Here is a 115,343-nt window from a genome sequence, read left to right on the forward strand (position 1 = left end):
TGCAGGATTTGAACCTGCGACCCCTTGGACCCAAACCAAGTGCGCTACCAAGCTGCGCTAATCGCCGATACTTGCCGCTGCCTAAGGAATCAAACCTGACCCCTCGTTGACAACGGGGTGCATAATAGTGATTTGACCTGACGAGGTCAAACATTTTTTTCGCCCCAACAGTGCGTTTGCTTATTTTTAACCCGCTTTGTTTAAGTTTTGACGATTTTGTTCGATATTTTATCAATTTAGCCCACAAAACAGTGCTTTCCTTATGGTCACAGCTTGGCTATGCAGCGCTTTTCTGCGAAAATATTGGCCTAGTCCGGTGCGGTAACCCCTTTTTATACCGCATGGGACAAATAAAAGTATTTCGTTCTAATTATGTGTGACTATTTTAGCGCCCCCTAAAGAGCACACTCACCCCAATTGAAGGTTACTCATGACGGCAAACATCATTGATGGTAAGGCAATTGCAAAGCAAGTTCGCGCCCAAGTGGCAGCGCGTGTTGCCGAACGTAAAGAGCAAGGTCTGCGCGCACCAGGCCTGGCGGTTGTACTGGTAGGTCAAGATCCGGCAAGCCAGGTTTATGTAGGCTCTAAGCGTAAGGCATGTGAAGAAGTAGGCTTTGTTTCTAAGTCTTACGATCTGCCAGGCGATACCAGCGAACAACAACTTCTTGATTTAGTTGATCAGCTAAATACCGATCCTGAGGTTGATGGCATCCTAGTCCAATTGCCGCTTCCAGAGGGCCTGAACGCCGAGAAAGTACTAGAGCGTATTACTCCACATAAAGATGTAGATGGCTTCCACCCTTATAATATCGGTCGCCTTGCCCAGCGTATGCCGGCACTACGTCCTTGTACACCAAAAGGTATTATTACCCTGCTGGACTCAACCGGCGTTCGTTACAAGGGTATGCACGCAGTAGTTGTAGGCGCGTCAAACATTGTTGGTCGTCCTATGTCACTTGAGTTGCTACTGGCGGGCTGTACTACAACCGTATGTCATAAGTTCACCCAAGACTTAGAAGCCCATGTTCGCCGCGCCGATGTAGTAGTGGTGGCTGTAGGTAAGCCGGAGTTTATTCCTGGCGAGTGGATCAAAGAAGGTGCCTTGGTGATCGATGTGGGTATTAACCGCTTAGACGACGGCACCCTGGTCGGCGATGTAGCCTATGATGTTGCCAGCCAACGCGCCAGCTATATCACTCCGGTTCCAGGCGGTGTGGGCCCGATGACGGTTGCCAGCTTGATTGAAAACACCCTAGAAGCCTGTGAAAACTACCACAGCTAAGGTGATGCGCTAAATTCAAAAAAGGCCAGCTTTAAATGCTGGCCTTTTTGTTTTCCCATCGCGAGCGCAGTAATTGCACCCCTTGCGGCGTTACCGAAAATACTATCATCGCCATCATCAAGGCATATTGCCAACCTTGATACGTCTCGGCCAATAACAGCGCCGCGGTAATAATTCCGGCGATGGGATTGGCTATGGTGCCAAAGGTAAACTCCACCACAGACATGCGCCCCAACAGCCATACATATAAGCTGTACGCAACTGCGGTGTTGGGCAGCACCAGCCACAAGACTGCCAACCATTGTTGGCGCTCGATGGGATTTTGCAGCGCCTGATACGCCTCGGGCTCAAGATAAAATGCCTGGATAAGCGCAGCAATTGCAAGCAAGGTGCCGCCAAGGATCAGTTGCCAGGTCAGTACCGTCCACCAATGAATATGCATGGAGAACTTTTGCACCAGGGCACTGCCAACCACTATGCAGAGCAAGGAGGCAAATAACGCCAGCATGCCAATCAGGGTTAAACTCACTTCTTTTGGATCGAACAAGAGCCAGGCTAAAAAGACCAGAGCCAGTGCGCAAATGGATTGCACCAAGGCGGGTCTCTGCCCTTTCACCAGCCAAGCATAAAGCAGTGCCACCACAGGTACGGAAACCATGCCAACCCCGGCAATGGCCGCTGGCAAATTAACCGCCATCACAAAGATACAGGCAAAAAACAGGGCGATATTCACCGCAGCCAAAAGCAGCAAGGGGCGCCACTGCCCACCTCTGGGCAAAGAGGGTTTAAGAAGCCACAGCACAACCCCTGCCGGTAAGGCTCGCAAGGCACCAAGTAAAATGGGTGGCCAGTCGGGCATGGCGTACTTGGTGATCGCATAGGTGGTTCCCCATAAGAAGGCGGGGATCATGGCAAGAAAAATATTCATTCGGATTCCTGATTGATAATAACGGCAGCCAGGCTAAAACCTTAAGCTAGCTTGAGGTCAAGACAGAAACGACAAACAAAAACGCCGCGAACAAATGCGCGGCGTTTTTAACAAGGCGTTATACCTTTGCGTTTACGCTTTACGCCAGGTGGTTTTACCGGCACTGTCTTCAAGCACCACACCCAAGGCCGTAAGCGCATCACGGGCTTCATCTGCCGCAGCCCAGTCTTTGTTCTCACGGGCCAGACGACGCTGTTCAATCAGCGCTTCGATGTGTGCCGCCTCATCGTCGTCCTGCTCACCCTGAAGGAAAGCCGCTGGGTCTTGCTGAGCAATACCTAATACTTCCGCCAGCTTAACCAGCAGATAGGCATGTTGACCCGCCGCTGGAGCATCTTCACCCTTAAGGCGGTTCACTTCTTTTGCCAGCTCGAATAACACAGGCAGCGCTTCCGGCGTATTGAAGTCGTCATTCATGGCCGCTTCAAAACGCGCCGCATACTTGTTGCCTTTAAGCTCAATCTCAACCGGCTCAACATCACGTAAGGCGGTGTAGATGCGCTCTAAAGATGCGCGGGCTTGCTCCAGGTTTTCCTGCGAGTAGTTCAACTGGCTGCGATAATGGCCATTGATCAGGAAGTAGCGCACGGTTTCACGATCGTAGGCTTTTAATACCTCACGCACGGTAAAGAAGTTGCCTAATGACTTAGACATCTTTTCTTTATTTACCTGCACCATGCCGGTGTGGATCCAGGTTTTCACATAGCGGCCATTGTTAGCACAGCACGACTGGGCAATTTCGTTCTCATGGTGTGGGAACTGCAGATCCGAACCACCACCGTGAATATCAAAGTATTCGCCTAGGTGCTTAGAGCTCATGGCCGAACATTCGATATGCCAGCCCGGGCGACCTTCACCCCAAGGTGACGACCAGCTTGGCTCACCAGCCTTGGCTTTTTTCCATAGCACGAAGTCCAAAGGATCGTCTTTGCCTGCGGCAACTTCAACACGCGCACCGGCCTGGAGCATCTCTAAGTCTTGCTGTGATAGCTTGCCGTAATCATTAAAGCTGGAAACATCGAATAGCACGTCGCCACTTTGCGCTACATAGGCGTGATCTTTGGCAATAAGACGCTCGATCATGGCGATAATGTCATCCATATGACCGGTTACCGTAGGCTCGATATCCGGCGCCAGAATATTTAGGGCAGCAAAGTCTTCATGCATAGAAGCCGTCATACGCTTGGTTAAAGCATCGATAGGCTCTTTGTTTTCATTGGCGCGAGCAATGATCTTATCGTCGACATCGGTAATGTTGCGCACATAGGTGACATCATAGCCAAGGTAGCGAAGGTAACGGTTCATCACGTCGAACGACACATAAGTACGGGCGTGGCCAACGTGGCAATAATCGTAAATGGTGATCCCACACACATACATGTCCACTTTATTGGCATTCAAGGGCTCAAAGTGTTCTTTTTGACGTGAAAGTGTGTTGTATATCTGCAACATTACAAGGGGATCCTATCGGTTATATTAATGGCGCTATCTTACCACCGCACTGGGCAAGCCGCCACCGAACAAAAGACCAAAAGCAACAAATTAAAGGACTTAATGGCCCTATCCTCCCTTAGTCAATTGAGTGTTTCACTGCTGTGAGATAAAATAATCTTTTCACCTCAATACATAGAGAATCATCATGGTTGTATTAGAAACCAATATGGGCACCATCAAGCTGGCGCTATTTGAAGCAGAAGCACCTAAAACAGTTGCCAACTTTTTAAACTACGCCAAATCAGGCTTTTACGATGGCACTATTTTCCACCGTGTTATCGATGGTTTTATGATCCAAGGTGGTGGTTTTACACCTGGCATGGACCAAAAGTCTGTGCAAGACCCAATTGATAACGAAGCCAACAACGGCCTAAGCAACAAAGTGGGCACGGTAGCCATGGCGCGTACGCCGGATCCACATTCGGCCACCGCTCAGTTCTTTATTAATGTGAACAACAACGACTTCCTAAACTTCAGCAGCGAAACGTCGCAAGGCTGGGGTTACTGTGTATTTGCCGAAGTTGTTGAAGGCATGGACGTAGTAGAGAAGATCAAAGGCGTAGCCACAGGCTCTGCTGGCTTCCACCAGGATGTACCACTTGAAGATGTGGTGATCACTAAGGTTACTGTAGAGTAATACTTTAATAAGCGCGGCTCTGTCGCGCTTTTTGCTATTAAGGGCCCCATGAAACGTACGCTGTTTATTTCCGACCTGCATTTGAGCGCCGCTCAGCCAGATATCACCGCCGCCTTCTTTGAGTTTTTAGACACCCATATAGATGCAGATGTGGATGCGCTTTATATTCTCGGTGATTTTTTTGAGGTCTGGGTTGGTGATGATGCCAATGAAGCACTGAGCGATGATATTGCCACAAGATTAAAAGCGATAAGTGATAGTGGCGTGAAGGTCTACTTTATTCATGGCAACCGTGACTTTCTGATCGGCAAGAAATACGCAGCCCAGGCGGGCATGACTTTACTGCCCGAGCAAAGCGTAATCAACCTCTATGGCACACAAGTGGTGCTGCTTCATGGCGATGAAATGTGCACTCAGGATATCGAATATCAAAAGTTTCGCCGCAAGTCGCGCGGTTGGTGGTGGCCGAGATTAATGCTGGCCATGCCACTTTGGTATCGCCGCCGCGTTGCTCGCAATGCGCGCATTAAGAGTAAAATGAGCCAGAAAAACAAACGCGCCGAGATTTTAGATGTCGAGCCTGGTGCGGTGCTGGAAACCTTTGCTGCCCATAAGGTGGAACTGATGATCCACGGTCATACCCACCGCCCCGCCATTCATGATCATGGTGGTAAAACCCGGGTGGTACTGGGTGATTGGTATGAGCACAGCTCCTACATAGTGGCCGATGCTAGCGGCCTGACCCTGTGCCATGGCCATGAGCGCGAGCGCCTTTACTTTAAATAGCTCACCGGAAAAAAGATAAGCCCAGGCACAATTAGCGCGTGGGCTTTTTTGTTTTAGTTAGGCGTTTTAAGTTGGCCACTTTTTAGTTAACCGCTAAGCGGCAACGGGGGCGCCACTGTGAAACTTAAAATCCTTATCCGGCGAAGCAATTAACTCCGCTTCCACCTCACCAAAAACCGCGATGCGCTCGGAAATATCCTCACCGGCGAGAGCCGAAGCCAGGGTCAAATAATCCTGATAATGACGCGCTTCCGAGCGCAGCAGGGAGACATAAAACTCACCCAGACGCGCATCCACATGGGGCGCCAACATGGCAAAACGCTCACATGAGCGCGCTTCAATATAGGCACCACAGATCAGCTTGTCGATCAAAGCCTGGGGCTCATAGGTGCGTACATGGCGCAACAACCCCTTGGCATAACGGCTGGAGGTGATTTTATCGTAGTCGATACCGCATTCCTGCATGGTCTCCAGCACCTGATAAAAGTGGTGCAACTCTTCTTTTATCAACAGCACCATTTTATCTATGAGTTCCTGGCCATAAGGTACGCTGGATTTAGGGATCATGGATTTGTTGAGCTTATTGTGATCGGCAAGAGCACGCCAATCGCCGACCTGGCGATAGGTAAAGTCTTCATAAGGCTTAAGCCACTGCAACAAGGCCTCACCACTTTGCTCGTCCACCGCATAACGGCGAATAAGATACATGGCGCTCTGCGCGGCTTTGAGTTCACAGATCAGGTGATCGGTCAGAATAATGCGCAGGTTTTCCGGCTTTTTCGCTTCCTCAACCCAGGATTGCGGTGTTTCACAGCGCAAAAAAGAATGAATAGGTGCTAATAATTCTTGGTACTTGGCCAGCATAACTTCAATCAATATCTTGGTAATTGGCGCTATTTTACCATATTCATCGCGCGGGGGGACTTTCTTGACAAACCTCTAGCTCTGGACGATACATAAATGAGTGCTGGTGAAAAATAATACAGCCAAAAACCAGTTTATTTAAGGGGTAACTATATGATTCTAAATCATCTTTGGGGCTTGTACGCCCATCCGGTTGAAGAGTGGCAAACCATCGACAACCGCCACGAAAGTCTACTTTACAGCTTATCGCATATTCTACTTATCGCCCTGATCCCCAGTATCATGGGTTATTATTCGGCGGTTCATTTAGGTTGGAGCGTCGGCACCGGCGATCCCGTCTATCTGACTCACGACAGCGCACTGCTTATTGGTGGCGCCATGTATGTGGCCTTGATTGTCGGCGTATTTGCGCTGGCCTATTTGGCTCATTGGATGGCAAAAACCTTCGGCGCCGAGCCGACCTTTACGCAAACACTTGAGCTTGCGGCCTATACCTCAACGCCGGTATTTATGGCGGCCTTTGCGGCCTTCTATCCGACCTTGTGGTTTATTGTCTGCGTTGGTTTGGTGGCGCTAAGCTATTCGGTCTATCTACTCTACACCGGCGTGCCAATTTTGATGCATATTCCTCACGAACGCGGTTTTATCTATGCCAGCTCTGTGGTGACCTGTGGCCTGGTGCTCTTGGTGATTATCCTCGCGGCGACCGCTATTTTATGGACCAACGGCATAGTCTCACCTGTCTTTAGCTAGCCGCCTACAGCCGCTAGCAATAATTTTAAGCAATAAAAAAGGAGCCAAAGGCTCCTTTTTTATTGTCTATTCGCTTAATCGTCTTGGTTATGAATTTCCAAGTTTGCCGACATCGCCTTTTCACGACCAGACTTAGCCGAGTCATTACGTAGCTCGTCGATACGATTTAGGTAATCCTGGTCGATATCACCGGTCACATAGTAACCATCGAAAACCGAGGTTTCAAAACGGGTAATTTCCGGGTTTTCCTGGGATACTGCGGCAACCAGATCTTCCAGAGATTGATAGATAAGACCATCTGCACCAATGCTGGCGTTGATGTCTTCTACTTCACGACCATGAGCGATCAGTTCGGCAGCCGATGGCATATCGATACCATAGACGTTCGGGAAGCGTACTTCAGGTGCCGCTGAGGCAAAGTATACATTCTTAGCGCCGGCTTCACGGGCCATTTCAACGATCTGGGCTGAAGTGGTGCCGCGCACGATTGAATCATCAACCAACAATACGTTTTTGCCTTTAAATTCACGGGCAATGGCATTGAGCTTACGACGTACCGACTTTTTACGCAGTTCCTGACCCGGCATGATGAAGGTACGGCCGATATAACGGTTCTTCACAAAGCCCTGACGGTAAGGCAGTTCAAGTACTGAAGCGATTTCCAAAGCGATATCACATGAAGTCTCTGGAATTGGGATCACCACGTCAATATCCTTATCAGACCATTCGCGTTTGATCTTCTCGCCCAGCTTGGTACCCATGTTTACGCGTGTGGCGTATACCGACATATTATCGATAGTTGAGTCAGGACGGGCAAAGTAAACGAATTCAAAAAGACATGGGTTGTAAACCGACTTATCAGCGCACAGTTGTGAGTACAACTGACCGTCTTCGGTTACATAAATGGCTTCACCCGGAGCTACGTCACGGATAACTTCAAAACCATCTGTGTCCAGTGCCACGCTCTCTGATGAGAACATGTACTCTGTGCCCTTTTCAGTTTCGCGCTTACCAAAGATAAGCGGACGAATACCGTGCGGGTCACGAAACGCAACCATGCCGTGGCCGATGATCATGGCGATAGTGGCATAACCACCGATAACCTTAGAGTTCACCTCTGAAATAGCGGCAAAGATATCTTCTGCGGCTAATTTCAGCTTGTCGCACTTGCTCAGCTCATGGGCAAGCACATTTAGCAGGATTTCAGAGTCCGAGGTGGTATTTACATGACGACGCGCCTCGTTGAACAGCTGCTCTTTTAGCTGCTCGGCGTTAGTCAGGTTACCGTTATGGGCCATGGCAATACCGAATGGCGAGTTCACGTAGAAAGGCTGCGCTTCCGCCGAGCTTGAGGTACCCGCGGTTGGGTAACGCACATGACCCAGGCCGATATTGCCCTGCAGGCGCTTCATGTGTCTTGTATGGAACACATCTTTTACTAAGCCATTGGCCTTACGCAGACTGAAGGTATTATCTTCAATCGTAATAATACCCGCCGCATCCTGACCGCGGTGTTGCAAAACAGTTAAGCCATCATACAAAGCCTGATTAACAGGCGATGTTCCGACTATACCAACGATACCACACATTAAAATTTCCTCGCCGATTAACGGTTAGCTGAATTTAAAAAGCTTGAGTTGTTCTCGAGGTAGTCAAAAAACCACTCGATCACAAAGCCAAATTCAGGGATAAGTCGAGATGCGCTCCACCAGTTTGTATTTGGGGCTCCGGTAAAGGCATCGAGAAAGAATAGAATAGCGCTGACGACCAACACGCCACGCAAGGCACCAAACACGATTCCAAACACGCGATCGGTACCCGACAAACCGGTGCGCTGCACCAACTCGCCTAAGATGTAATTTAACAATCCACCCAACAACAGCGTAGAGAAAAACAGTATGGCTATCGCTGCGGCATTTCTTAAAAGGGGTTCTGAAATATTGGTTAGGTAGGAAGCTAAATAGGGGTAAAAGATACTGGATACAAAAAACGCAGCGGCCCAAACGGCCAGCGACATAGACTCTTTAATGAAGCCTCGCACTAAGCCAATAATGGTAGACAGTGCAATAATGCCGGCAATGGCGTAATCAACCCAGATCATAATAACCACTAGTCGTTAGTTTGGGGCGCATTCTAGCGGAGCGGGACGTTAAATACCAGATCATTTTGTTACTTGGAACTGGGTAATACGACCTTGTAAATTGGTCAGCTTTTGTAACTTGGGCAGTTGTTGCTCAAGCTTTTCCTTGCTTAATTCCGGCCCTACTAACACCTTGGTCAGGGTGCCGTTGGCGGTTTTAACCTCGCGGGTAAAGACCTTGAAACCATTGCTCTTAAGCTTGGCCATCAGCGCATCGACACTGCCTTTGCGGGAAAAGGCACCCAGTTGCACTACATAGGCCATTTGCGTTAGGCCACTTTGTTTGGGGCGTTCCAGAGGCTCATCCTTGGTCAGTGTGGAAACCGCCACTGTGGTGTTTTCTGCGCTGGGTTGCTGCGCCTTTGGCTGCAGCGCCGGTGTGCCGGCTGTTTTATCGACGGAATCACTGGATAAACCATCAACTAAATCCTCAGCTGAGCCAGAAGCGAGCTTTTCATCGTCGGAGGCTAATTCTTCGATTTTTTCATCTTGAGGTAAAGGAGCCATATCGGCCTTGTCAGACAAGGCCTGCTGTAAGTCGATAGACTTGAACTCAGGGCGCTCGGGTATGGCTTTAAAACCTTCCTTGTACCGCACCTTATCGCCATCCAAAATATTAGGAATAAAAACAATAGCGGCAACAACTACAATAGTGGTTCCGATCAAACGGTTAACAAACCCTGAGTTCACTCTTACAGCCCCTAACTCTCAAAAAATGTGATTGCTTCTGCTACAGTGTAAAACGATCCGAAAATAATCAAAAGGCTTTGCTCGCAAAGTTGCGGTAAAACCGCCTCAATGGCATCGCCAACACAATTATGGGCGCCGGCTACACTGACCTGCTTGCCTATCGTTTTGGCCAACTGCTCAGCCTGTGTGCCCCTTGGGTTATCCAAGGTAGCCACATGCCAATAATCGACCGCATCCTTCATCGCTTCAATAACATCGGCGTGTTCTTTGTCGGCCAACATACCAACGATAGCATAAATACTAACCCCTTGTTGCTTAAAGGATTGTAAACGCTTGGCGAGAAAACGTGCAGACTCGCGATTATGAGCCACATCCGTGACTACCAAGGGCTGCTCGCTCAGGGTCTGAAAACGCCCGGTGACCTTAAGGGCCTTAAGGCAATCAGCGATCACCGTAATATCCGGTAATAGGTTGAGTTTATAAAGTACGCTCAGCGCCGTGGCGGCATTTTGCGCCGGAATAGCAGGTTGGGCAAAGCACAGATCATAATCGTCCATTTGCCAGCTAAAGGTGACTTCATCTTCACTAAAATGAAAATCGCGACGGGATAGGCATAGATCGGCGCCAATTTCCTTGCCGTAATCGACTACGGTATGGGGTATATCCAAATCGCCCACAATAGCAGGCACACCGGTGCGGAAAATACCGGCCTTATCATAGCCCACCAATTCGCGGGTATCGCCTAAGTATTCTTTATGGTCAAGATCCACCGTGGTGATTACGCAGGCTACGGGAGTGACTATATTGGTGGCATCATAACGCCCGCCTAGGCCTACTTCCATCAGCACATAATCCACATCCATACGCTTAAAGATGTGTAGCGCCCCTAAGGTGCCGAACTCAAAATAAGTGAGTGCGGTGTCCCCTCGCCCTTGTTCAAGCGCGTTAAAGGCATCCACATGAATTTGATCGTCAAGCTCGGCGCCATTGATGCGCACCCGCTCGTTGTAACGAATAAGGTGCGGCGAGGCATAGGTACCGACGCTATAGCCCTGGGCTAATAACAGCGCTTCTAAACATTGCGCCGTGGTGCCCTTGCCGTTGGTGCCAGCGATAAGAATGATTTTGCTGCGGGTATCGAGCAGGCCGATTTGCTCTGCCACGCGCTGAACGCGCTCAAGGCCCATTTCAATGTTGGCAGGATGGATCTGCTCTAAATAACAAAGCCAATCATCTAGGCTAGACGATTGGCTCGGTTTCGAATCTGACATAGGTAAGTTTCTAGATTGCCGAGAAATTTACGCTACTCTATGCTCTTGTTCGGTAGAAGGCAAGTTCATTAGCTTGGCCAGCAGACGCGCTAAGGTGTCACGCATTTCGCGGCGGTCAACGATCATGTCGATGGCACCGTGCTCAAGTAAGAACTCACTGCGTTGGAAACCATCCGGCAGGGTTTCACGCACAGTTTGCTCGATTACGCGCGGACCGGCGAAACCGATAAGTGCCTTTGGCTCAGCCACGTTAACGTCACCTAGCATGGCCAATGACGCCGATACACCACCCATGGTTGGGTCTGTCAGTACCGAGATAAACGGCAGGCCTTTTTCACTCATTTTCGCCAGTGCTGCACTGGTTTTCGCCATCTGCATCAGTGACATAAGCGCTTCTTGCATACGAGCACCGCCCGACGCAGAGAAGCACACCAGTGGCATGTTGTGCTCTAAACACACATTCACGGCTTCAACGAAACGCGCGCCCACTACCGAGCCCATTGAACCACCCATGTAGGCAAATTCAAACGATACTGCGGCAACAGGAATACCCTTTAGCTGGCCCTTCATGGCAACCAGAGCATCTTTCTCACCGCTGCTCTTTTGTGCAGCGTTGATACGATCTGAATACTTTTTCGAGTCTTTAAATTTCAAGACGTCTTTAGGCTCATGCTGAGCGCCCAACTCGGTGCGACCGGCGTCGTCTAAGAATAGCTCCAGACGCTTACGTGCAGTGATACGCATATGGTGATCACACTTAGGACACACGTTCATTGCCTTTTCTAGCTCAGCCTTATAAAGGATGGCATCACACGAAGTACATTTAGCCCAAACGCCCTCAGGGATCTCTTTTTTGCCCGAAGACTTGGTTGTTTTTGGTAAGATCTTTTCTAACCAGCTCATTTGCAACTCTCTTAATGCTTGTTAGTAGCGAGGCGGATGTACCACCCCAAAATTAGCCGATAAATTAGCACAATTAAAACATGAATTTAGTTGCTTAGATATAAAAAACTGGTCGGCGTAGTCTATTACGGCGACCAGTCAAACTTTTGTATGAACTAAATACATCAAAAAGTGACGCTATTTTTCCCTAATTATTGGGCAGAAACAGCGGCCCCAAAGGGGTAGAAGGTATTTGCCACTTCTCGGGATAATCAACATCCACCAAGTATAAACCATTAGGCTTGGCGGTGGCGCTGGCCTGGGTGCGGTCTTTAAGCTGCAACAAATGTTGCATCCAATCCGGCTCCTGTGCGCCTACGCCTATGTCCATTAAACAGCCGGTGATATTACGTACCATATGGTGCAAAAAGGCATTGGCCTTGATATCTATGACTATATAGTCCCCCACCCGTTCCACATTAAGGTGATGAATATTGCGAAACGGCGTATTGGACTGGCAGTGCACCGCCCTAAAGGAGGTAAAGTCTTGCTCACCCAGCATATAGTGACAAGCCGCATGCATACGCTCGGCATCAAGGGGCTGGTGATAATGGGTCACACCGGAGCGTAAAATTCCCGGGCGATAAGGATGATTGTAAATCACATAACGATAACGACGGGCGGTGGCACTAAAGCGGGCATGAAATTCATCGTCAGCCTGCATGGCATAGCGCACGGCAATGTCGTCTGGCAGCTGCGAATTCATGCCCAGGGTAAAGGCGCCCATATCGCGTTTGGCGTGGGTATCAAAGTGTATAACCTGGCCCGTGGCATGGACACCGGCATCGGTGCGCCCGGCACAGGTGATCTCAACCGGATGATCGCAAATTCGCGATAAGGCCGTTTCAATTTCTTGCTGAATACTGCTGACATGGGACTGGCGCTGCCAACCACTGTAGCGAGCACCGTTATACTCAATTCCTAACGCGACGCGCATTGACACTCTTTTCGATTGCAAAATTTTCGGCATTTTATCTGCTCTGGCCCTAAATAGCTAATCCGGCTGCTTATTAGGGGTTAGCAATCACGCCAAGGCGCTTATCTTTGAAGCCGCTCTTTCAGTGCCAGTGCTTCTTGCTGCAGGGTTTGCGGGCCATTATCAAGCACCTCTTGCAGCGCCTCCAGTGCCGAGTCAAGATCATCGATTTCCAGATAGGCACGGGCCAAATCCAGTTTAGCGCTATAACCGCCGTCCTCGGTATCGACATCTGTTTTAGGAGTATCTTCGAGCAAATCATCAAACTCGCCCAGGCCCACATCCATATTGGCGTCTTTATAAGGCTCCTCAGCGAGTTCGACGTCATCGCTTTGCGCCAGCAGATCATCGATTTCCACATACTGACCTGCGCTGCCCGCTTCTATTTCTTGTGGTGCGGCCGCCTGCTCGGTTTCGTCTTCACTTTGACCATCACTTGCAGCTTCATCAGAGGCTTGGCTAAACGCATCAACAAGGCCATCATTGATGGGTTCAAGATCGGCGAGATCATCATCCGCATCTTGCATCAATGCCTGCAAGTCTACATCACCAGGAATATCGTCCCGTTCCGGCAGCTGCTCCCTTGACTGAGTCGGTGACTCTGCCAATTCGTTAAGCATGGCATCGAAATCCGTGTCACTGATATCCTCAAGAAACGCTTCATCCATTTGCTCATCATCAAGGGCCGAGTCTTCGTCGTAGTCCGCCGCCAACAGAGCATCGATATCAAACTCATCGGCAACTTCTTCCACTAAGATCTCGGCGGAAGGCTCAGGAGAAGGCTCCGCTAAATCCTCAGGTAAAAACTCATCGTCTGCCTTTGCCGCATGCTCGGGTAAATCTTCCGGTAAAAGTTCTGCTGAAAGTTTAGCTGAAAGCTCGGCGGATGAAGCGCCTGAATGTTCATCATCTTCACCCTGTACACCAGCTAGCGGCTGATCAATTTCGAATTCATCGGCAACCTCTTCTGGCAAGAGCTCAGCTGAAGGCTCAGGAGCAAGATCTGTCAAAGGCTGGGATAAATCCTCAGGTAAAAACTCGTCTTCTGCGCTTGCCGCATGCTCGGGTAAATCTTCCGGTAAAAGTTCAGCTGAAAGCTCGGCCGACAGCTCGGCTGAAAGCTCCTTGTCTTCGCCCTGAACCTCATCCTTATCTAGCTCTTCGTTCGCCGGCACCTTAGTGACAAATAAGTCATTAATTTCTGCATCGCTCAGCGCGTCCAGATTGTCACTTAGTGACACCGGTTTATCGGTCTCGACATAGGTATCGGCATCAATGCTCGGTAAATCAGAGCGCTGCGGGAATACTGCTTCTTCTTGGCTGATTTCTGCCTTGGCGTTCTTTTCCTCGACGTTCTCTTCCTTGGAAATAGCGGCAAAATCCACTTCATTCGGCTCGTTTAAGGGCTGAGCCGCAGCAACTGCTTGAGTCTCGGCGGTCAATGACTCTGCTGCCACCGAGCTAGGCGTTTCTTCCTTACTTCGCTTTTTCAAAAACATCACCACCAGCGCCACAATGGCTAAAACCGGCAGCGTCATCATCAGCAGCCAAGTCAACCAGCCGGGCAACGCATTAAACCAGTTGGCGTTTTGCTCCTGTTGAATTTGCTGTTGTCGCGCCATGGCCTTACGCTCGGCCATAAACTGCTGCAGCTGTTGTTGCAGCTCGGCATCTTTTTCATCAAGCAGGGCCTGAACCTGGATAAGCTGATCGGTAATTTTCTGCAATTGCGTACGTAGACGCTCATTGTCGGCGAGGATCGACTCGGCATTGCTTACCGAAGCGCTAAGCTGCTGTTGTAACTCGACTAAGCGCTCATTTTGCTCTTGCTTGAGTCGCTCAATCTCTAATTCCAATTCACGCTTTGCTTGTGCCGCCTGCTGTTGACGCACCCTGCCTGTTTTAACACTTGCGGTTGCACCCGCAGTTCTGATCTTGGCCCACAACTTATCGTCTTGCTCCGACTTGGCCTTGGCCAAAAGCGGATCTATGGTGCGAATTTCCCGCATCGACGGTATCTGTAAGTAAGCGCCGTCACGCATATGGTTAAGATTGTTATCCAGGAAGGAGTTTGGATTCTTTTCATACAGCGCCACCATCACCTGATACATGGTCACCGAATTGTCCGGGCGCACCCTGGCGGCAATACGCCACAGGGTATCGCTCGGTTTAATCGGCCCGATAGCACGAATTTGCTCGCTATTATCAGCCCCTTCCGGGTCACGGTTCTCGGTGCTTTGCGCACTGGCACCAGCATGGCTTAAGGCCAGGAGTAAAAAAAACAGGGTAACTAGAGAGCGCATGCTTTTCCTTTACTAACGTTAAGTGCTTTATTTGCAGGGCTGTGGGCAAACGAGCATTTTTTGACGATTCGTTGTTATTTTTGTGCTTTATTGCAATTTATGGCAAGTAACAGCAAGTATTATTCCACTTGCAAACTATAAACCAGATATTGGCGAATATCCACGACCAGTGAGGCAATTTAAATCTAGAACGAAGCGCTTGATATGTATAAAAAAAGCGGCCATTAGCCGCTCTCTTGTAGGTCGGTGCTGTGCGCCGACATGGTGATATTAATTGAGGATTTTGTCGGCATAGAATGCCGACCTACAACCATAGCGGCAAAGGTCGACAACCTGTGCCGATGATATCAAAGATAATGAGCGATCAGCTCTTCAGCAATCTGTACGCTGTTGGTAGCCGCACCTTTACGGGTGTTATCACTCACCACCCACATATTTAAGCCATGCGGATGAGAAATATCCTGACGCACACGGCCGACATAAACACTGTCGTTGCCGCTGGCATCGGATACCGGCGTTGGGTAATCATGCTCGTCTTCGATAAGCTCAACACCTGGAGCATCCTGTAATAACTGCTTAACGTGCTCAACGTCCACCGGCATACGGGTTTCTAAATGAATGGCCTCGGCATGACCGAAGAATACCGGCACACGCACCGCCGTTGGGTTCACCATTACGGTTTCATCACCCAGGATCTTCTGGGTTTCCCACACCATTTTCATTTCTTCGCGGGTATAGCCGTTGTCTTCAAAGGCATCGATTTGTGGAATAACGTTAAACGCCATTTGCTTGGTGAAAACCTTATTGTCCAGTGGGCGACCATTCATCAGGTTAGCGGTTTGCTTTGCCAGCTCGTCAACCGCTTCTTTACCTGCACCCGACACCGCCTGGTAAGTAGAGACATTAATGCGTTCAATGCCGTAAGCATCGTAAATTGGCTTTAGCGCCACCAGCATCTGGATGGTTGAACAATTTGGGTTGGCAATAATATTGCGGTTACGGAAATCCGCCAGACTGGCCGCATTCACTTCTGGCACAACCAGAGGCACATCATAGTCGTAACGGAATTGTGAGGTATTGTCGATAACCACACACCCAGCCTCTGCAGCGATGGGCGCGTATTTTTCAGACACACTGCCACCGGCCGAGAACAAGCCGATATGCGCATTGGCAAAGTCGAACTGCTCAACATCAAGTACTTCTATGGTTTCGCCGTTGAATTCAATCTCTTCACCCGCAGAGCGGCTGCTGGCCAATGGGAACAGTTGATCAACCGGAAATTTTCTTTCCGCCAAGGTCTCTATGATTTGACGACCCACTAAACCAGTGGCGCCCAATACCGCGACATTATATTTTTGCGACATATCTCTTCCTCAAGGCGTTAAATACTAAACCCAAACGCTGCCAAGGCGCTCAGGTAAGGGTTACTACCGCTGAGCGTCAAGGTGCTGAGCTCGCGGCGAACCGGATAGGTTTTGCGCAACAGATCAAAGCCATGGCTATGCAGTTGTGCACGTAAAATGGCGTCATCACGACGCACATCGTAAATTAGGTGTAACAGGGCGCCAAGCTCCTCCTTACTCCAGCTCTCGCTTAGAGTAAGCTGAGTCAGGCTTGGTGTCGGCAAATGCTGCGCTAAATCACTGTTGGGTGTCAGACCCAGGTGCTGACACAAGGCTTGATATAGCATCGAGGTACCACGGCCCTTGCCCTCCAGCGTGTGTCCGGCAATATGCACCGTCGCCAGCTCTACATAGGGCAACAGCTCTTCGAGAATATCCGGCTCGTTTTCCCACACATCCAACACCAAGCATAAGTCATCCTCGGCTTGCTGACGCGCTAACAGGGCCTGATTGTCTATCACATCACCACGGCTGGCATTGATCAGAATTTTACCTTCACTCAATGCATCGATGCGCTGCTTATCGAGTAAATGATAGGTGCAATGCTCACCGTCTTTAACCAGGGGCACATGAAAGGTGATGATATCGGCCTCGGCTAGGGCTGTTTCCAGGCTGTGCCAGTCTCCGACATCGCCGCGCTTCTGTCTCGGCGGGTCGACCAAAAGAGTTTTCACGCCGATAGCGGCGAGTTTATCCGCCAGACACTGGCCGATATTGCCCACACCAACAATGGCGATGGTTTTGTCGAACACAGAAAAATGCTGCTCTTGCGCCAGCGCAAACACCGCACTGAGCACATATTCGGCTACGGCCACCGCATTACAACCCGGAGCACTGGCAAAAGGCACCTGACGCTCGGCTAAGTAAGCTTGATCTATATGATCGACGCCTATGGTGGCGGTGCCGACAAACTTTAAGCTGGTATTTTGCGCCAACAACTCGGCATTAACCTGGGTCACCGAGCGCGTTAGTAATACGTCCGCATCCTTGACCATTTCTGGAGTCAAGGCCCTGCCATCGAATCGCTCAATCTCGCCCAGAGGGGCAAAAAAGGCATCCACAAGGGGCATATTTTGATCTGCTAATATTTTCATTTTTCTTCCCAGAGGGACTAGCGGAGCGCTATTTTAATCATGCTGCTGCCACAAAGCAAAAAAGCCACGCAATTGCGTGGCTTTTTCTGCAAACTCAGGTCGGTATTAAGCTTTGTACTTGCTCATTACCAGGGTCGCGTTGGTGCCACCAAAACCGAAGCTGTTAGACATCACGGTGTTAAGCTCAACATCGCGACGCTCGGTAACAATGTCCAGGCCTTGTGCCTGCTCATCCAGCTCGTCGATATTGATAGACGGTGCTACGAAGTTGTTCTCAAGCATTAGCAATGAGTAAATTGCTTCGTGTACACCGGCAGCGCCTAGAGCGTGACCCGTCATCGCCTTGGTTGCACTGATAGCTGGTGAGTTACCACCGAACACTTCTTGAATCGCACCCAGCTCTTTTACATCACCTACAGGCGTTGAAGTGCCGTGCGTGTTCAGGTAATCAACTGGCGTGTCCAGGTCTTGCATGGCTTGGCGCATACAACGTACCGCACCTTCACCCGAAGGAGCTACCATGTCGTAACCATCAGAAGTGGCACCGTAACCCGTGATTTCAGCGTAGATGTGCGCGCCACGAGCAAGGGCATGCTCTAGCTCTTCAACAACTACGATACCGCCACCACCAGAGATAACGAAACCGTCACGGTTAGCGTCATAGGTGCGTGATGCTTTTTCAGGTGTCTCGTTGTACTTGGTAGACAAGGCACCCATGGCATCGAATTCCATTGCTAGGGTCCAGTGTAGCTCTTCACCACCACCGGCGAAGATCACGTCTTGTTTACCCAGCTGGATTTGCTCAACCGCGTGACCGATACAGTGTGCAGATGTGGCACAAGCCGAGCTGATTGAGTAGTTAACGCCTTTAATTTTAAAAGGAGTGGCCAAACACGCAGAAGTGGTGCTCGCCATGGTACGAGGTACCATGTAAGGTCCTACACGCTTAACGCCTTTTTCGCGCAAGGTGTCCGCCGCTTCAACCTGGTACTTAGATGAACCGCCACCTGAGCCAACGATAAGGCCGGTGCGCTCGTTAGATACTTGCTCATCCGTTAGTTTGGCATCGGCAATCGCCTGAGCCATAGAAATATAAGCATAGGCTGCCGCATCACCCATAAAACGGAATGCTTTGCGATCAACGTGCTCTTTCACATCTAAGTCGATGCTGCCAGAAACCTGGCTACGAAGGTTGTATTCAGCAAACTCTGGGTTAAAAGCGATACCGCTTTTGCCCGTTTTTAAAGACTCTAATACTTCTTCTTTATTATTACCGATGCTTGAAACTACACCGATACCCGTAATTACGGCTCTTCTCATGAGAATTTACCCTAGCTTATTCCTAAATTGCGTGTAGTGTACGCGCAAATGTCCTACAAAGTGGTCATTCCAGCGTACATCTGTACTCTGAACTTTTCAAGCATGTCGCGATGATCTTTTGGTGACAATATACGTGCCGCCCTAAAGACGTTAAAATAGCGGCCAAACTGTTAAGCCTTGAGTCTTCATGATCACCCACGCGACTATCCATTTTAATGACACCGGCACTCCGGTAGCCGATGCCTTTGACGATGTTTATTTTTCCAACGAAGACGGCTTGGCCGAATCTGACTTTGTATTTTATCAGCATAATCAGATAGATGAGAGACTAAAATCACATCCTCGCAAACATTTTGTGATTGCCGAAACCGGCTTTGGCACCGGCCTTAACTTTCTTAATGCCTGGCAGCGCTTTACCCAGTGTGCCGATAAAAAGGCCGAACGCTTGCATTTTATCTCATTTGAGAAATTTCCCATTCGCAAAGTCGATCTGTCCAAGGCCCTGAATAACTGGCCGCAACTGAGTCAATATGCCGAGCAATTATTGGCCCAGTACCCTGACGCCCTGCCCGGTTGCCACCGTCTGCACTTTGGCAAAGTTACCCTGGATTTATGGATAGGCGATGTAAAGGACTCATTGGCTCAGCTTAATTATGGCAGTGCCGGACTGGTCGATGCTTGGTTTTTAGACGGCTTTGCACCGAGTAAAAACCCGGATATGTGGCAACAAAGCCTGTTCGATGCCATGGCTCATTTAGGCCGCGAGCAGGCCACCTTTGCCACTTTTACCGCCGCCGGTTTTGTCCGCCGCGGCTTGAAAGATGCCGGCTTTGAGGTTAAAAAAGTTAAGGGTTATGGCCGCAAACGGGAGATGATAGTAGGTCAACTAACAGCGCCGACAGCACAGGCCAACTGCCCAGCTCCCTATCAGCGCCAGGCACGCGCCTTAAATAAGGTCGCCATTATCGGCGGCGGCATTGCCAGCAGCCTGTTGCTGCATCGTCTTAGCGCCCGCAATATCGCCGCCACCTTGTTTTGCGCCGACGGCGATCTGGCCCAGGGTGCCTCCCACAATAATCAGGGCGCCCTCTACCCGCACCTTCAGGCGGATGTGTCGCCTTCAAGCGAATTCTTTGCCCACAGCTTTGCCTACGCCAGACGCTTGTATGATCAATTACTGAGTGAGGGTTTCACCTTCGATCACCAATGGTGCGGCGTCTTGTTACAAGGGGTAAAGGATGAGATGCGCAAACGCCACGCTAACTTGGTGGCCAAGGATAACTGGCCTAACTGGCTTATTCACAAGGTGGATGCAGATCAAGCCAGTGAATTAGCGGCAATAGATATCCCTTATAGTGGCCTGTTTATTCCCAAAGGTGGCTGGCTGAGCCCGCCACAATTGGTGCAGGCCTTAGCAGATGCCGCCTGTAAAGAGGTGGCGCACGAGCTCAATTTTAACACTCCTATCCGCTCTTTGAGTCAACAAGACGGGCAATGGTATCTAGAGGGTGAGCAGCAAACCTATGGTCCGTTCGACGATATCTTTATTTGTATGGGTGAGCACAGTGACAGCCTGCTGCCGGGTCAAGGCTTGGCGCTGCAAAGCGTGCGCGGGCAAGTATCACATCTGGAAAACAGCTCGGCTTCAAGCAAACTTAATACCGTGCTTTGCCACAAGGGTTACTTCACCCCAAGTAGCCAGGGCGCGCATTGCATGGGCGCCACCTTTACCAAGGACACCAAAGAGCGGGATATTCGCGCCGAGGATAATGACACCAACTGGCAGCAATTTGCCGACTTTTATGGTGAATGTGATTGGACCGAGGAGTTAGGCACAGTCACAGGCGCTAAGGCGGCCATTCGCGCCACCTTGAGCGATCACCTGCCGCTCTTTGGTCAATATGCACAAGATCATGAATATATGAAGGCCTTCCCACAACTGGGTGTGGGCGTATGGCAGCAAGCTGAGCCCTTGCAGCACGAGTTTAGCGGTTTACACTTATTTACCGGCCTCGGAGCCCGCGGTTTATGCACTGCTCCCATATGTGCCGAGGCGCTGGTTGCCAGCCTGTGTGATGAACCACTTCCTCTTAGTTTACGTGTTGATCAGGCCCTGCATCCGGCCCGATTTATTATCCGAGGCCTAAAACGCGGACAAATAACATGATTTTTCGTTAAACATGGGTTAACTTTATATATGATAAGTAATAAACCTGAACTGGGATAGTAACTGCTTGAGCTGTAACTTATTTATTCCCTTAACACGGATAAGACGAATAAAGCCCTAACCCTACAATCCAGGTTAATAATTTTATATAAATGGAGTGAAACCATGAACAACGCGCTTCGTCGAGCGGCAACCTTAACATTTGCAGGCCTGCTGATGGCCGCCAGCCACCAGGCTAACGCCGACTTATCTATTTTGCCGTTGCCAGAAGATTTTCAAACCCACATGACGGTGGAAAAAAAGTACCCTATGGTCTTAGACGGTTTCACTCGCCTTAGTGACAGCCAGGTGCAGTCGTTCTATAGCGACAAACTGGGTGAGCCGCTGAAGATCACCAGCGATATCGACCGCTTTACCCTGTTTTATAATGTTGCCGGCCACCCGCTGCGCATTGCCGTATACCAGCGCGGCGAATGGACAGAGATCAGCGTCATGGTCAACGCCAAGACCGCCGGCGACATGTGATACCAATTCACTTAAATAGCTAATCATTCTAGCGGGCTAAATATCATGCTAACGGCGTTGGAATTTTTCTATGGAGAATAACATAAGAAAAATTCCGCCTTGTTATCACATCATTTATCCAGCGCTATCTCTGCTCACATACTTAACAGAATTGGTATAAGCATAAAAAAGCCAGCGGCCCGCTGGCTTTTTACTTTCCCCGAATTCACTAATGCCTTGCTAAGGCTTAGCCATCTGGATCACCACGCGACGGTTTTTGCCCCGAGTCAACCAGGGTATTATTGGACGCAACATCTAATTGGCTCTTTGACCTCAAATTACATTCTGGCTCTATAGGAAATTTAGCAATTTATAAACCTCTCCCTAGAGGCCGCTAGGGTGAGCAACAATAATTTTTCCTTAGCCCTGTTGGCCGGGTCGAGTTTTTGCGATAATAGCCGACCTTTATCGGCTTTGGGCAGTAAATAGATGGCAGACGCACAACAACCTCTTTTTTCACAACGCTTTCGCGGCTTCTTTCCAGTAGTTATCGACGTTGAAACCGCAGGCTTTAATAAAGAAACCGATGCGTTATTGGAAATTGCTGTCACTACCTTAAAAATGGACGACCAGGGCGTGCTGAGCCTGGATCAAACCGAGCATTTTCATATTACTCCGTTTGAGGGCGCCAATATTGAGCAGGCAGCCATCGAATTTAACGGTATCGACCCGTTTTGCGCACTACGCGGCGCGGTTGACGAGCTTGAGGCGATAAAAAGCATTTGTAAGTTTGTGCGCAAGGCGCAAAAGGACGCCGGTTGTCAGCGCTCTGTTGTGGTCGCCCATAACTCCGCGTTTGATCACGGCTTTTTGAATGCCGCCATCGAGCGTTGCAAAATTAAACGCACCCCATTTCACCCTTTTGTCAGCTTTGATACCACCTCACTGGCGGGCTTAGCGCTGGGACAAACCGTGCTGGCCAAAGCCTGTCGTGCCGCCGGCATCGAATTCGATAACTCCCAGGCGCACAGTGCCTTGTATGACACCGAGCGCACCGCCGAGCTCTTTTGCTATATAGTCAACAAATGGCAAGCCCTTGGCGGCTGGCCTTTGCCGATAGATGAGCAGGAGCAAACCCCTGAACAAACAGCGTCAGAGTAATCATGATTAGCGCCCAACCAGAGCGATCATGACTGTTTTGCCATACAACTACCCAGTTTACTGTGTATTAACTAGACGAACAGCCCTGATTTATAACAAATTCTCATATCGTGCTTGTGGTGCAGGCGCCGACTCAGTTATACTTCAAGGACTGAAACATATTTCAGGGGCTGATTAGGATTCGACGGGATTCAAGAAGCCTAAGGTGCATGTCGAGGTGCGGTTGGCCTCGTAAAAAAGCCGCATTTAAAGTAATCGCAAACGACGATAACTACGCTCTAGCGGCATAATAGCCCGCTAGCACTTCTCCGGTGTATGTCTGTGGACCCGGTTCTGAAGTGTCACCCTACACGGACTCGCTACGGAAACCCTGGCCGGGGTTGAAGGGCTAAAACTAAGCGGCCTCGCCTTTGTTTATCGTGTTCGTCCGAGACTCAAAGGTTAACCAATAGACGATACTAAACATGTAGGACCGAAGGTCGACGCTTTCCGGACGGGGGTTCAAATCCCCCCAGCTCCACCACTCAAACACCCACCAAGCCCCCACTACACGGGGCTTGGAAGGGTTTTTACCTAATAAACACCCACTTAGCACCCACTACAAAGTACACCCCTGCTACACACACCGCCACTGCTGAGTTTCAGCCAAATCATTCATTAAATTAAAAACATCGAATTCCACTCAAATTACACGCATAGTACACACAAAATTTTCGACTTTTTGGCGGTGAAACGGCGTAAATAAGGAAGCTAACGAAAGTAGAGTTGATAGCAGATTGACCAAGTAAGGGGATTTTTCTACTTTAGATCTTATGTAATCGCTTTTGAGTTTATCTAAATGAAGCCAGCCAATCACACCCCATCAGAAGTTCAAATGTATTTGGAGCTAATCGAGCTCCGTTGTACCAACACAATTTCTGAGCTCAACTTATTTCTCACACAAATCACAAACCTGAAAGCAGCTTTAAAATTACAACAAAGTCAGTTTGAAACCGCACCTCCGACTCCTTCTTCAATATCTCTGTTAGAGGCTGAAAAAAGTCAAGTGAGCGAGCTTGTAAGGCTACAAGATATCTCTCGGATGACTGGGTTATCCCGCTCCACTATATACACTATGATTAAGGAAGGTCGATTCCCCGAGGGTTTTAAACTCTCTGCTCGTGCAGTCGCGTGGAAAAGAGCAGATATTGATAATTGGATAAAGTTTAAGTCAAAACCATAATCCGCGGCTCGTATCGGCCGATTCCAGAGCATTCAGCTTAGCTAAGGAGTGTTAACTCAGACTGCATCCCTAATTAGGTTGAAACTTCTTAACATCAAGAAAAACACCGCTCTACAGCGGTGTTTTGATATAAACTTTACGAGAAGGCCTAACTAAGGCTGTTATCTTAAAGTCTCCACCTTCTTCTCATAAGCTTCAATATATTGGGCATAATGTTTAAAGACAGTCTCAGGGGATTTATGGCCCAGCAATTTAGATACTTTCCACACATTCTCACCCTCAGAAATTAGTCGGCTAGCAAAAGTATGACGCAATTGATAAGGGTAACGATATTTAACACCTGCATCACCAATTACTTTCGACCAGCGATGCTTTCTAAAAGAGTCTTGGTTGAAATGATTTCCTTTCTTATTTAAAAACACGTACTCACTATCTTGACTATTCATCTCTTCTTCAAGATAAGACATAACTGTATCTGACACAGGAATTGTCCTTTTTCCACTTTTTGATTTAGGGTCTTTCGTAACTCCCTCAACTATAGCTTCGTAAATAGAAATTGTTTTTGAGACAAAGCACACATCTTCTTTTTTTAAAGCGACCCATTCGCTGCTACGCAAACCTGTGTCATTGCACAGCGCAATAATTGCACGATCTGTACCGCTAGCAGCGCCCAAGATTTTTTCGATTTCAGCTGGAGAAAAAGGATTCACATCTTCATGTTTCCCCCTCGAACTGACTTTGTTATTAACTCTGACATGCTCAGATAGCTTAAGCTTTTTCAGTGGGTTGGAATTAATAAGTTCATCAATAACAGCCAAGTCTAAAGCTTTGCTAAGGACTGAGATACGATTCCGGCTTGTCTTACTAGACCAATTCTGCGCTTTCAAAAAATTTATAATTATCATCAATGTCAATTCACCCACGGGCACAGTCCAGAGCGCTTTCAATGCTGAGTGCGCTTTTTCATAGCCAGTGATAGTCGACTTAGCAAGTTCTCTCTGTTGACTGTTTTTTATAACCTTATTTAAGTAATCCGCAATTACGGCCCCACGTTTAGCATGGCCAAAAGTTGTCAGTCGGTTAGAGTTCGGAAAATGATCTGCATAGTAAAACGTCCCCTGCTGAATTTCGGTCTTAATTTTACCAAGCAAATAAATAGCGCTATTTACACCTTGCTGTGTCAACGGATAGTTAACTTTTTCACGGCAAGTATGACCTTTGTATTTGAAGCAAATTTGGATACTCGTAGGCACACCATAACGATTCTTGCGCACGGTCACGCCGCGTTGAAGCTTTAAACTCTTATCTACCTTTATTGTCATTTTCTTTCCACTTTGTTCTAGTTCAAGCTTTCAACACTGTCTAGGTCTATCCATCTCTCGCGTACATTTTCTACTTTGCGAATGTGTTTTCCGTAAATCCAAACCCCTGATGCTATCAATCGTTCGATCTCAGTCTTATCAACGCCAAACTCTTTGCAATACATCTGAAGTGGTAAAACTCTTAACATATGAGCCTCTTAATGAGTTGCTAATGAGTAATAAATTTGAACAGAAAATTTAAAAAAAAAAGAATTAGGATTATGCAAAACAAAAAACGCTTTACTTTATTGTTGTGAGCTAACAATAAACCTCGCCTGACAAAAGCTTGTATTTATTGCTGGTAATTTACTGGAAAATATGGCAAATTCAATTTCATTGACTGCGATAGCTCAGCAACAATGTAATTGCTATAAACTCTCCTACATAACTTAAATACCCCAATTTCTTTCGCTCTAAATAACATAAAAAAAGCACCACGTATGGTGCTTAGCTCACTGATTTTTTCGGTACTTGCTTTTTATTAATGTGAGTACAACCCTTCAGTGCATTGTGTTTTGTCGAACCCAAGCCTCAACTGCGGCTAGGTCTATCCATCGCTCGCGAACTCCTTTAATTTTTAAAACCTGTTCACCATAAGCCCATATTCCGCGCTCAATGCGACGCTCAACTGCTTTTCTCTTTTCTCCGGAAAGTTCACAATACTTGCTAAGCGGTACTAATTTTCTCATTTTTAAACTCTCGTTGACCTAAAACATTTTCGTTATTTGAACAAAAGCTTTTTAAATCAAAAAAAAAATGATTAAGCAAACACCGCTACTACATTACAAAGAAGCACCTCCTAACTAACAAAAATTCCGCTTCCAAAGGAGTAAAAAAACAACATTTTGCTGATAGGCATTAGTGTGAAAAAAGGCACCAGCTAAAACAATTAAACAGGTGCCTTTGATTGACGTTGCTAGTAACAACTTAGAGACATAATAGGTTTAAACGCACACTAGCCTGTCACCACTCTCCCACCGCATTGTCTGAGAATCCGGTGCCCCAATCTGTGGCTCCGCTGTCATCAGAAAAGGTGTTAAAGCTATCATCCTCAAGGATGAATCCTGCATCGCTGTTTAACTCCTCCACGCTACCCATTGATGGTTCACAGAGCGTCGTAAGTTCATGGCTGTCAGTGCATAATGACCGCGTCATATCCTGTGAGCTTGTGCCGTAAACGTTACCGCTCACGTCTATCATGGAGTCTGCAATCATCGGTAAGCCGTTGGCCGGATTTACTTGAGGCTCCGATGAGATGGCTTCTACCTCATTGCTTTGAGATGAGGTGGTATCGCTCTCACAGTCACAATGACCGAACAGCTGTTGGCTTAATAGCGTCATATTTTTATTACCCTAACGTTGTTTAAATTGCTGTGTGTTACTAGTAAATTAATAAAAAATATGGCATTTTCAATTTCATTGACTGCGATAGCTCAGCAACAATGTAATTGTTTCGCTCAAGCAATCCCTTTAGGTTCCCCCTCCCTCTTACTCACCTAGTTCTGCTCATTATGGAGCACCGTTAGTTAATAAAGCAAAGCGCAAACACCCGTAGCAAAGCAAGGCTTTGGCTGCAATAAAGTGCGTTTGAGAATCAAACCAATAAATCGCGTAATGTTGTCATTGCGAAGCAAATGGCAACGTGAAGCAGCGCATGTTCGGCTGCGGCGAACTAACCCCAGTTTTGTTTTTGCCGCGCAAAAATTTGGCAGCAGCAGCGAAGCGTGTAAGTGCCAAACCCCTGGCATACGAGGAACCGAGTAGGCTGATTGGCTATGCCAGCAACACAACTGAATGTTGCATAGCTAAGCATGGTAAAAATGGGGTTAGTGCGGCGCAGCCGAACATGCGCTGAGCTTGATGAGCTAGTCACAAAGTGACGTAGAGCCAGCTCGTTGACGAACGTCAACATCCAGAGCTGGCGGGCGGTTCAAGCGATAAAACTCAAAACATCGTTTTGAGTTTTTAAATGCCTCCCTGCTGATAGTGGTAAAGAGTCAGGTGCCCTGCTGGGTAGTGCGCCGCGACTAAAACACCGACTCAGTTACCCAACAACAACCTGAAAATTGCACTATTTCGCATAGTACGAACCTTTGTAAAAGTCCTACTCAATAGACTTACAAAGGAGTCTTATGCTGTTATTCGACAATACCGAACGTATTACCAACTGGAATGTGTATCAGCCTTATTTTGAAATCGATATGTATTACTCAAAGAACTTGAGCAATCGACACAAGGCCAGAAGAAAAGAAGAGATAGCCGTGGTACTGGCAGCGCGATTTGGCTTTGTCTCAGCCATCGCCTTGACGGCCATTTTCGAAATACAAAGACACAAGGTCACCGAATTACTAAACAAGCTGATCAAAAAGCAGTTACTCGAAAAAGTAAAAACCAGCCGCGCCGCTGATGGGGTTGTCTACGTACTGACGTTTTCCGGTGCCAGGTATGCTGAGGAAGTAATACGCCATGAAATACTGTTTCGGTCCAAAACCAATCCCATTGAGCAACTCAATCAGAACAGCATCATGCACGATTCCATCTTACAATTTGTGTTGATGCAGGGAGTGCACAACAAAACCACCAGTGGTCAACCTGCCCCGCAATGGCGAGGCTTTGTCACCGAGAAAGAATTTAAACGCCTCTACCCGTCCAACGACATCAAAAACGTTGATGCCGTTGTCATTAACTCAGATTACAGTACCGCTGCAATTGAGCTGGAGAATTCGTTTAAAAATAAGAACAAGGTGGAGGCCACCTTACTGAAGCTTGCCAACAATATGCTTTGTCAGCGCCCACTGTTTGATAAGGTCTTTTTTGTCAGCAGCTCAGGCAGAGTAATTGACGACACCAGGCGCTTTCAACGCCAGTTACTTGATGAGCTCCCGCATCGATACGACAAGAAAACCAAAGCGCCGTATCTCACCACGCAGGAGGCGACCTTGCTGCAAGAGAAGTTAATTTTCAGGACAAAATTCACCGAGCCCATAAACACACTCTTTTACTCATAAGAAATCGGCACCCAAGGGTGCCGACAGTGTTATATGTTGCGCTTACCAAGGCTCCAAACCTTGAGTGCAACGGATATCACATAGATGCCAGTGATTATCATAAGCCCTGTTATGTCACTCAACTTGTAAGTTGTATTGACTGTGACCAGGCCAAGCCAGTTACTTATCCAGATAACCAGGTTTACCAAAGCAAATGTATGAAGCAGTTCATGTATTGCCCGGATAATATATTGTCTTTTACTCATTCGATTCATGCAGTCTGTCCTCCTGTTTTATTCAACTGCATAACTAAATAAGCGTTCACACGGGGAACTACTCATACTTATTAGATAGCTCTAACTGCACAATCCACAACAGCAGCGCTACCATCCAGGCTGACACTAAAGCAATCAGAATATCCATAGTTTGCAGCGGACAACCCAATGCCTGACGTATCGGCACCAGCATGTCGACCAGGAACACAAATAACAAAACATCCCCTACCCTCATAAATAGCCAACAAAGCTTATCTAAAGTAGTAAGAACCAATCTTTGTTTAGACGTCATGCAGAAACTCCTCTATTTTTTGACCTGCATGAGTACATAGCACCGAGGCAGAGGAATTAAGGGCGTTCGTTTACCCCGACACGAAAGCCTTCTGCGCTGGAAAAGAAAAAAGCAGGCACACGTGCCTGCTTATTCGCATTATTGCTCTGCCATTCACCAGGGCCACTTGCAACGCATTCGTACAACTAACCCAGCTGGCCTTCCCAGTGCCAGCTCTTACCGTGGGTACACCAATTTCCCTCGGTTGGATAACCCTAAAGGTTTCCAGTCGAGATCCGTTGCCTGGGAGCAACGGGAGACGGCATTTTCTAAGTAGTGATTGAGCGTCCTCTGTATTATCGATATGCGACCTTAATTCTAAGTATCTTCGTTAAAGGGGGATTTAGAATGAAGTAAAATAATGCAGAGAAGATAAAGTCATCTTTGTGCGAAAAAACCTCGTTCGTAAACTGAACTCGTAAGGTCTGCTTTCTGTGAAAAGCGGAGGGTAGATTTTAAACTCGTTTATGCCCCAAAGTGTTCTAGAGTGAGCTAACAGTTGGTCAAGATTTTGTGATGGAGCATTGATTCTGCAAAACTGGTTACCCTTTTGGTTTCAATTAATGTAGGATTAAATGGAATGATAAATTGAATCATACGGAATTGACTAGTTTATTAAAGGTGGATGATAAATGTGTATTAAAAAATTTAAGATTACTTTGTTAATTCTGTTGTTGACATCTACGTCTGCATCTGCATATCAGGCAAATTGTAAAACAGATAATAATCGTTCTTTCTCCATTACAGTTAAAAATAAAGTTTTAACCGTTGATGGCCGATTTAGTCATTGGTATCAGGGTAAAACGTTAATGGGCTGGTATGAGTATTCAAACTCTAAATACCTATACAAAACAGGACCATTCGAACATAACGGGTTCCCAATAGAAGTAACAAATAGTAAACAGCAGCTATCAAAAGGATATTGTTACTTTTACTAAAAGGATTAGCCTAAAAAACCTAACAACAAGAATATTAATATTTGGAAGTTTTTTATTTTAAACTATATTTAATCAATAAAAATTAAAAGGATCTGCTGCATTGCTAAAATCAATTCGCAACAATTTGTGTTTATATTTAATTATCATTATTCCTTTCGCCTCAAGTGCGCAAGACGTTGAAAACAATGAAAAAAAATTCATTATGTCATTATTTTGCAGTCTCTTGCATACCAACAGTACATTCAAAAGTATTATGTATCAAAAAGATATCGATAATTTTTCATACTACGCTAGAGATGTGGGCGACTATATCAAGGCTAATTATAGTAAAGACGATTATACTAAAATGTCTTCAAAAGCAATATTGCAATCTAACAGAATGTTATTAGCATTTGAGAATAATCCTTTAGATAAACAGAAAAAAACATCTAGAGAGTTATTGCAGCTTTGCAGAAATTCGTTTGCCGACATTTATATTAATTAGGTAACGATTCAACAAGCCCTCATTGATAGGGTTTAAAATTTATTTTCGACTGCTCTAGTAGCGTATGAGAAAAGATTAGCGTCATGAAGAGACTGTAACTAAATCTGTGTAACTGCCTATCAACCAATCCACTGAAAGTACTGTTTATACATCCATAATCGTTGAGTTTCTCCCATAGTCAAGAAAACGACCCATCGGGTCGTTTTGTCGTGTCCACGTTTAGAGCAATGTAGCGTAACTTCAATGCTGGTAAGTACTTCCTAAATTTGCTATCAATGGTCATAGGACAAAAACGAGACAGATTGCGGCAGAAAAACGACCCAATCGCTCGATATTAAAATGGTTAGGTGCAAGGAGACAAATATGAAGAAACTATTAGCAATCATTCCTTTATTTTTTACCAGTCTGGTTTTTGCCGATACTGGTGTTGTCGTCAAAGAAGACGTATGCGGTAGCGGAAATTCAATCATTGAAACCACTGATAGTTGGTACATTGCAGCAGAGCATTATTCCGGTGTGTATTTATACGAAGGTGATGTTGTCTATGGGAAAATGAAAACTTATGGGGTTCAAATTCTAACCAGAAAGGACGGCAAGGAAGGACAGTTTTATATCGAAGATTATGAAAGTGATATTGGTGATGCTTACGAAGAGCTTTGCGATTAATACAAAAGCACCTAACAAGGCGCTCAAGTAAGGACGCGCTACCGCGCTTAGATTAGTGTTATATTTCACCACAGGTTTAAGAGGTAGATTTAATTGAGAAACTTCAAAAAATAAACAAGACACCCACTTTAAAGGTTTAAGATCTGTCGCTGTGACCATGACCTTAGTGAGATATTGGTATGGGTGTCTTAATTATTCAATGAGCTAACCTAATTAACAGGATTGGGATGGGGTAGGCTGTGCGGTTTAAAAAAGGTTGCTTATAGACCCTGGAAGCGCTGTAATAGAAACACAAAAACACGACTGAGCGATGCTGGGAAGCACAAAAAAAGCTAAAGGATTGAGCAAACCAAGTCATTGCCCCCCATGCTTAAAAAAACAAATTCCCATAGCATAAACTACACCAAGCTAGGTGCAGGTAGCGCCTCAGTTCAACAAGCGACTATGTGACACGAACAACGTCCCCATAATTACTAAAATGTTATGCAATCAAACTCTATAAACGCAGCTGAAACTGGAAGTTTTTGTTGTGTATATTAAAAGATTATATTGATTGGAGGAAAAATGAAAAAATTACTTCTGCCGCTGATGTTTATTTCTTTTCAAAGTTTAGCTACAAATACTTTGGATCTAACTGATCCGAAAAATATCGAAATTGCTGATATGTATCCTTCATACGAATTACTAAGAACAGTAAGTTTTGAAGCCACAGGTAAGGCCGCATTGCTTGGCTTTAAAATTGACAAAACAAGTGATGATTGGGATGCGATCTTTGAAGCTCGTATTAGTGCTAATATGGATGGAGAACAAAAAATTTACATCACTTTGGATTTACCCTGTTCAGACCAAGAAGAAATATTAGATCCAAGTACGATTAAGACAAACGGTCAAAATGTGCGCTATTATCGATTTTGCAACGGTAGCCATGTCTATATGACTCCTATAAGTAAAGCAGGCGATAACTTTCTAGTTGACGAATTCAAAAAGAAGGATTTTGTTAAGTTTGAATTTTCTGACATTACTGTGTTGTTTGATGCGGCGGGCTTTACTAAGCAATGGAATAATTTTGGTGGTGATGCTTTGTAGTGAGATTGTTGCATAACAATCTGTTTAACAGCAGACAAAATTGCGCTGGCTTGGTTTCGCTCCGCTTCACATTATAGCCAGCATAATTTCGCCTGTTAACAGGGCGTTATTTTTAAATGGAGTAGTAAAATTGAAGGTATTACCAATTGCTTTATTGTTATTTTTTTTTACTAATGCATACTCTAAAGAAAAATATGCATGGCAATGGATAAAAGACGAATATTTTAATTATACTTATTTAAGTTTGGTTTCGGATTATGATTTACCTACTTGGGCTATGGAATTTGAAGGGCCTAGCGGGCTAAGTTATTCGATTAATGTAAACAGTAATATTTACACCGTAGTTCATTCTTGCAAACCTCATGATTGCGCCAATAAAAACCTTACAGTTATATTTAATAAAAAAGACTTCTTTGTTCTCTTTAATGGAGATAATACTATAATACTTGGGGAACCAAATTTAGAGACCGAAGAACACATAATTAATATTCATAAAAAGAATTATAAGTATAGTGATGTAAAAAATCGTTGACTAAAAACAACTAACAAGCAGCTCAAACGGACAAATTAATTTTCCCGCTTAGCTGGGCGTTAACCGTCCGCTTTTGGCACATTCCAGCCCTTCGACTGAAAGCCTTTCGCGTGACCAAAAAAGGAGAAGTTCCAATATTAATAGCGATCACTTGTTTAAAGTGATCGCTCACATGGAAACTATAGGATGAAACTTACTCGCACTATTCCACCTTAATAAACTGGAGGTAATTCATTTCCTACTGAACCCCTAAGGCCTTATAAACGGCATCAATTGGGTCGCTGTAGAAGCTCACTTGGAATTTCGTGAAAGTCTCTGCAGGTACAGATGGGATATCACTGGCAGACGCCATTGGTAGTAACACTTTTGTTGCTCCCGCTTCCAGGGCTATTTGCATACTAGATGCTAAATCCTGAACAGGATTAACAACGCCTCCCAGCGTTATACCGCCAAGCACGACCATTTGCTCCTGTATCGGCCTATTCAACAAAATAGAACAACAGGCTACCAGTGACGCTAAGCTAGCTCCATGACTGTTTCCTGACGTCTGTAAGTCCACAAAATGAAGGTGGAATTCATGCTCTGAGAAACGAGAATTTGCTGCAATGCGGTTTAGATTGCCCTTGAAGTATTCAAAACCAACTCGCACTTGCTCTTTTGCGGATGTGTCAGAACCAAAACCAGAAGTTGAGTGTTTACCCGTTCCTGGTGTCATTTGCGTTTCGACGCGATACACGCCAAGTTTTCCAACAGCGCCTTCGTCGACAAAGTGAATAACACCTGCATTTGGAATTCCAGCAGGAATCAAATTCGAGCCACCTTGCTCTGGTACATTAACAAAGAATTCTTCTAGTGTTTCGTTGTCGATGTAACTAAAGTTCACATCAAAGAATTCCATCCCACCAATCTTCTTTAACTGCTCTTTAACGCGACGACGAACTTCTAACGCATACGTTAAACAAGTGCGTACATCATCTTTATTGTACTCACCGTTTGGGAAGAGAAGCTTTAGCAGGCCCGAAGTTGTTCTACGAACTCCTATAACATCACGCTGATTTAGGTTGTTGCCTAGTTTAAAGAACTTATCTATTGCGTCTGAGAACGTCGTTTTACGCATTTCACGCATGTATTCAGCTAAGTAGTCGGTTATTAAGCCAAAACGGTCTGTGAAGAACTCAGGGCGCATCTTTGGAATTTCCCAACCAGGGATATATGCATGGAAGCGGTCAAAGTAAGCAGAATCAATCATCTCGGCAGGAAACGGCGCTAATAAGTGGCTAGTTTTAACTAGGGTTTCAACACTATGATCTATGTTACCTACAAAGACCATAGAAGCCTTAGCCTCTATTGAATCACGGCCACGCGAAAATGAACCTGACGCCATGTAATCTTTCATGATCTGTATACCGTCTTTATCCTTAAAGCGAATACCAGCAACTTCGTCAAATGCCACAACATCCCACATTCCAACTAAGCCAATTTGACGAGAAGACATGTTGTAGAACAGGTTGGCAACCGTTGTTTGGCCACCAGAGACTAACAACGAGTTAGGCGAACATTCTTTATAAACGTGTGATTTACCTGTACCACGAGGGCCTAGTTCACAAACGTTATAGTTATTCTCAACAAATGGGATCATGCGAGCTATTAAGTGCCACTTGCAGCGTTGATCAAGGTTAGCTGGCTCCATACCAATTGAGCGCAATAGAACATCTATCCATTGATCCATAGTGAACTTACGGCGAGCCTGGTATACCTCATCCATATTCATAGACGGCATTTGGATCGGCTTTAAGCTAAACACGGAGAAAGGAGAAGTTTTCTGGCCTTCTTCGTAAAAGTAGCTAATGGTAATAATGCACCAGATACCGCCAGTCAAAAGCTTTTCATTTTCTTTCACTATCTTATTAGGAACAACGGCATCTTTAATCCCTAAATTTGAAAGGCTGGCTTCATACACATCCTTTTTCTGATTTAGCTTTACCGTTACTTTATCAATAACCTTGTGAGTACCTTTTTCACGAATGAGTGACTTGGCTTTCTCTGCTTCATCGGGACGAACATAGTTCTCGGTCAAAATTTTCTTAACGTTCTTTAGGCCTTCTTCGATAAGCTCATCTTCCGCTGACGAACAATACATACCTAACAAATACTCAAGAACGTAGACTGGAACGTTCGCCCCTTCTTTCAACTGTTTAGTTAAATCTTTACGAACAACTCGCCCTTTAAATTCCGACGTCATCAATTCGTCGAGATCAGCACCACGAATATCTGCTCTTTCTTCGCTTAATTCAATTTTATGCTCAATACTCATCAGTGCCTACCTCTAGAAAAAATCATCTTCAAAAGCTATATCTATAATTACTGAATGTGTTGCTCTCACTTTGCTATCAGTATCTTCCATAATTAGCTTGTAACTCACGGTCCTATCAAAACCGCTGCCTTCCAATTTAATTTGAACATTCCTTTTGCGCTCTTCCATATTTTGAGAAGGTGACTCAAATAAAACCCTCTCACTTGAGCTTACTTTTTTGCCACCTGGGTCTTCAATCCAAATTAATAACTCTCGAGCTTTAAACTTTTCGCCCACGGGGTCTGTTTGTAGAAATTGAATGCGATCAATATTAGAAACAATTTTGACTGGATTATTGAGAGGCACAGCACTGACTTTTTGTTTGGCATGCTTAGTTTGCCCTTTGGAATCTAGCTCTCTAACATGCAGAACCGGAACACAAATTTCTTGAGGCATGATACCCCCATGAATGAACTTGGCGCCGCCAACAAAGTTAAAGCGGTTGCTACCCCTTGGGATTATAAACTCGGCATCATCACCCTTTTCAATATCAATACCAGCCGTATTCGTTAATTTCCCCTTCCAGTAATAACTATCACTCGGAAGGTTTGACCCAATAACATAGCGCTTCTTAGCTTCAGTCGTTCCTGCTGGTTTTGATTTAAGTGCTGTTTTGTCTGAATCCGTTACATCCGTCATCTTGAACAAAAAGCCATGATCAGCCGTTATCAATACTCGGCTACCGTTAAGGCGATTAATAATACGACCTATCAGCAGTTTTATTTCATCAACTGCATCACGGGCCGCTTCAAATGTTTGGTTTTCAGTACCTTGTTTATCACCTATAGCGTCAATCTCGTCATGGTAGATATAAACAACCTGGGCTTCTTTAACTTTTTCTCTGCCTTCTTGGTTAGTCCAGTTCAATACCTCGTCGGCCTTAAATGCGACGCCACCATGCTGCTCCAAGATCTTATGACGGTTATCATGCCCATGAACTGACAGACCATCTGCTTTATACTCAGGCTTACTCCCAAGGTGAGCAGTTAATTTTTTATGGGGAAGAAGGCAACCCATGCCAAGCTGGGTATATGATGGAACGACACCTAACTGGGACTTGATCTCGGATTTAAAGCGTTTTTCATCATTTATTTGCTGATGGATATCATGCGCAACTTCATAACGAAGGGCATCAGAAATAATTACAAATACACGTTTTACTTGCGTATTGTTTAAAACACTTCTTACTTCTTCACGGAAAAAGTCTTGTTGATTATGAACTCCTGGCAGCTTCCAGCTTTCTAGTAAGTTTTCTTCGTCAATCAACTTGCCCCAAGCAATTGCCAAGTCATGCAGGTACCAATCAACGTAGAGGTTCTCAATATCTTCTACGAGTCCAGTAGCTTTTAGAATATCAGAACCGTTCTTGCTAATTTCGATCGAGTTTTCACTAAAAATACGATACGCATGGTCAAACTTATAAAGTTCTTCTTCATACGCTCGATAAAGGTTTTTTGCGCTATCAAAGAGAAATCCTTCGATATGCTTTTCTTTTAGGTCATAGAACTCTTTGGCCGCTCTTAACGCTTTAAGAATACATGCATAGTTTTTGCTCTCTTTAACAGAACTAGCTGAGCACCAGTGACCACGCAATTTTTTCGAAACCCACTCATTAATTTCAATGGCGCTAAAAGCTGGCAAATCTGTCGCTAGTAACTTAATTAGTTGCTGATCCGCTTCAACGAAAGTTTCAACACCAATCAAGTCCTTCGGGTGTTTAAATTCTGATAATTTATTCTTAATTTCAAGTTCATCAGCAATCGCAACAGCAACTGTATTATACGATTCAGAAAGCGTTCTACTTTCTCGCCACGACGAGACAAAGTTAACCACTGATGCACGCTTTGACGCAGTATTTAAAAGTAATTCTCTAATATCTTTGGGGTATGAAGCTAGACTTTCGTCGTTACCATTCACTGGTAGTAAATGAGACGACAAACTAGAAGAAAAGTCATAGTTTTGAACAGCAACACCAGACGACTGTATGCCGTGGAAGCAATCAGTAATCAAAAGCTTAGCTAACAGGTCTTTGATAGATGGAGCAACACCACTGCTCTGTTCAGCTCTGCTTGCGTTTACGGTCCAAATATCAAGAGTAAGATAACCAAACTCTTCCACAGCCATTTTCCAAAAGACGCCAGCGAGATCGAACTTTTCAAATTCATTGATCAGCTCTTCAGCTTTTACGGGCTGTTCAGCATAAAGCCTAATTAGCTGATGAAGCAAAGCAGAAAAGGCAAGCGTTTCCACTTTGGCCAGTACCGCTATCATTGCTAGTTCTAAGGTTTGTTTCTCTGCTTTTTCCGGTAATAGCTTCTTGAGCTTGTTATATCTTTGTTGATTAGTAAAAAATTTCTTATATCGGTTTATATCTTGGCGAAACTCCATGCGCATACCCAGCTCATTTAAAATCATTGAGCTGGAGTCGGCATAAAACTGCTGTGCATACAAACGAATATCGTATAGCCAGTCACGAGTAGGCTCGCTTTGTGGCTTATTACTGTAGAGCAAAAAGTTGGACTTTGGCTCCTTCAGTTCAATACGTTGCTTAACTTCAAAATGAGATGTGTCATCAAGCTCAATCAACTCAATATTGCTCGTATCAAGCTCGCTTTTCAGTGTGGATAACTGCTCTAGGAATTCAACGTCTTCATCTTGCCAAAATACCAGTCTGCACTTTTCAAATTTGGCTAATATGCCTTGCTTTATTTGCTCTAAATTCATTTTTCTTAACTAACTAATTTATGGTGCTGAGTTTCTTCTACTTTCTCAGCTAACTTTGGTAGCGCAAGTTCCTGTAATAGCTGCTGATTTATCTCATTATGAAACAATGCTTTTAAATTACTTTTTTGGTTCGCGATAACGTCTGCTCGAAAATCAGTATTACCATGCAGTAACCCGTTAGCTTTTTCATTGCACCAATCCCTGAACAGGGTGAGTGTTCTATCATACCTAACCCCGCTGTGCTGCAGTAAGTGATTTGCAAGTGTAAATTTGCCATAGCGATCACAGAACTGACTTTCCAAATTGATAGCTTTAGGCAATAAATCAAGCATTTGCTGTATAAACCCAATCGTATCCAAGAAATGCTTATTACTAACTTGGTCTGCAAAGTTAACTAGGTTGTCGAGAAATGACATTAATTCATTTCTTTTACAAGCCATACTTGCAAGCAAGGCACCAGCAACATCCCTTGTTTCCTCAACCAAGGCTTTATCCAATAAGATCACTCGGGCTGATTCAACAACTCCGATATATTCAGACGCTTTATCAATAAAAAACAGTACGTTTTGAGCCTCTATGTCTTTACTGATCGCTTCAGCCGTATGCTGCAATTCATCAAGTTTTTTTGAAAGATACATGGTCTGTACGACGGTCGCCGCCAGTGTTATACCTGTCGATATGCCAATGGCCATGAGCTGAGTGGTGTGCGCTGCTTGCATTAGCTCTTGTAACGAATCAAAGTTAGAGACAGTTTCTTTCAAGGGCAGATGTTGTGCGATTCCTGCTTTATCTGCCAGCTCATTCCAATAGGCAACGCCATCACGTATTGTGATTGTTCCTTGCTTTATACCTTCTAAAACTTCTGGGTAGATATTCGGAATATCAAAAGTGAAAACTGTATTAAAATCCATTAAAAAAATCCTTCTTCTTTACTCAATAATTGTTTTCTCATTGCCGCAATCTGTACAACTGCTGGTACCGTAACTCTATATGCTGGGCCAGAGATAAGTGGTAAAGAGGCAAAACCTGCCAGGATAATACCCACAGGCCCAAAGAAAACTGAAGCAGTTCTTCCGGCCACAAATTGTGTGACCCCAAGCGCGGCAGAACGCCCTATCATATTTTGTGCAAATGCAGCAGCAACAAGTAGAGCAACCTGATAAGTTAAGTAACCTTGCTTACCTAAATTTTGGTAAATATATTCAAATGCTGAACTTTGAGACATACTTGAGTCGACATCTAATATACCTAGCGTTTCATTCCTGTCTTCATCTGACATACTTTCCCAGGAATCTTTAAAGAACTTTTGTAAAAGTAAATCTTCAATCTCTAAAGTAGGCTGCTGTGAATCATATTTAACACTCAAGCGATCACAAACATCGGTAAGTATTTCTTTGTAACTTACCCCGCCCCCCCTAAATACATTAACAAGTGTATCACCACCAAAACACTGTAACTCTGTCGCTATTAATTGCCACACTTGATGGTAGTCGTCATTGCATTGCTTAAATGCCTCCTTATTGGTTAGCTGTTCAGTAACTCTTCGTTCGCCATCTTTATCTTCGGTCAAATATTTAACTAAAACACCTAACATTTCGTTGTCAGCTAATTTAAAAAACTCAAGGTCATTGTCTTGTCTATATTTTTTAGCCATTATTACTTCCCTGTATGATTTCTTCGCTATGTAGCTCTAGGTTATTAAGGTGCAGAAGTGCAACCTTAAACTCATTATCACCCAACTCAATCTGCCAACGAGCTTCCATAAACTCTAAAAGCTGTAAGCCCCTTTCTAAAATGCTTGATGGGCACCACTGCTGGTACTGGGCAACTTCATTCTCAGATACCGAGCCATTGTAATAGCCCACACCGTTACCATTATTCTTTTTGAGAGCAAAGTTATCGTTTTGCAGACTCGCATTTTTAGCCCTGCTTAAAGGCAGTAAATTACCTAAGGAGTGGGCAACAAATTGCGTTTGTTCTTTATCTAAATGACCAAACCTATTTAGCCAATATTCGTCCGTTGGGGTTTGAGGGAAAATATGCTCAATAGTAACGTGATCTTTTCTTTTCTCAGACAATGACTTCCAAGAAAGCTTGATCGACGACTGCTTGCCTCTGCCTTGCAACCACTGCTCATACTCGTATAGAAAGTACCTAAGCCCATCCCATTTAAAGAATCCCCCCAGGCCCAACTCATACTTCTCAGCGATGTTGCTATAAAAACGTTGAGGATCATAGTAATGCTTTATCCAGCCCTGTGCTTTTTCAACAATGGTATCGATGTCTGTTGTGCCTACAAGTAAGTCTCTTGCCATGCTAAAAAACTCAGTGTCACCTGTATTTGAACGGCGCTGGCTCAGGGTAAACAAGGTAAAGTTATAACGCTCGGCTATTACTAAAAGCTTATTAATTTGCTCAATTGATTGGCCCGAAACGTAAGCCGCCAATAACAGGGGCTTAAATGCTCTAAAGCTGAGCCTATGAAGCCTATCAAGCAGCTGCTTGTTGCGCTCATCCTTGTATTCAGGCATTGGAAAATAAGGATTGTGCATATAGAACCAAGGGCGAATAGATTGCTGCAAACTGATAACATAATCGTTTACTTCTTCTACCGTCAGTTGGTCTGACTCTTTAGCTGGATGCGTGACATTTCTTGCCGTGAATTTCTCATCTAACAGGTATTTGATGTAATCATCTCCTTTACGGCGACTGTACTTAAAATACATTGTCCAATGATTTCTTAAAAAGAGGTGATCACTTAAAGGCGCTTCAGGATTTTTACCTAGATACTCGTATATAGTTTTCCATGCATTATTGATCTTTGCCCTAAGCAGGGCATGGCCTTCATGCTCTTTAAAGAGCGTGGAAAGGTAGATCAACCTGTTCTTCAGCAGCTCTAAGCTGGTTAAAGGTTTGCCTCGATTATTCATGGTTTCAAAGGTCACAAACACATCGATTTCTTCATCAATTTCGTACAAATTGAATTTAAATTTCTGCGTCAGCTTTTTATAGATTAGGGCTATTTCATCAGTAGAAAGCTCTGCTAGCTTCTTCTTAAAATAGGTCTTTGCTCGCTGTAAGTTCTGGGTATACAGGGTTTCCTGGTGTTGATTGCTATGGGAGTGCACACCAAATATTTGCGTTTTTAAATACTCGTCACTTGGGTTATCTTTCTCATAGCCAAAGACAAAGCTTTCGCGTAAGCCGTCGTCAGCAATATTTAAAATGTATCTATTTTTGATGCTTTCTACTGACTGATAATTCAGCTGTACATCCTTTTCAACCGTTTCTAAAATCGCCTGCATTAAGACCATGGATGTAGTTAGGCGTTGTTGCCCATCAACTACATAAAATGGCTTGAAGCCCAGACCTTCAATGATCCACTCGTCATTTTCCCATTTTGACCACTGTGCACGTGGTACAGGTTCTAACGTGATCACCCCCGTGTAATGCACCCGTTCAATACTTAAATGAAGTATGTCTTCCCAGAAATCCTCTAACTGGTGTTCTAACCAAGCATAGCCGCGCTGGTAGTCGGGTATTCGCAATAGACGACGTTCAAAAATATCACTCAAACTTTGAAGTTTCACTTTTATACTCTTCCTTTATTTTCTTCCAGCACTTCCCCGCACACCTCACAAAACTGGCTGTATCTATCATTGCCAGCATTGCATTCATAGCAGATGCTAATGTCGTCATCTCTAAGTGTCTCTGTGCAAAATGGGCATTCTAATTCATATACCGAAACCACGGTATCGCATACTTCGCAAGCGGTAACCAAATTTTGCTCGTCGTGGTGCTGTCTATCTTCAAGCTCGGGTTTCACACGCTCAAGTACACCAAACCTTTCGAGGTTTTGCCCATAATCGAGTAGTAACGTTTCATTCTTTGATGGGTGCAGGCGCAAGCCCCTGCCCACAATTTGTAAAAATAGCGCTGGGCTTCTTGTGGGCCTGGCGTTGACAATACAAGCAAGCCTTGGCGCGTCCCAGCCTGTTGTTAATGTAGCGACATTAACAAGACCTTGGATATTGCCACTATCAAACTCGGATAGGTATTCAGCGCGTTGCGCTTTTGCTGTTGTTGCGGTAATTAACGGGAAGTCAAAACCAAAAGTCGCCAAACAATGCTCAAACATGTGCGCTTGGGCAACTGAACTGGCGAAAAAAACGGTGGGTAGATTACCCGACGTTTTATTTAGCCAATCGGCAACAATTGCCTCTACTATGGGCTCAACAGCTGTGACTTGTTCCAGGTCGGTCTGTACAAAGTCATTCTTACTGACTCTCACCTTAGATGTATCGGCAACAGCGCGGTTGTCTGTTACCACTGCCCTTAAATTACATAGATAACCTGAATTCACCAACTCATCTATACGCTTTCTATATATCAGCTTTTTGAACAGCTTGTTTTTTTCTTCACCAAATATTTCGCTAGACTGCATACGAAATGGCGTGGCTGTAAAGCCGATAATTTTAGGCTCTGGGCCATGCAAAGAAATAGTATCTAAAATATACTGATAACGCGCCGTTTGCTCTGGCGGGATAAGGTGCGCTTCATCGACTATCACCAAGTCCCATTCCGGGTATTCACCTATTTCTTTAATTATCGAATCTCGACTGGCCGATGTTATCTGCTTTATTTCTTTACGGCCAAGCCCAGCGCAGTAAATACCAATATCAGCATCGGGCCAGATAGCTTTTAATTTATCTTCATTTTGCTGAACGATTTCCTGGGTATGAGCTAGCATCAGTACGTGAAGGCTCGGGTGCTGCTCAATTAGTTGCTTAATCAACTGAGCAAAGATCACGGTTTTGCCACTGGCAGTAGGTAAGACGCACAAGCCTTTGCATTCGCTAGAGTGCAAATAGAAATCGACTAAAGCTGAAATAGCTTCATGTTGATAAGGGCGCAGTTTCATCATCAATCCCTGAACTCACGAATAACCTGAAAAAAGTAATCAAAGAATGGCTGGTTACCTTGATAGTCAGCCTCACTTATCCGCCCATTTTTATGGATTATTTCGTTTCTTTGCTTGCGCACTGTTTTTTGAACACTACCTGTTCTTTGAACAGCTAACTCCTTTGATAACTTATCTGCCAGAAGCTGTTTAAGTTTAAACTCGTCAACTTCAGGTACAATCTTCTTCAAACACTTGTAGACTTGATCAGCATTTATCTTCTCGAACGAACTTCTTGAAGCTAAATATTTAGAAAATAACGGCTCATATATTTTTTCTTCAAAAGACTCATCAGAGAAACCGATATCTTTTAAATTATGGGTCAACGATTTAAACGCATCTTCACACCAATTACACACCTGTGAGGTGCGAATAATGTGGATAGCAATTTGCTCTACTGCCATCCACTGGGTTAAAAAAGCCTGCGTGTAATGCCCTTGCTTTTGAAGCTCACTTACTTCTATTTCAATATCAACCAATAAGCCTTGACCATTTTGGAGTTTTTTTAGCAAACGCCGTTTAACATCCTCAGCACTCGTAAGTCTGTTAACGGTCATACTATTTCACTGCCTTACCGTGGATGGCTTTTACATCGGCCAGTAAGTTGCCGAATTTGCCGTAGTTAGCTTTAACACCATCATCTAGGTCAAGGGTGATACGTTTTTCGGCGTAGTGTTTTAGCTGCTCGTCGAAAATGCGGAGTTCGGCTTGTTTTTTCTCCAACGATTTAATGTCTTTCTCGATGCGCCGAGCTTCGGTGCCTGTTGCTTGAACGTGCTGTTCCGACAGTGAGACATGCTGGGCATCGTATTTACCCATAAGAGGTGTGACATACTCGGTACGCATACGTGATAGCGTGCCTTCGTTATAACGATGCAAATACACTAAACATTCAAAGGCTTTTTCTTTACCTGAACTAAATAGCCAATAGATAGGACGTTTCTTATAGGTCTTACAATGATCTTTAAAGAACTGCGTCGAGAAGTAACGACGAATTGTGTCCATTGCACTTTCACCACTTCCCTTTTTGGTAGAGAGCGGTTTAAGTGCGTGTAAACACAAGCTTTCAGCAACAAATTCTAAGTTTTCAGATAAATGTTCATCCCCCCAAACGGTTTTAACAAATTCTTTGAAACGAGTCGTTGCATCGTCGTCAAATAACCACTCTTCAGACGCTAATGGTATGATTCCGTCGTCGTCGGCAGGGTAAGTGTTGAACGCTCCTTTAGCCTCCAGTTCTTTAACCCCCTCGTTACCAGAGTTAGCGAACACAAGACCTTCTCTATCTAACGAAAAACGTCCCATCATACAACCAAGGCTAAAACTAACTAGATTTTGAAGTTCGTCCGATTGTTGTCGTTGTTTATACTCTTCATCAGTCAACTTCGAACCATAAGCATATACAGGGTTGCAATCGAGACTTATTAGGTTTGTAGATAGAAAGTCATCTTCATCAAAGTCAAAGGAATACTCTTTGGAGACCTCTTGATTAATTGCGACTTCAAGGCTCATAAGTTTTTTAACTAGTTTTTTATTAGACTCTAACAAACTCATATATGAATTTTTTAATAAATTACCTTCGTTTTCATTTAATAAACTAGATTTTTCAAACTCAAACCTCTCCTCTTTAGAGTTCCAATCTTTTTTAGCTATATCAATACTGCTCTCAACTGCAACAATTAATTTTTGGTTTTTTGTTAAATTGAGAGCTATTGGAATTTTATTAAACTCTTCTAGTTGAAAGCTAACAGAAGGATTTAACATTTCTATTATTTTTTGGCTAAAAACAGAGTTCATTAACCCAATACAAGGGATGTGTTCATTGTCGTTATATACTGCTGTAGGCCCTTTTGCATCAAATAAAGTTGATTTAGGCTGTAATCTAAATGATGACAATGATGAAGCAATATCTGACCAAGTTAGACCTTCTTTAAAAAAGTGCTTGCGATTTTCTGTTCTTCCTCTAACCATGTCATCGCCATACCCATTCCATCTTATAACATGATCATTGTTCCCAAACCACTTTCTAAATCCTCCACCTTTACTATAAGGAACCCAACAGTTTACGCCTTTAACTTCTCCATAAGACTCTGAACTAGCAACAATATCGTTATAATTTATTTCCCACCAATAACGTAAAAAATAGTCATTATTTCCTGTAATCATCCCCTGAAATGAGTGACTTATATCTCTCATCACTTTACTGCACTTAAAGCTATCTAACACTGAACTTTGTGCCCAATAAGCTATCGGCTTACCAGGAATCGCAGAGTACGAGTTTTGATTAGTTTGATAAAACCAATTACTTGATGGGTTGCGTATTGCTTCTAGTGTTTTAGGTTGCTGATTTTTTACTCCTTTAAATTCAGATAATCGTATATATGAACCAACATGATTTTCTAAATGCTCTTTCATTAAAGTAAAAGAGCAAACCGCAACCGTAGCCCCTTCAAAACCACCATATTCAAGTTGAATTAACGAGCCTATAGAGTGAGTGGACAATATTTTATTTCGAAGGTGCTCATAGCTAGAGATGAACATCCAAACAAACGGAGTCATGAAACCCAGATAGCCTGAAGGTTTTGTAAGGTCAAGGTTTCTACAGATGAATGCTGAAAATAAGTCTTTTTCATTATTTGTAAAATTATCTTTTAAATAAGACTTAACTTCATTATTTTGGTATTTCCTTCCCATATAAGGAGGGTTTGCAACTAAAGCATCATATTGCTGTGCCAGACAGAGTGCCTGATTAATAATAGGGAATAGTTCTACAGCAGCTTGCTTTGCAGCAGGATCTGAGTCAAAAGCTGTCTTTACTAGCGCTTCCTTCAGTGCAAATAAGTTATTTAATTTTTGATGTTCAACCTTAATCAATGAACCAAGTGTTTTAGCTTGCAAAAATGACGATTTCAGCTCTTGTATTAGCTCAAAATATTCTTTGTAAATACCTGTCGGCTGAACAAACTCTTCCGTAGTTTCAAACAAGCCACCTGTGGCACCTGTTTGTTGAGCACCTTCTAAATCCAGTGCCTTCCAAAGTTTTGGAATATCTAGGTGTTCTGTTGATTGCAATGAGAATACATTTAATGATACTTCACCGCCTTCAACTCGTTGAAAGATGCGCCTGTCATCTTCACGAGCTTTCATCATTAGAGCAAAACCAGCAAGCTGCGCCGCACGATCATCTATATCTAAACCATAAATGTTCTTGGTAAGAATTAGTTCAGGAATTTCGCGAAGACGGTAACCACGCTCTAAATAGATTTCCCGTAATACTTCGTACACTTCAACCAAGATATGGCCTGAACCACAGGCAGGGTCGAGCACTTTGATTTCTTCTGGGTCAATACTCGTTGGCGTAATGGCTTTTAGCTGCTCGATAACCTCTTCAGATTGCTCAGCAGGCTCAATGTAGTATTCCATTTTGCTTTTAAGCTCTGAGTCTGGATAGGTAGCCAGCCATTGTCTGCCAACAGAGTTTTGTACTAGGTACTTAACAATCCAATTTGGCGTAAATAACTGAGTAGCCGCTGGAATATCTTCTGATTTAACCACTTTGCCGATAACAGCATCTTTATGCTCTGAAATATAAAACTGATAAAGCCAACCGATAACCTCTATCTCTTGCCAGTCTTCTTCTGGAATGTCGTTGATCAACCCTTTAAGAATAGAGTCGGTCTTGGTTAGGTTGTTTGGCAGTAGCAATTCAGTCGCATCATCCAATGCCTCGAACATAAATGGCATAATTTTATGAAGGTGATGACATTGGCCCAAGAGTAATTCGCGATATAGCTCTTCTTCTTTATCACCAGCAAGTTGTAGCTCTATGATATGGCTTTTATCTAAATTTAAGCTATCTGCCACATCGGATGCATGGCTCAAGATCTCTGGTAAGCTCTCAGAGTTAGTTGGATGCGATAAAACGCGAAAACCATGGTCAAAATAATCATGTAGTTCCATATAACGAATAGCGGCCAGACGGTTAAACCAGGTGTAGGCCATTTCGCGTACAAACATATCATAGCCGCGCTCTGTAACCTTGCTTTCCAAACGCTTGCGCTGTTCGCCTTCTTTACGAGTAAAGGCGCGACCTTCGATAATGGCTGCGCCTCCTTCAATACGAACTTCTTCAATTCGGTCTTCATAAATACCAAACTGAGCTGCACGTTTTTTAACTGCTTCAATAAACTGACGACGCGCTTTAGGAGCGTATGCTTTTAAGTTTTTAGTATTCATTTTATTTAGTCCTCAGCTACATTAAGCGCAGCTCGCCCTTTTGGGGTAATTTTATATTTTTGTTTGCTACTAGTTGGTTTGTCTGGGATTGTCATTACTATTAAAGAGTCATGCAACGCAGGTTGCAGGTAGTTTTCTTTAAATGTAGGTCGGTGACTTAACCCCAAAAACTCCATGCATTCTTTATTTGATTTTTCTGACTCTGCAAGGCAGTTCAATAATGCTTTAACTTGATCGGTAACTTGATCGGTAACTTGATCGGTAACTTGATCGGTAACTTGATCGAACGCAGGATGCAATAGTAACTCTGTGATAAAAAAAACATTGTTATCATCAGTTATGAAATTAGGGGCTGGGGAGCCATTTCGCTGCATTTGGTTTCTTATTTTACGAATACCAGTGCCCCTGCCTTCTGTCAGGTCCAGGTCTTTTAAAAAGTCTCCCAGACGCGAGTTTCTAGTATCCCTAGAGACTATTCGTTCTTGCTTTAGCATTGCTTGATTCACAGGTGGTAATGGCCCTGGAAAGCTAGAAATTTCTATTCGGTCTGGTCGAATAGACACCTCAATAGGATTGTGTTTGTCATATCCTTTGTGGAATACCGCATTTGCCAATGCCTCTTCTATCGCAGCAAACGGGTAATTAAAGCACCGCAGCGCTTCTGCTTCGTCATCTCGCTTTACTACTTGTTCTTTAATAATTTGGCTTTTTATAAATGCCAGAGCTTCTCTTAGCTGTATCCAGATAGGGCCTTCAAAATACGTTTCTTGAAATTTATCACCTATGTCATCGAAATATTGCACTAACTCGATTCGTGCACCTCTGAAAAACTCATGTGGTTTATCGGCAAACATGAGCAAGCCGATGTTTAACGGGTGTAGATTTTCTTCTGCACCAGAGACAATACGCATTTGCCGGAATAAATCGGCCTTGGGCATATTAGGCACTTCATGCTGCAACTCGCTGTTAATAGCGCTAAGAAAGCTTGTAACATGTATCAGGCTAATATCATTTAAGCTCGCGTGATAATTAACCTGATTATCAAAAGGTGTGCGTTGATGGGCGGCATACTCAAGCAATTGTTGTTCATCTATGCCTTTTGCAACAACAGTGGAAGACATTCTGCGAACATAATAAGGCTTATTGATAGCTGCATCTTTACCCAAGGTTTTTGGTGCCTTATAAGGCCTGTGCTGTCCTGGTGGGCACCAAATAACAAGAATATACTTACCTGCCACTTCTTCTGGTGAAGCTACGGGAAAGTAGTCAGGTTGAATAAACTGGCAAACTTTTAATAAGTCCTTTTGAATAGCGTCGAGCTGATCTACAGCTAAACCAACAGGTGGAAACTGTGCAACACCATCGACTTCTTCAACACCGACGATCACATAGCCACCACCAACGTTGTGTAGATCGTTAGCAAAAGCACAGATAGTGCGAAGGATAACCTCAGGGTTCCATCCCTTTTTATATTCTATTCGGCCAGACTCAATAATCTTACCTAACAGGAGTTGCTCAATGTTGATTGGCAAAGCCATTAAACTACCCTCAATTACTTTATACGCACTTTATTATTGCTATTAACCAGCGTTGTTAATTTTACTTTTAACGCTGATAAGTAATTATCAATGTCCTGAGCCGTCTCAATAACCCCTGTGCTATTTACTTCACGCATTAGGCTTAATGTATCAATCGTGACTATTTTCTTAGGAACTAGTTTAGGTTCTGTTTCGAGCTCTGTTACATGTTGAGGCTGAGTATTTGTCGGTTCGTAATCGACATCACTGTTAGCTGTATTAGCACCTGAAGCCGTGCCTGAGTTAGCACTCGCATTTGCGGCTTTCGCTGCTTCTTCTTTCGCCTTTTTGTCTGCTAGCGCTTGTTGCTCTTCAATAAACTTATTGATTAGGTCGTAAGCGTCTTCTTCTAAGTTAATTGACTCTGCTTGTTCTTGAAGAATTTCAGCAATGCCTGATAGGTCATCTAACCTTTGCAACGCAAGCTGCAGAGGCCTTAATGCCTGGTTGCTAAGTTCGCTAGGAACATGCGCAGCTTTAACTTGCTGTTGAACCTGTTCAATACGGTGCTCAATTCGCGATTTAGCATGTGCTCGCTTCTCCACTAAAAGACTTTCATTTACCTTGGCGATTTTTTCAATTAGCGGCTCAACATCACGAATATCACGGTAAGGTTGTGGTTTGTTGTAGATAGCCTCAAGCTTTTGCAAAGCAGATAACGCATCCGTGTTTTTTTCTAATGCTGTGCGATTACGATCAAAGTCTATCGTCAGTGCTTTATTGAGTTTCTGCCATGTGCTGAATTGAGACTCATAGAAGTTTTCAAGATCTTGATAGTCTTCTTCAAAGTCTAATAAGCTGTTGCCACTTGCTAAAAACGAATCGATGAACTGATAACTGGACTGGGCTTCAATTAAACCCGCTAACAATACTCTACCGTTTTCAATTTCACTGAAACCTGGGCAGTTACCTGCAAACGTTTTGTGTGCAACTGAGAAGTCATCGAGCTTAGATTTCATGTCGCTTAAGTATTTTTGAGCATCACTGAAAAGCTCTTTTTCGCTGCCTGGTGCGTTTTTGCCTAATACGTCTTTGAACAATTTAGCGGCACGTTTTAAGTTGGCCTCAGACTGTTGTTTGATACGGCGTACACGAAGCTCTGCCCGCTTTCTCACCTGAATAAGGTTGTCGTAAGCATTTTTAAGAGATACGTCTTGCTGACGCATTTGGAAGCAGATTTTATTTGTTAACGCTAAGCGAGAGAGAATCAAAATAATTTCGTCATCATTCCAGCCAAAGGGACGTTTAGAAAAGCGTTTAACTATATCTTCAGCGGTAATGGGCCGAGCATTTTCATCACCTAAGACAATAAATTTTTCGACTTCAATAGAAGCCAGTGGATTGACTTCATCAGCGTTTAAATCAAGCCCGATTTGACTGAGGTCATCAGCGACTAAGGTATTTTGAATCTCACGGCGAATGTCGCCTGGGAATGGCTTAACCAATTTAAGTTTACTAAAGGTGTTTTCGATAACGTATCGATATAAATCCTGAAGTATGGTGCTAATTGCACCGCCTTTTGGATTTTGTTTTGAGCCAAGAGCATAGAATTCAGCGTCTTTTAATAGCTCTTCTAGTTCCGCTTTTATACGTCGGTTACGCCCTTGGTTTTCAGTTCCTTTTTGGAGCAACAATTGTTGCTGCTCAGGACGGTTCCCCGTATTACGACGCAAAAACTTGTCAGTTTTGATAAAGGTGCGGATTTCATCAAAAACTTTAGTGCTATCTGCAAGCTTAATGATGATGGCCCCTTGACCACTAATAGAGCTGCCATCTTGTGATTGGTTGGCACATACGGTTGAGTCGTATTCGGCATAGTTAGGGTCTATTGGGGAAATCACTTTAATTACTAAGTCATTTTCTTGTGAGCCGTCTCGTGGAATACCGTTACAAAAACGACTGATAGGGAAGTCTTGTTTGTTTTCTGGGTAACGATAGATGTTATCGCGTCGCAGCACGTCATCAAAGATTAGATCGCTGAGCTTTTTGGTTTCATCTGAAAGCTCAATTTCGGTTTCCCGGATCTCATTTTCTATCTCTTTTTCTTCATTGGTTAAGAAAATATATTCGTCGCCTTGGCGAGCAATAAGCAAGTTTTGCTCGAGTGCATTCAATGCTTGTTCAATGTCACGACGAAGCGCCAAGCGATCTTCATCAATTTTATTTACACAAAGGGTAACAAGGTTATCTAATGTCGATTTGATAACATCAACATAGCGGATTAAGAACAAGCTTTTTAGAATATTTAATGCAAATGGCGAGATTGATTCTTTTGCTGATGCTTGGTCGATATCTTTTTTAACTGAGGTATCTAAGAAGCTCTCGATTGCGGGATAAAAGTAATAAAGCGGAATAAGTACACCCACTTCTTGCTCACGCACTTGCTTCGCTGCACTTTGGAAAGCATCAAGTAATGAACGCTCACCACGGCTCAAATGCAAACCCGTTGCTCCGGCTTTACGAATAGCCTCAAAAATCTTTTGAACTAGGGTGTAGTGATATGGCACAAAAGGGTAGCTGTGGATAAAGCTGGTTGCGTCTTTATAGTTAGCAAGTTCAGCCGTTGTCGTATTATCAAAAGCAAGTTGGTTGCGTAGGATATCGCCTTTTTGGTCGTACAAATCTTGCAGCTCGTCACGGGCTGCATCACCTTTTGAAAGTAAACGCTTTTCGATTACTTCACTGGTATTTGAACTTGATAGTGACAAACGCTCAAATCGACCTTGGATTTTAGAGAAATCATGGCCTTTAGAGCCAGCCATCTGGCCGATAACTGAGTCGATATCTTCTTGAGATGTTACAACCACCCATGCACGGCCTTCACAGATAGTGCCTAAGTTCTCAGTGATGGTTTGCAGTTTCAGCATCATCTGGGTGTTATTACCAATGAACTGCCCTACTTCATCGACGAAGAACAAGACACGGCGGTCTGAGTTGCCATCTAAGTATTCTTTAACCCACTTACAGAAGTTGGAAACATCTAACGTAAAGTTATTTTCTAACTGCTCAACCCATTGACGAGCGGACTCTGTCGACTGCTTTGTTACCTTACCTAACGCATCAGCCATATCGTCGCGGTAGAAGTCGTATGAATCACGGTTCTCCACCCAGTCCATATCGGTTAGGCTGTAGAATTCTTTATGGAATTCTTTAAGCAACCCTTTGCTTGCTAACTCTCGCTCTAAATGCGCGATATGAGGGTGATCACCACTAAAACCCATTTGCTCATTGAATACTTTTAGGAAAACCTTTAATACGGCATCGTCGCCATCGTCGGTGTTTGCTTTAGCATCAATATTAAACAAGATAACTGTGTTTTCTTTCGTTACTGCGGTATCAATTTCACCAAGTAAGAAGCCATCTAGGTTTTTATCTTTAAAGAATTCAATTGCAGACTTATCTACTTGACCGTCTGTAGTCTGAATATTTTGCAGTAAGTAAGAGAGTATTTTAATGAAGTGCGACTTACCTGAGCCAAAGAAACCGCTTACCCAGATGCCTAATTTACCTGATGCAGCTTTAGCCTTAGGGTCACGTACGGATGGCATATACGCATCAAAGAACTCTTCGAAATGCTTCGCAAGTTCTGTAGTAATTACGTATTCATCCAGCTCAGTAAATACCGTGCTTTCTTCTAATTGATCAGCTTTTACTACACCGTTAATTGGACGGTTAATGTCTTTAATAAATAAGTCTTTAATTTGCATAACTTTTAATTCTCTTGGTTTATCCATTCTTATTGTTGTAAGTCCATTTACGGAACTAATTTAAACGCACGGTAATAGTTATTTGATTCAATACGGCCAAAAGGCTTAAGTGCTGTGCCATCGTATTCACCAGGGTAGAAAAGTACAGTGGGTACATTTCCTACCTTGGCGTGTAATGCATTTAACAAGCCATGACCTCTAATAATTGGCCACGCATTCCCCAAGCCATGAAGTAAAATAAATTCTGTCTGCTCTTTATTATCAGAGCCCTGGTCGATTTTTGAAGCTATAAAATCGGCTACTCGGTTCTGCTCTAACGGGCCCTTCAAAGCATTAAACAAAGCATCATCGCCTCGCTCCTTTTGAACTTTGAATGCTCTTTCGGTGAGTTTACGGGAGTCGAGCAGTTCAATAATCGTCTCAAACAAGTTAATACTTACAAAATTGCGGCCACGCTTAGTAAGCTTATCGGTCATAAAGGCCAAATGCTCTCTCACTGGTAACTCACACTCGGCCGGATAATCGAAAACATAAAAACCAATTTCATTACCTAACCCTTGGTTTTTTAGAAAGTCTTCACTTTCGATTCTAGGCAATATCTGATCGAGTCTATCGTTTAAACCTTTCGGAGCTTTTGTATTTAACTCAGCCATTAATTCAACTCCATTGCTGAAATAATATCTTCACGTTCCATTTGTAAAAGAAGGCTTCTAACTTCTGGTAGCAGGTAAACGTTTTGTAGTTTTTTACTTCGAGTTGATTCGATATATCCTGCATCTGCAATAACCTTGAAAGCGACTTGAGAAATTTTATAAGTCGATGACTCTGACATTTTACTCAGCTCGGGAAACAGTCTACTTCTTTCATCCCAAAAAGACTCCCAATCACCCAGATCCAAGCTTTCACGGAACATGCGTTTAGCATCTAACATTACGTTTCGCATAAAATCAGCCAGTAGAGTGCTATTTATTAATGTTGCGGCGAACATAAGTTGAGTTGATAGCTCAGTGCTACCAGATGCAATTTGTTCAAGGTATTCATCTGACATACCTTCTAGGCGCTTTTTAACTGTTGCTGCATTTCGTTTCGCGGAAGCATCTGAACGCTTTTGTAATACATTTTGATTTACGATGGCTTCCAACCACTCCTCTTGAGTGGGCTTTTTAAGCAGGAGCTCAGCCACAATTTGGCTTTCTTTGATCATTAAGCTGCCACCAATAAGGTCGCCAAGATAATCTTTGTAAGATTTGATTTGGGTTGTCTTTGGATTTGTCATTTATAATTCTTCCAGCTCAGGTACATAGCCAGGTGCAATAGCTAGGTTCTCTGCACCAAATAGGGTTTGACGATTCTTGAGCCATAATTGGTATTCTGCGCCAACAAGCTCTGCATCAGCGGTACAATCCACATTCCAACGCCTTAGTAAATAGCCTGCCAAAGCTGCACGAACATTTAGAGATAGCACACCATTTTGCATCCCATAATCTAGCTCGATTGCAGTTGGATGTTTTACGTTATGGGGGTGCGGAACAAGCTGAAGAGGCATCATTCTCATCCATTGATGGTCTTCAAGCTTATCCTCCTGACTGAGTGGTGCAAGTTCTTTAAGGGTAACTTTGCTAATTCGGGTTAAGACAAAGTCTTTAAATGATTTTGTCTTGCGATCATAAGCACGAACGTGCCACCTTAGACCATTATCAACTATGCTGTGGGGCACTATCTCTCGAGCCCCCGAACCGCTACTTAACGAGGTGTAAATAATGCTAACAGCTTTGTGATTGATCACTGCTTGTACAAGCTTAGCGACAATTAAAATATCAGGAATATTTAGCTGACTTGGGGCCTCAACAGGAAAAGTGATATCACCAATCGCATCAAACCCATCTGTGATTTGATTAGATAGTTTCACCAATGTCTTACGGGGATCGTGCTTGAATAAGGGCTTAAAGGTTGATACTTGGAAATACTTTTTTTCCTTAGAATCATATTCCATGTTCTCAGGACATAACTCTTTATACAGGTTGATATCGCGAGTTGCTGAAGTCAGACCCTTTTCGAAATAAGTCACTATTTCTGATCGCGTCACGTAGCCAACGAATAGGAGCTTGAAATCTATATATGCAAGCCTTTGCTTCTGAGAAAAGTTGAAAGCGTCTAAATTCATATCTATCAATACTGTGCGATTTATTGAATCAAGTATGTTCACAAAGTGAATGCATAGCAAGTGATTTTTGTAAGGAACGATAAAAAGAAAAAGCGACTCTTTCGAGTCGCTTCAATTAACTATGATCGTTTACAACGATTGCATTCCATCGCCACTGAGCTATTTCAAAAAACAGATCAGGTGGCAGCAGGAAGAATGATTCGAATTCGTCTGCCCAGTGTTCGCAAAACGCCTCTATTTCATCAATATAGAAAAGTAACACAGCGAGCATAGGCACACCCGACAGGTACTGGCTGTCAATATCTGGATGTTCAGCAACCATAGACTTACTGATGCTAATCCCAATTATTCGGCCACATGCATCTCGGTGAGCATAAATATAACGAGAATAGTCTAATGTTAATGCTTCATCGGGCTCACTAACTACGTTAGCTAACCACAGTGATGTTGACGCATCATCAAATGGGCTTTTACTCTCTCGGCTATATTTTTTAACGAATTGAATTTCATGGCTCATTTTTATCTCCAAGTTATGTACTCAAAGATAATTAGGCTCGCCTGTGGGGAGTTTTTAGTTTTTATTCATGACCGTTTGGAAATACAGGGCCCGGAACGAAGAATCCGAAGCAAGGCTAAGGGAGCGGTGAATTTAACTTACTAGGCTTCCATCAACGCATAGAGCAAGAGGCCCCCGCCGCTTATTAGAAAACAAATAACCAGGGTGTTGTAAGCGACTAAGAGCGCCTTTTGAAGATTTGATTTGTGTGGCATTGTGCAAGTCCTTTTACATCTGCCTGTCCGTAATGGTGCTCCTTTAACTTTAGTTGGAAACGAAAAGCCTTCAACTGTTTTATAGCAACAACTGAAAGCTCATTCTAAGGAGCATTGTTAATTAAAACGGCAACTCCATTTGCACCTCTCCCCCATCAAAATAAGGGCCTTCATCTGGCCGACTGGAGTATGTCTGACGGTAATTTGCGAACAGGGCTGTCAGGATTATTCTGAGCAAAGGTAACTGTTCATAATCAAGCACAACCTTATCGAAATGCTCATAAATGACCTTGTCTACATCAAAGTTGTCTTCTGTCATACGAATATCATAAAAACTGTCGTATGCGGTTGCGAAGCAAAGACTGATGTTATCAAGGTAAGACTGAATGACAGCCGCATTAATCCAATTGGTTTCCATAGAGTTCCTTGTCTAGTTAATAGTAATAATACATAGAAACACCCAATGCGAAATTTCTCCTTTTTAGTCATTAGTTATCCCTGAGTACATAAATAATTTGGAGAGCTAAATGACTTATAGCAACGTAATTGAACTGTTCCAGGAGCGTCGGAAAATCGCTAACGATGAAGATTTCATCGCGCTATTAGAGGATGGTGAACATTGTATCTACTATGTCAGGAACTATATTGCACAGGCAGAGTTTATTGTGGTTTCAGAGCAGGTATTGCAGAGCTTACCCAGCGAACTCAGACCTATTACCAATGTATTTTTGCCTGTCCATTTCTTTGCTCTAAAGCAGTACACATCGCAAATACAAAAACACGTTTTAGAAAGCGGTCAAATGGCGCATTACTACTATCTTTTTAATGCCCCTGTACACACCCTTTTTGAATCATAAAGCTATTGAGCCAGCGTTTCGCTGGCTTTTTTAATCCGTTGCTCTAAATAATATTGCCCATTACAGTTAACATATTGACTGGTGATCCGTGAATCTCTGCACAATGACGTTAGAATAGATGTTAACCCTCTAATTACAGACTACTATCAAGGCTCGATTTCTTTATTCTTTTTCGAAGTAGAAAGACACTAACACTTAGGTTCTATTTAAATAGTTCGGAAAAGTTCTATGCACCGATTACAAAAATAAAAGTACACCCCTACTACACGCACTTCGCTTAAAGCCAGTAAATTAGTGCATTGCACGGGGGTTCAAATCCCCCCAGCTCCACCAATAAAGAAACCCTGTGCTGACAAGCACGGGGTTTTTTATTGCCTGGAATTCGGGCAATAAAAAAGCTCCTTAAATAAAGGAGCTTGAATAAGGTTGGGAACCAGAATTGACCTAGCTGATAAATCCTACTTCCCTGTAAGAAGCTGCGCATCCACCTATTTGCCCATCAGTCTAATAACCATCGCCCCGTGAATGCACAGGTGCAGGATTCCCTTTTACTTGACACCTAGGCCATCACAACTGTTTTCAGTTAGATAGTCGTATGCCGCTTTCGCCTGAACGAGGCCGTGACCATATTTATAGTCGTAGCCCTCATCACCTAGGTCTTTCGCTGAAGCAGTTAAGGCGCTGCGAATCTCATAGTTGTTACACTGTGGGAAGTAGCTCCACACCAAGGCTGCTACACCAGCAACGTGCGGACTCGCCATTGAGGTACCACTCATGTAAGCATATAAATCCTGCGTGTTGCCCGGAATAAGATTTCTAGCAACCGTAGAGACAACATCTACACCCGGCGCAGCCAATTCAACTTGAGAAGTACGCTGTGAAAACTCCGCATGCTCCATTTGAGAATCAACCGCTGCAACTGACACTACACCGTCATAGGATGCTGGGTAGCTATGCGTAGCATTACCATCGTTACCTGCGGCGGCTATCAACAATACGCCTTGCTTTTCCAAACGGGAGTATGCGCGTTCCTCCACCTTGGTCGAAAAGGCACCTCCGAGACTCATGTTTACCACCTTTGAACCCGCATCGGCACAATCATTTACCGCACCCGCTAAGTCTGACGCATACACAAAATTACCGTCGTCATTAAATACACGGGCGATGTGCAATTCTGGCATTCCTGAACCAATAACACCCGTTAGAGAGTTTGCCCCGGTACCGTCTAATGCTGCGATAGTACCGGCGACATGTGTGCCATGCCCATGGCCGTCTTGATACCAAGGACCTGCTCCCTCGCTGTCACCGTCAACAGTAGATGATGGAAGGTCGCCATGGCCTAAGTCATAACCCGTGTCGACGATACAGACCTTTATGCCGCCCATATACTTCAACTGATCAGCCTGAACCATTGGCAAGCCATAAGGCACATAATCTTCAAAGTTTGCTGGTTCAGCGCCAATTTCCATTTGCGGTATTGCAAAACGCTTAGCGTCAACTTCCGCAGATTTAAGGGCTTTGTTATCTTTGATTTGTGCGTATACATCTGCATTGATAGTAGCCGCGAATGAGTTGTCACTGTCCAATAGGCGTACTACAGAACCACCCGCGCGCTCGATAGCAGAAATGAGCTCAGCTTTGGAGCCATTGTGGTATTCAAATACAACGCGAATATCTTTTTGCTGCGTTGCTTGTGAATCATTAATAAGTTCAGCATTGGCCGAAAAAGCAGTAGCGACTAATACAGCAATTAAACTTTTATTTTTCATCTTGATGCTCCTTATTCTGACTCTGTTTCTTTGTTTTTATCTGGGCAACTATGCGTTTGAATGTTGCCATTCATAGTGCCGTGATTTAAGTAGCCTTCATAAGGGCCATTATCCAATTTCATTGCCGTAACAATACCGTGGAAGTTTCCTTTACCAGTACCCGTGTCGATGAAGCATGCAAAACCGGTTCCTTCACCAGGTGCTTGTGGATTCTTTGAATCATAAGTAAATTGCGCTTCATATTGGTTTTCACAATTACACTCTGCCGCCTCGGGATCGCCTGCACCAAGATCCAGTGTGCAATAACCAAAATCATCAACTTTTGCGTTAAAGCTCACCCCACCCATATGTTCGAAATCAATGGCTGAATGGTCTTGATAGTTCACACGACCTGACGCTTCTTCACCACAGCTTTCAACATTGAAAGTGAAGACTGCATTTTTGTCACCGCCAGCCGAAGCCATGGTGCCGCCACCTGTCATTTTATGCTCACCGACCAGACTACAACCCGTTGACAATGTACCGGCCAATAGAGCCATTGTGATTACCTTTAGATTTTTTTGGACCATTGAGTCCCCCTATTTGGATCTTATTTTATGATTCTCTATGCATGAGTTTTATAACTTCAACATCTGTTTATTGTTTGATGCCAAAGCTCATGCGACCTCAGTAAAAATAAGGAGCTTAATCATTTAGTTAGGGCCCCAAACCCTTACTGTGTGGGATCAGTGTACGGGTTTACAAAAAATTAAAGTATTGAACATATAACCCAATCTTCTGCGTCTCGGGACTTAAGTCATTTGACTCAAATAAGTGCAATAAAAGAAGTAATTAGTTGAATTTTATAAATTATTTGTAAATTACAAGGAGGTGCCTAGCGGAGCAGCCGCACTAAATATGAAGGCGGAAGACAGTATGTACATTCAGAGGAGGTTATTGATTAATGAGCTGCTGATATTTGACAGTGGCTTGAGTGCGGTTCTCCACTTCCAGCAACTTAAATATTGTATAAGCATGTGAACGAACTGTTTTTTCGGAAATATTGAGCTGATTGGCGATCGCTTTGTTACTAAGACCCGAGGCAATCAAAGCCATCACTTTTTGCTGTTGTCGAGTGAAAATGGCTAAACTAGCAGGCGCGGAATGCGACGCTAGTATTTTCTCTATATCGGCTTGGTCCTCTGCCAAATATTTGGCAATCAATTTTACGATATCTGTGTCTATTTCTGTTTTTGATACAAACTCGGAGGCACCTGCTTTTAGGCACTCATTCATGCTCTGAAAGTCATCGTGCGCACTGATGATAATTAGAGGCAATGCGGGGTAGTGCTCCGTTATATACTTAGCTCCCTCTACACCAACACACCCGGGCATTGATAAGTCTACGATAGCTAAATCAAGGTCTTCTTCTTTTTCACTTAAGAGACGAAATAGTTGCTGATAACTATTAGCGCTGTGAATAACAACATTTGACCATATCGCTTTTATTTTTTGCTCTAGCGCGAAAACAAAAAGGGGGTGGTCATCTGCAATTACAACCTGAAAACGACTCATTGCTTTAAACCTCTGATTAAAAGTTGTTCTAGCTTTTTACACTTTATGGGTTTTTTCATAAAGAAAACGCCACTGTTTTTGCTCAACCTTGCTTTAGCTTGAAGGTTACCGGAAACATACACAAGCACACCATGCTCTGCCAGCTTTTGCCGATATTCTTCGAGATAATCTATACCATCTTTTGGTTGCGCTAAATCAACATCTGAGATGATCGCCCAAAACTGTGTGCCATCAGTTGCGAGTAACTCGTCAGCACATGTAAAGCAATGAACCTCATAATTCATCGCTCTTAAGGTGTTTGCAAGCCAATTTAATTGTTGCGGGTCATCCTCAACGAGTGCCAGCTTTATCGGTGCCGATTGCTCTGTCTGGTCTGAAATATCTGCCGGTTTGGCTGTTTTAAGCACTATTTCAAAAATGGCGCCATGGGGGTTAGCGTTGCGATAGCTCAAGGGAATGTTTAACAGCTCGGCAATCTTACTGACCACCGAGAGCCCCAGCCCACTGCCGGTATATGAATGAGTTCCTCTGGAAAATGGCGCTATGTTATCGAGACAGATGCCTTCGGGTAAGCCTGGACCATTGTCTTTAACGAGAATATGACAACTATCACCCGAACATTCAGCAACTATACCTACCTCTCCATTCTCTGGTGTGTTTTTAATGGCATTGTCCACCAGGTTATTTATGAGTCTGAGCAGTAAATGACCGTCTGTTTGAATAAATTGACCCTTAGGTGCGCTGACTTTAAAGGACAAGTTTCTGGATTTACACAGGGGTGAAAACATATTCTCAACGGATTTTAAAATGGGGTCCAAGGCAACTTGTGCTTTTACGGGCTCGATGATCCCCGCATCAAGCTTTGAAAGCTGCGCAATATTTTCCGTAAGCTGGTCCAAGCTATCTACAACACTACCCAGATGGGCACTACTGTGCGTCGCACTCGCCCCCGTCGGTGAGCCCCTGAAAACATTGAGCTTCAATAAACTCACTAAATTTTTAATATCATGACTAGCGCCCGTAATGAAGCGCGCCTTATCCTGTTGTTCCTTTATTCGCAGCCGCTGCTTCTGTTCTAATTCTTCGGTTGTTTGCTTTATTTGATATTGCAGCTCTTTGGTGTAAGCGTCTTGTAAGGCTTTTTGCTTCTCCAGATACTTTAGTCGCTCCAATTTACTGCGCATGACCAGGCTATACACCCAAATTACAAATGCCGTGAAAATCAAGGTATAGATTATTATTGCAGGCGGTTGCAGCCACACTGGCGGCTTAACTTTAAATTGAAACTTAAGAGTGTTACTGAGTATGCCGTTTTCTAAGCGAGCACGAACAAATAGTTGGTAAGTACCTGATGACAAGGAAGGTAAAGTAACCAAGGTTTCCTCTTGCTTAGTCCACTCACCCTCTTGGGTGTTTAACGAATACTCGATGACGGTATTGTCATTGAGAGACATAAAACTCAATGCTGTTTTAAATGCCAACATATCGGGCGCGGTAAATTGCTGCTCTTCGCCATAGATAGTGAATGGTTTGCCATCGACCTTTGAACTCACCCAACTCAAGTACGGCCCTGGCCTGAGTGCCAGCTTATCGTGAAATACCGTCACCCCATTAAAGCCAACATTCACAGTGCTGTTGTTTATCTTTGTGCAAGCAAATTGAAAGCTTTCGCGGTGGCTCAAGCCGTCATCCATGATTAAATAGTCTTGTAGAGAAAGGCTGTTATCAAATATCGCCACGCCATTATTAGTCGAAACTATCCAGCCCTCTTGCATATAAGGCGCCATACACAGTGTCACTTTATTAATCAGTAAATGATTGTCTTCAATTTCCACTTCTTTAAAACCATCCTTAGTTGGCTCGATACGAGATAAACCCTGACCCAAAGTCAGCAGTACAAGGGCATTATCAATCTGCTCTATGCCAGTTAACATTTTCTCACTAGCTATGGTCTGCCAACCTTCAGGTGCCTGTTCATCATCCCAATTAGCTATCAGTAACCCGTCGTTGAACGTCGCGACAAAGAGAGTGTCGTCCTTTACACTAACACGATAAGCAAGCTCTGCTGCAAGTGGAGTTCGCCATTGAATGAAATACTGTTCAGCCCGTTTCCTCATAAAAACCAGCTCATCGAGATACAGAAGCACCAGGTCGCCTGAGGCCAGTTCGTATACATCCGATAAAGGCGTTTTTTCTCCCTCTAGCTCTGGCATTAGCGACCCCAAGCCAAGCCATTGACCGTTTGAGTGGTATAAGCTCCCGGAACGATAAGAGTTTAAAAAGACCCTGTTAGCAGTATGGATAAAATGGACGGGTTCAAAACCCTCGGGGTAATTGCGCCGTTCGAGTAGGGTAAGCTCCCCCCGCTCTTCTTTAAAATAAAGTAGCGTGGAAGACCCAGCTAACACCAGACGTTGTTGTTCATCTTCTTGAATCACGGCGGCCGACAAGGGCTCTTCGCCAAACCTAGTCTCAAAATCAGCATAGCTTGAAATGGCCTCATAACTTGAAGGCAAAAGGTAAAGCCCATCCATAGAACCTATAAGTAAATCACCATTGTCGCCGATCAACAAACGATGATAGTGAAGACGCTTGGAAAACAGGTTTTTCTGATTGTCTGTCGTTAATAGGCTTACATTGTTAAGTTGTGCGTTTACAACGAATAAACCCTCGCTGCTGACTATAAATAATTTGCCATTATCCTCGACAATTCGACCTGCGGATGCGACCTCCCCTTCCTTAGTGACTAAGCTCACTGATTCACATTGAAGCTTGTCGCACCTGTAAATATTGCCTCCCAATGACACAACCCAGAGAAGATTATTACTATCGAGCGTATAACTAATTACCCTGCGCTTATCCGGGACAGGATAAGCGGGTGTTAATGCAAAGGTCTCCGGCTCAACCCAGCTAAACTGATTCTCTGTTTGTATTAAGAGGCGACCATTGATTTCTCTTTGGTTATTCACTGGGCCAAGTGAATCGCGAGCCTTAACAACACTGAAGCGTGTTGTATCAATCAAAACCAGTTGGTTATCCGCGAGCGCTGCTATGTGCTGGTTATCCCATTGAATTAGGCTTCTCAACGTTTGCGCCGGCGGAAGCTGTGGACTTACATCAACGGCTGAAAAATCCACCGTATCCAAACGTTCGATCCCATGGTTTGACAACACCCACAAACCACTCTTGTTATCGAATAACAGCTCATGAATGTAACTGCCCTTTAGCCCTCGCTCCACGTGCGTCGGACCAAAGGCGATAACTTGATTGGCATCAAGCATATTTACGCCGTCTTGCGTTGCTATCCAAAGCCTGGAAAATTGATCAAACTCCATATCTTGTAGCGAGTTGGCGGATAGGCCATCTTCCACATTGAAGGAGGTCGCGTTGACGTTGTGTTGACGGTCGGCTTTTAAAGTTAAGGTTGCGTTGGCATTAGAGGCAAACCCCAGGCAAGAACCGAGCACAAAAACAACCAGTAATATATTTGGCCTAAAGATATTGAGAGGAACTCTCCCAAACACCAGTTCTCGGTACTGCTCGATGGTTTTCGTCATAGGACTAGCTTAGTAAATAATAATTAAGAGCAACGGATCCACTGCCACCACCAAACATACAAGATGATAGCGACAGGGATTAATAAGAATAACAACACAAAACCTGGCGCGAGCCAAGTAATGGGAAATATCCGCACTCCAGCTTAATTTCCCTTTTCACCAATCAATAACCCCCTCAGCTGGCTAACACGGAGGTTTTACTAAGTAAAATTTGGGTAGTGGCAAGTTTTACCGGAGCAAATTTCAACGCACTTTGTGCGGCTTGAACATGGTTAGCGGTGAAAAGAGGTAGGCGCGACGACAATTTCAATCAAGCTATGGGGATTTCTCAAGTTTCAATCCACGCGCCTGCGGGAGGCGCGACGGACACCCATAATTCAAGCTGCTGCGCTACGTCTGTTTCAATCCACGCGCCACGCGCCTGCGGGAGGCGCGACTTCAGGCAGGCTTTTATCTCAGCGTTAGCGCCTGAGTTTCAATCCACGCGCCTGCGGGAGGCGCGACTTTCAGCGGCCAACTCTCATAAAACGGCAACATGGTTTCAATCCACGCGCCTGCGGGAGGCGCGACCCTACCACGTAGGTTTTTGATTGTAATGCCATTAGTTTCAATCCACGCGCCTGCGGGAGGCGCGACCATGTCAAAATGATCACTTTTTTGCACGAAACCGGTTTCAATCCACGCGCCTGCGGGAGGCGCGACAAACGGCCATATTCACGTTAAGGAAGGTAGAAAGGTTTCAATCCACGCGCCTGCGGGAGGCGCGACGGTTCCTTTAAATCGGCCAGCGCTGTTTACTTCGTTTCAATCCACGCGCCTGCGGGAGGCGCGACACGATCCTCAAAAGGCGCTCCTGGAGCTTCAGGGGTTTCAATCCACGCGCCTGCGGGAGGCGCGACCCCGCAGTTACTCGAGGGTGAATTATGGGCGATAGTTTCAATCCACGCGCCTGCGGGAGGCGCGACGACTGACATTTCTACATCATCAAAGGTGTAATCGTTTCAATCCACGCGCCTGCGGGAGGCGCGACCTAATAGCGCTTCTTGCGTGGGCGCATCACTATGGTTTCAATCCACGCGCCTGCGGGAGGCGCGACTTATCGCGTTCGCCGAGCGCAAAGGCTATGAGGGGTTTCAATCCACGCGCCTGCGGGAGGCGCGACAGCCTGCTCTGATTGCTTTAAGTTGTTACTGTAGTTTCAATCCACGCGCCTGCGGGAGGCGCGACGTATTGGTCAGGATCGCCGTACTTGCCTTGCTTGTTTCAATCCACGCGCCTGCGGGAGGCGCGACTTGGTGTAGCGCTAAGAGTTCATCATAAACAAGGTTTCAATCCACGCGCCTGCGGGAGGCGCGACGTATGGAGTTGTGGTATTCGGTACCTAAATCTATCGTTTCAATCCACGCGCCTGCGGGAGGCGCGACTCAACAAGGCCGTAGCAGTCCATCTCATCGAATGTTTCAATCCACGCGCCTGCGGGAGGCGCGACAAGGTACTGCGCCAACTCACCGTTTTGCGTAACGTTTCAATCCACGCGCCTGCGGGAGGCGCGACGAGGTTGACGGGCAGGTAATGAAGGGCGTAAATGTTTCAATCCACGCGCCTGCGGGAGGCGCGACACCGTTACACTCTAAAAATTGGAGCATCAACTCGGTTTCAATCCACGCGCCTGCGGGAGGCGCGACAGGACAACATGGGCAACCTGTCCATGATACCTGTTTCAATCCACGCGCCTGCGGGAGGCGCGACCGTATAAGTTTAGCATCGCATACGGAGTGACGATGTTTCAATCCACGCGCCTGCGGGAGGCGCGACAACGTTTGTGTCACTAAAGGCTCCCCTGGGACTTGGTTTCAATCCACGCGCCTGCGGGAGGCGCGACACCTTGGAAGTGAATTTACAGGGCCATAGACATGTTTCAATCCACGCGCCTGCGGGAGGCGCGACACCAGCACTGATATTCTCGCGGCGTTTAATTTTGTTTCAATCCACGCGCCTGCGGGAGGCGCGACATATGCAAAATCCTCTGCTTGCCCGGTTATCGTGGTTTCAATCCACGCGCCTGCGGGAGGCGCGACATAAAACTTCACACGAAGTAATCGGGTTGGATATGTTTCAATCCACGCGCCTGCGGGAGGCGCGACAGTCACATGATGATTATCGTTGACAACGTAATTGTTTCAATCCACGCGCCTGCGGGAGGCGCGACAAACGACATAGCAGATCACGCATTCCGAGCCAACGTTTCAATCCACGCGCCTGCGGGAGGCGCGACCTTTTAGTTATATGCTTATAGCTAAGTGTTATTTGAGTTTCAATCCACGCGCCTGCGGGAGGCGCGACCATGCGCGCTTTACAGTCACGTAGTTGCATCATGTTTCAATCCACGCGCCTGCGGGAGGCGCGACTAAAATCAAACTCAGCCTCACTAATAATATCCTGTTTCAATCCACGCGCCTGCGGGAGGCGCGACATCGCTGTCTTTGTTGAGTCTGTAGATAGGGATAGTTTCAATCCACGCGCCTGCGGGAGGCGCGACGTATCGGCCAGCGCAACCGCTAGGCGACCTGCGGTTTCAATCCACGCGCCTGCGGGAGGCGCGACGCCCAAATTCTCACCGGCCCAGAATACTTAGTTGTTTCAATCCACGCGCCTGCGGGAGGCGCGACTCAAAATCCAGTTCTGCAGCTCTTGCGCAGTTGTGTTTCAATCCACGCGCCTGCGGGAGGCGCGACTATATCTTAGGCGCTTTTATTTTTAACTGGTCTTGTTTCAATCCACGCGCCTGCGGGAGGCGCGACAAAATCAAAATCAGCCTCGTTAACAATATCCTGTTTCAATCCACGCGCCTGCGGGAGGCGCGACATTAACGCCACAGTGCAATTTGTCATTGTGTGGGTTTCAATCCACGCGCCTGCGGGAGGCGCGACCGCATCAGCCGCATCTTTCTGCACCTCAATAATTGTTTCAATCCACGCGCCTGCGGGAGGCGCGACGCGACATAGTGTCAACAAGGCCGTCGAGGAAGTTGTTTCAATCCACGCGCCTGCGGGAGGCGCGACCGCCAAGAATGCCGACATGCCCAGCGCCACATAGTTTCAATCCACGCGCCTGCGGGAGGCGCGACTTGCAAGGAGAGGTGGAAAGTTTACTTGGCGAAATTGTTTCAATCCACGCGCCTGCGGGAGGCGCGACGCGTATAAGTTTAGCATCGCATACGGAGTGACAATGTTTCAATCCACGCGCCTGCGGGAGGCGCGACCTTATGACATTGACGATCAAAGTACTGTAATAATGTTTCAATCCACGCGCCTGCGGGAGGCGCGACTGAATAACCGGTGCCGTCATAGTTGCAATGATACGTTTCAATCCACGCGCCTGCGGGAGGCGCGACATAGATAAACCTTGCTTCTTCATCGGTTAAGTTGTGTTTCAATCCACGCGCCTGCGGGAGGCGCGACGTATAAGCTCAATTTGGTCTAGCTGGGTAACTATGTTTCAATCCACGCGCCTGCGGGAGGCGCGACTATCTTGTGTTGCCTCGTCTTTTCGGTCAATAGTGTTTCAATCCACGCGCCTGCGGGAGGCGCGACTTAACAAGATACTTAAACTCTTGTCTTTTAAAAGTTTCAATCCACGCGCCTGCGGGAGGCGCGACGAAGTTGATACGATTGAACCGTCCACCAGCTTACGTGTTTCAATCCACGCGCCTGCGGGAGGCGCGACTGCCTTTTCTCAAAGGCGCGCATAAACTAACACAGTCTATTGTTTTCCGCTAACTTTAAGCAAATGAACATAAAGACCTTGTGTTAATTTTTTACGAATATGTTTTTCTATATTTTTAAAGAGCTTACAACATCGCTAGATCCCCAGCATTTTACTGAGAACAAGGCCGTAGCGATTTATAAAATGAGGGTGTCTCTGAATATGTCTAAGGCGACTTTAGCACCGTGATGTTCGACTTTGTTTTGCCAATTTTTGCCGAGCTTGTAAAAGCGCAGACTGTCTACTTCTGGGTCATAAATAGATAGAAGTTTCTCTTTAAAAATTAACCATTGCGTTGAATCTATTTCGCACTCAAACACTGAGTATTGCACACGAATGCCATAATCTAAACATACTTTCGCTAACTGTCTAAGACGCTTTTGCCCATCTTCACTGGTAAATGACACATCGTATGTTACTAATACCATCATGGCTCACATTCCTTATTTTTTAATCAAAAAAGGCGGATAATGTGCTAAATCACCGCGCAAGTGACGCGCCAGTAACATGGCTTGTATATGCGGGAGTAAGCCAATTTGCACTTTCTCTTGTAAAAACGGGTGTATCACTTCTTCTTGCTTTTTAGCCTGATACGCTTGAAAAATTTGTTTTCGCGCATCGTCTTTAATCGTTACGCCGCCTAAACAATCGGTCTCAAAATCTTTGACTGTGAGGGTTTGATTGTTGAACAGCTTTAGCGCGATGCTATCGATGATATAAGCTCTAAACTCTTCTAGGATATCGAGTGCTAAACTGTTTCTACCGGGCCTTTCTTTATGCAAAAAGCCAACTTGCGGATCTAGCCCCACTCCTTGTAGTGCACCGCTAATTTCTTGTCCAAGCACTGCATACAGCAATGAAATCACTGCATTCACCGGATCTTTAGGCGGTCTGCGAGTGCGTTTATCAAATAGCTGTTTTTCACCATTACCTATAAACATATCAGCAAACGCGGCAAAGTAATGTGATGCGGCTTCACCTTCTAATCCAAGAATTGTATCGTAGGCGCTAACGCCTTGAAGCTGTTCGATAATTTGTTTTAAGCGTTCTATGGCTTTTTCAATTTGTGGTGTACCAGTGTGATTACGTCTAAAACGTAATAGCAACATACGTGATGAGCGAATTTTTGCGGCAACAATATGTTTTGCGAGTTCGTTTGCTGTTAACTCGTCAACATTAAACTGTTGCCTGCGTAGCAATACATTACCGGTTTGTTTACCCACCACGTTCGCAAGAAAGCGACCATGCATATCGAAAAAAGCCAAGTGTGTGCCGTTCTCACCACAAAAACCGAGCAACTGAGGAGAAACCATGATATTACCAAAACAAAATATACTGCCTATTGAATGTATAGGAAGCTGCATCAGCTTTTGCTTTTCGCCTTCAATTCTTTGCTCAATCAGCAAGGTTTCGCGTTGTTTGTGCAAATACACGCCGTCTTTGGTGATATAAAGCGAATTTTGCAGTTTTTTCATTCGGTCTCCATGTTAAATAACGTGGCTATATAACGATTTGAAGCATCGTGTTCTGTTAAATTTGGCTGACAAATATCAATGAGAGAACAGGCTTTGCAGTGTTTACCTGTGGTTGGTGCTGGTGTTTTCACTTGTGCAAATAACTGTTGCACTTGCGTTATCAAGGTTTTTGTTTGCGTTCGCAATTCGCTGTCGAATTCAATTTCAATGCGCTTTCGTGTTTGCCAATACCAGAGCGCGCCTTGTTTAACCTCAACGGCTAGCATCTCTTCAATACACAGTGCTTGCGCACAAAGTTGCACTTTATCTATGTCATTAGCTTTTGGTTTACCGCGTTTATATTCAACGGGTATAAATTGGTTACTTGCTTTATGGTGTTCTAATAAGTCTAGTTTACCTGTTAAGCCTAATTGTGGCGCAGTTACTACTACGCCACGTTCAAAACGCACGCCTTTGCGTGTTTCTGGCTCACCGCTGTCTACTCGCTCATGCAACTGCCGTCCATGTGCAGTTAGGTAGTTTTCTTTCCAAACCTGCTCAAGGTGGATCAGCGCGCATTGGCGCTGACAAAAAGCAAAGTGTTGCAGGGCTGAGATATTGACTAGGCGAGCATCTAACATTAGAAGCCTTCGATTACTTCTGGCTCTAATCCTTGCAACGCTGTCACCAGCGAATCATTGAGTGCTGAAGTTTCAAGCGGTAAACCTTTTTCAATATGCTCTCGTAGCGTTTTGTGTACTTTTGCCGACGAATATTGACCAGATTTAGAATCATGTTGCCACCATACAAGGTGTGAAATCCCCATTGAACCTTCTGGTCGAGCGGATGAGGCATCACCTTCAAAAAGTTTAACTAAAACGCTTTTTATCTTGTCTGCATCTTCGTTGTTGAAACCCGTTTTTTCAGCAAGTTGTGGTGTCATAGCACCAAAGGCAACATAGGTTGCTTTATCTACACGGTGTTTCATACCCATGGTATCGGAGGACTTTTTAGTGCCATCACCTTCACCACTCACGCTCTTTGTAATTTGTGTGCTAGTAATACTCACAGGCTCAATACTAAAAGCGCTCTGAATAGTTACAGGCCCTCGGATTGGAATAGAGACGCCATCTGAACCTGTGCCTTTGAACGCAAAAACTTGGCCGAATGCACGTACATCGAGCCATTTTTCACAGCATAATTTAGCAGCTTGAACTGGTGCTGTTTTTTTGCTGTTGAATGCATCTTTACCTAAACCAAATTCGTCAGATTCAGCACGGTTACGTAGGCTTGTCATGCCATCTGTTTTCTTTTCATCAGATTGCACAAAAATGCTTTCTCCCGCCTCTTGTAAACGGTCACGGATTTTTCGCTTTAAACACACATCCGTAATTTCACCAAAACCGTCATAATCAGTGCGAGGGCGATTGCCGTTTAGTGGATCGCCATTAGGGTTAGCATTTAGTACGTTAAAAATTAATGCAAAATCGATTTTATTTTGTAAAGTCATAATGATGTTCCTTTTCTTAAACTGTTTCTTCTAGTGATTCTGTTGTCTGCATGTCTGTAATTTTTTTAACCCACAGGCCCTTTTCGACTTTATGGGTTTCTAACCACATCATTTGATTATGAAAGCCAAGCAAAAATTCAGGGCTTAGCTTTTGGTTTGAGGTAAAATCGGCAGGTTCAAACATATCGGTTATTTGGCTAATAAGTGCTTTAGTTGCTTTATCGTACCCTTGATAGTTATTAAATAACCTTTGCTGATAAGGCACTAAGGCATTACTGATGTTGAGCCAAGTTGACGCGGGTTTGTTGACAAATTGCGTCATAAAACGCTCTGCCGTTGTTAAACGACTTGCTTCGCTGCTTGAGAGCGCTATTTTTTCAACCTTATTTGCCACCGCTAGTAAACGACCAAACAAATAGTCGCGCGCGGCATTGTCTTGTTGTAATGCCATTGGGTATTCCTTTTGAATAGTTGAATTGGTTGTTCGGGTGTAAAACCCTTTGATCAGTGAACAGGCGATGCCTAAATTTTGTAACCAAAGCCAAGTTTGATCTGATTTATAGGCGACACGATTAGTTGCTCGGTAAAACGCGCTTTGCATAATGTCTTGCGGTATAGGCTTACCCTCAACGATACACGGGTATAAACGGGTAATAAGGTTTTTCTTCAAGGGATCGGCTGATTTAAGTACATCACCGTATACGCCATCAAGCACTCTATATAAACTCGGAGCACTATTAACCCATCGCCACTGCTCATTGATTTTGACTCTTTGTTGCCAGCCAAGATCGAGTTGCCACTGCTCTAATCGTGCTAAGAACTCTTTCGCTATGGTTTCACGATAATACAAAATCCCCATTCGCCCGGGCGTGGCTGAATCTAGCCCTAACAGCGCAATTTGTTCGTTATCATCCAGCTGGTTTTTTGTTTTGATTCCGTTAAAGTACAACTTCAACTGGTTGGCATAAGCTCGGCCTAAGTCTTGCGTATGATCAACGCTTTCTGTCGCTTCTAAGAAAGTTGCTAAGTCGTTGAAATCAGGCTCAGCAGGTTTGGGGATGTTTTTACCCGATACAGCCCACGCTAAATAAACCTGGTCGCCATTTCTAAATACGCTTTGTTTAGTTAACAAACAACGTAATGCATTATGCGCTTTCTGCGTTACTTCAAAGCTAATATTGCAAGCTTCTTCATTTGATAAAAAGCGCCCACGAAAGGTATATCCACTTTTATCATTGGCAGAAATTAACTTAGCTTTATCACCACTGTGGCGTATTTTTGCTGGATGATTGCTTGCTGCAAGTTTTTCTTCGCCCGTGGCATAACATAAGGCGCTGCTATCGCCATTTTGACTATCAAAAGCGATCCAACTTTGTTGAATACTTGGGTCAAGCCAAGTTTTCGATTGAGGCTCGCCGGGTATTTCAACACTCCAGCATACAAGCGCGGAACCTTGATCAAAGAGCCCTTTTTCTTTAGGTAGAATCTTTAGTAATGCTGGAGTTTCTCCCTCATCTTGCCACTTTGTAAGCAGTTGCCCGTTTTGCTCATGTAACACTTTTGCAGCGATTAAATCTGCAACCACTGCACCTTTTTCAATATATTGGTACACAGCGCGTACCGCAGCGTGGCTATACTCTGAATCACACCAAGCTTTTAACTGTGCTTGAAACAACTCAAATCCAGACTTTTTAATACCACCAAAATCACTGTAGTCTTTTGCAACGTATTGAATTTTATCGGCCAATGCATGTGGTGCTAATCCACTAGCTCTTCCAGCTGATGACTCAGTCGCAGGGATTACAGGAATAGTTTTTTCTAATACTTCAGCACGAAGGAACTCACCTTTATTGTTGATGGCAATATGGATATGTGCTGTTTGTGGGGTGTGGCAAATTGGCATTACTTGCTGTTCAAATGGCAAAGTGTCATTGAGTTTTTCAAGCTCATCGTAGGTTTTGTAGAGCGTCGTTAACCAAGTCATAGGCAAGTCTCCGTTTGCTCAACACTTCGCATATTTTGTTCAAGCTCAAAGCTTTTGGCGCTCATTTCTCTAACATGACGCGTTACTGGGCATGCTGCTACATGAGGGTATTCAATCACGCCGTTTTTCATCACACCATGCCAAAATCTGCTTACAAGTTCATCGTTACCAGTTTCGTCAGGGTAACCAAAACTATGAAACATTAAACCAAAGCCTAGCTCGTCGATATTATCGTATGCGCCCTCACCTTCGCCAAACACACATGGCTCAACATAGCCTTGGCAATCGCGTGTGCCCAAAAATACATCTTGACGTCCGCCCTTTTCAAGCATGCGTTTAGCAATGGCAAAATGCTTACCATCTACTCTATCTTTCGCTAGTTCAGGACGATGTTCATTCCACTCAAAATGGGCTTCAATTTGGTATTCAACATCATGTAAAAAAGTGTAATACGCTAAGGTATTACCGCCTCCCCAGTTCAACGGCTTTGTGCCTTTAGTTTGGGTTCTTAACGGTTTAATCACTCTCACTCTATCAACATGCCAAACTAGTGTTGGCTTCCAATAGATTGATTTTAAAACTCCTTTTATCGCCTCGTAAGTAGGAATGTGATAAGTACACTTTTCACCTCCTACTTTTGTTATGGGGTCAGTAAATAACGCATACCTACCCCATAATCTAAAACTAATACTGTTTTTCACATGGCTCTCCTTGTTAAAAACATGGTTGCTTTTAAATAATGAAATCTTGCTGAGCGTTAGTCACGTCTAAGCTCAAACCAAAATCTTGGCTGTAAAACTCTTCACTCAAATAAAACACATCTTCATCTGGTGCTATTGGGAATACCGATTGCTGGTCGGTCAGTTTTTGCCATACATTGGGAAAGATATTCACACTGTACTTTTGCGCGGCTTTTAACAGGCTCCGGTAACTTGCTGCATCAAATCGTTTATCTAGTGCACACAACTGTGTGATTATGCTTTGCGCTTCTTCATTAAAAGGCACAATTACCGAATGCACAGGTGCATCAATGGCTTTAAACTGTTTCGCAGCAGTCATAAAAGACTGCTTTAATGTAAATGGTGTTTTATTGATGTTTCTTTGGTTACTACTTAGCAAATTAAGCAAGGTTTGATCTTGCTTAAATGGATATGCCATCTCTTTATGTCGTTCATAAAAGTAGTATTGAAAATACCGATTCATTGCCTCAGGTTTAAGTAAATCAGCCTCCGCAAACTCGGTAAATATGCGGTTTGTAGCTGCAATCCCTGTTTTAATATCTTGTAGCATGCCGACGTTTTCTTGGGCGGGGTTAACCACAAACACACTGCCTTTTTGTTGCTTACCATTTCGGTTACAACGCCCGGCGGCTTGCGCAATTGAATCTAGCCCTGCAACAAAACGGATAACGCTGCCAAAATCAACATCGACACCCGCTTCGATTAACTGTGTACTAATACATAAAGTCGCCAACCCATTAGATAAACGCGCTCTTACCTCATCTAAAATTTCTTTACGGTGAGCCGAACACATACCGGTGCTTAAATGAAAGATCTTTGTCTCATCAGTAACTTGGCTTTGTAACGCTTGGAATAAGGTTTTTGCCCACGCTTTGGTATTTACAATCACTAAACAGCTTTGCACCGCTGATAATTGCTGTTGAACAAGTTCTGTGATTTCGGTTTCATTCCAACCGTCTTTTTTAGTTAGGTTCTTTAAACTCACGCGTTCAAGCTGTTGATAGAGCTTGTCGATATTTGGTGTGAGTTCATTTTTTAGCGATAACTGCAGTTCACCAAACGGTTTTATCTGTTCAGGTAACTGATTGAGTAACGGTTGCGTGGCAGTGCACATAAGCGTTGTGGTGTTACAAAAACGCGTTAAATAGTTAATGGTGTTATTGAACAAATGCACACAACGAATAGGGAGTGTTTGAATTTCATCAAAAACCAGCACCGCATTGCTGAGTTGGTGCAGGCGTCTTGAACCGCGCGTACCACTTGCAAACATGCTTTCAAGAAACTGTACCATGGTTGTAAGCACTATGGGTTTATCCCAATTTTCACAGGCCAGCTTTGAACGCCATGTTTGTTGCTCGGGCTCTAAGCTTGAATGATGTTCTAATACCCAATCATCATTATTTAATTCGTCTAACACACCTCGAATAGCATTGGCATTTTGCTCAATGATCGAGGTAAACGGAATAATATAGATGATCCTATCAAGGTTATGCTTTTTAGCATGATGCAGCGCAAAACGTAGGCTTGCGTATGTTTTTCCACCACCTGTTGGCACGGTCAAACTATAGATGCCTGTTTCATCTTGCGAGCGATTAAAACAGTTTTCGGATATCTCAGCACGAATATGGTCAATTGGATTAATTGGCTCAAATTGCGCGATAAAGCTTTCAACTTTATCGCAAGCAAATGCCCAATTAGTTTGCTGAAAACGTACCGCTTTATTACTTGGTTGCTCAAAGTCAGCACTATCTATTCTGTCTGCATCAATTAAACAACTGAACAGCATTTTGGTAAACATACCAAGATAATAGTCCTGCTCAATCGATGAAAGTTCAAAACTATCAAACATGGTTTTTAGTTGCTGGCTGCTTTCTAAGATAAAATCAAAACTTGCAAGTGACTGTGCTTGTTCAAGCAATTTAGGATCAGCGCTTTTAATACACTCTTTTTGGTGAGTAAATTCATCGGTTTTTTTGAGACGATTCGCAAAAACATTATCATTTTCAGACAAGCTATCAATCAACCCGCTATGGTGCGATGCAATGCACATACTTAATGCTTGTGCAGTTGCAAGAGCGTATGGCGCGAGCGTTTCGTCTTGTTGTTTTAACTTCATGTAATGAGGGAAAAGTGCCTCAAACACCCATTTAGCACCAGCACTAGAGTGATCAATTTTACCTTTTAAGCTTTTACTGTCTGAGTTTTCACTACTCCCTTCATCATTATCGGGGTTGTAGCCCGTTTGCTCAGCAATAATCAGGCGCATGTAATCTTGAAAAGCGCTACTGTATTTACCAAAATCATGCATTAAACCAATTAATCGGCCTTGCTCGGCAAAGCCTATTTTTGTCGCGAGTTTTGCTGAAATTTCGCCTACGGCTTGCAAATGCTGGTATACACTTTGATGATTACCACTTTGTACATCAGGGTGTGCTATGAACTTTATAAACATAAAGAACCCTTTAAAATTTCGGATTAATAACGCAAACAACAAAATTCAAAGGGCGGTATCCATGGCCACTTACTTCAAATTCTTTTGCCAAGCGGTATTTTTTGAAGTTTTGTGACTTTGCGATCGAAAAGGGGATCAAGTCGTCCATGTCTTGCTTAACCTTCTAATATATAAAAACATGCCACACTAGGATAGATATCGGCATTCGTGAGAAATTATTATTACTTTTACATCCTATATTAATAAATATCAATAAGGCGATTAAGTGGGGGTTTAAGTATCATCTTTATGTACAGCGAAATGTACTTTTTAAAATATCATATTAATTAAAGTCTATTTTTATAACACAACCACCGCTCAATAAATAACCCCTACACTAACAAGTACGAAGTTTTTATTGGGTGATTTTTGAGTAGTGACAAATTTTCCCGTTGCAAATTTGAACGCACTCTGGGCAGCACAGGCATCGCGGGCAGTTTAAAACTAAAAGTTTGTAGTTCGTTTGAGGGGGCAATTGCAGGGGGGTTTTAAGTGCCCTGCAACTGTTAAAGTGAGGCGAAAGTCGGCCATCGGGTCAAACTATTGATGAGTGTTAAACCCGATGGCTCAGTGGTAACTTAAATTGGTGGATATGACATACCCACCGAGATAAAGGCGTTTACCCTTGCGCCTTGCCCTGCTCCTTAATTAGCTGTTTCAGCTCTTGTATTTCCTTGTGCAGGTCTTCTATGGTTGGGGTATTGTCCGCCGCTTCCTTTTCCTGGCGCACCTTGGCGTGTTCGTCTTCCATCACATTAACCACTATGCCTATCACCATGTTTAAAAAGGCAAATGCGGTGAAGAAGATAAACGTCAGGTAGAAAATCCACGACATGGGGTAGACTTCCATGGTTTCGTATTGAATATCGGTCCAGTCTTCGAAGGTCATGATACGGAATAAAGTCAGCATGGAAATGGCGATGTCACCCCATAAATCCGGGTTAATGTCTTTAAAGATAAAACTGCCGAATGCGGCGTAGATATAGAAGATGATAAACATCAACAGGATCACATAACCCAACTGCGGCAGAGCCTTGATCAGGGAGTTGATCAACACGCGAAGCTCCGGCACCACAGAGACCATACGCAATACCCGGAACACCCTGACCAGGCGCGCCAACAGGGCCATTTCACTGTCATTGATGGGGATCAGGCTGACGGCAACAACCAGGGTATCGAATATATTCCAGCCTTTTTTAAAGAAGTTCTTCTTGTCTTCATCTGTGATAAAACGGATCGATATTTCGAACAAAAAGAAGACGGTAATAAACACGTCCAGTATGTTGGTGAAGGACATGGCTCCATCCGGCAAAGAAAAGGTTTTTGCTCCTATCTCTAAGGCGGAAATAATGATCACCGACACCACGGCCAGCTCGAACAGCTTGTTGTTCTTCAGGTTGTTTAACGAGTATCTTATGTTTTCGTACATGATTAGCTAAATTTAATAAACCAAAAATAGACGCAGTGAGCGCGATTCTATCATTGGAAAACAAAAAGCGTATCGTTAAATTTGTAGTTGGAGCAGATGATTACACAGGGCGTCATGAGAAGCCTTAAGCACATTAGGTCTATCAGCCTAATCCCTTGCAGGGAGCGCGAATTGCGCCGGCCACGAGTGCCCAAGGCATCTATATGACGTTCTCCATTGCCGCCTTACGTTCTTGACTGGTTTCCATGAAAAGGGAGCGATATCAATTTTATTTCCCCACCTTGAAATCAATATTTATATTGCAAAAAAGCCAATAAACCCCATTAAATAAAACAGCAAAAATAACCATTGGCTTTATTTATTTTGTAGATATACTCGGCTAAATACCCTGTATGCCTATGGGCATTTATTTGCTAGCTGAGAAAAATGAACAAGAAACCTGACATTACTATTTCTACCTTGGATTTAGATCGCCTTTATGACTTGATTGAGTCTTTGCCTCACAACAGCGCCTCTGGCCTTGAGTTGTTGGAGGAAGAACTAAATCGAGCCAATGCGCTGCCGCCTGAGCAGATGCCACCCAATGTGGTTACCATGAATTCAACGGTTAAATTTTACGTGGCGTCGACGGATAAAGAACTCGAACTGACCTTAGTGTATCCAAAAGATATGGACACCAGCGGTAAAAAAATATCTATTCTTGCGCCGGCAGGCAGTGCCTTAATTGGTTTGGCCGTGGGCGATGAAATTGAGTGGCCTAAGCCCAGTGGCGGCACCCTTAAAGTGAAAATTACCGAGGTGCTGTATCAGCCCGAGCGCGCTGGCGACTTCGTTTCATAAAGTAAGCCAAATTTGGGCTTAAAAAACAGGGGAAATACCGGGCTTGGCTATTTCCCCCATAACTACTTGGACCCTAACTAGGGCATTACCCCACTTGCCTTTGGTTGCGCAATCTACACTTTTGTGCGCCGCTGCTGCGCCTCCACCAGCATTAATTCGGCCTTGGCACCGAGGTAAACATAAATCCCCAAGCCGATTAATAAGCCGATAACACTGAGCATCATCAATAACGCGGGAATGGTAAATTCGCCTTGCCCTAACGAGGCTTTAAACATGGTAAGCAATGCCTCGATGGACACGGCTATCAATATTGTCGAGATAAACCGGGTAATGGTGCGTCGGGTTGAACTATGTCGGAAGATATCCTTATGCATTAAGATTTCTTCTTCTAAAATGGTTTTGCCAAGGTCAAATATCGACAGGGCTAAGGTGATAAAGATAATAATTCCGAACGGCCTTAGCGGATCGCTCACATTATTAAGGTTGGCCAGTAAATCTACTATGTCTAGGCCAACGTTATAAACCAAGACTAAAACCAGGGTAAATAGGCTCACCACAATCACACTGTATCCGACTTTAAATGCGCCACTGAAGCGGCCGCGAGAGCGATCCCCCATGATATATTCAATAAGCTTAACCAGGTTAACATCGACAACTGCGTAACCTTGCTTATGCTCTGCCAGGGTGCAACTTGTTAATACAGAGACACACAAATTGCCCGATGCCAAAGAGATATAGGGCTCGGTCATCACTACGGCGGATTGATTGTCCGCAATGGCAATAAAGTAAGGCCTGCTGGCACGATTGACGCCCCTGCCCGGGGCAATATGGCCATCGGCTTGAATATTAGCACTGAGCTGCATGCCTTGGGCATTTAGCACATACACCAACTCGGCAAAACCATAACACCGGCATACCTGTGCCACCGCTTTATTCACATTACCCGGCCAATCGCTCTGGGCAACCAGCGAATGTATTAGTGATTCCAATAAGGGCACCACATCGGCGTAATGTTCTCGATATCGCTCGATCGCGCTTAAGTAACTCATCGCCATACTCAATCCTCGCTGCAATTGCTTACAATTTCTGCACGCAGGTTTGATGCCACATTAAATTAAGCCGGCATATCATATAATTACGTATTAAAACCCTGTTTATTTGGACTATGGATGTACTAAAACGGGGCGAAATCACTAAGTCCGTGCCCTGCTTCGGTGCGAGCTGTAAAAAACATTCATTCTCTATTTAAGTTCTTGTTCTATAATGAACCCATTACTTAAACATAAAGGGAAATGTAAATGAAACAGCTAGTTGCCGTAATCACCTTAATCGCCAGCGCCTTAGTACTGAGTGCCTGTGAAGATGCTAAAACCAGCAGCGAAAAAGCTAAAGAAAGTGCCGCAGAGGCCAAAGAGGAAGTGGTAGCCGCCTGGGACAGCGCCGTTGATGAAGTAAAAGAAGCCGCCAACAACTTGCAAGAAGAGTCCTTCTCTGAAAAAGTTGATGAATTGATGGCTGAAACCAAGGCTCTTGCTTCAGCTGCCAGCGATGAAGGCAAAACTCAGTTCAGCCAGCTAATGGCCGACTCAAAAGAGTTAGCACAAAAAGCCTGGGATGAGTCAAAAGAAGGTGCCGGCGAGCTATCGGATGAAACCAAAAACCAGATTGATGCGCTGATTGAGAAAATCCGCGAAACACGTGAAGAGCTTGAAGCGAATCAATAAGCGTTAACGACTCAATTGTGATGTTACCAAACCCGACGAAAGTCGGGTTTTTATTTGCCCAAAACGTGGGCTCGCCCTAGCCCTGCTTTTGAATATATTCCAGCGCCGTCATTTTATGATAAGTGACGTTAGGATGGATAATATGCGCGGGTTCTGGGTCAACCACCTCAATGGGAATTGTTAAACTGCGCGCCACCTCCAGTGCCATCTGGGTAATATTGACACTAAAAGAGGTGCCCATAAATACTATACGATCCGCCGCCAGCATGCGCCGCTGCGCCTCATCTATGCCATACAGGTCGGTATAAAACTCATCAAACAGCAACACAAAGGGCTTAAATGAGCGATAAAGCATGGGCCCCTGCTCGGGAATGGCAAATATCTCTAACAACGACTGGCTAAGGCGCGACTCATCCACCTGCTCCCAAGGGGTAATATGCTTTTCGACTGGCTCACCCTGTTCATGAAATTCGGTCATCAAATCCAGGCGACCATGAATGGCGATGTAGTCTTGGTTGCCGGCCTTGCCATCGAGGCCATCGATATTTTGGGTGATTAGATTCTTATCCGCCAGCCAGTGATGCACCTCGTTCGGACCATGATCACGATAACTGGCAAATCTGTGGTAATACCAGGCGAGGAATTCATCCGGGCGCGTTTGATACATGTGCCGCGTCGCCATTTCCATGGGCGTATAATTCTTACTGCCGATGCGCCAGTAACCGTCTTCACCGCGAAAGGTGGGAATACCGCTAGCGGCACTGACGCCGGCCCCGGTGATATAAAGTGTGTTGCTCATAGCTGTGGACAATAGGGTGTCATGCCATTAGCTTGCCCCAAGCGCCGTGGGCGAGCAAGTTTAATTACCCGCCACGCTGATTTGGCCCAGGCCATGGCAAAGCCTACACCTTTACCATGGGCAGATTTACCCGCACCACCAGCCCGCCTTGGGGCTGATTATGCAAACTGATATCGCCATGATGGGCTTCACAAATTTCACGGCACAAGGCCAGACCTAGACCACTGCCGCTGCTTTTGGTGGAATAAAATGGCACCAGGGCGCTGGCCATCACTGTCTCGGTCATGCCCTTGCCCTTATCGCCGACACAAATTAACTGCTGTCCATGACTTTCCACGCTCAGCCACACATCCTCGGCGGCACCACCGGCTTCATGGGCATTTTTTAGCAAGTTGATCAGTAACTGCTGAATTTGCGTCTCGTCGCCATAACCGAACTCTGCCAATTCTCCCTTCACCTTAAACTGCCATTGCTGTGATAATCCTTGAATTAACTCGACCCATCTAAATTTACTCAGTTGCGGCTGCGGCAATTTTGCAAACTTGCCATAGCCTTGCACAAACTCGCTCAGACGGGCGATGCGCTCGTCTATGGTGTTAAACACCCGCTCAAGACGCTCATCATCACTGCGCTGGGCGATTAAGCGCCCGGAGTGCAACATGGAGGAAATCGGCGCCAAGGAGTTATTCAGCTCATGGCTGATAATACGTATCACCTTCTTCCATACCTGCACCTCCTGACGGGATATTTCCCGAGTCATGGGTTTAAGAATAAAGAGATTATGGGGCTGGTTATTTAATAAAAATTCACCGGTGGCCAGATGCCAGGTTTGCCTTTGTTGCTGCTCCTGCTCTACGCTAAACAGTCCCTCTCCGCCGCGTTGCAGAGCCTCAGCAATGGCCTTGGGCATGCCACAAAAAAGATTCGAGAGCGTTTCCCCTTCCACCTTAGTACCGGCAAATAGCAAACCGCGAGCACTGTGATTGGTATACACAATTTGTCCTTTCGAATTTACCAACAGCAAAGCCTGCGGCGAGTTATGCAAGACCTTGTCGAGCATCAGCTCTCGTTGATAGATCCACTGGCGCTCTTGATGCAGCTTGTTGGCGGTTTCATTGTACAGGGCGCATAAATCCCCCAGCTCATTATTGCCCTGATAGGCCAAGGTGGTGGAGAAATCCCCGTCTTTAAAATTTAACAGCCCCGACTCAACCGCCTGCAAGCCTTTGGCAACGGGCGATACCACCAGGGTTACAAAGAGCGCCTGAACTACACCCAAAGCCAGGGCCAGAACCAGCCCCTGCATAAGGTTAAATACGTCAAATAAGACGCCGATGGTGACAAGCAGGCAGATAAACAGGCTCATCCACAGACTGAGCTGCCAAATAAGCCGACCCGCCCCTTTGGGAAATATAATCATCAGTAATCAATACCAAACTTTTGCATGCGTCGATACAGGGCCTGACGCGATAAACCAAACTCCCGAGCGACCTTAGCGACGACCCCCTGGTGAGCGCGCATGGCCGCTTCAATTTCGTGCTTTTCCGGCTCATGCTTGGCCTGGTGATTCTCACCGACATGATGCAGGGCAAAGTCTTCAGCCTGCAACTCGCCTTCGGGTTTGAGCACGCCAATGCGCTTACAGGCATTTTCCAGCTCACGTACGTTGCCGGGCCAGCAGTGCTGGCGCAACATGGCTTCGGCGTGGGGGCTTAATTCCCGTCCCGGTAAAAAATGCCCAATGAGGGCGGCAATATCGTCCTTGCGCTGCGCCAAAGGAGGGATGCTGAGTTCGATAACATTAAGACGATAATACAGGTCCTCGCGAAAGCGCCCCTGCTGGATATCACCGAGCAAATCGGCGTTAGTGGCGGAGATCACCCGCACATTCACCTTGCGGGTTTGGGTTGAGCCCACACGTTCAAATTCGCCGGTTTGCAGCACCCGCAACAGCTTCACCTGACCATCGAGCGGCAGGTTGCCAATTTCATCCAAAAACAAGGTGCCACCATCGGCGGCTTCGAAACGACCGATGCGGGTTTGCTTGGCACCGGTGAAGGCCCCCGCTTCGGCTCCAAAGAGCTCGGCCTCAATCAAATCCGCGGGCAAGGCTCCGGCATTAACCTTGATAAAGGGCTTGGCTTTAAGGGGGGAATTACGGTGAACAATCTCGGCGATGCCTTCTTTACCACTGCCGTTGGCACCTGTGATAAGCACGGGCACATCCGAGCGCGCCACCTGCAAGGCCATGTCCACCACTCTATGCATGGCGGCGCTGGCAAAGACCTGGCCGGCCAAATCGGCACCTTCCTGGACCTGGGTGCGCTCTTGTGCCTGGCGTTTAAAGGTGGCATTTTCACTGGCCGCCTCGCCCAGGGCCACCAGGTTATCTATGGTGGTGAGCAGCTTTTGGTCATCCCAGGGCTTGCTCAGGTAATCGGCGGCACCGGCCTTAACCAGCTCCACCGCGGTGCTGAGCTCGGTCCAGGCGGTGATAAGGACAATGGGCAGATGCGGGTTAATGTCGCGCAAGTCGTAAAATAACTTTTTGCCTTCCTCACCCGAGGTGGTATCGGCGCTGAAATTCATATCCTGAAGCACCAGGGCGATACGCTGATAGCGCACAATATGTAACGCCTCGGCGGGCGTTTCACAGGTCACGGCGTGGTAGTCATGCAGCTCGAGGAGCAGCGACAAGGCGTCTAACACCGCCGGGTTATCGTCAACTATCAGTATTTTTTTCATATTATCCATAAGAGCGCGCCCAAGGGCGCGCTGTCTTGTTGTTATTATATTGAGCGCGTGGCAATACTTGGTGCCACTTTGGCAGCGCGCAGTGCGGGTCCCCAGGCTGCCACTAGGCTCATTATGAGCATAAATACCGCACTCGCCAATACGAAAGTAAAGGATAAGCTGGGTAAAGAGAAGACTTTCATCAGTTGCTGGCCTAATAAGACCGCCAAGGCAGCGCCAATCACCAGGCCTAAACCGGCAACCAAAAAGTTCTCAATGAGGAAGTAACGAACAATGGCCGACTTGCGAGCCCCGAGCGCGCGGCGCGTACCAATTTGCTTGGTGCGTTTACTGATATTGAATAAGGTAAGACCGAAAATACCCAAGGCAGTCACCAGCACCAATACCACTATCAGGACCACCAGCATGCGCATCACCAGGGTATCGCGGGCCAGATAAGATGCTTTACTTTCATCCAAGCCTTCGATGCCGTAAAAAACACGGCGCGATTCGCTTTTTAATAAGAGCTCTTCCACTTTTGCCATCACTTCTGCGCGCTTGCCCGGTTCGGTACGTACTAGAAATCCGGTGCGCGGCTGCGACAGGTTGAACGGGAAGATCACCACGTTAGCCGGACGACTGTCATTGAGCCAGGGGCCTTTTATGGTGTCGATAATACCGATAATTTCTACCGCATCTTCACCCTGATACAGTACCTTGCCAAGGGCCGAACCATCGGGGTACAGCTCATCGGCAAAATCCTTGGTAACTATCGTGGTATTGGGCAACTTGCCGTAGTTATCCGCATGCACTACTTCTTCCGGGTAGAAATTACGTCCTTCGATCAGCTTGGCGCCCAAGGTATTGAGCATATGCTCATTGGTGGTAAAGTATGCCGCCCGTACCCCGGTGCCAATTTCGGGATTGGGCACCAAATGCATGCTACTTGAGGAACCACTGCCCGACAATGGCATCCAGTTGGTCATGGCTGCATCGATAACACCGTCAATGGCGCGCAGGTCGCGCTCATCCTGTGCATATTGTTGAACCAGGTTAATACTTGGGTCGAAGGTGCTGACACTCAGGCTGAAAATTGCTTCTTCGTCATAGCCGGTTTCCTGGTTTAGATAGGTCAGGCGATCGCTGATCATAAAGGCGGCATTGCTGACGATAGCCAAGGTGATTGCCACTTGTATCAGCAACAGCACCGCCCCTATTTTTGAGCGCAGCAGTGCGTTGATCATGGGTTTTAATTCTAACATGGGTCTCTCCTACTGCGTTTTCAGGTAATAAGCTGGGTTGGTACGGCACACCTGCCAGGCCGGCAGCAAACCCGCCAAGATACAGGCGACAATGGCAATGATAGGTGCGCTGGCGAGCATCAAAAAGTCCATCTTCGCGAGGGCCGAATAATAGCTGTAGCTTTCTCTGACACCCCACAAGCATAGCTGCGCCAATAAAATGCCCAGCAGGCCACCGAAGAGCCCCAATAGCCCCACCTCGACAAGGTGCTGAAGAAATACCTGGGTTTTACTCGCCCCCAGGGCGCGACGCACGCCTACCTCGGGTGCTCGGCGCATAAATTTCGCCAACAGCAGACCTAGAATATTAGCCAAGCACACGGCCAGGAACATAAAGCTTAATAACACCAGAATCTTGTTATCCTCGCTGACCACCTCGTTGTATTCCATCCATTGATTTACATCACGCAGGCTGTATTTAGGCTCTTTACGGGCAAAGCGACCTATCTTCTGTTGCTCCTGAATATAGCCTTTTAAATACTGCTCATAATTGGCTTTCGCTTCTGGGCTATCGAGCTGCACCCAGTACTGGATCCAGACGATCTCAGAGTCCAGCCTTTGCTTAAAGGTGGTTACCATTTCACGCTTCCAGCCATTGCTGTTACCCCAGGTGCCTATTTCCAGTTCTTTAACCAGTGAAAATGGGTAAAACACCCGCTCGGCACGTCTAAAAGCACCGTTATTCAAATCGTAGTATTTGGTATGCTCGGTAATCGGCTCAATCACGCCGACCACTTCAAACAAGAACTTGTCGAGAAACACCGTCTTACCCACGGGGTTAGTCTCACCAAAAAGCTCTTCGCTGAGGCTGCGCTCTAACACCACCTTGTTAACGGCATTGTCTTCATCACTTTGGCTCCACGGGCCGCCATGGATAAATTGGGCGTTGAACATGGAAAAGAAGTCCCGTCCCGTAGCCCGGGCGTCCATCAATTTAGGAGTATTGCTCTCGTCGCCCAGGTGCACGGCAAAGCCGGTGCGGACCATAGCCGCTTGGGCATCGCCCTTGGCGTCTGTCATCAACCTTTGCGCATCTTTAAAGGTCAACTGGTAAGGAATATCGTCCTTGGTAAACCAACCCTCGCCTTCGTCCATGGTTTGCAGTTGCAGCGCAAATAGCTGCTCGCTTTTGCTTGGAATGGGGTCGGCGCTCATCATGTGATACACCGACAAGGTGGTCATGGTGATGCCGATACCTATGGCAATGGCTATCACCATTAAGATGCTGACCAGGGGCGTGCGTTTAAACGAACGCCAGCTTAAATCTACGTAGTACCAAAGCATATTAGGCCTCCGCTGCGCGTGCGGCTGCGCGTGCGGCGATGTCACCCGCCGTCTGTTGTTTATTGGGCGCACCCTGATACAAACTGAAGTCGGCCAGTTGACCGTCAACCACCTGAATATTGCGCGGTGCGCGACGAGCAAGCTCAGGATCGTGAGTCACCATGACTATAGTAGCGCCTTCGCGGTTAATTTCTTCTAGGATTTCCATCACTTGGCGGGCCATTAAGCTGTCCAGGTTACCGGTGGGCTCGTCGGCAAGTAAAAAGCGCGGCTCACCCGCTAGGGCCCGGGCGATGGCCACCCGCTGCTGCTGACCGCCGGAAAGCTGCTGCGGCAGGTGTTTGGCACGGGCGCCCAGGCCTACCAGCTCCAGGCATCGTTCAATACGCTTCCTACGCTCCGCCGATTTAATGCCACGATAGCGCAACGGCACTTCCACGTTCTCATACAGATTCAAGTCGGGAATAAGGTTAAAGCCCTGAAAGATAAAGCCGATTTTTTGGTTACGCAGATCGGCACGCTGATTGTCGTTGAGCTTGCCAACATCGATGCCATCGAGCTCATAAGTGCCGCTTGAGAAGGGCTCCAGCATGCCGGCAATGTTTAAAAAGGTGGTTTTACCGCTGCCGCTTGGGCCGGTGACGGCGATAAACTCGCCCTGCTCCACCTCGAGATTAAAGTCGCGTAGCGCATGCGTCTGCACCATTTCCGTTTGGTATACCTTGTTGATGTTATTCATTTTAATCATTGTATTCTTCCTCTGATGTTGAGCTGGAGTTAGCGCAGCAGTACGCGCTCGGCCTGCTTAAATGAGTCATAGTTTGATACCACCAGGGTATCGCCTTCGGCGACGCCAGCGGTGAGCTCCACATTGGCTACGCTGGTCGCTCCGGTTTGAATTTGAATGCGCTCGGCAACATCGCCATTGACGCGATAGGCTATCAAGCCGCCCTCGTTCATAAAGGCCCCGCGGCGCACCATCAATACGTTTTCTCTGTTTTCTAATAGGATGCGTGCCGATAAGCGTTGATTCTGACGAATTTTGTCAAACTGCGATTGATCGAAGCGCACCCGGGCACTGACCTGGCGTTCTTTCACTTCCGGCGAGATGGACGACAAGGTGCCCACCACTCGGTTGTCGGCAATTTTAAGCTCAACCTCCAGGCCCAGCCCCAGTTCATTGGCATAGCTTTCCGGCACCTGCAGCTCGGCTTCGAAAGCGCTCAAGTCAACGAGTGTCATCAGTGCTTCGCTTGGCGACACCGCTGCCTGCTGTTGGACCAGCCAGTTACCTACCACCCCGGCAACGGGGGCAACTATCTGCAACTCGTTAACACGGCGGTTTAGTTCATCCACCACTAGTTGTTGGCGCGTCACATCCCCCTGCGCCGATTTAAGCTCGAATGCCAGGGTGTCTTTACCGATTTCGACTTCTTGTTGGGCGTGTTTGTAGGTCAACTTAGCTCGCGCCAGGTCGTCCTGAGCCTGCTCCATGTCGATTTGGCTGATAAGATTATCCTTAATAGATAACAGCGCCCGACGGTGCTCACGCTCGGCGGCATTCAGGGTGACCGTGGCCATATCTAAGGTTTGTGCCAGCGCCAACTTGTCGCGACGGATCTGCAATTCCTTGCGTGACAGCTCATCGCTCAGGCGCTGCAGCTCTGATTCTTGTTGTTTAAGTTCGTTGGTCAGTTCCGGGCTGTGCACCTTAGCTATGGTTTGGTTCTTTGCCACTTCATCGCCTGGGTTGACCAGTAGCTGTACATAACCCTTGGACGGGCTGTAGATTTGCGGCGCATTGGCGGCCACAATAAACCCTGTGGTGGCGATATCGCGAACCAGGTCGCCACGGACCACGGCTGCAGTTTTCACCGCGTCTCGATTCAGTGATAGCTCGGTGCCGCCGTTACTGGCGCTCAAGCTGTAAGCGGCCAAGGCCGCAACCAAGGCGACACTCGCCGCTCCAAGCCAATATTTGCGGTAACTTTTTGTGGCCGCTAGTTGAATATCTTGTCCCTGAGTATCGCGGATCATAGTAACGCCTCACCTTGGTTAGTGAGGTATGGCGTTTTTACTAAACCGATAATAAATGCCGCCACTAGCATCAACAGTGGCGAGGTAAAAAAGACTAAGGTAGTGATCAACATGCTGCTATCCGTATGTTTTCTAATTGGTTTATTAGTTACGAGAAGCATGCCAATATGATAAAAAACTTATCTGCTTGTTTTTATTGAATTTTTATTTTAACTGATGGAGTTTGGCGTTTGTCCGCGGACATTAAAAGTGTCCGCAGCGGACACTTTTTTAGTGAAGGTATGTGCCGACCTGCAGGTCGATGCTGTGTAGTTTGTAGGTCGGTGCTGTGCGCCGACAGGGTGATATTAATTGAGAATTTTGTCGGGATAAAATCCCGACCTACAAGGCAATGTGCTCCTGCATTGCTAATTGTCGGCCTAAAAGGCCGACCTACAAGGTTTAATCGTCCTCGATATTATCCATGCCCTTGGTGCCATCCTTCGCCTTGAGTTCGTGATGGATAGCGGATTTGATCAGCATATAGCCGGTGATGGGCGCGGTGATCAATAAGAAGATGGAGATCAGAATCTCTTTGATATTAATCACCCCATTTTCTACGCTGAAGAACACGTTGGCGGCTATCAGCAGCAAGGCCATACCTAAGGTGGTGGCCTTAGTTGGCCCGTGCAGGCGCATAAAAAAGTCCGGCATTTTCACCAAACCAATGGAGCCGATTAAGATAAAAAGTCCGCCGGCTATTAATAATGCCGAAATTAGCCATTCAGTCATAGCCGCTCCTATTCAATAATATCGCCGCGCAGCAGGTACTTACAGACCGCCACCGTGCTGACAAAACCCAACATGGCAATAAGCAACGCCGCCTCAAAATAAATCTGCGTTTGCATGCCGATACCATAGAGAATGATAAGGGCTATGGTGTTGATATACATGGTATCCAAGGCCAAAATTCTGTCGGGCACCGAAGGGCCGACTATCAAGCGCCAGAGATTAAGCATCAAAGAGATGCCGATCATGGCAAAGACCATCAGTAATACATTTTCTAGCATTGGAAAATCTCCTTAAGAGGCGCTTCGTAGCGACGCTTAATGGTATCTATCAGGGCCTGCTCATCATCCAGATCCAGCACATGAATAAGTAAAAAGCGCTGCGTCGGCACCTCACCCTTGGGTAAGGACTCAGGGATGGGATACACCTCGGCACTAACGGTACCCGGCGTAAGCGACACTGTGCTGGCCAAGATGGTAATGGGCAACTCATGCTGTAAGTCCAGGGGCACCTTGATAAACCCCGGGCGCAAACGCTTGGTCGGAGCCAAGATCTTAAAGGCCACTTCGACATTAGCGGTAATGATGTCCCAAAGTACGATAAACACCTGCTTGGTTGCCAAACCCGGACGTAAAATCAGCGGCTGAGCGGTGCGAAACGGCGCGATCACCAAGGGAATGGCTATGGCCAGTACGGCGCCAAGGATCAGGTGACCGGCGGAAACGCTGTTGTTTAACAGCAACCACACGATAAATAATAAAACACTGCGAAATGGCGTTGGCAACCACTTATAACGAGCATGTAAGCGCATCTTATTGCTCCTTAGCCAAGGCAAATACTGTGTCTATGGCCACCTGAGAATTATGCAGTATGGCCGCTGCTTGGTTGCTTATCTCACTCAGTGGTGCGGCAAACACAGTCATCATTAGCGGCACCGTAAGAATCAGCACCAGAGCCCAGGTGCGACGTTTACCGGCATAGACGTTATCTTCAAACTGCTCATCCTGATTGGGATGGTCGTGCCAGAACAAACTGGTACCGGCGCGCGACAGCGCCACCAGGGTGGCTAAACTGGCAAGCAGATAAATAGGCCAAAATACCCAGGCCACCTCGGCGCCAAAAGAAGCATCAAGCAACCACAGCTTGGCGACAAAGCCGGATAAGGGCGGTAGACCGGCCAGGGCGATGGCGGCAACCACAAAGCAGATTCCTAACAATTTGGGCTGAGCCACACCGCGGCTATTAACCAGTCGGTCCTGCACCTTGCCCCGCTGCAGGGCTATCATATCGGCAACCAGGAACATTGCGGCGCAGGCTATGGTCGAATGAATCATATAATAGATGGCCACCGCCGTGGCCTGCTCTTCATTAAGCGCCACCATGGCTATCAGGGTACCGACAGAAACAATCACTAGGTTGGCACTAAGGCGGCGCAAGTCTTCCGCCGCCAGCACGCCCACCGCACCCACGACCAAGGTCACCAGGGCTAGTGGCCACAACCAGGTGCTGGCGATACCACTCAGCTCCCCAGCCTGCTCGCCAAAGATCATGGTGAAGACGCGCATGATGGCGTACACCCCAACCTTGGTCATGATCGCAAATTGTGCGGCAATTACCGGCATGGCTCGGCCATAAGTGGCCGGCAGCCATAAATGCAAGGGCAGCAAGGCCGCCTTTAGGGCAAAGACGATAAGCAATAACAGGCCGCCAATTTTCGCAAGATAAATATCATCACCCTGCAACAGTGCTACCTTAAGGGCCATATCGGCCATATTCAAGGTGCCAAGCACGCCGTAAAGTACACCCAGGGCAATCAGGAAAATACTCGAGCCGACCAGGTTTAAAATCACATAATGCAGCGCCGCCTTGGTGGTGTGCTTGTCTTTTTTGTGCATCAAGAGCGCGTAGGAGGCGATCAACAGCACCTCAAAAAATACAAACAGGTTAAACAGGTCGCCAGTTAAGAAGGCACCATTTACACCCATCAGCAGGAAATGCGCCAAGGGATGATAAAAGCTTCCCGCTTTGTCATCGCCACGGCTGGCATACACTATGGTCACCAGGGACAAAAAGCTGGTCAAAATACACAGAGCCACAGCCAGAGGGTCTGCATATAAGACGATACCAAAGGGCGGCTGCCATTCGCCGATAGCGTAAACCACAGGGCCGCCGCTTAAGATGGTGCTTAACAAGAAACCGGATGCTACCAGGGTCGCCAAGGCCATAAAAGAGGCCACCCAACGTCTTAATACCAGGCTTTTACCGCATGGCGGCAGCAACAGAATGATGCCCGCCAACAGGGGCAATAATACGGGTAAGGTGATCAAATGCTGCATTTACTTCGACCCCTTAGTGGCACGGGTAGCGCGCGGCTGACCATCAACATGGTCATTACCCAGGTCGGCACGACCACGAATGGCAAGGATCACCACAAAGGCAGTCATTGCAAAACCGATCACTATGGCGGTTAATACCAGAGCCTGCGGCAGTGGATCGGCATAACTGGCCGACTGCCCTAGCACCGGCGCCTGGTTTATTTTTAATCGACCCGATGAAAACAGGAATAAATTGACCGCGTAAGAGAGCATGGTCAACCCCAACACCACGGGAAAGGTACGGGCGCGCAAAATCAGATAAATGCCACTGGCCACTAACAGACCCACACAACTTGCATATAAGAGTTCCATTAGAGATTAACCTTTTCTTTCGGGGTTTCTGCCGTCAATTTACCAAGACTGGCAAGGATCATTAATGTTGCGCCTACCACGGTTAAATACACACCTAAATCAAATATCATGGCGCTGGCCAATTCGGTTTTGCCCACCAAGGGGATATCGAAATAATCAAACCAGCTGGTTAAGAAGTTACGGCCAAACAGCCAGCTACCCAGGCCGCTCAAGGTGGCGATAGCCAAGCCCGAAGCAATCACCTTGCGGTAGTTAATATCCATGCGGGCACGGATCCAATTAGAGCCATTGGCCATATATTGCAAAATAAAGGCAATGGAGGTCACCAGGCCGGCAATAAAGCCACCGCCAGGCAGGTTATGGCCGCGCAGGAAGATATACACGGACACCATGATCGCCAGCGGCAACAAACTTTGTGATATGCTCGCAAGCAGCAGAGGGTGACGTTCGCGCGCCCAAGGACGCCCTTCACTGTCAGAAGATGGCATAAATAACGGCAGATTCAGTAGCAGCTTGTAAATACCCAATGCCGCTATGCCCAGCACAGTGATTTCACCCAGGGTATCGAAACCACGGAAGTCCACGAGGATCACGTTAACCACGTTTGTGCCGCCACCGCCGGTTTTGGCGTTGCCGATAAAGAACTGCGAAATACTCTCCTGCGGACGCGTCAACAGTGCATAACAGATACTACCAACGACAATACCTATGGCACTACTGATGCCTAAATCGCGCAAGATGCGAAGTGAGCTCGACTCCTTAGGGGTGCGCTGCGGCAAGAAAAAGAGCGCCAGCATCAGTAACATCACTGTTACTACTTCCACGGTGAGCTGGGTCAAGGCCAAATCCGGCGCCGAGAAACGGGTAAAGACCACTGAGGTCATCAAGCCCACCACGGAAACCAGGATCAGGGCTATCATCCGCGAGCGATGCCACACCAAGGTAGCCAGAGTGCCTATCATCAGCAGCGCCGCACCAATGGCATTATGGGCATCAATCTCACTCAGCCCGGTTGCCCCGGCCAGGGTATGCATTTCAAACAGGGGCAAGCCCGCCACTACCAAGGTAGAGAGCAAAAGAATAAAGATATAACGCTGCAAGGAGCCATTTTCTATGCGCAGGATTTGCTCCCGTGACCACACCACCACCTTGTGAATGCTGGCATCGAAGGCTTTTTTGGCGCTCACATTTGGTAAGGAGGCCTGGAACTGGAACAGGTATTTACGCTGTGAATAAATAAACAGACCGCCGGCCACCGCCACCCCACTCATCAATAGCGGCAGGTTAAAGCCGTGCCAGATGGCCAGATGATAATCAGGTGCCTCGGCACCAAGCACAGCATGAGAGGCCGCGGTTAGTAGCGGATCCACCACAAATGCCGGGAATAAACCAACCAAGACACACAGGGCCACCAAAATTTCGATGGGCACACGCATATAGCGCGGCGCCTCATGAGGCTGCTTGGGCAGATCCTTTGGTTCACCATTGAAGAATACATCATGGATAAAGCGTGCCGAATAGGCCACCGACAAGGCCCCGGCCACGGTCGCCAGCACTGGAATTAACCAGGACATGGAGCCAAGCATCTGCTGGTGCAGGGTCTCGGCAAAAAACATTTCTTTCGATAAGAAGCCGTTCAGCAGCGGTACCCCGGCCATGGATGCCGCCGCCACCATGGCCAAGGTCGCCGTATAGGGCATATAGCGCCACATACCGTTGAGCTTGCGCATATCCCGGGTGCCGGTTTCATGGTCGATAATACCCGTGGCCATAAACAAGGAGGCCTTAAAAGTGGCATGGTTAATAATATGGAAAATCGCCGCCACCGTTGCCAACTGAGTATCCAAACCCAATAGCAAGGTGATCAAACCTAAGTGACTGATGGTTGAATAGGCCAACAAGCCCTTTAGGTCGTGCTTAAACAAGGCAATGTAAGCACCCACCAACAAGGTGGTTAACCCTGTGACACCAACGATAATAAACCACAGCTCGGTCCCCGCTAAGGCAGGATAGAAACGTGCCAGCAGGAAGATGCCGGCTTTAACCATGGTCGCCGAATGCAGATAAGCACTGACCGGGGTCGGTGCCGACATGGCATGAGGTAGCCAGAAATGAAACGGAAACTGCGCCGACTTGGTAAAAGCGCCCAGTAAAATCAGTACCAAAATAAGCGGATACCACTTAGAGCTTTTTACCAGCTCGCCGCTTTGCAAGATCACATCCAGCTCATAGCTGCCCACCAGTTGCCCCAACAGCACAAGGCCTGCCAGCAAAGCCAGACCACCGGCACCGGTAATGGCCAGCGCCATACGTGCGCCCTTACGCGCCTCGGGGTTATACCACCAATAGCTGATCAATAAGAAAGAGCTAACACTGGTGAGCTCCCAAAAGAACCACATTTGAATAATGTTGTTTGCCGTCACTATGCCGAGCATGGCGGTCATAAACAGCATTAAATAAGCGTAAAGCTTGGGCATGGAGTCGTTGGCGCTCAAATAATAGCGCGCATAAAGAATGATCAGCAGGCCAATTCCCAAGATCAGGATGCAAAACAACAGGCTTAAACCGTCTAAGCGAAAGGATAAATTCACCCCTAATTCAGGTATCCAAGGTAGGCTGGCGTAGATTGTTTCGCCGGCCAATACCTGCGGTGCCATGCTGAGCACCAGCACCAGGCAGATTAAAGGCATAATTGCGGTCACGGCGGCGCTTTGATTGCGCGATAGTTTGCCGGTAAAGCTCGCAAGTAAACTGCCTAACAAGGATAACAAGGGTATCCACAGCAATGTCATAGTTTAAAAACCTTTACTTTTGTTACCAAAAACCTTGGTAAAACTGTTATTTTTGACCCCACAAGGGCGGGCGCTTGGGACACCGAAAGCGTCAATACTAAGATTAGTTCAGCGCCAAATAAATATTGATAATTAATCAGTTATACTGGGCAGCCCTGCCTTTGTCTAGACTCGCCCTTCCTATTCGGCTAAATCTTAGGCGGCGGTTAACACCCTACTAACCTAGCTAACAAAAATCCGGACCTCTGCCTTACGTGACCTGGCCAATGTGCCATGGTTAAGCGTCATTTTTATTATTCAGGGCACGACGATATTCACGCCACTGGGTTTCGCCACTTAAGCGGTAGAATAAATCGGCAAAACGAATATGCTGTTTCGGCCTTGCCAGCGCGGCCAACCACAAGTTTCTGTATAGGGGCGTCACCCCAACTTCCGATTGCTCCATCAGGCTCTGCCCGACGCCGGGTTTATAGCCACGGCCATTGTCACAATAGGCACTGGGCGCCCAGCCTGGCGGCGCTCTGTCGCCAACCACAAGATTGGCATAGAGCTGCCCTTGTTGCTCACAGGCCCCCTGCTGCTCCTTAGGTGCCGGATACTCATCGGTAAAGCCGCTAAAGTGCAAGAGCTCATGGATAAACACATGATAGGGTGCATTCACTCCCAACTGCATAATACCGCCTTGAACATTGGCCAGCCCGCCGTCTGTCATCATCACGATAAAATCAAAACCCGCTGGCACTTGCTCCGGCGTTTGCGCCAAAGGCTGCCAGTCACAGCGACTAAAACTGTCGCTTGTGCCTTGGCAGTTTAGGGTATCACCCAAATAGTGAGGCTCGGACAGACATAACAATCCGGTACCAGGTTCAGGCTTGGCCTGATATCTGCGGCGCAACTGCTGCAGCTTATCCATGGCCGCCAGGCTGTCGCCGAGCAACAGCAGATTATAGCGACAGGATTGCGCCTGGATTTGCCGCAAATTTGTGCCAAAGCCCAAACTTTTTGCGACATCATGGCCCTCGACGCCCACCTTTAAGCCCAGGTGAAAGCGCCGCCGATATTCAAGCTCATCGGGTAAAGGATAAACGCGGCCTATCTCGGCCAGCACCTGCCAGTGCCCTTGCTGCGCCAGCGTCTCGGCCAGTTGCTGCCAAAGTTGCGCCGCTGTGCGCTGCTCGCCTTTAGCAGCTAAGGCCTGCTGCCAGTATAAACGGGCACCATCAAAGTCATTTTTTTTCAGCAGGTGTTGGGCCAGTAATAGCTGGGCCTGAGGTGCGCCGTCTGTAGCTAGGCGGCGCAATACGACTTCGCTGTAATGCCGATAGCTTAGTTGTGTTGGGCTGTGATAAAACCCAAAAGGTGGCGGCGGCGGCATTATTTTGCGCCTGATACTGCACCAGTGCGGGGCTTTGACTCATACTCCCACACAGGCTTAGCAGCAAGATAAAAAATAGGCTAGTGCGCACCCTCGCCTGCCATTATGTCCAGCTCAAGGCGTGCATATTTATATTCGACAAACTCGTATACATTGGTCGAAAGCGCCAGTTTAAAGTAGTCGCTGGCCAGGGTATTTTCGCCCTTGGCCTGATGGCTTTTAGCGATATAAAAATAGGCTTCACACAAGCGCTCGGCATATTCCTGATGTGATTCCACACCCTCTGCCAAGGTTCCTAACAGTGCCTTTTCGGTGATTTTACCCTGATAAAAGGCCACCAGTTGATAGGCCCAGTTTTGCGGGTCCAAAGCTTGTGCCATATCTCTTAAGTTGGCTTTGGCTTTAAGTGGGTCTTCGTCACGCTCCGCCAAATAAACCCAAAGCACCCGATACGGGTCATCTGGGGCAAAGCGCAAAAAGGCCTGCAAATCATCGCTGGCTAATCCCGGGCGTTCTCCGTAATACAAGGCAATGCCACGGTTGAGATAGGCGTATTCATGCTCGCTGTTAAGCTCCAGCACTGAATCGAACATTTCATAGGCCTTGCCGTATTGCTGCATCAGGGTGTGATGAATACCAAGGAAGTTATACACCTCGGCCAGGTCCGGCTTAAGGTTAACCGCACGGCTAAAATCGATGCGCGCCAGGGTGCTTAACCCCAGGCTGTCGAATAGCTTACCGCGATCATAATAAAGTAATGCTTGCTGATCACTGGGCAGATCGGCCTGCTCTATCAGCTCGCTATAACGGGCTACCGCCACTTCGCTGCGGTAATCGCTCGGCAGAGGTGCGGCAAAAGGTACGGTAACAACATATTGGGGACTATCTGGTACGGATTGGCAACCGGTTAAGAGTAGCGTGATAACGCCGGCTACCGTAAGCGATAATGTTTTTCTCAAAGTCCTATACCTATAATCCGTGCATGGATTTTCATTAAACCATAAAAAAGGGGCCTAAACAGCCCCTTTTACTATGCTTTTATCGCTTATTCGGCGTCTTTTGCCGCTTCCGCTGCTGGCGCGCTCTGGTCTTGCGCCTCTTTGATGCTTAGGCGTACACGGCCCTGGCGATCAACTTCTAGTACCTTAACCTTAACTTCCTGACCTAGGCTTAGGTGGTCGGCAACATTGTTTACACGCTCATCACTGATCTGTGAGATGTGTACCAGGCCGTCTTTACCAGGTAGAACGTTAACGAAAGCACCGAAATCAACGATACGTACTACTTTACCTTCGTAGATGGTACCTACTTCCAGCTCAGCTGTTAGTTGCTCAACGCGAGCGATGGCAGCGCGCGCGCTCTCACCGTCAGTGGCTGCAATCTTAACTGTACCGTCGTCTTCAATTTCAATGGTAGTACCGGTTTCTTCGGTAAGCGCACGGATAGTAGCGCCACCTTTACCGATAACGTCAGCAATCTTCTTAGGTGGGATGTTCACTACATAGATACGCGGCGCGTAATCAGAAAGCTCAGCCGCAGGCGCAGAGATGGCTTCATCCATCACACTTAGGATGTGTAGACGAGCTGCTTGTGCTTGGTTAAGAGCGATCTGCATGATTTCTTTAGTGATACCTTCGATCTTGATATCCATTTGTAGTGCGGTAACACCTGCAGCGGTACCGGCTACTTTAAAGTCCATATCGCCCAGGTGATCTTCGTCACCCAAGATGTCAGAAAGAACAACGAAGTTATCGCCTTCTTTCACTAGACCCATGGCGATACCAGCAACAGATGCCTTAGTAGGAACACCGGCGTTCATTAGCGCAAGTGATGTACCACATACAGACGCCATTGATGAAGAACCGTTAGACTCAGTAATTTCAGATACCACACGGATTGAGTACGGGAACTCTTCAAGTGTAGGAAGTACCGCAGCAATACCGCGCTTAGCCAGGTTACCGTGACCGATTTCACGACGCTTAGGCGAACCAACAAAGCCAGTTTCACCCACACAGAACGGAGGGAAGTTGTAGTGCAACATGAAACGGTTAGTAGAAGTACCTGTTAGGTCGTCGATCATCTGAGAATCACGCTCTGTACCTAGTGTTGCCGTTACTAGCGCCTGAGTTTCACCACGGGTGAAGATAGCACTACCGTGAGTACGGGCTAGTACGCCAGTTTTCACGTCAAGGGCACGAACCATTTCAGGTGAACGACCATCGATACGCTGTTCACCAGCGATGATGCGACCACGAACGATTTTCTTCTCAAGTGAACCGAACTCGCCTGATACTTCTTGCTCGTCCAGGCTTTCGTCTTCGCCAAGCTCAGCGCTTAGTTTTTCGATCACTTCTGCTTTCGCTGCGCTAAGAGCGTCTTTACGCGCTACCTTGTCGGTAATGCGGTACGCTTCACCGATTTTCTCTTCGGCGATAGCAGCAACCTTACCCGCTAGGGTTTCATCTTTTGCTGGCGCAGTCCAATCCCAAGCTGCTTTACCCGCTTCGGCTTTGAACTCGTTGATAGCATTGATGATGGCTTGTGATTGCTCATGACCGTAAACAACGGCGCCAAGCATTACGTCTTCAGGAAGCGTTTCAGCTTCTGATTCAACCATAAGTACGGCGTTATCTGTACCAGCAACAACTAGGTCTAGCTTGCTTGTTTTAAGCTCGGTTAGTGATGGGTTCAATACGTACTGACCATCGATGTAACCTACGCGTGATGCACCGATAGGACCGTTAAATGGAATACCAGAAAGCGCTAGCGCCGCAGAAGTACCAATTAAGGCAACGATATCAGGCTGGATTTCAGGGTTTACTGAAACTACTGTCGCGATTACCTGAACTTCGTTTACGAAGCCTTTAGGGAAAAGTGGACGAATTGGACGGTCGATTAGACGCGCGATAAGCGTTTCGCCGTCGTTAGGACGACCTTCACGCTTTAAGAAACCACCTGGGATACGGCCGGCCGCATACATTTTTTCTTGGTAGTTAACGGTTAGAGGGAAGAAATCCTGACCTGGGTTTGCTTCACGACGACCTACTACGGTTACAAGTACCGAAGTATCGCCGATGCTTGCTAGTACCGCACCGTCTGCCTGACGGGCAATAGCGCCGGTTTCTAGAGTTACAGTGTATTGTCCGTACTGAAATTCTTTAATAATTGCTTGCACTTAATCATTCCTTAAGTTGCATATAACCTACTCAAAAGCCGAATTACCAGCCCTTAAATCAGGTTAAGAGGGTTTTCTTAAGCACCTCACCAATTACAGTAAATAACCACACTCGTGTGAATGCCTTTATTTACTACAATTGGCAATATGGTGCCATCTAGTTTGCTGTATTGCGAAACTTAGACAGCGCTAAGTATACTCGTCAAAGACGCACAAAAAAAGGGGCGATTAGGCCCCTTTTTTCAAACTGGTATCAAAGAATTAGCGACGTAGGCCAAGTTCTTTAATTAGCGCAGTGTAACGCTCGATGCTCTTACCTTTAAGGTAGTTAAGCAGGTTACGGCGCTGGCTTACTTTGCGAAGAAGACCACGACGTGAGTGGTTGTCTTGCTTGTGGCTTGCAAAGTGACCTTGAAGCTTGTTGATATCTGCAGTTAGAAGTGCAACTTGTACTTCAGGTGAACCAGTGTCGCCTTCAGCGCGTGCAAATTTAGCAATGAATCTGCTTTTTCTTGGTTGCTTAGTGACATAATTTACTCCAAAAAGTGAGTGTTTATATACGGTAAGAGCCGATCACTAATCCAGCCCCACCAATTGAGCGCGCTATTTTATCAAGCTGGCCAATAACTACAAGTTATTTGTGATGGCCACGGCACGCTTGGCTTTGAGATGACCGTGCTGATTGCGCTCACCCACACCAAGGAAACGCTCGCCACAACGTACGGCGCATACCTCTTCTGGTACCTCGCCGATGACCACGGTTTGACCATGGGCAAAGGCAATGGCCTGCTGCTCGTCAATCTCAACGCTGGGCAAATCTTGCACCGCCGTGTCCATTGGCAGTAACAGCGTATCTAATACTTCGCTCGGTGCCTTATCCTGGCTTTTAGCTTCATCAAGCAGGGCTTGAAGTTCGTCCAGAGTCACCATTTTCTCGGCAGGGTAATGACCTACCTTGGAGCGGTGCAGCATGATCACATGCGCGCCACAGCCCAATAACTCACCTAAATCGTCCACTATGGTACGAATATAGGTGCCTTTGGACACATGGGCGGTCATCTGAATTTCATTGGCCTGCTCATCAAACTCATCCAGGGTCAGGCTGTAAACGTTAATACGGCGACACTTGCGCGGCACTTCTATGCCTTCGCGGGCATACTTGTATAAAGGCTGACCTTGATACTTGAGCGCCGAATACATAGACGGATACTGATCTGACTCACCGATAAAACCAGCAACATGCAGCTCGATTTGCGCCTTGGTAACATTCACAGCACGGGTTTCGACAACCTCACCATCGGCATCCGAGGTGGTTGTACGCTCACCTAACTTGGCGCGCACCACGTAGGTTTTGTCGGTATCGAGCAGGAACTGACTGAACTTGGTCGCTTCGCCAAAACAAATAGGCAACATGCCTGTGGCTAAGGGATCAAGGGCACCTGTGTGCCCCGCCTTCTGCGCAAAGTAAATGCCTTTCGCCTGCTGCAGAGCGCGGTTACTGGAAATGCCTTGGGGCTTATGCAGTAACAATACGCCATCGACCGGACGGCCTTTTGTACGTCTGGCCATGCTGCTTATTCTTCCTCGTCGCTGCTACCGCGCTTTTGCTTATCTTCGCGCATCACCGACTCAACCAGGTTAGAAATACGCATACCTTCAAGTAATGAAGTATCGATAACAAAACGTAGCTCAGGGACGATGCGGGCACGAATACGCTTGCCCAGCAGCGAACGAATGTAGCCACTGGCATCATTCAGAATACGCATGCTTTGCTTGGTTTTGCTTTCGTCTTCTTGATTGAACACGGTCACAAAAATTTTCGCGTAAGACAAATCGCGCGATACTTCAACCGCAGACACGGTCACCATGCCTAAACGCGGGTCTTTAATTTCCCGTTGGATGATCACCGCAATTTCTTTTTGTATCTGTTGCGCTACGCGCTCTGTGCGAGAAAATTCTCTCATTTTCACCACTTATATTTAGGATACCGGCACGCGCACAGAGCACGGCAGGTATTACACAATCACAAATGGGGGCACAAGGGCCCCCATCAAATTTACTTAATGATCAAGGTTATAGAGAACGTTGTACTTCAACGATTTCAAATACCTCGATTTGGTCACCGACCTTAACGTCATTATAGTTCTTAACGCCGATACCACATTCCATACCGTTGCGAACTTCTTGTACGTCGTCTTTAAAGCGACGTAGTGATTCAAGTTCACCTTCGTAGATAACCACGTTTTCACGAAGTACACGGATTGGGTTAGAACGCTTGACCACACCTTCGGTAACCATACAGCCTGCAACCGCACCGATCTTAGGTGACTTAAACACGTCACGTACTTCGGCAAGACCGATGATCTCTTGTTTGAACTCAGGAGCAAGCATACCAGTCATGGCCTGCTTCACTTCTTCGATCAGGTCGTAGATTACGCTGTAGTAACGCAGGTCTAGGTTTTCAGCTTCGATAACCTTACGCGCTGAAGCGTCGGCACGAACGTTGAAACCAACCATGATGGCGTTAGAAGCAGCCGCAAGTGATGCGTCAGTTTCGGTGATACCACCTACACCACTACCTACGATCTTCACTTTCACTTCGTCAGTAGAAAGCTTCACAAGTGAATCAGAGATGGCTTCAACAGAACCTTGTACGTCCGCTTTCAGTACGATATTCACTTCTGAGATATCGCCTTCGGTCATGTTGGTGAACATGTTCTCAAGCTTAGCTTTTTGCTGACGCGCCAGCTTCACTTCACGGAACTTACCTTGACGGTATAGAGCAACTTCACGGGCCTTACGCTCATCGCGAACAACCGTTGCTTCGTCACCAGCTGCAGGTACACCAGAAAGACCTAAGATCTCTACCGGGATTGAAGGGCCTGCTTCTTTGATTTCTTCACCGTTTTCATCGCGCATTGCACGAACACGGCCATACTCAAGACCACAAAGAACGATATCACCTTGCTTTAGCGTACCTTCTTGTACCAGTACAGTAGCTACCGGACCACGGCCTTTATCAAGGCGAGATTCGATTACCACACCTGAGGCCATGCCTTCAGAAACAGCGGTTAGCTCAAGGATTTCCGATTGCATTAGTACGGCTTCAAGTAGCTCGTCGACGCCCTGGCCGGTTTTAGCCGAGATGTGTACGAATTGCGTCTCACCGCCCCAGTCTTCTGGGATAACGTCTAGCTGAGCTAGTTCGTTCTTAACGCGATCTGGATCGGCGCCTTCTTTATCCATCTTGTTCACGGCAACAATCAGAGGTACTTCAGCCGCTTTAGCGTGCTGTACCGCTTCTTTGGTCTGTGGCATTACGCCATCGTCCGCAGCAACAACCAGGATTACGATATCCGTCGCTTTCGCACCACGAGCACGCATTGAGGTAAATGCCGCGTGTCCCGGAGTATCAAGGAAGGTGATCATGCCGTTGTCAGTATCAACATGGTATGCACCAATGTGCTGGGTAATACCACCGGCCTCGCCCGAAGCAACTTTAGCTTTACGGATGTAGTCCAGAGTCGATGTTTTACCGTGGTCAACGTGACCCATTACGGTTACTACCGGTGCACGAGATTCAGCTTTACCGCCTTCGCTGCGGTCGCTTAGTACTTTCTCTTCCAGTTCGTTTTCACGAACAACAACCACTTTGTGACCCATTTCTTCTGCAACTAGCTGTGCAGTTTCCTGGTCGATAACCTGGTTAATGGTTACCATGTCGCCCATTTTCATCATGGTCTTAACGACTTCGGCACCCTTTACCGCCATACGTGAAGCAAGCTCGGCAACCGTGATAGTTTCACCGATACGTACTTCTTGCTTCTTATCGGCAACTGGCTTTTGGAAACCATGCTGTAAAGAAGTAGGCGCTTTAAGCTTACCTTTTTTACCCTTGCCCATTTTTAGTGGTGCTTCGGCAGTTTCTTTGCCCTTAGGCTTTTTCTTTTTACGACGCGCGCTTTTCTCTTCGCGTGCATCTGACTCGTCTTCCGCTTCACGTGCATAGGTAGAAGTAGTTAGGTGGTGATCCGCCGTTTCTTCACGACGTTTACGTTCCTCTTCCTCTTTCTTCCAACGCGCTTCGTTTTCTTCGGCTAGGCGACGAGCTTCTTCTGCTTGACGTTGTGCTTCTTCTTCGGCTTTCTTCAATGCTGCCTCTTCTGCTTCTTTCTGTAAGCGCTCTGCTTCATCACGTTCTTTCTGAGTTTGCGCCTCATCCTTTGCAGAACCTTTACTTTCTTTGCGCTGTGCTTCGGCTTTACGCTTCGCTTCTTCTTTGGCTTTACGTTCGGCTTCTTCTTTGGCCTTGCGCTCTGCCTCTTCGTTCGCTTTACGCTCGGCTTCTTCTTTAGCCTTACGCTCCGCTTCTAATTTAGCCTGTGCTTCGGCTTCAAGACGCTCCTGCTCTTGTGCTTCCAGACGCGCTTGTTCTTGCTGCTCTTCTAGGGCACTTTTCTTCACATAGGTACGCTTTTTACGCACTTCGACCTGCACTGCCTTCGCCTTACCGGTTGAACCGGTTACGCTTAGGGTGCTTTTCTTCTTGCGTTGCAAAGTCATACGCTCTGGGCCTGAGGCACCAGCGCCACCGTGCTGCTTAGACAAGTGATCAAGCAGTTGCTCTTTTTCCGACTCGTTTACCTGGTCACCCGCTTGCTTTTTAATGCCCGCGCTGTCCAATTGCTGTAGCAATTTATCAACAGTTGTACCAATGTCCTCGGCCAGTTTTGTTACACTTACTTCTGCCATATTCTTTGTTACCTCCGTTAATAAATTACTCGTCACCGAACCAGCAAATATTACGTGCAGCCATAATTAGGTCGCCCGCTTCCTGCTCAGAAAGCTCAGTAATTTCTACTAGTTCGTCGATGCCCTGCTCGGCTAGATCTTCAAGCGTTACTACGCCCTTGCTCGCCATAACAAAGGCAAGGTGACGATCTAGGCCATCCAGGTTTAATAGGTCTTCAGCCGGCTCTGCGCCTTCTAGGCTTTCTTCGTCTTTCAATGCTTTGGTGGTCAACGCGTCTTTGGCACGATTACGCAGCTCTTCAACTGTGTCCTCGTCCAGACCATCGATTTCCAAGAATTCGCTGGTTGGTACATAGGCTACTTCTTCTAGCGTTGAGAAGCCTTCACCGATAAGCAGCTCGGCGAAATCGTCATCGATGTCCAAACCTTCGGTGAACAGGGTGATCAGCTTGTCTGACTCAGCCTGGTTCTTTTCCTGCATGTCTGCAACCGTCATTACGTTTAGCTCCCAACCTGTAAGTTGGCTTGCTAAACGCACGTTTTGGCCGTTACGACCGATGGCTTGTGCCAGGTTATCCGCTTCAACGGCGATATCCATTGAACGTGAGTCTTCGTCCATCACGATAGAAGCAACTTCTGCCGGCGCCATGGCGTTGATAACGAATTGCGCTGGGTTGTCATCGTAAAGCACGATATCAACACGCTCACCGCCCAATTCACCGGATACCGCTTGCACACGTGCACCACGCATACCCACGCAGGCACCAACAGGGTCGATACGCTTGTCATTTGATTTAACAGCAATCTTTGCACGTGAACCTGGGTCACGAGCGGCTGCACGTAGCTCGATCATCTCTTCGCCAATTTCCGGCACCTCGATGCGGAATAGCTCCATTAGCATTTCCGGCTTAGAACGAGTTACAAATAACTGCGCGCCACGGGCTTCTGGACGTACCGCATAAAGCAGACCACGAACACGGTCGCCTGGGCGGAAGTTTTCGCGCGGTAGCATGTCATCACGGTAGATAACGGCTTCGGCGTTGTTGCCTAAATCAAGAATAATGGCTTCGCGGCTGGCTTTTTTAACCACACCTGTTACTAGCTCACCTTCTTGGTCTTTATAAGCTTCAACCACAAGGGCACGCTCGGCTTCACGTACTTTTTGTACGATAACCTGCTTGGCCATTTGCGTGGTGATACGGTCAAACTTGATTGACTCAATTTGTTCTTCAACGTAATCGCCAAGCTGCTTTTCTGGCTCTTCAACCTGCGCCGCTTCAAGAGTGATTTCGCGGTACGGGTTTTCTAAGCTGCCATCTTCAAGCGCTTCAACGATTTGCCAGCGACGGAAAGTGTCGTATTCGCCGGTTTTACGGTCGATAGATACACGCACTTCGATGTCGCCATCATGTTTTTTCTTTGTTGCGGTCGCTAGTGCGAACTCTAATGCTTCAAAAATTTTCTCTTTGGGGACCGCTTTTTCATTGGAAACGGCTTCCGCCACCAACAGTATTTCTTTTGCCATAGGTATTGCCTCGCTTGCCCTATTTCTTCGCACTGAAATTAAAATTTGGCGATGATGTTCGCACGCTCAATGTTGCTTATCATGAGCATGTGCTCTTGGTTATCAACATTAATTGTGATCATATCACCGTTAACTGCTACTAAATCGCCCTTGAAATTACGGCGACCATCTTGCGGAAGCTTAGTTCTCAACCTGACTTCCTCACCCACTGCATTTTGATAATGTTCTGGTTTGAACAGTGGACGATCGACTCCAGGTGAAGACACTTCCAAATCATATTCATTGGTAATGGGATCTTCTACGTCGAGGATCGCGCTAACTTGACGACTGACATCCGCACAGTTATCTACCGTAATACCGTCTGGGTGATCAATATACACACGCAAGGTGGAATGACGACCAGCTTGAGTAAACTCAAGTCCCAGGAGCTCAAAGCCTAATGCTTCGACCGCCGGAGTTAACATCTCGGTTAATGTTTGTTCGAGCTTTGTCACGAAACTTCTCCATAGAAACAAAAAAAGGGCTAATGCCCCATTTTCAATACAGATACAATAACGCCCCGAACCAAGCGGGGCGTCACACTGGAAATATTTACTCAAAAAGTAAACACTTCCTGATTTTCTGTGCGGCCTAGGGCCTAGCTTGGCGCGGGCTATATCCGTACGATAAAACCGCTGCGACGACTTAGCAAAATCACTTCCGCTAAACGCAAAACGCGCATTGCAAAGAATGCGCGACATCACATAAAGCAAGTAGAGCGAATATCTCTACCTCTTTATAAATCTGCTGCCTGAAGGGTCACTATGTACCAACTTCATTTATGGCGACTATTATAGTGGTACGACCGCTAATTAGCAACCTTAGTTAACCACTTAAAGCCTTCACTAACTGGGCTTTATACGCAAAAAAGCCAAGCTAACTGCTTGGCCTTTTAATTTGGTGCCGTGAGCGGGACTTGAACCCGCACGAGCATAGCTCACCACCCCCTCAAGATGGCGTGTCTACCAATTCCACCACCACGGCTTAATTTTTTAGTTTGGAACGTCCGGGTTGTTAGAACCCTTTTCTTCCTCAACAGGAACATCTGATACTGGTTGCTCAACGGTTTCTACCGCTGGTGCACCTTCTAGATTTTCCCATTGATCAGTTTGCTTGATTTGACCAGCAGTTAGGTTACCTAACACTATGCTCAAAACGAAGAAAACCGTGGCCAGTACTGTGGTCGTTTTAGTCATAAAGTTACCCGCACCCGATGAACCGAAAACGGTTGCCGAGGCACCAGCACCAAATGACGAACCCATGTCAGCACCTTTACCTTGTTGAATCAGCACGAAACCAATTAAGGCTAATGCAACAATTAAATAAACTACTAAAAGAATTTCGTACATTTAACTCTATCCTTTTGCACTTTCGCAGATGCTGATAAAAGCATCTTTTTTAAGACTGGCGCCACCAATCAGGCCACCATCTATATCTGCTTGTGCAAATAATTCACTACTGTTTTGTTCATTAACGCTGCCACCATATAAGATAAGCAGTCGCTGTGCTATTTCACTGTCTAGCGAAGCGATTTTCGCACGAATAAATTGGTGTACTTGTTGAGCTTGTTCCGGCGATGCGGTTTTACCCGTGCCTATGGCCCAAACCGGCTCGTATGCTACCACAGATTGCGATAACGCAGCCACACCTAATTTTTCAATCACCGCGTCAATTTGCGCGCTGATCACTGATTCTGTTTCGTTTTGCTCGCGCTGCTGCTCTGTTTCACCAACACAAAGCACGGGGGTTAAGCCCTGCTGCTGTGCCATGGCAAATTTAGCGGCAACATCCTCATTACTTTCGCCGAAAATATGGCGACGTTCCGAGTGACCAACCAGGGCAAAGCTTGCACCTAATTCTTTGGCCAGCGAGGCTTGAATCTCACCTGTATAAGCGCCGGATTCATATTCAGAAACGGTTTGAATACCCGTTACTACACCTTGCTGCGCCGCACTCGCAACTAGCAATGCGGGAACAAAAAGTGCCACATCAACATCTTGGCCAGCTACGGCTTTTAGCTCGGGGGCCATTTCATTAAGCAGCTCTAAGGAGCCATTTAACTTCCAATTTCCAGCCACCAGGGGCTTACGTGATGCCATGTTTTACTCCATGTTCGAAAGCGGGCGAGATACTAACTCGACTCGCCCTAAGTTACAAGAAGTTATTTTTAGAGCGCCGTTTAACTGCTCACACTTTCAACAACTTGCGCGATTTTACTGCTGTAATCCAGCACCTGATTTTGGTCTTCGGCTTCTACCATAACGCGCACTACAGGCTCGGTACCTGACTTACGCAGCAGCACCCGGCCCTTGCCCGCAAGCAGCTCTTGTGCTTCGCTTACCGCGGCGAGTACTTCAGGGTTTAGGGTCGGATCTGTGCCCGGCTGGTAGCGCACATTGATCATATTCATCGGGTACTTAACAAAGCCGTTACCCAGATCGCGCAGGGTTTTGTTGCTGGTCACCATAGCGGCCAGCACCTGCAGGCTTGAAATGATGCCATCACCGGTGCTGATAAGGTCAAGGTTCAACACATGACCCGAGCTCTCACCACCGATTTTCCAGCCTTTTTCTTTAAGCAACGCCATTACATAGCGGTCGCCAACCTTGGAGCGTTCAAAACCAATACCCTTGGCTTTAAGCGCATTTTCCAAGCCCATATTCGACATTACGGTGCCAACAACGCCGCCACCTAGCTCACCTTGCTCATGCAGGGCACAGGCAATGATATAAACTATGTCATCGCCGTCGAATACTTCTCCGTGCTGGTCGACCATCATCACGCGGTCACCGTCGCCATCGTAAGCGATGCCCACATCGGCACCCTCTTCAATTACCTTACGCTGCAAGGCGGCAACATCTGTGGCACCACATTTAGCATTAATGTTGAGGCCATTGGGTTCACATGCGAAGGGGATCACCTCGGCGCCGAGCTCCTGCATTACCGCTGGGGCAATATGGTAGGTGGCACCATTGGCGCAATCGAGTACGATTTTCAAACCTTCAAGGGAGTGACCTTGCGGGAATTGGCTCTTACAGAATTCGATATAACGGCCATCGGCGCTCACCAGGCGGCGCGCTTTACCCAGCTTTTCGGAAGGTACACATTCCATGTCCTGATCCATCATGGCTTCAATTTCCAGCTCCACCGCATCCGGTAGTTTCAAACCTTCGCTGGAGAAGAATTTAATGCCGTTATCATGGTAAGGGTTATGAGAGGCACTGATCACTATGCCCGCTTCGGCGCGGAAGGTTTGTGTTAAATACGCCACCGCCGGAGTCGGCATGGGGCCAAGCAAAACCACATCTATGCCCGCGGCAATAAGCCCGGCTTCCAACGAGGTTTCTAGCATATAGCCGGAAATGCGCGTGTCTTTGCCAATTATCACTTTTTTTGTGCCAATTTTTGATAGCACTTTACCCGCAGCCCAACCCAGTTTGAGGGCAAACTCAGGAGTGATCGGGTATTGCCCGACCAGGCCACGAACACCGTCGGTGCCAAAATATTTTCTGTTACTCATTCTTGTTACTCCTGTACTCTTATTCTTGCGGCTGCACATCTGTGGGCCGTAACATCGCCTGGTGCACCCGCAGCAGGTCGACGGTTTCTTGAACATCATGAACGCGCACTATGGCCGCGCCCTTTTGCATGCAAATCAAGGCTCCCGCCAGGCTGGCGCTAAGTCTTTGGTCTGCCGGTCGCCCCAGCAGCTGCCCAAACATGGATTTGCGTGAAAGTCCGGTCAATACCGGGTAGCCTAGCTGTTGCAACTGCTCAAGCTCAGCCAGTAATTGATAATTGTGTTGCAATGACTTACCAAAGCCAAAACCAGGATCCACTATTATATGCTCGGCTTTAATGCCTGCGTCGATGCAGGTTTGCGCGCGCTCGGCCAAATAGCTGCATACCTCGGCGGTCACATCCTTATAATCCGGTGCATCCTGCATGGATCTCGGCTGCCCCTGCATATGCATAAGACATACAGGAACATCCAAAGCCACTGCTGCCTGCAACGCGCCTGGTTCCTGCAAGGCACGCACATCATTAATAATATCGGCACCGGCCTGAACCGCCGCTGTCATTACCACAGCCTTACTGGTGTCTATGGAGATCACACAATCGGATTGCGCGCGTATCGCCTTGATCACAGGAACAACCCGTTCGAGTTCTTCTTGCTCAAGAACGTCCGCTGCACCTGGGCGGGTTGATTCACCACCTATATCAATAATGGTGGCGCCCTGCTCAAGCATAGCTAAGGCTCTTTTGACAGCGTCATCAAAATCGTTGTGCTGACCACCGTCAGAAAAGGAATCTGGCGTGACATTGAGTATCCCCATCACCTGTGGGGTGCTAAGGTCGAGGAAGCGACCTCGGGGTAAAGATAACATGGCTACTCTTCCCTAAAATTAAAAAGCCCAGATCCCTTAGGCGAATGCTAAGTGAGGGCAGATAGATAAGATGATCCACAAGAAGGAAAAGCCCCAATATCTTTGGGGCTTGAATTTATTACTTGTCCTCTTCTGAGCCTGGCTTTTCATCTTGTGCGGATGAAGTGCCTTGCTCCGGGGCCGATTTGTCAGGCTCTGCTGCCACTTGTGCCTTGGTGGCTTTGCGGTCATGGGCATCGCTCGGTGGACGAACTTCACGACGCGCCATTAGGTCATCAATTTGCTTGGCATCAATGGTTTCGTACTTCATCAGCGCGTCTTTCATGGTATGCAGGATATCCATGTTATCACGTAGGATTTGTTCAGCACGCTGGTAGTTGCGATCAGAGAGTTCACGCACTTCTACATCAATTGCTTTAGCTGTCTCATCCGACATACTCATGCTGCGAGAACCACCGCGACCCATAAAGACTTCGCCTTCTTCTTCAGCATAAAGAAGTGGTCCCATTTTGGCGCTCAAACCCCACTGTGTAACCATTTTGCGTGCGATTTGTGTCGCGCGCTCAATGTCATTACTTGCACCAGTAGTTACCTTGTCATCGCCGTAAATCAAGGCTTCGGCAATACGGCCGCCATACAAGCTTGAAATCATAGATTCGAGGTGTTCTTTTGAGTGACTTACACGGTCTTGCTCCGGCAAGTACATGGTCACACCCAGGGCGCGACCGCGCGGAATGATTGATACTTTATATACAGGGTCATGCTCTGGCACCATGCGGCCAACAATGGCGTGACCTGCTTCATGGTATGCAGTCATTTCTTTTTCTTGCTCAGACATCACCATGGACTTGCGCTCAGCACCCATCATGATCTTGTCTTTAGCGGCATCAAATTCGGCCATGCTCACCACGCGCTTGTTACCACGAGCGGCAAACAAAGCGGCTTCGTTTACCAGGTTGGCCAAATCGGCGCCTGAGAAACCAGGAGTACCACGGGCAATCACGGATGCTTCAACATCATCTGCCAAAGGTACTTTGCGCATATGCACCTTAAGAATTTGTTCACGACCGCGAATATCCGGCAAGCCTACCACCACTTGACGGTCGAAACGACCTGGACGCAATAGCGCCGGATCCAGTACGTCTGGGCGGTTGGTGGCAGCGATTACGATAATGCCTTCATTACCTTCAAAGCCATCCATCTCTACCAACATCTGGTTAAGCGTTTGCTCACGCTCATCGTGACCACCACCCATGCCGGCACCACGTTGGCGACCAACGGCATCGATTTCATCAATGAAGATGATACAAGGTGCTGCTTTTTTCGCTTGCTCGAACATGTCACGTACACGGGATGCACCCACACCTACGAACATTTCGACGAAATCAGAACCTGAGATAGTGAAAAACGGTACTTTGGCTTCACCGGCTACGGCCTTGGCCAGCAAGGTTTTACCCGTACCAGGAGGACCTACCATCAACACGCCCTTAGGAATGCTACCGCCAAGTTTTTGGAATTTAGACGGGTCGCGCAAGAAATCAACCAGCTCGGTTACATCTTCCTTGGCTTCATCACAACCGGCCACATCGGCAAAGGTGGTTTTAACCTGATCTTCGCTCATTAGGCGGGCTTTACTCTTACCGAAGGACATAGCGCCCTTGCCGCCACCGCCTTGCATCTGACGCATAAAGAAGATCCACACGCCGATCAACAGGAGCATAGGGAACCAGGAAATGAAAATGCTGGCTAACAGGGACTGCTCTTCAGGCTGAACACCCTTAGTGTTGACGTCGTTTTTCAACAAGTCATTCATCAGGTCTTCGTCATACATTGGCATGGTGGTTTGGAAACGCTCACCGCTGGACTTAACGCCAGTGATCGAGCCAGTGCCGCGATCAATCACGACTTCACGTACAGCACCATTGCGCACATCCTTTACGAATTGGGTGTAACTGGTTTGTCTGTCAACGCCTTCAGAGCCGTTAAAGCTTTGAAAAACAGACATTAAAACCACGGCAATAACAAGCCAGAGTATTAAATTCTTTGCCATATCACTCAAGGTGTTAACCTCTTGTATCTAAATTAATTAAGTTCAACTTTTCCCGACAACTGTACTACAGTTTGTAACCCGTCGCTACTATATATACCTCGCGAGAGCGCGGTCTTGACGCATCGGGCTTACGGATTTTTACGGTACGGAAACTCTCGCGCACGTCCTTCACGAACTGATCAAAACCTTCCCCCTGGAATACTTTGACCGCAAAAGCGCCGTTTTTCTTCAATACCTGATGACACATATCCAGTGCCAGTTCGACCAAATACATGCTGCCGGCCTGATCCGTGCTCATATTGCCGCTCATATTCGGCGCCATATCGGAAAACACCACGTCGACGTTTTTACCATCGATACGATCTAACAAGGCGTTAAGCACTGCCTCTTCGCGGAAATCACCTTGCAGGAAGTCGACACCGGCCAGCGAGTCCATGGGCAGAATATCACAGGCAATCACCTGGCCATTATCACCCACCTGCTGTGCCAGGTACTGAGACCAGCTACCGGGAGCGGCACCTAGGTCCACCACCGCCATGCCGGGTTTGAGTAGTTTATCTTTTTGCTGAATTTCTTCGAGTTTGAACACCGCTCGCGAACGCCAGCCCTGTTTCTGTGCCTCATGAACATAATGATCGTCAAAATGCTCTTTTAGCCAGCGCTTTGAGCTCGCCGAGTGCTTTTTATTCGTCATAAATTAACACGTAACTTAATAGTAATATCTGCTAGATGGCGTTAGAATACCTGTAATTCAAGCTCGAATCAGCAAAATTTATAAAATCTATGAAACTATCCAATAAACAAAAGCAGTATCTGAAATCCCTTGCGCACCCACTGAAACCTGTGGTTTTACTGGGAGCCAATGGCCTAACCGAGGGCGTAATCGCCGAAATAGACAGTGCTTTGGATATTCACGAATTGATCAAAGTGAAGGTGCCAACCACGGATCGTGAGACCAAGGCCCTGATTTTTGATGCTATCGTACGCGAAACCGGTGCCCATAAAGTACAAAGCATCGGCCATATCATTGCCCTGTACCGCCAAAGCGAAGACCGTAAGATTCAATTGCCACGCAATTAATCACCTCGCTTCATACCAAAAAAGGTCAGCAATGCTGACCTTTTTTGTTTTTGTACCCTGTTCTAAGCGGTGCGCGGCAAGGCCAGTACTTGGTCGATAAACTGTGTAGTAAGTTCACTAATCAAACCGCTTTCGGCATTAAGCAAAAGACTAAAGCCGACGTTTAAGCGTGGGATCACCACGATATCGGTTCTATAACCCTGTACCCAACCACTGTGGTAGTAGATGGTTTCATCATCATATTGGTAGATACGCCAGCCCAAACCATAATGAGCCTGATTAACATGCTCACCCCAAATGCGGCGACGACGCTCTTTTGTGGTCAGGGTATAAGGCTGAACCTGAGTTTGTAGCGCCGCCGGTGGTAACACACTCGGGTACATACCCAATTGCGCCTTTAACCATTGCACCATATCCGCAGCACTGGCATTGACGCCCGCTGCCGGCAGCACCTTGTAATAGTTTTTCTTTAAACGTGCGGTATGCCAGCGTTTGCGTCCTCGCACATGCGGATAGGCATAGTTTTCATCCACTATCATGCCCTCATAACCTAGACTCGCATGGCGCATACGTAAGGGCTCGAAAATATCTTCCCGCACCCAGGTCTCATAGTCCTTACCACTGGCGCGCTCAATCACATCGCCAACCAGGGAAAACATCACATTCTGATAGCCATAACATTCCCCCGGTTCACACACGGGTTCAATTTTCAGCAGCTTTTCAACAATATCCGGATAAGACATGCGTGATTCTACTAGGTTGTCGTAGGCATTGGGCACCAGGCCGCTGGAGTGACTCAGTAAATGCGAGACCTTAAGGGTATTTTTATAATCCGTGCTACGCAATTCAGGAATGTATTGGTGCACAGGGGCATCCAGCTCTATAACCCCTTGCTCGGCCAACTTGGCAGCCAGCGAGCCAGCAAAGGTTTTCGACACCGAAGCAAGGCGAAAACGCGTATTCACATCAACTTGGCGCCCTTTTCTTATTTTGGTTTTACCAAAACCCAAGGCAATGGAAGGATAATCCGGATGCACTATCGACAAGGCGGCCCCAGGCACACGCTTTTGTTTAAGCTGACGCTCTAAATCGGCAACATAAGAGTCAACAAAGCCGTGCCATTGATACGCATCGGCGCCTATGGAAGCTCCATAAGCAGGCAATAAGGTACTGAAGATAAGACAGAAAGAAGCAACTAAACTCTTGGTTTTCATTATTGTTGTTTTAGCGATAACAGTTCAGATTGGGTAAATATTATCATGAACTTTGGGTTAAACTCACGTACAATGCTGTGTGGGTGTACTCAAGTATGGGTGCCTAAGCGCAGCGACAAGGGAAACTAAGAGTTATAAATAGTATGATGAAGAATTCTTTAGCACTGGCACTGCTTGGCTCGGCAATTTTGCTCAGCGGCTGTAGCAGCTTACAAACGACTTCTTTGCAACAGGCGCAAAGGGTTGCTATGCCAACAAAGCCGAGTCTTAGTGAGCGCACCTATGTTCTCGAATACCAGGTTGACCATCAGCAACCTAGGGTCAAGTCGGTGCAGCTTCCGGCTCACCCTGTTAAACGCGGACAAAGCGTGGTAATCGAAAGCGAGCAAGTAGCACTGACAGAGCGCCTACGCGATCGCCTGGTGGCCATTTTCAACGATAAATCCCTTGCGGTGATCAATGACGCCAAACAGGCGGACTATATTCTTAGCATTAATCAGCTGGATATTAGTGAGGCCGACAAGGTGGATTATCGCCTGAGCAATAGCCATATCCTCGGCGATGGTAGTCTTATTGAAGAATTCGCCGTACGCCAATGTAGCAATATTTCCGGCTCAGTCAGTATGAAACTCTTCCACCGAGCTTCCAAGGATGTGGTGTGGTTTGCCAAATCATCCATTGATACCGCCAGCTTTCAACGCAATCCCTTGCGTTATCAACTGACAATCAGCGATTACATAGATAATTTGGAGCAGGTTCAGGAGTTTGTGCAAACTCACAACTCACCGGATGCGCTCGCCGAACGTGGCGACAAGCCGGCGCCTAAAGCGCCTCGCTATCAGGTCCTGAGTAAAATCTCGGCACTGGAAAAAATCGCCGGGTCCTGTAACGACACCGAGGTGAGTGCCTTAGTACCGGATCTGCACTACTACCTCAGCGGTATTTTGCTGGAGAAGATCAATATCAACTGATCGACTGGGCTTACCGGTACACCGCCGGTGAGCCCATCTACAATTTCTTACAGTTTTCGGCGCCCAAGCAACCTACTATAAAATAAAAAGCCTGAAGCCATGCCAATTCGTACCCTACTCGCCCTGCTGTTTTTGCTTATAAGCCAACCTAGTTTGGCGACCAACCGTTATTATTCAGACAACCGTTTGGAGCCTCAACCAGGCTTTAATTGGGATTGGAGCATAGGCGCCGGTTATTATATCGAAGACTCCTATCTGGTTGGTCTCGACTCCTACGATGACGGTATTGAGCCGGATTTAAATCTGGTGATCAGCTATAACAACTTCTATCTGGATATAGACCATAGCCAGTTAAGCGGCGGCATGGTCATAGGCTATTCGCTGGTCGATAAGTTCGACTGGGGCCTGGATATTGTCGGTACCAATGTGCAAGCTGGATTCGATGAAACCGGCTTGAAAATCTATGACAGGGATGTAGTAGATGAGCTCGCCGGTATCGACCGCCGCCACTATGATTTCGATGTAGGGCTGAGATTATCGCGCCGTTTTGACGACATGCAACTGTCATTTGAGCTGATGCATGATGTTACCGGCACTCATAACTCATGGATTTTCAGCAGCTTCTTAACCCGTATCAGCCGGTATCGAAATTGGGAGATGCGCACAGGTCTGGGTTTTAACCATTATGGCGGCGATTTCACCGATTATTACTTTGGTATCGACGCCCATGAGGCCACCGCGCAGCGCCCCATCTACCAGGCCCACGCATCCCAATCCCTGGTGCTGGAATTTCACGCCGAGCATCCCTTATCACAAAACTGGGTGTTTTTAGCCGGCTGGCTCTCCACCTTATTTTCCTCTGAAATAAGCGACAGCCCGATAATTTCTCAACAATACCAGCATAAGGCCAAGGTAGGCGTACGCTATGTTTTTTAGACTCAGCGCCAGCCTTAGTTTAATGTTTGCCCTGCCAAGCTGGGCGGCGCAGCCCGAGGCGTTGTCCGCCGAACTACCCACCTTGCTCAGCACGCCAAACACCTGTGTGGCACTGCGCCAGGGGCGCACCTGTTATTCCGATATCACCCTGAATTGGCAGGTGGACAACGAAGAGCGCTACTGTATTCGCCAAAACCAAGCCACTAAGCCCCTGCATTGTTGGCAACAGCAACAACAAGGCAAACTGGTGTTTGAATTCGCCAGCAAGACGGCGCAGGGTTTTGAATTATTTCATGTCACTACGGGCAAAGTGCTCGCCCGCACCGAGGTACGAGTGCAGTGGGTGTACACCAGCGGCCAGAAGAAAAGGCGATGGAGGTTATTTTAATGAGTCAGCAACCCCTTATTTTAGTGGTCGAAGACGACCCTTCGCTGAGCGAGTGGATGCTTGAGTTTCTTGCTCAAAACGGCTATCGCGTGGGTCTGTGCGACAAGGGCAACGAGGTCGAAGCCTATGTGCGCGAACACAATCCAGATTTAATCTTACTCGATATTATGCTGCCCGGTCTCGACGGCATTAGCGTGTGCACCCGATTACGTCAGTTTTATCA

Annotated in this window: 92 protein-coding genes, 2 tRNA genes, 1 other RNA gene, 1 pseudogene and 1 CRISPR repeat array (1 of these 97 running past the window's edge); of the genes and pseudogenes, 21 read left to right on the forward strand and 75 right to left on the reverse strand. The window is 46.3% G+C overall.

Annotated features, from left to right (window positions below; all coding sequences use genetic code 11):
- Nucleotides 1-59 (reverse strand) — tRNA-Pro (locus C2M35_RS06680).
- Between the two features lie 371 nt (nt 60-430).
- Between C2M35_RS06680 and folD the strand changes: the two genes are divergently transcribed.
- A complete protein-coding gene (folD, locus tag C2M35_RS06685) occupies nt 431-1,285 on the forward strand; it encodes a bifunctional methylenetetrahydrofolate dehydrogenase/methenyltetrahydrofolate cyclohydrolase FolD (protein ID WP_105199126.1) in 855 nt (284 codons plus the stop codon).
- A 31-nt stretch (nt 1,286-1,316) separates the two neighbouring features.
- Here the strand turns inward: folD and C2M35_RS06690 are convergent, their stop codons facing one another.
- Nucleotides 1,317-2,213: a DMT family transporter gene (locus tag C2M35_RS06690; RefSeq protein ID WP_105199125.1), complete on the reverse strand. Its 897-nt coding sequence runs from the start codon at nt 2,211-2,213 to the stop codon at nt 1,317-1,319.
- Nucleotides 2,214-2,345: 132 nt separating this feature from the next.
- Nucleotides 2,346-3,725 (reverse strand): cysteine--tRNA ligase, encoded by a 1,380-nt coding sequence (gene cysS / locus C2M35_RS06695; RefSeq protein ID WP_105264910.1) that lies wholly within the window; start codon nt 3,723-3,725, stop codon nt 2,346-2,348.
- A gap of 187 nt (nt 3,726-3,912) precedes the next feature.
- Between cysS and C2M35_RS06700 the strand changes: the two genes are divergently transcribed.
- Together C2M35_RS06700 and C2M35_RS06705 are read left to right on the forward strand one after the other, a co-directional pair.
- Entirely contained in the window at nt 3,913-4,404 is a 492-nt protein-coding gene (locus tag C2M35_RS06700) for a peptidylprolyl isomerase (protein WP_105199123.1), read from the forward strand.
- A gap of 48 nt (nt 4,405-4,452) precedes the next feature.
- Entirely contained in the window at nt 4,453-5,190 is a 738-nt protein-coding gene (locus tag C2M35_RS06705) for a UDP-2,3-diacylglucosamine diphosphatase (RefSeq protein WP_105264911.1), read from the forward strand.
- A 93-nt stretch (nt 5,191-5,283) separates the two neighbouring features.
- Here C2M35_RS06705 and miaE read toward each other — a convergent pair whose 3' ends face one another.
- The gene (gene miaE / locus C2M35_RS06710) at nt 5,284-6,054 is read right to left on the reverse strand and encodes a tRNA isopentenyl-2-thiomethyl-A-37 hydroxylase MiaE (RefSeq protein ID WP_105264912.1); all 771 of its coding nucleotides are present in this window, start codon (nt 6,052-6,054) and stop codon (nt 5,284-5,286) included.
- A gap of 153 nt (nt 6,055-6,207) precedes the next feature.
- Between miaE and C2M35_RS06715 the strand changes: the two genes are divergently transcribed.
- Nucleotides 6,208-6,807 carry a Yip1 family protein gene (locus tag C2M35_RS06715; RefSeq protein WP_105199120.1) on the forward strand — a complete coding sequence of 200 codons (600 nt, stop codon included), beginning with the start codon at nt 6,208-6,210 and terminating at the stop codon, nt 6,805-6,807.
- Nucleotides 6,808-6,881: 74 nt separating this feature from the next.
- Here C2M35_RS06715 and purF read toward each other — a convergent pair whose 3' ends face one another.
- The 10 genes from purF to fabB form a co-directional block, all read right to left on the reverse strand.
- Nucleotides 6,882-8,396, reverse strand: a complete 1,515-nt coding sequence (gene purF, locus C2M35_RS06720; protein ID WP_105199119.1) for an amidophosphoribosyltransferase — start codon at nt 8,394-8,396, stop codon at nt 6,882-6,884.
- A 17-nt stretch (nt 8,397-8,413) separates the two neighbouring features.
- Nucleotides 8,414-8,908, reverse strand: a complete 495-nt coding sequence (locus tag C2M35_RS06725) for a CvpA family protein (protein ID WP_105199246.1) — start codon at nt 8,906-8,908, stop codon at nt 8,414-8,416.
- 60 nt (nt 8,909-8,968) lie between these two features.
- On the reverse strand, nt 8,969-9,637 hold the full coding sequence (locus tag C2M35_RS06730) for an SPOR domain-containing protein (RefSeq protein WP_105264913.1): 669 nt from the start codon (nt 9,635-9,637) through the stop codon (nt 8,969-8,971).
- 11 nt (nt 9,638-9,648) lie between these two features.
- Nucleotides 9,649-10,908, reverse strand: a complete 1,260-nt coding sequence (gene folC, locus C2M35_RS06735; protein WP_105264914.1) for a bifunctional tetrahydrofolate synthase/dihydrofolate synthase — start codon at nt 10,906-10,908, stop codon at nt 9,649-9,651.
- A gap of 27 nt (nt 10,909-10,935) precedes the next feature.
- Nucleotides 10,936-11,811 carry an acetyl-CoA carboxylase, carboxyltransferase subunit beta gene (gene accD / locus C2M35_RS06740; protein WP_105199116.1) on the reverse strand — a complete coding sequence of 292 codons (876 nt, stop codon included), beginning with the start codon at nt 11,809-11,811 and terminating at the stop codon, nt 10,936-10,938.
- 187 nt (nt 11,812-11,998) lie between these two features.
- Complete coding sequence (gene truA / locus C2M35_RS06745) at nt 11,999-12,787, reverse strand: tRNA pseudouridine(38-40) synthase TruA (protein ID WP_105212970.1); 789 nt, start codon at nt 12,785-12,787, stop codon at nt 11,999-12,001.
- 101 nt (nt 12,788-12,888) lie between these two features.
- Entirely contained in the window at nt 12,889-15,129 is a 2,241-nt protein-coding gene (locus tag C2M35_RS06750; protein WP_105264915.1) for a FimV/HubP family polar landmark protein, read from the reverse strand.
- 347 nt (nt 15,130-15,476) lie between these two features.
- Complete coding sequence (locus C2M35_RS06755; RefSeq protein WP_105199113.1) at nt 15,477-16,493, reverse strand: aspartate-semialdehyde dehydrogenase; 1,017 nt, start codon at nt 16,491-16,493, stop codon at nt 15,477-15,479.
- A gap of 17 nt (nt 16,494-16,510) precedes the next feature.
- Nucleotides 16,511-17,626: a 4-phosphoerythronate dehydrogenase gene (locus tag C2M35_RS06760; protein WP_105264916.1), complete on the reverse strand. Its 1,116-nt coding sequence runs from the start codon at nt 17,624-17,626 to the stop codon at nt 16,511-16,513.
- Nucleotides 17,627-17,731: 105 nt separating this feature from the next.
- Nucleotides 17,732-18,946 (reverse strand): beta-ketoacyl-ACP synthase I, encoded by a 1,215-nt coding sequence (gene fabB, locus C2M35_RS06765; RefSeq protein WP_105212973.1) that lies wholly within the window; start codon nt 18,944-18,946, stop codon nt 17,732-17,734.
- 187 nt (nt 18,947-19,133) lie between these two features.
- On the opposite strand from fabB, the gene mnmC reads away from it, so the two are divergent.
- The 5 genes from mnmC (at nt 19,134) to C2M35_RS06790 (ending at nt 24,000) form a co-directional block, all read left to right on the forward strand.
- The gene (mnmC, locus tag C2M35_RS06770; protein WP_105264917.1) at nt 19,134-21,113 is read left to right on the forward strand and encodes a bifunctional tRNA (5-methylaminomethyl-2-thiouridine)(34)-methyltransferase MnmD/FAD-dependent 5-carboxymethylaminomethyl-2-thiouridine(34) oxidoreductase MnmC; all 1,980 of its coding nucleotides are present in this window, start codon (nt 19,134-19,136) and stop codon (nt 21,111-21,113) included.
- 165 nt (nt 21,114-21,278) lie between these two features.
- On the forward strand, nt 21,279-21,638 hold the full coding sequence (locus C2M35_RS06775) for a hypothetical protein (RefSeq protein ID WP_105264918.1): 360 nt from the start codon (nt 21,279-21,281) through the stop codon (nt 21,636-21,638).
- A 468-nt stretch (nt 21,639-22,106) separates the two neighbouring features.
- Nucleotides 22,107-22,778 carry a ribonuclease T gene (gene rnt / locus C2M35_RS06780; RefSeq protein WP_105264919.1) on the forward strand — a complete coding sequence of 224 codons (672 nt, stop codon included), beginning with the start codon at nt 22,107-22,109 and terminating at the stop codon, nt 22,776-22,778.
- A gap of 166 nt (nt 22,779-22,944) precedes the next feature.
- Nucleotides 22,945-23,301: a transfer-messenger RNA gene (ssrA, locus tag C2M35_RS06785) on the forward strand.
- A 315-nt stretch (nt 23,302-23,616) separates the two neighbouring features.
- Nucleotides 23,617-24,000, forward strand: a complete 384-nt coding sequence (locus C2M35_RS06790; RefSeq protein ID WP_233998415.1) for a helix-turn-helix transcriptional regulator — start codon at nt 23,617-23,619, stop codon at nt 23,998-24,000.
- 161 nt (nt 24,001-24,161) lie between these two features.
- On the opposite strand, the gene C2M35_RS06795 is transcribed toward C2M35_RS06790, so the two are convergent.
- The gene (locus tag C2M35_RS06795) at nt 24,162-25,322 is read right to left on the reverse strand and encodes a site-specific integrase (protein ID WP_105190010.1); all 1,161 of its coding nucleotides are present in this window, start codon (nt 25,320-25,322) and stop codon (nt 24,162-24,164) included.
- Nucleotides 25,323-26,324: 1,002 nt separating this feature from the next.
- A complete protein-coding gene (locus C2M35_RS06805; protein WP_105190012.1) occupies nt 26,325-26,702 on the reverse strand; it encodes a hypothetical protein in 378 nt (125 codons plus the stop codon).
- A gap of 791 nt (nt 26,703-27,493) precedes the next feature.
- Here C2M35_RS06805 and C2M35_RS06815 point away from each other — a divergent pair.
- The gene (locus tag C2M35_RS06815) at nt 27,494-28,369 is read left to right on the forward strand and encodes a hypothetical protein (RefSeq protein ID WP_105190014.1); all 876 of its coding nucleotides are present in this window, start codon (nt 27,494-27,496) and stop codon (nt 28,367-28,369) included.
- A 312-nt stretch (nt 28,370-28,681) separates the two neighbouring features.
- On the opposite strand, the gene C2M35_RS15660 is transcribed toward C2M35_RS06815, so the two are convergent.
- On the reverse strand, nt 28,682-28,840 hold the full coding sequence (locus C2M35_RS15660; RefSeq protein WP_158677930.1) for a hypothetical protein: 159 nt from the start codon (nt 28,838-28,840) through the stop codon (nt 28,682-28,684).
- Nucleotides 28,841-30,739: 1,899 nt separating this feature from the next.
- On the opposite strand from C2M35_RS15660, the gene C2M35_RS06830 reads away from it, so the two are divergent.
- The 3 genes from C2M35_RS06830 to C2M35_RS06840 all read left to right on the forward strand — a co-directional run bounded on the left by C2M35_RS06830 (nt 30,740) and on the right by C2M35_RS06840 (nt 32,660).
- Nucleotides 30,740-31,042 carry a hypothetical protein gene (locus C2M35_RS06830; protein WP_105264921.1) on the forward strand — a complete coding sequence of 101 codons (303 nt, stop codon included), beginning with the start codon at nt 30,740-30,742 and terminating at the stop codon, nt 31,040-31,042.
- A 564-nt stretch (nt 31,043-31,606) separates the two neighbouring features.
- Nucleotides 31,607-32,128, forward strand: a complete 522-nt coding sequence (locus tag C2M35_RS06835) for a hypothetical protein (RefSeq protein WP_105264922.1) — start codon at nt 31,607-31,609, stop codon at nt 32,126-32,128.
- Between the two features lie 40 nt (nt 32,129-32,168).
- Nucleotides 32,169-32,660 carry an Ivy family c-type lysozyme inhibitor gene (locus C2M35_RS06840; protein ID WP_105264923.1) on the forward strand — a complete coding sequence of 164 codons (492 nt, stop codon included), beginning with the start codon at nt 32,169-32,171 and terminating at the stop codon, nt 32,658-32,660.
- Nucleotides 32,661-32,898: 238 nt separating this feature from the next.
- Here the strand turns inward: C2M35_RS06840 and brxL are convergent, their stop codons facing one another.
- The 15 genes from brxL to C2M35_RS06915 all read right to left on the reverse strand — a co-directional run bounded on the left by brxL (nt 32,899) and on the right by C2M35_RS06915 (nt 55,570).
- Entirely contained in the window at nt 32,899-34,974 is a 2,076-nt protein-coding gene (brxL, locus tag C2M35_RS06845) for a protease Lon-related BREX system protein BrxL (RefSeq protein ID WP_105190020.1), read from the reverse strand.
- A gap of 12 nt (nt 34,975-34,986) precedes the next feature.
- Nucleotides 34,987-37,737, reverse strand: coding sequence for a BREX-1 system phosphatase PglZ type A (gene pglZ, locus C2M35_RS06850; RefSeq protein WP_105264924.1), 2,751 nt, complete (start codon nt 37,735-37,737; stop codon nt 34,987-34,989).
- Between the two features lie 5 nt (nt 37,738-37,742).
- On the reverse strand, nt 37,743-38,648 hold the full coding sequence (locus C2M35_RS06855) for a hypothetical protein (RefSeq protein WP_105264925.1): 906 nt from the start codon (nt 38,646-38,648) through the stop codon (nt 37,743-37,745).
- The gene (locus C2M35_RS06860; RefSeq protein WP_105264926.1) at nt 38,648-39,391 is read right to left on the reverse strand and encodes a DUF3944 domain-containing protein; all 744 of its coding nucleotides are present in this window, start codon (nt 39,389-39,391) and stop codon (nt 38,648-38,650) included. Before C2M35_RS06860 ends, C2M35_RS06855 begins: the two co-directional genes overlap by 1 nt.
- Nucleotides 39,384-41,327 (reverse strand): DUF262 domain-containing protein, encoded by a 1,944-nt coding sequence (locus C2M35_RS06865; RefSeq protein WP_105264927.1) that lies wholly within the window; start codon nt 41,325-41,327, stop codon nt 39,384-39,386. Before C2M35_RS06865 ends, C2M35_RS06860 begins: the two co-directional genes overlap by 8 nt.
- Before the next feature lie 2 nt (nt 41,328-41,329).
- Nucleotides 41,330-42,661, reverse strand: coding sequence for a DEAD/DEAH box helicase (locus C2M35_RS06870; protein ID WP_105264928.1), 1,332 nt, complete (start codon nt 42,659-42,661; stop codon nt 41,330-41,332).
- Nucleotides 42,661-43,254, reverse strand: coding sequence for a hypothetical protein (locus C2M35_RS06875; protein ID WP_105264929.1), 594 nt, complete (start codon nt 43,252-43,254; stop codon nt 42,661-42,663). The genes C2M35_RS06870 and C2M35_RS06875 overlap by 1 nt, the downstream gene beginning before the upstream one ends.
- 1 nt (nt 43,255) lies before the next feature.
- Nucleotides 43,256-46,933, reverse strand: coding sequence for a BREX-1 system adenine-specific DNA-methyltransferase PglX (pglX, locus tag C2M35_RS06880; RefSeq protein WP_105264930.1), 3,678 nt, complete (start codon nt 46,931-46,933; stop codon nt 43,256-43,258).
- 5 nt (nt 46,934-46,938) lie between these two features.
- On the reverse strand, nt 46,939-48,471 hold the full coding sequence (locus C2M35_RS06885; protein ID WP_105264931.1) for a Fic family protein: 1,533 nt from the start codon (nt 48,469-48,471) through the stop codon (nt 46,939-46,941).
- Between the two features lie 14 nt (nt 48,472-48,485).
- Entirely contained in the window at nt 48,486-52,244 is a 3,759-nt protein-coding gene (gene brxC / locus C2M35_RS06890; RefSeq protein WP_234000034.1) for a BREX system P-loop protein BrxC, read from the reverse strand.
- A gap of 20 nt (nt 52,245-52,264) precedes the next feature.
- On the reverse strand, nt 52,265-52,870 hold the full coding sequence (locus tag C2M35_RS06895; protein ID WP_105190029.1) for a DUF1788 domain-containing protein: 606 nt from the start codon (nt 52,868-52,870) through the stop codon (nt 52,265-52,267).
- Nucleotides 52,870-53,493: a DUF1819 family protein gene (locus tag C2M35_RS06900; protein ID WP_105264933.1), complete on the reverse strand. Its 624-nt coding sequence runs from the start codon at nt 53,491-53,493 to the stop codon at nt 52,870-52,872. The genes C2M35_RS06895 and C2M35_RS06900 overlap by 1 nt, the downstream gene beginning before the upstream one ends.
- Nucleotides 53,494-54,381: a WYL domain-containing protein gene (locus C2M35_RS06905; protein ID WP_105264962.1), complete on the reverse strand. Its 888-nt coding sequence runs from the start codon at nt 54,379-54,381 to the stop codon at nt 53,494-53,496. It abuts the gene before it with no gap.
- A 115-nt stretch (nt 54,382-54,496) separates the two neighbouring features.
- Complete coding sequence (locus tag C2M35_RS06910; protein WP_105212989.1) at nt 54,497-54,898, reverse strand: hypothetical protein; 402 nt, start codon at nt 54,896-54,898, stop codon at nt 54,497-54,499.
- Between the two features lie 375 nt (nt 54,899-55,273).
- Nucleotides 55,274-55,570, reverse strand: coding sequence for a hypothetical protein (locus C2M35_RS06915; RefSeq protein ID WP_105264934.1), 297 nt, complete (start codon nt 55,568-55,570; stop codon nt 55,274-55,276).
- A gap of 109 nt (nt 55,571-55,679) precedes the next feature.
- On the opposite strand from C2M35_RS06915, the gene C2M35_RS06920 reads away from it, so the two are divergent.
- Nucleotides 55,680-56,009, forward strand: coding sequence for a hypothetical protein (locus C2M35_RS06920; RefSeq protein ID WP_105190034.1), 330 nt, complete (start codon nt 55,680-55,682; stop codon nt 56,007-56,009).
- A 548-nt stretch (nt 56,010-56,557) separates the two neighbouring features.
- Here the strand turns inward: C2M35_RS06920 and C2M35_RS06925 are convergent.
- The 12 genes from C2M35_RS06925 to C2M35_RS06980 form a co-directional block, all read right to left on the reverse strand.
- On the reverse strand, nt 56,558-57,778 hold the full coding sequence (locus C2M35_RS06925) for a S8 family peptidase (protein ID WP_105258992.1): 1,221 nt from the start codon (nt 57,776-57,778) through the stop codon (nt 56,558-56,560).
- Between the two features lie 11 nt (nt 57,779-57,789).
- Nucleotides 57,790-58,317 (reverse strand): hypothetical protein, encoded by a 528-nt coding sequence (locus C2M35_RS06930; protein WP_158677931.1) that lies wholly within the window; start codon nt 58,315-58,317, stop codon nt 57,790-57,792.
- Between the two features lie 394 nt (nt 58,318-58,711).
- Complete coding sequence (locus C2M35_RS06935; protein WP_105201083.1) at nt 58,712-59,332, reverse strand: response regulator transcription factor; 621 nt, start codon at nt 59,330-59,332, stop codon at nt 58,712-58,714.
- Complete coding sequence (locus C2M35_RS06940; protein ID WP_105264935.1) at nt 59,329-62,889, reverse strand: ATP-binding protein; 3,561 nt, start codon at nt 62,887-62,889, stop codon at nt 59,329-59,331. Before C2M35_RS06940 ends, C2M35_RS06935 begins: the two co-directional genes overlap by 4 nt.
- 472 nt (nt 62,890-63,361) lie before the next feature.
- Nucleotides 63,362-66,615: direct repeats of the CRISPR family, unit length 32 nt; unit sequence GTTTCAATCCACGCGCCTGCGGGAGGCGCGAC.
- Between the two features lie 176 nt (nt 66,616-66,791).
- Entirely contained in the window at nt 66,792-67,085 is a 294-nt protein-coding gene (cas2, locus tag C2M35_RS06945) for a CRISPR-associated endonuclease Cas2 (RefSeq protein WP_105264936.1), read from the reverse strand.
- A 12-nt stretch (nt 67,086-67,097) separates the two neighbouring features.
- Nucleotides 67,098-68,129, reverse strand: coding sequence for a type I-C CRISPR-associated endonuclease Cas1c (gene cas1c, locus C2M35_RS06950; RefSeq protein WP_105264937.1), 1,032 nt, complete (start codon nt 68,127-68,129; stop codon nt 67,098-67,100).
- A complete protein-coding gene (gene cas4, locus C2M35_RS06955; RefSeq protein WP_105264938.1) occupies nt 68,126-68,749 on the reverse strand; it encodes a CRISPR-associated protein Cas4 in 624 nt (207 codons plus the stop codon). The genes cas1c and cas4 overlap by 4 nt, the downstream gene beginning before the upstream one ends.
- A complete protein-coding gene (gene cas7c, locus C2M35_RS06960) occupies nt 68,749-69,618 on the reverse strand; it encodes a type I-C CRISPR-associated protein Cas7/Csd2 (RefSeq protein WP_105264939.1) in 870 nt (289 codons plus the stop codon). Before cas7c ends, cas4 begins: the two co-directional genes overlap by 1 nt.
- Before the next feature lie 16 nt (nt 69,619-69,634).
- Entirely contained in the window at nt 69,635-71,602 is a 1,968-nt protein-coding gene (gene cas8c / locus C2M35_RS06965) for a type I-C CRISPR-associated protein Cas8c/Csd1 (RefSeq protein WP_105264940.1), read from the reverse strand.
- Nucleotides 71,599-72,303: a type I-C CRISPR-associated protein Cas5c gene (gene cas5c, locus C2M35_RS06970; RefSeq protein ID WP_105264941.1), complete on the reverse strand. Its 705-nt coding sequence runs from the start codon at nt 72,301-72,303 to the stop codon at nt 71,599-71,601. Before cas5c ends, cas8c begins: the two co-directional genes overlap by 4 nt.
- A 31-nt stretch (nt 72,304-72,334) precedes the next feature.
- Nucleotides 72,335-74,794, reverse strand: coding sequence for a CRISPR-associated helicase/endonuclease Cas3 (locus C2M35_RS06975; RefSeq protein ID WP_105264942.1), 2,460 nt, complete (start codon nt 74,792-74,794; stop codon nt 72,335-72,337).
- 658 nt (nt 74,795-75,452) lie between these two features.
- Nucleotides 75,453-76,262 (reverse strand): ion transporter, encoded by an 810-nt coding sequence (locus C2M35_RS06980; protein WP_105264943.1) that lies wholly within the window; start codon nt 76,260-76,262, stop codon nt 75,453-75,455.
- A 426-nt stretch (nt 76,263-76,688) separates the two neighbouring features.
- Here C2M35_RS06980 and rnk point away from each other — a divergent pair, with 426 nt between their 5' ends.
- Nucleotides 76,689-77,102, forward strand: a complete 414-nt coding sequence (rnk, locus tag C2M35_RS06985; RefSeq protein ID WP_105212998.1) for a nucleoside diphosphate kinase regulator — start codon at nt 76,689-76,691, stop codon at nt 77,100-77,102.
- A 113-nt stretch (nt 77,103-77,215) separates the two neighbouring features.
- On the opposite strand, the gene C2M35_RS06990 is transcribed toward rnk, so the two are convergent.
- The gene (locus tag C2M35_RS06990; RefSeq protein ID WP_442792750.1) at nt 77,216-78,151 is read right to left on the reverse strand and encodes a general glycosylation pathway protein; all 936 of its coding nucleotides are present in this window, start codon (nt 78,149-78,151) and stop codon (nt 77,216-77,218) included.
- A 249-nt stretch (nt 78,152-78,400) separates the two neighbouring features.
- On the opposite strand from C2M35_RS06990, the gene C2M35_RS06995 reads away from it, so the two are divergent.
- On the forward strand, nt 78,401-78,826 hold the full coding sequence (locus C2M35_RS06995; protein ID WP_105201078.1) for a hypothetical protein: 426 nt from the start codon (nt 78,401-78,403) through the stop codon (nt 78,824-78,826).
- A 76-nt stretch (nt 78,827-78,902) separates the two neighbouring features.
- Here the strand turns inward: C2M35_RS06995 and C2M35_RS07000 are convergent, their stop codons facing one another.
- The 29 genes and pseudogenes from C2M35_RS07000 to rlmE all read right to left on the reverse strand — a co-directional run bounded on the left by C2M35_RS07000 (nt 78,903) and on the right by rlmE (nt 111,225).
- Complete coding sequence (locus C2M35_RS07000; protein WP_105264945.1) at nt 78,903-79,625, reverse strand: SIR2 family NAD-dependent protein deacylase; 723 nt, start codon at nt 79,623-79,625, stop codon at nt 78,903-78,905.
- Nucleotides 79,626-79,728: 103 nt separating this feature from the next.
- Nucleotides 79,729-81,045: a sensor histidine kinase gene (locus C2M35_RS07005; protein ID WP_233997988.1), complete on the reverse strand. Its 1,317-nt coding sequence runs from the start codon at nt 81,043-81,045 to the stop codon at nt 79,729-79,731.
- A complete protein-coding gene (locus tag C2M35_RS07010) occupies nt 81,045-82,370 on the reverse strand; it encodes a sigma-54-dependent transcriptional regulator (protein ID WP_105201076.1) in 1,326 nt (441 codons plus the stop codon). The genes C2M35_RS07005 and C2M35_RS07010 overlap by 1 nt, the downstream gene beginning before the upstream one ends.
- Nucleotides 82,371-82,414: 44 nt before the next feature.
- Complete coding sequence (locus C2M35_RS07015) at nt 82,415-83,620, reverse strand: ABC transporter permease (protein WP_105264946.1); 1,206 nt, start codon at nt 83,618-83,620, stop codon at nt 82,415-82,417.
- 9 nt (nt 83,621-83,629) lie between these two features.
- Nucleotides 83,630-84,943: an ABC transporter permease gene (locus tag C2M35_RS07020; protein WP_105264947.1), complete on the reverse strand. Its 1,314-nt coding sequence runs from the start codon at nt 84,941-84,943 to the stop codon at nt 83,630-83,632.
- A gap of 1 nt (nt 84,944) precedes the next feature.
- Nucleotides 84,945-85,691: an ABC transporter ATP-binding protein gene (locus C2M35_RS07025; RefSeq protein ID WP_105201073.1), complete on the reverse strand. Its 747-nt coding sequence runs from the start codon at nt 85,689-85,691 to the stop codon at nt 84,945-84,947.
- Between the two features lie 29 nt (nt 85,692-85,720).
- Complete coding sequence (locus tag C2M35_RS07030) at nt 85,721-86,980, reverse strand: efflux RND transporter periplasmic adaptor subunit (RefSeq protein WP_105264948.1); 1,260 nt, start codon at nt 86,978-86,980, stop codon at nt 85,721-85,723.
- A gap of 441 nt (nt 86,981-87,421) precedes the next feature.
- Nucleotides 87,422-87,751, reverse strand: coding sequence for a Na+/H+ antiporter subunit G (locus C2M35_RS07035; RefSeq protein ID WP_105213005.1), 330 nt, complete (start codon nt 87,749-87,751; stop codon nt 87,422-87,424).
- 8 nt (nt 87,752-87,759) lie between these two features.
- Nucleotides 87,760-88,029 (reverse strand): K+/H+ antiporter subunit F, encoded by a 270-nt coding sequence (locus C2M35_RS07040; RefSeq protein ID WP_105201070.1) that lies wholly within the window; start codon nt 88,027-88,029, stop codon nt 87,760-87,762.
- Nucleotides 88,023-88,559 carry a Na+/H+ antiporter subunit E gene (locus C2M35_RS07045; protein WP_105201069.1) on the reverse strand — a complete coding sequence of 179 codons (537 nt, stop codon included), beginning with the start codon at nt 88,557-88,559 and terminating at the stop codon, nt 88,023-88,025. The genes C2M35_RS07040 and C2M35_RS07045 overlap by 7 nt, the downstream gene beginning before the upstream one ends.
- Nucleotide 88,560: 1 nt before the next feature.
- Nucleotides 88,561-90,084 (reverse strand): monovalent cation/H+ antiporter subunit D, encoded by a 1,524-nt coding sequence (locus C2M35_RS07050; RefSeq protein WP_105264949.1) that lies wholly within the window; start codon nt 90,082-90,084, stop codon nt 88,561-88,563.
- Nucleotides 90,085-90,435: a Na+/H+ antiporter subunit C gene (locus C2M35_RS07055; protein WP_105258982.1), complete on the reverse strand. Its 351-nt coding sequence runs from the start codon at nt 90,433-90,435 to the stop codon at nt 90,085-90,087.
- Entirely contained in the window at nt 90,435-93,227 is a 2,793-nt protein-coding gene (locus C2M35_RS07060) for a monovalent cation/H+ antiporter subunit A (protein ID WP_105264950.1), read from the reverse strand. Before C2M35_RS07060 ends, C2M35_RS07055 begins: the two co-directional genes overlap by 1 nt.
- Nucleotides 93,228-93,504: 277 nt before the next feature.
- Nucleotides 93,505-94,602 (reverse strand): hypothetical protein, encoded by a 1,098-nt coding sequence (locus C2M35_RS07065; protein ID WP_105264951.1) that lies wholly within the window; start codon nt 94,600-94,602, stop codon nt 93,505-93,507.
- A gap of 80 nt (nt 94,603-94,682) precedes the next feature.
- Nucleotides 94,683-95,561, reverse strand: coding sequence for a lipoprotein NlpI (gene nlpI / locus C2M35_RS07070; protein WP_105213008.1), 879 nt, complete (start codon nt 95,559-95,561; stop codon nt 94,683-94,685).
- 86 nt (nt 95,562-95,647) lie between these two features.
- The gene (gene pnp / locus C2M35_RS07075) at nt 95,648-97,777 is read right to left on the reverse strand and encodes a polyribonucleotide nucleotidyltransferase (protein WP_105264952.1); all 2,130 of its coding nucleotides are present in this window, start codon (nt 97,775-97,777) and stop codon (nt 95,648-95,650) included.
- Nucleotides 97,778-98,038: 261 nt separating this feature from the next.
- Nucleotides 98,039-98,307 (reverse strand): annotated as a pseudogene (gene rpsO, locus C2M35_RS07080) (30S ribosomal protein S15).
- A gap of 97 nt (nt 98,308-98,404) precedes the next feature.
- Nucleotides 98,405-99,346: a tRNA pseudouridine(55) synthase TruB gene (gene truB, locus C2M35_RS07085; protein ID WP_105264953.1), complete on the reverse strand. Its 942-nt coding sequence runs from the start codon at nt 99,344-99,346 to the stop codon at nt 98,405-98,407.
- 5 nt (nt 99,347-99,351) lie between these two features.
- Complete coding sequence (gene rbfA / locus C2M35_RS07090) at nt 99,352-99,741, reverse strand: 30S ribosome-binding factor RbfA (protein ID WP_105201061.1); 390 nt, start codon at nt 99,739-99,741, stop codon at nt 99,352-99,354.
- Nucleotides 99,742-99,850: 109 nt separating this feature from the next.
- A complete protein-coding gene (infB, locus tag C2M35_RS07095) occupies nt 99,851-102,529 on the reverse strand; it encodes a translation initiation factor IF-2 (protein WP_105201060.1) in 2,679 nt (892 codons plus the stop codon).
- Between the two features lie 25 nt (nt 102,530-102,554).
- Entirely contained in the window at nt 102,555-104,054 is a 1,500-nt protein-coding gene (nusA, locus tag C2M35_RS07100) for a transcription termination factor NusA (protein ID WP_105201059.1), read from the reverse strand.
- Between the two features lie 38 nt (nt 104,055-104,092).
- Complete coding sequence (rimP, locus tag C2M35_RS07105) at nt 104,093-104,548, reverse strand: ribosome maturation factor RimP (protein WP_105201058.1); 456 nt, start codon at nt 104,546-104,548, stop codon at nt 104,093-104,095.
- Between the two features lie 443 nt (nt 104,549-104,991).
- A tRNA-Leu gene (locus tag C2M35_RS07110) sits at nt 104,992-105,077 on the reverse strand.
- A gap of 8 nt (nt 105,078-105,085) precedes the next feature.
- A complete protein-coding gene (gene secG / locus C2M35_RS07115; RefSeq protein WP_105201057.1) occupies nt 105,086-105,442 on the reverse strand; it encodes a preprotein translocase subunit SecG in 357 nt (118 codons plus the stop codon).
- A 6-nt stretch (nt 105,443-105,448) separates the two neighbouring features.
- A complete protein-coding gene (gene tpiA / locus C2M35_RS07120; RefSeq protein ID WP_105201056.1) occupies nt 105,449-106,192 on the reverse strand; it encodes a triose-phosphate isomerase in 744 nt (247 codons plus the stop codon).
- Nucleotides 106,193-106,272: 80 nt separating this feature from the next.
- Nucleotides 106,273-107,613, reverse strand: coding sequence for a phosphoglucosamine mutase (glmM, locus tag C2M35_RS07125; protein WP_105213010.1), 1,341 nt, complete (start codon nt 107,611-107,613; stop codon nt 106,273-106,275).
- Between the two features lie 19 nt (nt 107,614-107,632).
- Entirely contained in the window at nt 107,633-108,481 is an 849-nt protein-coding gene (gene folP / locus C2M35_RS07130; RefSeq protein ID WP_105201054.1) for a dihydropteroate synthase, read from the reverse strand.
- Nucleotides 108,482-108,599: 118 nt separating this feature from the next.
- Nucleotides 108,600-110,531, reverse strand: a complete 1,932-nt coding sequence (ftsH, locus tag C2M35_RS07135) for an ATP-dependent zinc metalloprotease FtsH (RefSeq protein ID WP_233997987.1) — start codon at nt 110,529-110,531, stop codon at nt 108,600-108,602.
- Between the two features lie 64 nt (nt 110,532-110,595).
- Entirely contained in the window at nt 110,596-111,225 is a 630-nt protein-coding gene (gene rlmE, locus C2M35_RS07140) for a 23S rRNA (uridine(2552)-2'-O)-methyltransferase RlmE (RefSeq protein WP_105201052.1), read from the reverse strand.
- Nucleotides 111,226-111,314: 89 nt separating this feature from the next.
- On the opposite strand from rlmE, the gene yhbY reads away from it, so the two are divergent.
- Nucleotides 111,315-111,611: a ribosome assembly RNA-binding protein YhbY gene (gene yhbY / locus C2M35_RS07145; protein ID WP_105190062.1), complete on the forward strand. Its 297-nt coding sequence runs from the start codon at nt 111,315-111,317 to the stop codon at nt 111,609-111,611.
- Nucleotides 111,612-111,673: 62 nt separating this feature from the next.
- Here yhbY and C2M35_RS07150 read toward each other — a convergent pair whose 3' ends face one another.
- A complete protein-coding gene (locus C2M35_RS07150) occupies nt 111,674-112,825 on the reverse strand; it encodes a serine hydrolase domain-containing protein (RefSeq protein WP_105213012.1) in 1,152 nt (383 codons plus the stop codon).
- 143 nt (nt 112,826-112,968) lie between these two features.
- Between C2M35_RS07150 and C2M35_RS07155 the strand changes: the two genes are divergently transcribed.
- The 4 genes from C2M35_RS07155 to C2M35_RS07170 all read left to right on the forward strand — a co-directional run.
- Nucleotides 112,969-113,796: a hypothetical protein gene (locus C2M35_RS07155; protein ID WP_158677932.1), complete on the forward strand. Its 828-nt coding sequence runs from the start codon at nt 112,969-112,971 to the stop codon at nt 113,794-113,796.
- 99 nt (nt 113,797-113,895) lie between these two features.
- Nucleotides 113,896-114,732, forward strand: coding sequence for a MipA/OmpV family protein (locus tag C2M35_RS07160; RefSeq protein WP_105264954.1), 837 nt, complete (start codon nt 113,896-113,898; stop codon nt 114,730-114,732).
- Nucleotides 114,722-115,120 carry a DUF3019 domain-containing protein gene (locus tag C2M35_RS07165; RefSeq protein WP_105201048.1) on the forward strand — a complete coding sequence of 133 codons (399 nt, stop codon included), beginning with the start codon at nt 114,722-114,724 and terminating at the stop codon, nt 115,118-115,120. The genes C2M35_RS07160 and C2M35_RS07165 overlap by 11 nt, the downstream gene beginning before the upstream one ends.
- Nucleotides 115,120-115,343 carry the 5' end (the start) of a response regulator transcription factor gene (locus C2M35_RS07170; RefSeq protein ID WP_105258975.1) on the forward strand. It continues 499 nt past the right edge of the window, so 224 of the gene's 723 nt are visible here — the first part of the coding sequence; it begins with the start codon at nt 115,120-115,122; the stop codon falls past the right edge of the window. Before C2M35_RS07165 ends, C2M35_RS07170 begins: the two co-directional genes overlap by 1 nt.

It is taken from the genome of Pseudoalteromonas sp. T1lg76 (assembly GCF_002964725.1).
GTDB lineage: Bacteria > Pseudomonadota > Gammaproteobacteria > Enterobacterales > Alteromonadaceae > Pseudoalteromonas.

What these genes read in the sequence shown, in the direction of transcription:
- cas7c (WP_105264939.1), bottom strand. Translation starts at nt 69,618, where the DNA reads ATGACTTTACAAAATAAAATCGATTTTGCATTAATTTTTAACGTACTA.
- yhbY (WP_105190062.1), top strand. Translation starts at nt 111,315, where the DNA reads ATGAAACTATCCAATAAACAAAAGCAGTATCTGAAATCCCTTGCGCAC.
- C2M35_RS06805 (WP_105190012.1), bottom strand. Translation starts at nt 26,702, where the DNA reads ATGACGCTATTAAGCCAACAGCTGTTCGGTCATTGTGACTGTGAGAGC.
- C2M35_RS06930 (WP_158677931.1), bottom strand. Translation starts at nt 58,317, where the DNA reads ATGGCTCTATTGGCCGGTACATTGTCAACGGGTTGTAGTCTGGTCGGT.
- C2M35_RS06870 (WP_105264928.1), bottom strand. Translation starts at nt 42,661, where the DNA reads ATGATGAAACTGCGCCCTTATCAACATGAAGCTATTTCAGCTTTAGTC.
- purF (WP_105199119.1), bottom strand. Translation starts at nt 8,396, where the DNA reads ATGTGTGGTATCGTTGGTATAGTCGGAACATCGCCTGTTAATCAGGCT.
- brxC (WP_234000034.1), bottom strand. Translation starts at nt 52,244, where the DNA reads ATGGATAAACCAAGAGAATTAAAAGTTATGCAAATTAAAGACTTATTT.
- C2M35_RS07160 (WP_105264954.1), top strand. Translation starts at nt 113,896, where the DNA reads ATGCCAATTCGTACCCTACTCGCCCTGCTGTTTTTGCTTATAAGCCAA.
- C2M35_RS06760 (WP_105264916.1), bottom strand. Translation starts at nt 17,626, where the DNA reads ATGAAAATATTAGCAGATCAAAATATGCCCCTTGTGGATGCCTTTTTT.
- secG (WP_105201057.1), bottom strand. Translation starts at nt 105,442, where the DNA reads ATGTACGAAATTCTTTTAGTAGTTTATTTAATTGTTGCATTAGCCTTA.
- C2M35_RS06995 (WP_105201078.1), top strand. Translation starts at nt 78,401, where the DNA reads ATGAAACAGCTAGTTGCCGTAATCACCTTAATCGCCAGCGCCTTAGTA.
- C2M35_RS06990 (WP_442792750.1), bottom strand. Translation starts at nt 78,151, where the DNA reads ATGAGTTACTTAAGCGCGATCGAGCGATATCGAGAACATTACGCCGAT.
- C2M35_RS07015 (WP_105264946.1), bottom strand. Translation starts at nt 83,620, where the DNA reads ATGTTAGAATTAAAACCCATGATCAACGCACTGCTGCGCTCAAAAATA.
- C2M35_RS07040 (WP_105201070.1), bottom strand. Translation starts at nt 88,029, where the DNA reads ATGCTAGAAAATGTATTACTGATGGTCTTTGCCATGATCGGCATCTCT.
- C2M35_RS07055 (WP_105258982.1), bottom strand. Translation starts at nt 90,435, where the DNA reads ATGGAACTCTTATATGCAAGTTGTGTGGGTCTGTTAGTGGCCAGTGGC.
- cas4 (WP_105264938.1), bottom strand. Translation starts at nt 68,749, where the DNA reads ATGTTAGATGCTCGCCTAGTCAATATCTCAGCCCTGCAACACTTTGCT.
- C2M35_RS06795 (WP_105190010.1), bottom strand. Translation starts at nt 25,322, where the DNA reads ATGACAATAAAGGTAGATAAGAGTTTAAAGCTTCAACGCGGCGTGACC.
- C2M35_RS06975 (WP_105264942.1), bottom strand. Translation starts at nt 74,794, where the DNA reads ATGTTTATAAAGTTCATAGCACACCCTGATGTACAAAGTGGTAATCAT.
- C2M35_RS06900 (WP_105264933.1), bottom strand. Translation starts at nt 53,493, where the DNA reads ATGACAAATCCAAAGACAACCCAAATCAAATCTTACAAAGATTATCTT.
- C2M35_RS06690 (WP_105199125.1), bottom strand. Translation starts at nt 2,213, where the DNA reads ATGAATATTTTTCTTGCCATGATCCCCGCCTTCTTATGGGGAACCACC.
- truA (WP_105212970.1), bottom strand. Translation starts at nt 12,787, where the DNA reads ATGCGCGTCGCGTTAGGAATTGAGTATAACGGTGCTCGCTACAGTGGT.
- cas2 (WP_105264936.1), bottom strand. Translation starts at nt 67,085, where the DNA reads ATGATGGTATTAGTAACATACGATGTGTCATTTACCAGTGAAGATGGG.
- folC (WP_105264914.1), bottom strand. Translation starts at nt 10,908, where the DNA reads ATGTCAGATTCGAAACCGAGCCAATCGTCTAGCCTAGATGATTGGCTT.
- C2M35_RS06925 (WP_105258992.1), bottom strand. Translation starts at nt 57,778, where the DNA reads ATGAAAAATAAAAGTTTAATTGCTGTATTAGTCGCTACTGCTTTTTCG.
- rlmE (WP_105201052.1), bottom strand. Translation starts at nt 111,225, where the DNA reads ATGACGAATAAAAAGCACTCGGCGAGCTCAAAGCGCTGGCTAAAAGAG.
- cas1c (WP_105264937.1), bottom strand. Translation starts at nt 68,129, where the DNA reads ATGAAAAAACTGCAAAATTCGCTTTATATCACCAAAGACGGCGTGTAT.
- infB (WP_105201060.1), bottom strand. Translation starts at nt 102,529, where the DNA reads ATGGCAGAAGTAAGTGTAACAAAACTGGCCGAGGACATTGGTACAACT.
- pglZ (WP_105264924.1), bottom strand. Translation starts at nt 37,737, where the DNA reads ATGAATTTAGAGCAAATAAAGCAAGGCATATTAGCCAAATTTGAAAAG.
- C2M35_RS07060 (WP_105264950.1), bottom strand. Translation starts at nt 93,227, where the DNA reads ATGACATTGCTGTGGATACCCTTGTTATCCTTGTTAGGCAGTTTACTT.
- C2M35_RS06910 (WP_105212989.1), bottom strand. Translation starts at nt 54,898, where the DNA reads ATGAGCCATGAAATTCAATTCGTTAAAAAATATAGCCGAGAGAGTAAA.
- fabB (WP_105212973.1), bottom strand. Translation starts at nt 18,946, where the DNA reads ATGAGAAGAGCCGTAATTACGGGTATCGGTGTAGTTTCAAGCATCGGT.
- mnmC (WP_105264917.1), top strand. Translation starts at nt 19,134, where the DNA reads ATGATCACCCACGCGACTATCCATTTTAATGACACCGGCACTCCGGTA.
- C2M35_RS07010 (WP_105201076.1), bottom strand. Translation starts at nt 82,370, where the DNA reads ATGAAAAAAATACTGATAGTTGACGATAACCCGGCGGTGTTAGACGCC.
- C2M35_RS06855 (WP_105264925.1), bottom strand. Translation starts at nt 38,648, where the DNA reads ATGGATTTTAATACAGTTTTCACTTTTGATATTCCGAATATCTACCCA.
- C2M35_RS07065 (WP_105264951.1), bottom strand. Translation starts at nt 94,602, where the DNA reads ATGCCGCCGCCGCCACCTTTTGGGTTTTATCACAGCCCAACACAACTA.
- C2M35_RS06920 (WP_105190034.1), top strand. Translation starts at nt 55,680, where the DNA reads ATGACTTATAGCAACGTAATTGAACTGTTCCAGGAGCGTCGGAAAATC.
- cas8c (WP_105264940.1), bottom strand. Translation starts at nt 71,602, where the DNA reads ATGACTTGGTTAACGACGCTCTACAAAACCTACGATGAGCTTGAAAAA.
- rnt (WP_105264919.1), top strand. Translation starts at nt 22,107, where the DNA reads ATGGCAGACGCACAACAACCTCTTTTTTCACAACGCTTTCGCGGCTTC.
- rbfA (WP_105201061.1), bottom strand. Translation starts at nt 99,741, where the DNA reads ATGAGAGAATTTTCTCGCACAGAGCGCGTAGCGCAACAGATACAAAAA.
- C2M35_RS07025 (WP_105201073.1), bottom strand. Translation starts at nt 85,691, where the DNA reads ATGATTAAAATGAATAACATCAACAAGGTATACCAAACGGAAATGGTG.
- C2M35_RS06905 (WP_105264962.1), bottom strand. Translation starts at nt 54,381, where the DNA reads ATGAATTTAGACGCTTTCAACTTTTCTCAGAAGCAAAGGCTTGCATAT.
- C2M35_RS06725 (WP_105199246.1), bottom strand. Translation starts at nt 8,908, where the DNA reads ATGATCTGGGTTGATTACGCCATTGCCGGCATTATTGCACTGTCTACC.
- C2M35_RS06755 (WP_105199113.1), bottom strand. Translation starts at nt 16,493, where the DNA reads ATGTCGCAAAAATATAATGTCGCGGTATTGGGCGCCACTGGTTTAGTG.
- accD (WP_105199116.1), bottom strand. Translation starts at nt 11,811, where the DNA reads ATGAGCTGGTTAGAAAAGATCTTACCAAAAACAACCAAGTCTTCGGGC.
- miaE (WP_105264912.1), bottom strand. Translation starts at nt 6,054, where the DNA reads ATGCTGGCCAAGTACCAAGAATTATTAGCACCTATTCATTCTTTTTTG.
- truB (WP_105264953.1), bottom strand. Translation starts at nt 99,346, where the DNA reads ATGGCCAGACGTACAAAAGGCCGTCCGGTCGATGGCGTATTGTTACTG.
- brxL (WP_105190020.1), bottom strand. Translation starts at nt 34,974, where the DNA reads ATGAGTATTGAGCATAAAATTGAATTAAGCGAAGAAAGAGCAGATATT.
- C2M35_RS07150 (WP_105213012.1), bottom strand. Translation starts at nt 112,825, where the DNA reads ATGAAAACCAAGAGTTTAGTTGCTTCTTTCTGTCTTATCTTCAGTACC.
- C2M35_RS07005 (WP_233997988.1), bottom strand. Translation starts at nt 81,045, where the DNA reads ATGATTATATTTCCCAAAGGGGCGGGTCGGCTTATTTGGCAGCTCAGT.
- C2M35_RS06915 (WP_105264934.1), bottom strand. Translation starts at nt 55,570, where the DNA reads ATGGAAACCAATTGGATTAATGCGGCTGTCATTCAGTCTTACCTTGAT.
- C2M35_RS07045 (WP_105201069.1), bottom strand. Translation starts at nt 88,559, where the DNA reads ATGCGCTTACATGCTCGTTATAAGTGGTTGCCAACGCCATTTCGCAGT.
- C2M35_RS06830 (WP_105264921.1), top strand. Translation starts at nt 30,740, where the DNA reads ATGAAGAAACTATTAGCAATCATTCCTTTATTTTTTACCAGTCTGGTT.
- C2M35_RS06875 (WP_105264929.1), bottom strand. Translation starts at nt 43,254, where the DNA reads ATGACCGTTAACAGACTTACGAGTGCTGAGGATGTTAAACGGCGTTTG.
- C2M35_RS06705 (WP_105264911.1), top strand. Translation starts at nt 4,453, where the DNA reads ATGAAACGTACGCTGTTTATTTCCGACCTGCATTTGAGCGCCGCTCAG.
- folP (WP_105201054.1), bottom strand. Translation starts at nt 108,481, where the DNA reads ATGTTATCTTTACCCCGAGGTCGCTTCCTCGACCTTAGCACCCCACAG.
- C2M35_RS06790 (WP_233998415.1), top strand. Translation starts at nt 23,617, where the DNA reads ATGAAGCCAGCCAATCACACCCCATCAGAAGTTCAAATGTATTTGGAG.
- C2M35_RS06775 (WP_105264918.1), top strand. Translation starts at nt 21,279, where the DNA reads ATGAACAACGCGCTTCGTCGAGCGGCAACCTTAACATTTGCAGGCCTG.
- pglX (WP_105264930.1), bottom strand. Translation starts at nt 46,933, where the DNA reads ATGAATACTAAAAACTTAAAAGCATACGCTCCTAAAGCGCGTCGTCAG.
- C2M35_RS06980 (WP_105264943.1), bottom strand. Translation starts at nt 76,262, where the DNA reads ATGTACGAAAACATAAGATACTCGTTAAACAACCTGAAGAACAACAAG.
- C2M35_RS07155 (WP_158677932.1), top strand. Translation starts at nt 112,969, where the DNA reads ATGATGAAGAATTCTTTAGCACTGGCACTGCTTGGCTCGGCAATTTTG.
- tpiA (WP_105201056.1), bottom strand. Translation starts at nt 106,192, where the DNA reads ATGGCATCACGTAAGCCCCTGGTGGCTGGAAATTGGAAGTTAAATGGC.
- C2M35_RS07030 (WP_105264948.1), bottom strand. Translation starts at nt 86,980, where the DNA reads ATGATCCGCGATACTCAGGGACAAGATATTCAACTAGCGGCCACAAAA.
- C2M35_RS07050 (WP_105264949.1), bottom strand. Translation starts at nt 90,084, where the DNA reads ATGCAGCATTTGATCACCTTACCCGTATTATTGCCCCTGTTGGCGGGC.
- rnk (WP_105212998.1), top strand. Translation starts at nt 76,689, where the DNA reads ATGAACAAGAAACCTGACATTACTATTTCTACCTTGGATTTAGATCGC.
- cysS (WP_105264910.1), bottom strand. Translation starts at nt 3,725, where the DNA reads ATGTTGCAGATATACAACACACTTTCACGTCAAAAAGAACACTTTGAG.
- C2M35_RS07165 (WP_105201048.1), top strand. Translation starts at nt 114,722, where the DNA reads ATGTTTTTTAGACTCAGCGCCAGCCTTAGTTTAATGTTTGCCCTGCCA.
- ftsH (WP_233997987.1), bottom strand. Translation starts at nt 110,531, where the DNA reads ATGGCAAAGAATTTAATACTCTGGCTTGTTATTGCCGTGGTTTTAATG.
- C2M35_RS06935 (WP_105201083.1), bottom strand. Translation starts at nt 59,332, where the DNA reads ATGAGTCGTTTTCAGGTTGTAATTGCAGATGACCACCCCCTTTTTGTT.
- C2M35_RS06750 (WP_105264915.1), bottom strand. Translation starts at nt 15,129, where the DNA reads ATGCGCTCTCTAGTTACCCTGTTTTTTTTACTCCTGGCCTTAAGCCAT.
- C2M35_RS06700 (WP_105199123.1), top strand. Translation starts at nt 3,913, where the DNA reads ATGGTTGTATTAGAAACCAATATGGGCACCATCAAGCTGGCGCTATTT.
- nusA (WP_105201059.1), bottom strand. Translation starts at nt 104,054, where the DNA reads ATGGCAAAAGAAATACTGTTGGTGGCGGAAGCCGTTTCCAATGAAAAA.
- C2M35_RS07035 (WP_105213005.1), bottom strand. Translation starts at nt 87,751, where the DNA reads ATGACTGAATGGCTAATTTCGGCATTATTAATAGCCGGCGGACTTTTT.
- C2M35_RS06940 (WP_105264935.1), bottom strand. Translation starts at nt 62,889, where the DNA reads ATGACGAAAACCATCGAGCAGTACCGAGAACTGGTGTTTGGGAGAGTT.
- C2M35_RS06815 (WP_105190014.1), top strand. Translation starts at nt 27,494, where the DNA reads ATGCTGTTATTCGACAATACCGAACGTATTACCAACTGGAATGTGTAT.
- C2M35_RS06895 (WP_105190029.1), bottom strand. Translation starts at nt 52,870, where the DNA reads ATGGCTGAGTTAAATACAAAAGCTCCGAAAGGTTTAAACGATAGACTC.
- C2M35_RS07020 (WP_105264947.1), bottom strand. Translation starts at nt 84,943, where the DNA reads ATGCTTTGGTACTACGTAGATTTAAGCTGGCGTTCGTTTAAACGCACG.
- C2M35_RS06860 (WP_105264926.1), bottom strand. Translation starts at nt 39,391, where the DNA reads ATGGCTAAAAAATATAGACAAGACAATGACCTTGAGTTTTTTAAATTA.
- C2M35_RS06715 (WP_105199120.1), top strand. Translation starts at nt 6,208, where the DNA reads ATGATTCTAAATCATCTTTGGGGCTTGTACGCCCATCCGGTTGAAGAG.
- C2M35_RS07000 (WP_105264945.1), bottom strand. Translation starts at nt 79,625, where the DNA reads ATGAGCAACACACTTTATATCACCGGGGCCGGCGTCAGTGCCGCTAGC.
- C2M35_RS06835 (WP_105264922.1), top strand. Translation starts at nt 31,607, where the DNA reads ATGAAAAAATTACTTCTGCCGCTGATGTTTATTTCTTTTCAAAGTTTA.
- glmM (WP_105213010.1), bottom strand. Translation starts at nt 107,613, where the DNA reads ATGAGTAACAGAAAATATTTTGGCACCGACGGTGTTCGTGGCCTGGTC.
- C2M35_RS06885 (WP_105264931.1), bottom strand. Translation starts at nt 48,471, where the DNA reads ATGGCTTTGCCAATCAACATTGAGCAACTCCTGTTAGGTAAGATTATT.
- folD (WP_105199126.1), top strand. Translation starts at nt 431, where the DNA reads ATGACGGCAAACATCATTGATGGTAAGGCAATTGCAAAGCAAGTTCGC.